Genomic DNA, 114288 nt, shown 5'->3' with positions numbered 1-114288 from the left:
CTCAACGTCCAGTTCGGCCTCGACGAGCTCCCGCTGGGAGGCCACCGAGGTGTACTCGCCGGCCGCCATCGAGAAGGCGCCCGCGGCGAGTCCGGCGAGCCCCGTGATGACGATGGCCTGCTGGGACACTGCGCCGCCGGCGACACCGGTCATCAGGGCGAGGTTGGAGACCAGTCCGTCCATCGCACCGAAGACCGCGGGACGCAGCCAGCCGCCGTTGACATCACGGTGGGTGTGGTTGTCGCGGTGCGCCACGTGGAGCGTCGCCTCGGTTTCGATGATGGACACAGTTCTCCTCTTCTCCGGCAGCGGGCCCGGTGGCCCCGCTCCCCCCTCAACACCCTCGAAAATACGCACTATGTAAGGGGCTCGCCAGCAAGGCAGGCCGTACTTACCTGTAGTCAGGCGGGTGACAGACGCGTTTCTCAGACTCGTCGCGCGTCGCATGTGGCACAGATGCAGGAACAGGCTCGGTGCGCGCGAAAGGGGCCCGCCCCATGGAGTTGATTGCATGCAATCCCGCTGATCCCGCCGCCCGCGCCGCCACCGCCCCTGTTACAGCCGCCCCTGTTACGGCCGCCGCCGTACTCCGAGACCGGGCCAGTGGCGCACTGCTCGGCCTCGCGGTGGGCGATGCGCTCGGCGCTCCCGCCGAGAACATGCGGCCGTCCGAGATCCGCCGCCGGTGGGGCCGTATCGAAGGCTTCGTGAGCGAGGACCCGGCGGGTACGGACGACACGGAGTACGCGATCTTCTCCGGCCTGCTACTGGCCCGGCACGGCTCGGCGCTGACCGTCGCGCATGCCGAGAAGGCGTGGCACCACTGGATCGCGGATCTGGACGAAGGCCCGTTCCGCGGGGCGGGGTTCAGCGAACGCGGCACCCTGGAGAACCTGCGGCGCGGGCTCACCGCCCCGATCTCGGCCCAGCACCGGCACGCGTGGAGCGACGGGCTGGCGATGCGCGCGGCGCCGTTCGGCGTCTTCGCGGCGGGCCACCCGGCGGAGGCGGCGCGGCTGGTCGCGATCGACGGCACCGTCAGCCACGACGGCGAGGGCATCTACGGCGGCCAGGCGGTCGCGGCGGGCGTCGCCGCGGCGATGGCGGGCGAGGGCCCGGCCGGGGTGATCGGAGCGGCGCTCTCGGTGGTCCCGATGGACTCCTGGACGGCCCGCTCCCTGCGCCGCGCGGTGGTCGCGGCCCAGCGCACCCACGCTCACACCCTGGCAATGGAACGGGCGGTCCGCTCGGCGGTGGTGATCGGCGGCTACCCGTGGACGGACCTGGCCCCGGAGGCGGTGGGCCTGGCGTTCGGCGCGTTCGCGGCGGCCCGCGGAGACTTCCGTACGTCCGTCCTCACCGCGGTCAACATGGGCCGCGACGCGGACACCACGGCGGCGGTCGCGGGCGCGCTGGCCGGGGCGATGTCCGGGGCCACGGCGATCCCCCCGGAATGGTCCTCGGCCATCGGCCCGGTCCGCGGCAGCTGCCTCCCGTCGATGACCGGCTACCACGTCCTGGACATCGCGGAACTGCTCACCCCGGACGACGACCCACAAGCGGCGTCATGACGTGCGAGCCGCGGTGGCGCGAGGACGCGGGACCCGCCGAGCCTGCCCCGGCAGGCCCGCCGCCGGGCGTCTCCCAGGGGCCCTGGGGCCTGCCCGCGGGCTCCGGCCGCACACCGGCCCGTCCCATCGAAGGGCTGCTCCTCGGGCTCGCCGCGGGGGACGCCGCCGGGTGGCCGTCCGCGCGGCATCGGGCCGCGCGGATGCCCGAGTGGACCCGGCGGCTCACCCGTGAGCTCGACGACTTCGCCGAGCAGAACGCGACCACCACGCTCCCCGTCCCCATCGCCCTCAACCAGTCCCCCGAACCCCTCCGCCTCGGCCCCTCCGACGACGCCGAGTGGGCCGCCTTCGCCGCCGAGACCGTGCTCACCGCCGCCGGTGATCTCTTCGCCGGGCTCGCGCCCGGACGCCGGATGCGCGCCGCCGTCGATCTCGCCTGGAACTCCCTCGCCAGCGAGGTCGCCGCGGCCGCCGACCGCGCTCCCGAGGTCGAGTCCGCCGTACTCCCCCTCCGCGCCCGGATCTCCGTACGCGCCGGGCTCGGCAATCTCGCCACCGGCCTCCGCCCGCCCGCCACCGGCCACGACAACCCGCACTTCTTCGACGACGCCGCCTGCGTACGCGCCGCCGTCCTCGCCGTCGTCCACCCCGGCGATCCGGCCGCCGCCGCCGCGCTCGCCGAGTTCGACGCGCGATACAGCCAGGACGGCGACGGGGTGCACGGCGCCCGCGCCATGGCCGCCGCCGTGGCCGCGGCGCTCGGCGGCGCGCCCGTCGACGACGCCGTCGACGCCGCCCTCGCCGAACTCCCCGACGCCACCGAAATCGGCCGCAACGCCCGGCACGCCGTCAAGCTCGCCCGCGACGCCCACGGCGCCTTCGAACTCGTACCGCTCCTCGAGCACCAGATCGTCGACCACGTCTACAGCTACGGCATCGCCGCCGCCGAGACCGTCCCCCTCGCCCTCGCCCTCGCCACCGCCGCCCGCGGCCGGGTCGCCGAAGCCGTGCCCGCGGCCGCCTGTCTGTCCCGCGTCGCCGACTCCGCGCCCGCCCTCGCCGGCGCCCTGACCGGCGCGCTCGGCGGGGGCGATGCCGTGCCCGCCACCTGGCGCGACGCCTGCCGCACCCTGGCGGGCTGCGCGCTCCCCCGGCTCGCCGGCACGGATCTCGTCGAACTCGCCGGGCTGCTCGCACACACGGAACTGACCGCCCCGGGTGGACAATTCCGGCATGACGACGACACTCGCGACGCTCACACTCGATGACCGGATCAGCGGCAGCCTGATCGGTGCGGCGGTCGGTGACGCGCTCGGCGGCCCGGTCGAGGGCTACACCCCGGAGCAGATCGTGGAGCGGCACGGCGGCCGCGTCCACGGCATCGTCGGCCCGTGGCACGGCGACGAATGGCGCACCGCCCGCCCCATCGCGCCGTACCACAAGGGCGACGGACACGTCACCGACGACACCCTCATGACGCACGCGCTGATCCGCGTGTACACCACCGTCCGCGACCACCTCGACGCCTACGCCGTCGCCGACCATCTGGTCCCCGACCTGATCTCGACCCCCCGCTGGATTCCGGAGCTCGAGGCGGAGGCGCTCCCCGTGCAGCGCGTCTTCCTCGCCGAGAAGTGGATGGTGGCCCGCCTCCACTACGGGCACAACGACCCCCGCGAGGCGGGCGTCGGCAACATCGTCAACTGCGGCGCGGCGATGTACATGGCCCCGGTGGGCCTGGTCAACGCGGCGCATCCGGCGGCCGCCTACGCCGAGGCCATCGACATCGCGGGCGCGCACCAGTCCTCGTACGGGCGTGAGGCGGCGGGCGTCTTCGCGGCGGCGGTCGCCGCGGCGTGCCTGCCCGGCGCCACTCCCACAACGGTCGTGGACGCGGCACTCTCGCTGGCCAAGGACGGCACGGGCTCGGCGATCGAGGCGGTGGCCGAAGTCGCCCCGCACCACACGGACTTCGAGTCGGCACTCGCCCCGCTCCGAGCGGCCGTCGCCCCCTTCGACACAGTCGGCCCGGACTACCGTGCCCCGTCGCTGGCCGCCCGCCGGCCTTCCCGGCTGCACGCCATCGAGGAACTCCCGATCGCCCTGGGCATGCTTCTGGTGGGCGGCGGCGACTACCGCCGTACGGTCCTCGGAGCCGTCAACTACGGCCGCGACTGCGACTCGATCGCCACGATGGCAGGGGCGATCGCGGGCGCGCTCCACGGCGAGTCCGCGGTGCCGAGCGACTGGGCGAAGACAGTCGCCGAGGCCAGCCGCCTCGACCTGCACGCCCCGGCGGCGGCGCTGACCGCGGTCACCCGCGAGATCTTCGCCCGCGACACGACCCGCCGCCGCACCCACGAATCGGCGTTCGCCCATCTGACGGATCCGCGATGACCGGCCTCCGCCTCACCTGGGTCCAGCCGGAGGACCTGGTGCGCCACGAGCTGCGCCAGGCGGACGAGGACGGCCGCGACGCGACGGAGATCCGCACCCGCTGGGCACGCGCGGGCGGCCCCGAGTCCCCGCCGCGGGGCGGAGCGTCTCCGGCACCCGCGCCACCGGAGCTGAGGGCCCTGGCCTACGAGCTCCTGGACGAACTGGCCCTGCTGCCGTCCCCGTTGACGGAGCAGGAGCCGACGCCGCTCGCATTGATCAAGGCCGCCTGCCCGGCCTGGCCCACACGCGAAGCGCCGAGGAGCCGGGGGGCCGGAGGCTTGCCCCCCGGCTCGGGATGGGGGTACTCCCCCCGGCTGCGCCGGGGGCACCCCCACCCAGGCGAAGCTCTGGGGGAGGGCGGGCCAGGGGAGAGACACCCCCGCCCCAACTCCCTGCACGCCTCCTGGCTCGGCCGCGCCATCGGCTGTCTCCTCGGCAAGCCGGTCGAAAAGCTCCCCCTCCACGCCATCCGCAGCATCGCCCGCGCCACGGGCAACTGGCCCCTCCACACCTGGTTCACCGCCAAAGGCCTCCCTCCGGAGCTCGCCGCCGCACACCCCTGGAATCGCCGGTCCGCCGACACCTCACTCGCCGAGAACATCGACGGGATGCCCGAGGACGACGACCTCAATTACCCCCTCCTCAACCTGCTGCTCCTCCAGCGCCACGGGAAGGCGTTCACCACCGCCCAGCTCGCCCAGCTCTGGCTCGACGAGCTCCCGGCAGGCCGTACCTTCACCGCCGAGCGCGTCGCCTACCGCAATCTCCTCTCCGGCGTCGAACCCCCGCTCACCGCCGGCCACCGCAACCCTTTCCGGGAGTGGATCGGCGCAGCCATCCGCGCCGATGTGCACGGCTGGACGCACCCCGGCGACCCCGCGGCCGCCGCCGCGCAGGCCCATCGCGACGCGTCGCTCACCCACACCGCGAACGGCGTCTACGGCGCGATGTTCATCGCGGCCACCATCGCCACCGCGGCCGGAGGCCGGAGCGACGTCCACCAGTGTCTGCGGACCGGCCTCACCGTCGTCCCCCCGCGCTCCCGGCTCGCCAATGCCATCCGCCTCGGCATCGCCACCGCCCGCGCGGAACCCGACTTCGACACCGTCGTGGACGGGCTCCACACCGCCCTCGGCCACCACCACTGGGTCCACGTCATCCCCAACGCCGCCCTCCTCGCCGCCGCACTCACCCACGCCGACGGCGATTTCACCGGCTCCATCTGCCGTGCCGTCTCCGGGGGCTGGGACACCGACTCCAACGGCGCGACCGCCGGCTCCGTCGCGGGCCTGCTCGCCGGCCACCCCGCCGCGATCCCCGACCGCTGGACCACCCCCCTCAAGAACCGTCTCGCCACCTCTGTCGCCGGCTTCGACGGCATCGGCTTCGACACCCTCGCCCACCTCACACACCAGGAGGCACTCCGACCATGACCGGCATCGCGGTGCTCGGCAGCACCAACATGGACCTCGTCGCGTACGTCTCGCACGCGCCGAAACGCGGAGAGACCGTCACCGGAAGGGAGTTCCTCACGATCCCCGGCGGCAAGGGCGCCAACCAGGCCGTCGCCGCCGCCCGCGCCGGCGGCGACGTCGCCATGATCGGCGCGGTCGGCTCGGACGACTTCGGCGCACGGCTACGGCACACGCTCGAATCGTCCGGCGTCGACACCGACCTTCTGCGCACCGCGGAAGGCCCCTCCGGCACCGCGCACATCGTCGTCGACGACGAAGGCGGCAACTCGATCGTCGTGATCCCCGGCGCGAACGGCACCGTCACCGCCCTCGCCCCCGGCGACGAGGCTCTCATCGCCTCCTCCGTCGCGCTGCTCCTGCAGCTCGAACTCCCCCTGAGCGCCGTGCTGGACGGCGCCGAAGCCGCGCGCCGGAACGGTGTACGGACCGTCCTCACCCCCGCCCCCGCGCAGCCACTTCCTCCTGAACTCCTCGCCGTCACCGACCTGTTGGTGCCCAATGAGCACGAGGCGGCCACCCTCGCCGGCGTCGCCGACCCGCACCTGGCCGCCGAGGCGCTGCTGCGCCAGGTGCCCGAGGTCGTGATCACGCTCGGCTCGGCGGGCAGTCTGTACGCGGCCCGGGGCGCGGCTCCCGTCACCGTGCCCGCGCCGCGCGTACGGGCCGTCGACACGACCGGCGCCGGCGACACCTTCGTCGGCGCCCTCGCCGTCGCGCTCGTCGAGGGCAGGCCCGTACAACAGGCCCTGACCTGGGCCTCGGCCGCCGCCGCCCTGTGCGTCCAGCGCCCCGGCGCCTCCACCTCCATGCCGTACCGCTCAGAGATCGACGACGCCTCATGACCCACACTCCCCCGTCGGCCGCTCCCCTCACCGGCCTGCGCGTCCTCGACCTGGCCACTCTCTTCGCGGGCCCGCTCGCCGCCACCATGCTCGGCGACTTCGGCGCGGAGGTCATCAAGGTCGAGCACCCCACCCGGCCCGATCCCTCCCGGGGCCACGGCCCCGACAAGGACGGCGTCGGCCTGTGGTGGAAGCTGCTCGGCCGCAACAAGCGCACGGTCACCCTCGATCTGTCCACCCCCGGCGGCCGCGAGACCCTCCTTCGTCTCGCGAAGACCGCCGACGTGATCATCGAGAACTTCCGCCCCGGCACCCTGGAGAAGTGGCAGCTCGGCTGGGAGGAGCTGAGCACAGCCAACCCCCGCCTCGTGCTGACACGCGTCACCGGCTTCGGACAGTTCGGTCCGTACTCCCATCGCCCCGGCTTCGGCACCCTCGCCGAGGCGATGAGCGGCTTCGCCTCCATCACCGGCGAGCCCGAAGGTCCGCCCACCCTCCCTCCGTTCGGCCTCGCCGACTCGATCGCGGCGCTCGCCACCGCGTACGCCGTCATGACCGCGCTCACCGCCCGCACCGCCACCGACCGCGGCCAGGTCGTCGACATGGCGATCATCGAGCCGATCCTGACCGTGCTCGGCCCGCAGCCCCTCTGGTACGACCAGACCGGGTACGTACAGAAACGGACCGGCAACCGCTCCTGCAACAACGCCCCGCGCAACACCTACCGCACGGCCGACGGCTCCTGGCTGGCCGTCTCCACCTCTGCCCAGTCCATCGCCGAACGCGTCATGCATCTGGTCGGCCGCCCCGACCTGATCGACGAGCCGTGGTTCAGCACCGGCAGCGGCCGTGCCGAGCACGCCGACGTGCTCGACGAGGCGGTCGGCGGCTGGATCGCCTGCCGCACTCGCGCCGAAGCCATGGCCGCCTTCGAGAAGGCCGAAGCGGCGATCGCACCGATTTATGACGTCCGTGACGTCATGGAAGACCCCCAATACCAAGCACTGGACACCATCACCGAGGTCACCGACCCAGAACTCGGCACCCTCCGGATGCAGAACGTCCTCTTCCGGCTCTCCGAGACCCCAGGCGCCATCCGCTGGGCGGGCCGCCCGCACGGCGCCGACACGGACGAGGTCCTCAGCGAACTCGGCCTGTCCCGGGCCGAAATCACCGCTCTGCGCACCCAGGGCGCCCTATGACCACACCCCTCACCTGGCTGTACGCCCCCGGAGACCGGCCCGAGGTCGTGCACAAGGCCCTCGCCTCCAACGCCGACGTCGTGATCGTCGACCTGGAGGACGCCGTGTCCCCCGACCGCAAGAAATACGCGCTGGCCGCCACAGCCGAACTTCTCGCTTCCCCCCAGACGCTTCCGGTGCATGTCCGCATCAACACCCCCCATGACATCGAAGCCCTGACCACACTCCCCGGCCTCTGTGCTCTGCGTATCCCCAAGGTCGCATACGCCACTGACATCCGACGGATCGCGGCCCGTGCCCCCGGCGTCCCCCTCTATGCGCTCCTCGAATCGGCTCTCGCCATCGAGCACGCGTACTCCATCGCCACCGCACACCCCGCCGTCCACGGCATCGCCATCGGCGAGGCAGACCTCCGCGCCGACCTCGGCATACGGGACGGCACCGGCCTCGACTGGCCGCGTACCCGCATCGTGGTCGCCGCCCGCGCGGCAGGTCTGGCGCCACCGGTCCAGTCCGTCTTCCCCGACATCCGCGACCTGGACGCCCTCTACGCCTCCTGCACCCACGGCCGCGCCCTCGGCTTCCTGGGCCGGGCGGCCATCCACCCCCGCCAGCTCCCGGTCATCGAGCGGGCGTTCCGTCCCACGCCCGAGGAGATCGAGGCGGCGGAGGAGGTCGTCAAGGCGGCGGCCACGGACGAGGGTGCGCTGGCCCTGCCGGACGGCCGCTTCGTGGACGCCGCGATTGTGGCCGCGGCGCAGCGGACCCTCGCCCTCGCGCGACGCGAGGGCGGATAGCAGCGGAGGAACGGAGGGGCAGAGGAGCAGACGGGGAACGCACGAGGCCGCCGGGACCCTCTCGGTCCCGGCGGCCTCGTCACGTAAGTCGCGCAAGTCGCGCAAGCGCCCGCGGTCAGCCCCTCTTGGCCGACTCCGCGTCCGCGTCTGCGCCCGCGTCCTCCGCGGCAGCCTCGTCCCCGTCCGCCGGGTCCTCAGCCGGGCCGCCCGCAGCGTCGTCCGCCTCCGGCTTCGCAGCCGTCGCCTTCGCCGACTTGTCGGGCCTCTCCGGCTCGACGATCTCCTCGCGCCCGGGCCGCACCCGCGCCGAGATCACCATGTACGTCACCGCGAGCACGAAGACGACGATCGAGGTCCACACATTGAGGCGCAGCCCCAGCACGTGGTGCGCCTCGTCGACCCGCATGTACTCGATCCAGCCCCGGCCGACGCAGTACGAGGCGACGTAGAGCGCGAACGCCCGGCCGTGTCCCAGCTTGAAGCGCCGGTCGGCCCAGATGACCAGCAGCGCGACGCCGATGCACCACAGGGACTCGTACAGGAACGTCGGGTGGTAGAGGCCCGCCTCGCGGTTCGTACCCTCGGTGATCTTGAGGGCCCACGGCAGATCCGTCGGCTTGCCGTACAGCTCCTGGTTGAACCAGTTGCCCCAGCGGCCGATCGCCTGCGCTATGGCAATGGCGGGCGCGAGGGCGTCCGCCCAGGCCGGCAGCGGGATCCCGCGGCGGCGGCAGCCGATCCAGGCGCCGACCGCGCCCAGCGCGATCGCGCCCCAGATGCCGAGGCCGCCCTCCCAGATCTTGAAGGCGTCGACCCAGTTCTCACCCTCGCTGAAGTACAGCTGGTAGTCGGTGATCACGTGGTACAGCCGGCCGCCGACGAGACCGAAGGGCACCGCCCAGACGGCGATGTCGGCCACGGTGCCGGCCTTGCCGCCGCGAGCGATCCAGCGCTTGTTGCCGTACCAGACGGCCGCGAAAACACCGATGATGATGCAGAAGGCATAGCCGCGCAGCGGGAGCGGTCCGAGGTGGATCACTCCGGTCGACGGGCTGGGAATGTAGGCAATATCCATGGCAGGACCGACGCTACCCTGCCGGGCAGGACGCACGGCAACCCACCCGGCAACTTCTGGATAACGAGCCGCGCCCCGGACGTACGCCGGATGTACGTGGATGTACGCCGATGTACGCCAGGAGGCTGCCCGGAAGCCGTCAGGAGGAGGCCGGGGCGCCCGGACTCGGCGTGGAGCGCTTGGTGCCCGGCTTCTTGCCCTTGTTCGCCTCTTCGACCCACTTCTTGAAGTTGGCGACGGAGATCTGCTCGGACCCCTTCTGCGGGAAGACGGACTCCCCGTTGAGCAGCACGGTTGGGGTACCGCGGAAGCCGCCGTTCTTGAAGGCGGTATTCGACTTGGCCACCCAGCTGCTGTGCTTGCCCTCCTCCACACAGCTGCGGAATTCGGGCGTGTCCAGGCCTTCGACCTTGCCCGCGAGCTCGATCAGCCTGCTGTTCTGGGCGAAGGCGTCGTCCGTCTCCGGCGGCTGGTTCTGGTACAGCACGTCGTGGTACGGGGCGAATTTCCCCACGTCCTGCGCACACGCCGCGGCGTTCGCCGCGTACAACGAGCCGCTGCCGCCCATGTTCCCGTCGATGATGGTGGCGAGGTGGTACTCGATCTTGAGCTTGCCCGCCCGCTCCAGCTCATGGATGGTGTCCCGGAGAGCGTTCTCGAAAGCGGCGCAGGCCGGGCAGCGGAAGTCCTCCCACACCGTGAGCGTGGACGGGGCGTCGCTCGCGCCCACCGGGATCGCGAGCTGGTCCTTGCCCTGCACGCCCGCGGGCGCGAGGAGCGGACCGGCGTCCGAGCCGCTGTCCTCCTTCTTCCCGGCGTTCGCGGCGATCACGCCGACGACGGCGGCGAGGCCGAGGACGCCGACCACCGCGGCGGAGACGATCAGCAGCCGCCGTCGTTTCTCGCGGGCCTTCTCCGACTCACGTTCCTGTTGGAGCCGCTCGCGTGCGGTCCGCTTCCGTTCCTGGTTCTTCTCGCTCACATCCGGCAAACGAACCGGGGAGGCATGTGCATGCCTCCCCGGTCCGAGATCCACCCTTATGAGCTACGCGTCCCGGCGCACGCCTTCGGCGAGCTGGGCCGCCAGTTCCCGCACCGCTGCCAGGCCCGCGGCCTGGTCCGGTGCGTCGAGGAGCCGCTTCACGAACGCGGACCCGACGATCACGCCGTCCGCGAAGGAGGCGACCTCGGCGGCCTGCTCGGGGTTGGAGACGCCGAGGCCCACGCAGACCGGCAGCTCGGTGGTGGCGCGGGTGCGCCGCACCAGGTCCTGGGCCTGCGCGCCCACCGACTCACGGGTGCCGGTCACGCCCATCAGCGAAGCCGCGTACACAAAGCCGGAACCGGACGCCGTGATCTTCGCCAGCCGGGCGTCCTTACTGCTCGGCGCGACGACGAAGACCGTGGCGAGGCCGTGCTTCTCTGCGTGCTCGCGCCACACGCCGGCCTCCTCGACCGGCAGGTCGGGCAGGATGCAGCCGGCGCCGCCCGCGTCGGCGAGCTCGGCGGTGAAGCGCTCGATGCCGTAGCGGTCGATGGGATTCCAGTACGTCATCACGAGGACCGGCTTGCCGGTGGCCTCGTGCGCCTCGCGCACCGTACGCATCACGTCGGCGATCTTGACGCCGCCGCGCAGGGCGATGTCGTCGGCGGTCTGGATGACAGGGCCGTCGAGGACGGGGTCGCTGTGCGGCAGCCCGACCTCGACCACGTCAGCGCCGCCGTCCAGGGCTGCCTTGACCGCCTCGATACCGCCGTCGACGGTCGGGAAGCCGGCCGGGAGGTACGCGATGAGCGCGGCCCGGTTCTCGTTCCTGGCCTGCGCCAGGGTGCCGCTCAACAGCTGGATGTTGCCGCTCACTTCGCGTCCCTCCTGATCTCGGCGTAGCCGTTCTCCGCGGAGGCGTCGGCGGCGACCCTCGCGTCCCCCTCGCTGTCGTACAGCCCGAAGTAACGGGCGGCGGTGTCCATGTCCTTGTCGCCGCGGCCGGACAGATTGACGACGATCAGCCCGTCCTTGCCCAGTTCCCGGCCGACTTCCAGCGCACCGGCCAGCGCGTGCGCGGACTCGATCGCCGGGATGATGCCCTCGGTACGGGACAGCAGCAGCAGCGACTGCATGGCCTCGTCGTCGGTCACCGCGCGGTACTCGGCCCGGCCGGTGTCCTTGAGGTACGAGTGTTCGGGGCCGATGCCGGGGTAGTCGAGTCCGGCGGAGATCGAGTACGGCTCGGTGATCTGGCCTTCCTCGTCCTGCAGGACGTACGAGCGCGAACCATGCAGGATGCCGGGCTCGCCCGCGGTCAGGGTGGCCGCGTGCTCGCCGGACTCGATGCCGTGGCCCGCGGGCTCGCAGCCGATGAGCCGTACGGACGCGTCCGGGATGAAGGCGTGGAACAGCCCGATCGCGTTGGACCCTCCGCCGACGCAGGCGACGGCGGCGTCGGGCAGCTGGCCGGCCCGCTCCAGGATCTGGCGTCGGGCCTCGACGCCGATGACGCGGTGGAAGTCGCGGACCATCGCGGGGAAGGGGTGCGGTCCGGCGACCGTGCCGAAGAGATAGTGCGTACGGTCCACGTTGGCGACCCAGTCGCGGAACGCCTCGTTGATGGCGTCCTTCAGGGTCCGGCTGCCGGAGGCCACCGGGATGACCTCGGCGCCGAGCATCCGCATCCGCGCCACGTTCAGGGCCTGGCGCTGGGTGTCGATCTCGCCCATGTAGATGGTGCACTCGAGGCCGAAGAGCGCGCAGGCGGTCGCGGTCGCGACGCCGTGCTGGCCGGCGCCGGTCTCGGCGATGACCCGGGTCTTGCCCATGCGCTTGGTGAGCAGCGCCTGGCCCAGCACGTTGTTGATCTTGTGCGAGCCGGTGTGGTTGAGGTCCTCCCGCTTCAGGAAGACCCGCGCCCCGCCGGCGTGCTCGGCGAACCGGGGCACCTCGGTGAGGGCGCTGGGGCGGCCGGTGTAGTTGACCATCAGGTCATTGAGCTCGGCGGCGAAGGCGGGGTCGGCCTTGGCCTTGTCGTACTCGATGGCAACCTCGTCGACCGCGGCGACGAGCGCCTCGGGGATGAACTTGCCGCCGAATGCGCCGAAGTAGCCCTCGGCGCTGGGGACTTGACCCTCCGGGTCCGGGATGAAGAAGTCGCTCGACATGCGACATGCTCCTTGTCGGGGCGGTTGCCCCAGAAGTCTGGTGTGCAAGGGACACGGTTTGCGCGTGCGCGGCTGCCCGGCGGGGCGTTGTCCCCACCCCGCCCGTTCCCGTAACCGGGGCTCCGCTCCGGACCCCGCGCCTCAATCGCCGACGAGGCTTGAGGTTCCGCCCGTCCGGCGGAAACTCAAGACCGTGGGGGTCCCCCCGGACGAAGTCTGGGGGAGATTGAGGACACTCCCCCTACGCCCGGAGGGCGTGGGGGGACCCCCAGAAGGGCGTACCGGGGTCTGGGGCGGAGCCCCAGTTCGGGAAGGGGCGGGGTGGGGAAAGCACCCGCCCGGGACCGCCTAGTGGCAGTCGCACGCGCGGACCGCGCGCCATCGCATGCCGTTGACCTGGCCCGGCTCGGAGCCGATGACATACCGCACCCGGCGGCCGTGTACCCGGCGGGCCGGGGCCCGGCAGCCGCGGGGCTTGCAGCCTCGGGCCAGCCGCGCGTACGGGTCACGCGCGGCGGCGAGCGCCGCGCCGCGGGGAGCCGTGACCGTCCTGCACACGTCGCCCGCCGCCGGACGCGACGGCGTCCGGTACTGCGGGGCCACAAGGCCGACGGCGGTCATGGGGAAGGTCAGCTCCGCCCGTGACGCAGGGCCGGGTGCGCGCCCGCGGCGACCAGGTCGGCGACTGCCGACTTCGGGTCGCGGCCGGTGACCAGGGACTCGCCGACCAGCACCGCGTCGGCGCCAGCGTTCGCGTAGGCGATCAGGTCGTGCGGACCGCGCACACCGGATTCGGCGATCTTGACGATGTGCGCCGGAATCTCGGGGGCGACCCGCTCGAACGTCGATCGGTCGACCTGCAGCGTCTTCAGATCGCGGGCGTTGACGCCGATGATCTTCGCTCCGGCCTCCACCGCGCGCTCGACCTCGTCCTCGTCGTGCACCTCGACCAGCGGGGTGAGCCCGATCGACTCGGCGCGCTCGATCAGCGAGACCAGGGCCTCCTGCTCCAGCGCTCCGACGATCAGCAGGACGAGGTCGGCGCCGTACGCCCTGGCCTCCCACAGCTGGTACGCGGTGACGATGAAGTCCTTGCGCAGCACCGGGATGTCCACCCTGGCGCGGACGGCTTCGAGGTCGGCGAGCGAGCCGCCGAAGCGGCGCTGCTCGGTCAGTACGGAGATGACGGCCGCGCCGCCCGCCTCGTAATCGGCGGCGAGCCCGGCCGGGTCGGCGATCGCGGCCAGCGCGCCCTTCGACGGGCTGGAGCGCTTGACCTCACAGATCACATGGACGCCCTCGCCACGCAGCGCGGCGATGCCGTCCTTGGCCGCAGGAGCGTTGGCGGCGCGCTCCTTCAGCTCGTCGAGGCTCACACGCGCCTGCCGCTCTGCGAGGTCGGCGCGCACGCCTTCAATGATCTCGTCGAGCACACTCACGCGAGCGGCCCCCTTCCGGGACGGTTCAGATGGATCAGGATCAGCCATGTCGATGGTATCCGCAGGAGGGCCCGGGCCTCGCATCCGGTTGACGCCCGTCCCACTACCTGGGACTTTGCGGGTCCGGGTCACCCCCCGGACCCCGCACAGTCACGGCGCGAGCGCCGAGCCGAACGGCAGGTTGCGGATCACGCTGAATACCAGCAGAACACCACCGAGCGACCACCACCACGCCGGCGCGACCGCGATCCGCAGGGGCACGCCCCGTACGGCGTGAATCAGCCACACCACCCACACTACGGCGAAGATTCCGTAGCCCGCGACGGCCAGGGCATTGGCCCCGAGCGCGGTGGTCAGATCGCCGTGGATGAAGGCGTGGGCACTGCGCAGCCCGCCACAGCCCGGGCAGAAGATCCCGGTGAAGCGGAGCAGCGGGCAGACCGGGTAGTGGCCCGGTTCGTTGGGATCGACCGTGCCGACGTACGCGAAAGCCGCGGCGACCCCTGCGAGGGTGGCCAGGGGAGTCGCCAGTCGCCGTGCGAGCGGGGCAGGGCCGGGCTCACGGGCGGGTGCGGCGGAGGAAGGCATGGCGTCCACCCCGTGATTGTCGCCGTTGCTACGCAAAGGCGCATACGGAAAAAGGCATACGGAGAGGCGCAGCCCGGCAACGCTGGGCTGCGCCTCGCAGCGTGGATCCGTACGGCAGCGTCAGGAGGACGCCTGCGCCGTGGCGGGCTGCGCCGTGGCGACCTGCGTCTGGCCCGCCTGCGACCTCGCCCGCACGTGGGCCTCCGACTCCTTCGGCATACCGAGCCCGGCGGCCTTCATGGCCAGGCCGACGACGCCACCGAGGATGATCACGGCCACTCCGGCCCAGAAGCCGAGCGGATTGGCCGCCACCATGAAGACGCCTGCGACACAGAAGCCGATGAAGGCGATGGTGACACCGGTCCAGGCGGCCGGGGTGTGTCCGTGGCTGCTGCCCGCCATGAGTTTGCTCCTCGTTACTGATGCTCTGGGGTGACCTGTTGCGCTGTGGTGAGCCGGACGCTCACCTCATATTGTCCCGTACGCCGTGGCATGCGATGACGTGGGGTGTCTCACGCTTCCCGCGTCGGGTCCTCGCCGCGGTCCAGGGCCTTCCACAGATCCTCGGGCCGGTCCGGGTCCACGACCGGGGCCTTGCGCGGCCGGGGGGTGCCGTCGCGCTCGTACCGGCCTGACATCGTGGGCCACTGCTTGCCGTACCGCAGCGCGAGCAGGCCCGCGAGCAGGATCAGCAGGCTGCCGGCCACGGTCACGTAGGGCCAGGCGGTGTGGGTGAGCGCCTCGACCGTGGCGGCCGCGTCGCCGGTGGTCTTCGCCGCCCTCTCGTCGAGGGCCGCGCTGTCGGAGGCCCCGAGGAAGGCGGCGAGCGCCGCGCCGGCCCCGCTCAGCGCGAGCAGTGCGGAGACGAGCAGCCGGCCCGCGCTGCGGACCGCGAAGACGGCGACGAGGGCGGCCAGGCCGACGATGGCGAGCGCCGTGGGGACACCGGTGACATCGCTGCCTTGGGCGTCGAGCGGCAGCGTGCCGCCGCCGACGGCCGCCCTGCCCTCGGCCCAGACCTGGCCGGCGGCGAGCAGTACGACGGTCGCGCCGACGGCGCCGAGGAACAGGGCCGCGGCAAGACTGCGGCGGCTGCCGGTGGCGGATGCCGATCCGGCGCGGGGCTGGGGTACGGGTACAGCGCTCACATACCCCACTATCCCTTACCGCCCAGTCAGCTGTTGAGGCGGTTCGCGGTGTGCACGGCGCGGAGCACCGCGGCCGCCTTGTTGCGGCACTCGGTGTCCTCGGCGACCGGGTCCGAGTCGGCCACGACCCCCGCTCCGGCCTGCACGAACGCCGTGCCGCCGCGCAGCAGCGCGGTGCGGATGGCGATCGCGGTGTCGGAGTCACCGGCGAAGTCGAGATAGCCGACGCAGCCGCCGTACAGTCCGCGCCGCGAGGGCTCCAGCTCGTCGATGATCTGCATCGCGCGCGGCTTGGGGGCGCCGGAGAGGGTGCCGGCGGGGAAGCAGGCGGTCAGCACGTCGAAGGCGGTACGGCCCTCGGCGACCTGGCCGGTCACCGTCGAGACGATGTGCATGACGTGGGAGTACCGCTCGATCGACATGAAGTCGACGACCTCGACGCTGCCGGGCTCGCAGACCCGGCCCAGGTCGTTGCGGCCGAGGTCGACCAGCATCAGGTGCTCGGCGCGCTCCTTGGGGTCGGCCATCAGCTCGTCGGCGAGCGCCTGGTCCTCCTGCGGGGTCGCTCCGCGCGGCCGGGTCCCGGCGATGGGGTGGACCATGGCGTGCCCGTCCTCGACCTTGACGAGCGCCTCGGGGCTGGAGCCGACGACATCGAAGCCGTCGAAGCGGAAGAGGTACATGTACGGGCTGGGGTTGGTGGCCCGCAGCACGCGGTAGACGTCCAACGCGCTTGCCGTACAAGGGGTTTCGAACCGCTGGGAGGGCACGACCTGAAAGGCCTCGCCGGCCCGGATGCGCTCCTTGATGTCCTCGACGGCGTCCTGATAGTCCTCGCCGCCCCACAACGCGGAGAACTCCGGCAGCTCGGAGGGCGGCAGCACGGCGGGCGCGGAGGCCAGCGGCCGTGTGAGGTCGGCCTCCATGGCGTCCAGGCGCGCGACGGCGTCGGCGTAGGCCTCGTCGACGCCGGTGTCGAGGTCGTTGTGGTTGATCGCGTTGGCGATCAGCAGGACGGTGCCGTCCCAGTGGTCGAGCACGGCGAGGTCGGAGGTGAGCAGCATGGTCAGCTCGGGGAGCTTCAGGTCGTCGCGCTCGCCGGGGCCGATCTTCTCCAGCCTGCGGACGATGTCGTACCCGAGATAGCCGACCATGCCGCCGGTGAAGGGCGGCATTCCGGAAGCGAGGTCGCGCGGAGTGTGCAGCGCCTCGACGGTGGCGCGCAGGGCCTGCAGGGGGTCGCCGTGGACCGGGATGCCGACCGGCGGGGTGCCGAGCCAGTGCACGTGGCCGTCACGTTCAGTGAGGGTCGCGTCGGAGCGTACGCCGATGAAGGAGTACCGGGACCAGGAGCGGCCGTTCTCGGCGGACTCCAGGAGGAAGGTGCCTTCGCGCTCGCCGGCGAGCTTGCGGTAGAGCCCGACCGGGGTGTCGCCGTCGGCGAGGAGCTTACGGCTGACGGGGATGACACGGCGGTCGGCGGCGAGCTTGCGGAAGGTGTCGAGATCCATGGCGCCCGACCCTACTGGTCCAGCGGGAGCACGTCGGCGTCGAAGCAGGTGCGGGCCCCGGTGTGGCAGGCGGCTCCGACCTGGTCGACCTTGACGAGGACCGCGTCGGCGTCGCAGTCCAGCGCGACGGACTTGACGTACTGGACGTGGCCGGATGTGTCGCCCTTGACCCAGTACTCCTGGCGGCTGCGGGACCAGTAGGTGCAGCGGCCGGTGGTCAGGGTGCGGTGCAGGGCCTCGTCGTCCATCCACCCGAGCATCAGCACCTCACCGGTGTCGTACTGCTGGGCGATGGCCGGAACCAGGCCGTCGGCGCTGCGCCTGAGGCGGGCGGCGACGGCGGGATCGAGGGAGCTGGCGGGGACACTGCTGGTCATATGGCCATTGTGCCGTGCCCGGCGGGGGTGGCGGGCGGTGCGTCCACTGGGCGGACCCGGTGCGGCCGCCGTAGGCTGGCGGACATGTCGACCCATGCCAAGCGTGAACGACTTCTGCTCGCCGATCTGTTGGAGACGGCGGGCCCCGAGGCTCCGACCCTGTGCGAAGGCTGGAAGACCCGCGATCTGGCCGCCCATGTGGTGGTGCGGGAGCGGCGGATGGACGCGGCGGGCGGGATCCTGATCGGCGCGCTCAAGGACCGGCTGGAACGGGTCCAGGCGGAGTTCGCATCGAAGCCGTACGAGGAGCTGATCCAGCTGATCCGTACGGGACCGCCGCGGATGTCTCCGTACGGGATCAAGCAGCTCGACGAGGCGGCCAACACCGTCGAGTTCTATGTGCACACCGAGGATGTGCGGCGGGCCCAGCCGGACTGGACGCCGCGCGATCTGGACCGGGTTTTCGAGAACGCCCTGTGGTCGCGCCTCGAGAAGGCGGCCAGGCTGCTGGGCCGCAAGGCGCCGGTCGGGCTCGTGCTGCGGCGTACGGACGGGCAGACGGCGGTCGCCCACCGCGGCACCCCCGTGGTGACGGTGACCGGGGAGCCGGGTGAGCTGACGATGTTCGCCTTCGGACGGCAGGACGTGGCGCGGGTGGAGCTGGAGGGCGACAAGGACGCGATCGCGCGGCTGCACGAGGCCGAGGCGTTCGGGATGTAGGTCACCCGGTCACCCGTACGGCCGACGGCAGCGGTGCCGCGCCGGAGCCGGTGGACCCCGCCAGGTCCTCGTTGCCGGCGTCAGGTCCTCGTTGCCAGTCAGGTCCTCGATGTCAGCGGACGGGGTGCCCCGCCTCCCGCAGGGCGTCCTTGACCTGGGAGATACGCAGGTCGCCGAAGTGGAACACGGAGGCCGCCAGCACCGCGTCCGCGCCCGCCGCGACGGCCGGGGGGAAGTCCGCCGACTTGCCCGCGCCGCCGCTCGCGATGACCGGGACGGACACGTGCTTACGGACCGCCGCGATCATCTCGAGGTCGTAGCCGTCCTTCGTGCCGTCGGCGTCCATCGAGTTGAGCAGGATCTCGCCCGCGCCCAACTCGGCGGCCCGGTGCGCCCATTCGACGGCGTCGAGGCCGGTGCCCTTGCGGCCGCCGTGCGTGGTGACCTCGAAGGAGCCATCGGCAGTACGCCGCGCGTCGACCGACAGCACCAGTACCTGGCGGCCGAAGCGTTCCGCGATCTCGCGGATCAGTTCGGGGCGGGCGATCGCGGCGGTGTTCACGCCCACCTTGTCCGCGCCGGCGCGCAGCAGCTTGTCCACGTCGTCGGCGCTGCGCACACCGCCGCCCACGGTCAGCGGGATGAAGACCTGCTCGGCGGTGCGGCGCACCACGTCGTACGTCGTCTCACGGTTGCCGGACGAGGCCGTGATGTCGAGGAAGGTCAGCTCGTCGGCGCCCTCGGCGTCGTACAGCTTGGCCATCTCGACGGGGTCGCCCGCGTCGCGCAGATTCTGGAAGTTGACTCCCTTGACGACCCGGCCGTTGTCCACGTCCAGGCAAGGGATGACTCGGACCGCGAGGGTCATTCGGCACCTCCTCGGTAGGCCTCGACCTCTACCTCGACGACCAGGCTCGGGTCGACGAAGCCGGAGACGATGAGCATCGACGCGGCCGGACGGACCTCGCCGAACAGTTCCTTGTGGGCGCGGCCGACCTCGTCCACGTCCCGGGCGTGCGTGATGTACATCCGCGTACGCACCACGTCTTCCCGGCCGAGGCCGAGCTCCTTCAGCGCGTCGAGGGCGACACCGAAAGCGGTCATCGCCTGCTCGTACGGACCGCCCGCGGCGATCTGGCCGCCCACGACCGAGGTGCAGCCGGAGACCAGGACCAGGCCGTTCGGCAGCTGGACGGCGCGGGAGTAGCCGAAGGCCTCCTCCCACGGCCCGTCCGAGCCGATTCGCCGTACGGAATCAGAGCCTGAATCGGTCATGCCGACACCGCCGCGAGTGCCTCTTCGAGGGTGAACGCCTTCGCGTACAGCGCCTTGCCGACGATCGCGCCCTCGACGCCCTCGGGCACCAGCGAGGCGATCGCGCGCAGATCGTCGAGCGAGGAGACGCCACCGGAGGCGACGACCGGCTTGTCGGTGGCCGCGCAGACGTTCTTCAGCAGCTCCAGGTTGGGGCCCTGGAGGGTGCCGTCCTTGGCGATGTCGGTGACGACATAGCGGGCGCAGCCCTCGGAGTCGAGCCGGGCGAGCGTCTCGTAGAGGTCGCCGCCGTCGCGGGTCCAGCCGCGGCCGCGCAGCGTCGTGCCACGTACGTCCAGGCCGACCGCGATCTTGTCGCCGTGCTCGGCGATGACCTTGGCGACCCACTCGGGGGTCTCCAGCGCGGCCGTCCCCAGGTTGACCCGGGTGCAGCCGGTGGCCAGCGCGGCCGCGAGCGAGGCGTCGTCGCGGATACCGCCGGAGAGCTCGACCTTGATGTCCATCGCGTCGGCGACCTCGGCGATCAGCGCCCGGTTGTCGCCGGTGCCGAAGGCCGCGTCCAGGTCGACCAGGTGCAGCCACTCGGCGCCCGCGCGCTGCCAGGTCAGGGCGGCCTCCAGCGGAGAGCCGTACGACGTCTCCGTACCGGACTCACCGTGCACAAGGCGGACGGCCTGGCCGTCGCGGACGTCGACGGCGGGGAGGAGTTCAAGCTTCGGCATTACAGCGTCTCAATCCAGTTGGTCAGCAGCTGGGCGCCGGCGTCGCCGGACTTCTCGGGGTGGAACTGGGTCGCCCACAGCGCGCCGTTCTCGACGGCTGCGACAAAGCGCTCGCCGTGCGTGGCCCAGGTGACCTGGGGCGCGCGGATGGCGGGGTTGGTGACTTCCAGGCTCCACTCGTGCACGGCGTAGGAGTGCACGAAGTAGAACCGGGCATCGGCGTCGACTCCGGCGAAGAGCTTGCTGTCGGCCGGCGCTTCGACGGTGTTCCAGCCCATGTGGGGAACGATCGGGGCCTTCAGCGGGCCGACCGTGCCGGGCCATTCGTCGAGGCCCTCGCTCTCCACGCCGTGCTCGATGCCGCGCGCGAAGAGGATCTGCATGCCGACGCAGATGCCCATGACCGGGCGGCCGCCGGAGAGCCGACGGCCGACGATCCACTCGCCGCGGGCCTTCTTGAGGCCTTCCATGCAGGCGGAGAAGGCGCCGACGCCGGGGACGAGGAGCCCGTCGGCGTTCATGGCCGTGTCGAAGTCACGGGTGATCTCGACGTCCGCGCCGACGCGGGCCAGCGCCCGCTCGGCGGAGCGGACATTGCCGAATCCGTAGTCGAAGACGACGACTTTCTTCGGAGTGCTCATTCCCAGACCCCCTGAATCCGCAGGACGCCGGCGACCAGGCACATCACGGAAGCGACGGTGAGAAGCACGATCAGGCCCTTGGGCATCTTCTGCTTGGAGAAGGAGTACACACCGCCGGCGAGGAAGAGCCCGACGACGATGAGAACGGTGGAGAGGCCGGTCATGGAGTTGCTGCGCCCTTCTGGTTCTCCCCCAGAGCCTTCGGCCTGGGGGTGCCCCCATCTCCGCCCGCGCGGCGCAGAGGTGCCACTATCGCTGTCGCCTGCGACCCGGCGGCCGCGCGTGCGTCGCTCACCGCGCCCTTCTCGTTCGCTTCTCCGCCCGCGCGGCGCAGAGGTGCCACTATCGCTGTCGCCTGCGACCCGGCGGCCGCGCGTGCGTCGCTCACAGTGCGCCCTTCGTGGAGGGGAGGATGCCCACCGCGCGCGGGTCGCGCTCGGATGCGTACCGCAGAGCGCGGGCCAGCGCCTTGAACTGGCACTCCACGATGTGGTGCGCGTTTCGCCCGTACGGGACGTTGATGTGCAGCGCGATCTGGGCCTGGGCGACGAAGGACTCGAAGATGTGCCGGGTCATGGTCGTGTCGTACGAGCCGATCATGGGCGCCATGTTCTCGGGCTCGGTGTGCACGAGGTACGGGCGGCCCGAGAGGTCCACGGTGACCTGGGCGAGGGACTCGTCCAGGGGCACGGTGCAGTTGCCGAATCGATAGATCCCCACCTTGTCGCCCAGCGCCTGCTTGAAGGCGGCGCCGAGCGCGAGGGCGGTGTCCTCGATGGTGTGGTGCGAGTCGATGTGCAGATCGCCCTCGGTCTTCACGGTGAGGTCGAACAGGCCGTGGCGGCCGAGCTGGTCGAGCATGTGGTCGTAGAAGCCGACCCCGGTCGACACGTCGACCTTTCCGTGGCCGTCGAGGTCGATCTCGACGACGACTGACGTCTCCTTGGTGGTGCGTTCGACACGGCCAACGCGGCTCATGCGTCGTACTCCTTCTTCAGTTCACGAACCGCGTCGAGAAACGCGTCGTTCTCTTCTGGGGTGCCGGCGGTGACCCGCAGCCACCCGGGCACTCCGTTGTCACGGACCAGGACGCCCCGGTCGAGGATCTTCCGCCAGGCCTCATGGCTGTCGGGGAAGCGGCCGAACTGGACGAAGTTTGCGTCCGATTCGGTGACCTCCCAGCCGATCGCACGCAGCTCGGTGACCAGCCGGTCCCGCTCACGCTTCAGCTGCTCGACATACCCGAGCAGCGTATCGGTGTGCTCCAGCGCGGCCAGCGCGGTGGCCTGGGTGACGGCCGACAGGTGGTACGGCAGGCGCACCAGCTGGACGGCGTCGACCACGGCGGGGTGCGCGGCCAGATAGCCCAGGCGCAGTCCGGCCGCGCCGAAGGCCTTGGACATGGTGCGCGAGACCACGAGGTTCGGCCGGCCCTCGATCAGCGGCAGCAGCGAGGGGCGGTGGCTGAATTCGACGTACGCCTCGTCGACCACGACCAGCGAGGGCTTGGCAGCCTGGGCCGCCTCGTACAGCGCGAGGACGGTTTCGGCCTGGACCGCGGTGCCCGTCGGGTTGTTGGGCGAGGTGATGAAGACGACGTCCGGCCGGTGCTCGGCGATGGCCTCGCCTGCCGCGTCGAGGTCGATCGTGAAGTCGTCGCGGCGCGGTCCCGAGATCCAGTGGGTGCCGGTGCCGCGCGAGATGAGTCCGTGCATCGAGTACGAGGGCTCGAAGCCGATGGCGCTGCGGCCGGGGCCGCCGAAGGTCTGGAGCAGCTGCTGGATGACCTCGTTGGAGCCGTTGGCGGCCCAGACGTTGGCGAGGGTCACCTCGTGCCCGGCCGTACGGGTGAGGTAGCGGGCGAGCTCGGTGCGCAGTTCGACGGCGTCCCGGTCGGGGTAGCGGTTGAGGCCGCGCGCGGCCTCCGCGACCCGCTCGGCGATCCGCTCGACCAGCGGCTCGGGCAGCGGGTACGGGTTCTCGTTGGTGTTCAGCTGTACGGGTACGTCGAGCTGGGGCGCCCCGTACGGGGACTTGCCGCGAAGCTCGTCGCGGATGGGCAGATCGTCGATTCCGGTCACTGCTGAGGCACCTTCCATCCGAAGCGTGCCTTGAGGGCGGCACCGTGCGCGGGCAGGTCCTCGGCCTCGGCGAGCGTGACGACATGGTGCGTCACCTCGGCGAGCGCGTCGCGCGTGTAGTCGACGATGTGGATGCCGCGCAGGAAGGACTGGACGGACAGGCCCGAGGAGTGGCAGGCGCAGCCACCGGTCGGCAGGACGTGGTTGGAGCCCGCGCAGTAGTCACCGAGCGAGACGGGCGCCCACGGGCCGACGAAGATCGCGCCGGCGTTGCGGACCCGGGCGGCGACCGCGGCGGCGTCGGCGGTCTGGATCTCCAGGTGCTCGGCGCCGTACGCGTTGACGACCCGCAGGCCTTCTTCGACGCCGTCGACCAGGACGATCGCGGACTGCTTGCCGCTCAGCGCCGGGACGATCCGGTCCTCGATGTGCTTGGTGGCCGCGACCTGCGGCTCGAGCTCCTTCTCGACCGCGTCCGCCAGCTCCACGGAGTCGGTGACCAGCACGGCGGCGGCCATCGGGTCGTGCTCGGCCTGGCTGATCAGGTCGGCGGCGACGTGCACCGGGTCGGCGGCCGAGTCGGCGAGGATCGCGATCTCGGTCGGGCCAGCCTCGGTGTCGATGCCGATGCGGCCGGTGAAGTACCGCTTGGCGGCGGCGACCCAGATATTGCCGGGGCCCGTCACCATGTTCGCGGGAGCGCATCCGTCAGGTCCCTCGGTGCCGTACGCGAACATCGCGACGGCCTGGGCGCCGCCCGCGGCGTACACCTCGTCGACGCCGAGCAGCGCGCAGGCGGCCAGGATCGTCGGGTGCGGCAGCCCGTCGAACTCTTTCTGCGGCGGGGACGCGAGCGCGACGGATTCGACGCCCGCCTCCTGCGCCGGCACCACGTTCATGATCACGGAGGAGGGGTAGACGGAGCGGCCGCCCGGTGCGTACAGACCGACGCGCTCGACCGGCACCCACTTCTCGGTGACGGTGCCGCCGGGGACGACCTGGGTGGTGTGCTCGTCTCTGCGCTGCGCGCGGTGCACGATCCTGGCGCGCCGGATCGACTCCTCCAGAGCGGCCCTGACCTGGGGGTCGAGCTGCTCCAGGGCGTCGGCGAGTGCCGCTGCGGGCACTCGCACCCGGTCCAGCTTCACACCGTCGAATTTCTCCGCGTAGTCGATCAGCGCCGCCGTGCCGCGATGATGCACGTCCTCGCAGATGGGCCGCACCTTCTCCAGGGCGGCTTCCACGTCGAACTCGGCACGGGGCAGCAGGTCGCGCAGAGCGGCACCCTCGGGGAGAGCGTCGCCACGCAGATCGATTCGAGAGATCACAGAGCAATTCTCTCAGACCGGATTCCGCTGCTGGTCGTCCGTATCACTGGCTGATACCGGCCCCAGAAGTTGTTCATGACCACTAGCGTTCAGTCCGTCACTCAGCGGGAAGAACAGCTGTACGAACCAATGAAGCGGAGGAGCGGCATTGACCGAGCCGCTGGACGACGGGCCTCCGAATGGACTGAGCCCGACCGAGCTCCACATGTGGAACGCATTCCGGAACGGAAGTACGTACGACCTGAGCGACCCGAATCCCCTGCTGAACGATCCCTTCTCCCCACGCCCCTGGGGCCCCGAGCGCAGCGTCCGCGCGTCCATCGTCGCCCGGCTGCTGCTCAGCGGTCCCACCGCACAGCCCGGCCGGGTCGCCGCGCTGAAGCTCCGCGGGGTCCAGATCACCGGCACCCTCAAACTCGCGGGTGGCAGCATCGCCCCGTACGTCGAGCTGAACGGCTGCCGCTTCGAGAGCGAAGTGCTGATGCCCGAGGCGCACTTCACCACCGTGCGCATGGTCGGCTGTGCGATCCCTCGGATCGAGGCGGCCCGGCTGCGTACCGAGGGCGATCTGCATCTGCCGCGCTGCCGCATCGAGCACGGCATCCGGCTCACCGACGCGCAGATAGGCACCGATCTGCTGATCAACCAGATCCATGTCCGGCCGGACCGCCGGGGCCGGGCGATCACCGCCGACGGGATGTCGGTCGCCCAGGACTTACAGGCCGAACTGATCGAGACCTACGGCGAGTTCAGTCTGCGCGGCGCGAAGGTGGGGGTCTCTCTGAGCCTGCGCGGCAGTCGGCTGCGCGCGGCCGGGGAGCGGCGCGCGCTGAACGCACCGCAGCTGAGCGTGGAGCGGACGCTCTATATGACGGGCGCGTGGGTGAGCGAGTCCACGGGCAACCAGGGCTCCACGCCCCCGTTCGGCACCGGCGGTTCCGCGACCCCGGCGCGCGGCACCCGGCTGCAGCCCTTCCAGTGTCACGGCGGGGTGCGGCTGGACGACGGCCGGTTCGGCGACGCGGTCGATCTGCACCATGCGCGGTTCGTGCTGAGCCCGCGCGAGGAGCTGTCGCTGCGCCGGATCGCCACTCCGGAGCTGCGCTTCAACGCGCAGCGCCCGGAGGAGGGCCGCGTCGTGCTGAACGGCGCGAAGATCGTGACGCTGATCGATCTGGCGGCGAGCTGGCCGGGGCCCGGCGGCCTCGCGATGGGCGGCTTCGTCTACGAGAATCTCGTTCCGTACGAGGAGTTCCCGCTCAGCCGCCGCCTGGAGTGGGTGGCCTCGGCGACTCCGGAGTACTCCCCGGAGCCGTACGAACGACTGGCGACCGTCCTGCGCAACAGCGGTGAGGACGCGGACGCCCGCGAGGTGCTGCTCGCCAAGCAGCGCCGCCGCCGGGAGACTCTGCCGCTGGCCGCGAAGCTGTGGGGCTATCTGCAGGACTGGACGGTGGCGTACGGCTACCGGCCGGGCCGGGCGGCCCTGTGGATGGCGGTTTTGTGGGCGGCGGGCGCGGTGGCCTTCTCCCAGATCCATCCGGCGCCGATCAAGCCCGATGAGCATCCGCGGTGGAACGCCGCGCTCTACGCCCTGGATCTGCTGCTGCCGGTGATCAATCTCGGCCAGGACGGCTACTGGCAGCTGGACGGCCGCTGGCAGTGGGCGTCGGCCGCGCTGATCCTGCTCGGCTGGATCCTCGCGACGACGGTCGCGGCGGGCGCGTCCCGCCTTCTCCGGCGCGGCTGAGTCACTTTCTTTACGCTCTCTTGGCTTTCGCCAGGACAACCATTCCGCCGCTACGAAGTCTTCACAGCTGCCCTCTGGCGCGCCTCCTACCTGCAGTTTTCAATGGTCCGCACCATGTCATTGCTCCGCGCCCTGATCCGCACCGCGCGCATGATCCGTCATACGCCGCAGCTCGCCGACGGCCTGTCGCCCGACGAGGCGGTACTGCTCGACGCCCCCGACGAGCGGCTGAGCCCGGCGCTGGTCGCGGCTGCCCTCGGGGATTACGAGCCGGCCGCCAAGCTGCTGGCGACCACGCGTGAATCTGCCGAGTGGGAGAACCGCGACCGGTACGTGATGCGGCTCGCCACGTTCGCGTACAGCCGCGACGAGTGGCTCACGTCCTGGCTCGCCGCCGCGCCGCGCGACCCCGACGCACTGGTCGTCAAGGCCGAGCTCGCGGTCCGCAGGGCCTGGGAGTCGCCGGCCAGGGCCGAGCGGCTGCGCGAGATCGGTCCGCTGATCGACGCGGCGGCGGAGGGCGATCGTCACGATCCGGTGCCGTGGCGGATCTCGCTCGACCACGCGCGCGGCACGCATGCCACGCACACGGCGTTCGAGTCGCTGTGGGAGCAGGCCGTACGCCGCTCCCCGCACCACTACGGCTGTCATGTCGCGGCCCTGCAGTACCTGTCCGCGCAGTGGTACGGCTCACACCGCGAGTGCTTCGACTTCGCCGAGCAGGCGGCGGCGGACGCGCTGCCGGGCTCACTGGTGCAGGCGCTGCCGGTGCGGGCGGCGTTCGCGCAGCTGCTGAGCGGGGACACCACCTCCGTACAGGACGACCGGATCGACGCTGCGGCGGATCTCGCAATCACGCTCTCAGCGGATTATCAGGCCGGGGATCCATGGCCCGCGGAGGTGCGCAATCTGCTGGCGTACGTGCTTGTAGGGCGGGGTCGGTGGACCGAGGCGCTGGAGCAGTTCCGGCTGATCGGCCCGTACGCGACGTCATTTCCGTGGAGTTATGCCTCCGACGATCCACTGGGTCAGTTCCTCGAGGCGAGGGACGGTGTACGGATCGAGATCGCCTCGGCGATGCCAGTGCGTGGACGGGGCGGACGAAGCAGGTCGTTCGGCCATTAGGCTTGACCGTTGTGACCGCACGCCTCCCCCTCTTCCCGCTGAACTCGGTGCTGTTCCCGGGCCTCGTCCTGCCCTTGAACGTGTTCGAGGAGCGTTATCGCGCCATGATGCGCGAGCTGCTGAAGACGGACGAGTCCGAGCCGCGCCGCTTCGCGGTGGTCGCCATCCGCGACGGCCGCGAGGTGGCGCCGACCGCGCCCGGCATGCCGGACCCGACCGCGCTGCCCGAGCGCGGCCCGGCGGCGGGCTTCGGCGACGACCCGATCCAGGCCTTCCACCGGGTGGGCTGCATCGCGGACGCGGCGACGATCCGCGAGCGCGACGACGGCAGCTTCGAGGTGCTGGCGACGGGCACGACCCGGGTCAAGCTCCTCTCGGTCGACGCGAGTGGCCCGTATCTGACTGCCGAACTGGAGGAGATCCCGGAGGAGTCGGGGGACGGCGCGGGGACCCTCGCCGAGGGCGTGCTCCGTGCCTTCCGCAGCTACCAGAAGCGGCTGGCGGGCGCGCGGGAGCGGTCACTGTCCACGGGGGCGGATCTGCCGGACGAGCCGTCGGTGGTCTCGTACCTGGTCGCCGCGGCGGCGGTGCTGGACACCCCTGCGAAGCAGCGGCTGTTGCAGGCTCCGGACACGGCGACCCGGCTGCGTGAGGAACTCACCCTGCTGCGCTCGGAGACCGCGGTGATCCGCCACCTGCCTTCGCTGCCCGCGGTCGATCTGACCCGGGCGCCGACGAGCCCCAACTGACAGGAGTTTCCTGCGGTGCCGAAGAAGCCCAAGAAGCCCGGCGGCACGCCCGCGACGGTCGCCCTGACCGCGGCGGGCACGGCCTTCACGGTCCACGCGTACGACCACGACCCCGCGTCGCCCTCGTACGGCGAGGAGGCGGCACAGGCACTCGGGGTCTGCCCCGACCGGGTCTTCAAGACCCTCGTCGCGGACGTCGACGGTGAACTGACGGTGGCGATCGTCCCGGTGGCGGGCCAGCTGGACCTCAAGGCGCTGGCCGCGGCGGTCGGCGCCAAACGCGCGACGATGGCCGACCCGGCGGCGGCGGAACGCACGACGGGCTACGTCCGCGGCGGCATCTCCCCGCTGGGCCAGCGCAAACCCCTCCGCACGGTCCTGGACGCGTCCGCGTCCGTGCACCCCACGATCTGCGTCTCGGCGGGCCGCCGCGGCCTGGAGGTCGAACTGGCCCCCGCGGACCTGGCGGCGCTGACGTCGGCGGTGCTGGCGCCGATCGGGCGCGCGTAGGGGGTCGACGGCGGGGCCGTCCTCGGCTACGACCGTAGGAACGCTCTGTCGGGGAGCGCGTACGCGGAGAGGACCCGCCATGTCCAAACGCACCCGCAAGCGTAAGTGGCGCATCCGGAAGCACAGGGCCAACCACGGCCGCCGCCCGGCCTGATCCCGGGGCCCCGCCCCGGCCCCCGCGCCTCAAACTCCCCCAGACTTCGTCCGGGGGGACCCCCACGGGGCTGGATTTCGCGTCCGGGACCGCGCCTCAAGCTCCCCCGGACTTCGTCCCGGGGGGACCCCACAAGGCTCGCTTTCGGGGCTCCGCCCCGGGCCCCGCGCCTCAAACTCCCCCGGACTTCGTCCGGGAGGCCCCCCACGAGGCTTGAATTTCCCGGTCGGCCTGAATCTTCAGGCCGACCGGCGGAAATCAAGCCCGTCCGGCGATTGAGGACAACGCCCGAAGGGCTTACGGGGTCTGGGGCGGAGCCCCAGTTCGGGAAGTGGGGGTCCCCCCACGCCCGCCAGGGCGTAGGGGGAGGGTAGGGGAACGCCCGCCGCAGGCGTCAGGCCGCGTCAGGGCCGCCCGGGTCCGGGCCGTACCCCGGTGCCGGCCACTCCGGCTCCGGATCCCGCGGGCCGAACAGCGCCGTCAGCGCCAGGTGAACCACCATCGCCGCCACCGGCCACGCCAGCACCGCCCCCTTCGCCCTCAGCTCCAGGTACGCGTCGAAGGTCACCCCCTCGCCGACCTCCCTCGCATGCGCGACCACATCATGCGTCGGGCCGAACCACACCCCGATCCCCCACGCCAGCAGCGACCCCAGCAGGCCGCCCAGCGCCAGCGCCACCACCAGCGCGATCCCCCCGCGCCTGCGGATCCAGAAGACCGCCGCCGCGCTCACCGCGCCGAAGGCGAGTGCCAGCAGCACGAACGTTCCGTCCGCGCCCACCGCTTCCTCTCCCTCCGTGTCCTTGAGGAAGACCGCCTTGTCGTTCGAGATCAGCGGCACCCGCGGCGCCAGCCACAGCCACAGGAGCCCCAGCGCCACGCCCAGAATCGTCACAGCAACCAGCACCACGGCCGCGTCCCGCAGGTCCGTCGTCAGGTCCGGGTCATCCTCCGCCCCCTTGGCGTACAAGGGTCCCGGCCCGGTCGGCGGCGACTGCCACGGGTCATTGTTCGGCGAAGGCTGGTGAGGCGGAGTCAGAGGTGCGGTCACCCCGCCATCGTGCCAGGCGTGTCGGGACGGTGCCTCACCGGACTGCCGCCCGCCGGTACGCCCACGTCGCGACCGTCAGCGAGACGACACCCACCAAGGCGCAGACCGCGAGGTCCAGCCCGACGACCGCCCAGTCCGGACGCGCGTCGAAGGTCCGCGCGAGGGCCTCGACGCCGTAGGTGGAAGGCAGCAGATCGCGGGCGTACGAGACCGGCCCGGGCAGCCTGTCGGCCGGCAGCACCCCGAGCAGCAGCGCCGCGGACATACCCAACTGCCCGAGCAGCGTGGCCAGTTCCTGGCGCGGCGCGAGCAGACCGAGTGCCGCGCCAAGACCGGCGAGGGCGGCGCCGGACAGCGGGATGACCGCGGCGAGCACCCATAGATGTGTCAGCGGCAGCTGGAAAAGGACGCTGCCGACGACGGCGGTGACGACCGTGCCGGGCACGGTGAAGGAGGCGTACGCACCGGCCGCACCGAGCACCACCGCTGCCGGCGGCACCGGCAGCGTGGCGTAGTGGTCGAGGCCGCCGCTGGCCCGCAGCTGCCCGAAGTACTGGGCGAGGAGATTGAGCGCGACGAAGGCGACGACGAGAACGCTGGACCCGGCGACGACGGCCCGCGCCTCCGCACCCCCGTCGACGACCCCGCGCATCAGGACCATGATCCCGATCGACTGGAAGGTCGCGACGAAGAGCAGCGGGATCCGGGCGACCCGCGCCCGCGACAGCTGCGCGCGGTACACGGCGGCGAGCGAGGGCAGCAGCCGCGCGCGCGGCGCGAGCGGCGCGGCATCCACCACCGCTGCCCTGCCGGCCACCCTGATCTGTTCGGCCACCGCCTCCGCGGGCACGATGCTCACGCCTTGACCAGCCCCTTCGTCGCGTTCCCGCCGAGCGCCAAGTACACGTCCTCCAGGCTCGGCGTGGCCACGGTGAAGTCGTCGAGCGCCGCGAATGCCGCGCCACCCGTCACCGCCGCGACCGCCGCCCGCGCCTCGTCGGGCGCGAGCCTGAGCACCCAACGGCGCCCTTGCTCCTGCGCGGACCCGCGCAGCGCGGTGACCTCGGGCACGTCCAGCGGCGCCCGCTCGCGCCACACCAGCTCGACCCGCACCTCGCCGGCGACCCGTTCCTTGAGCCCGGCCGGGGTGTCGCAGGCGATGACGCGGCCCCGTTCCAGCACGGCAACCCGGTCGAGTACGGTCTCGGCCTCGATGACGTTGTGGGTGACGAGCAGGACGGTCGCGCCGTTCTCCGCCCGCCGCCGGTCGACCGCGGCCCAGACCGCGCGCCGCGCGACGGGGTCCATGCCGGTGGTCGGCTCGTCCAGCACCAGCACCGGGCGCTCGCCCACGAGCGTTGCCGCGAAGCAGGCCAGCCGCCGCTGTCCGCCGGAGAGTTTCTTCAGGGTGCGCGCGGCGAGCCCGGTCAGCCCGAGCTCCTCCAGTACGTCGTCCCGCTCGGCCCGCGCGTCCCGCAGGGAAAGCCCGCGCAGTCGCCCGGTCGTCTCGGCGGCGAGCGCGACGGTCAGCTCGTCGAGCGCGGTGGACTCCTGCCCGAGGTAGCCGATGAGCCGGGAGGCCCGCTCCGGGTGGCGTACAAGATCGTGGCCCAGCACCTCGACGCTGCCGGCGTCCGGGCGCATCAGCCCGGTGAGCTGCCGTACGAGGGTGGACTTGCCGGCGCCGTTGGGCCCGAGCAGACCGAAGATCTCGCCGCGCCGCACCACCAGCGAAATCCCGTCAGTGGCACGCACCTCGGGCGTCCCGGGGGTGCCTCGGCGACCGCGCGCGGCGGGGTACGTCTTGACCAGCTCCCGCGCCACGCACACCGTACTCACAAGGGACGAGCCTAAGGGGTCGGCCGGACTACTCCCCCGCGGGGGCGTGTTCCGCGGCGGCCCGTACGTCGATCTCACGCCAGAATCCGGCCCGGATCGCATAGCGGTCGTGCTCGTCGATCTGGTCGTCCTTGTGCGCCAGGAGCCCGAAGCGCGCGGCGTACCGCAGCAGTTCGCCGTCGATGCGGTGCGGGATCCGCGGGTACATGGTGGACAGCTTCTGCACATGGCCCGCCTCCGGCAGCCGTTCCATCCAGCGCCGGGCGAAGACCTGGCCGACCTCGAAGGGGTCGCCGCCGACCGTGGTGATGTCCTCCTCGCGGTCGGCCCAGCGCTGCTCGGCGCTGGTGAGTTGGGCGAGCGTCGGCAGGGACGCGGTCTCCGGCGGCTCGCCGAGCGCCCCGCCGCCGGCCCGCTCGACCCAGCCCTTGTCGGAGGACCAGCGCAGGGTGGCGCTCGCCGGATGCGGCGCGGGGTGCTGGCCGGGGGCGCGCAGACCCGCCAGGTCCTTGGGGGTGGGTACGCCCTTGGACGCGGCAGGGGCGGGGAGCGGCTCGGCGCCGTTCTCGGTGGGGGCCGGCTGCGAGCCGTTCCGTACGGCGTCGGCGGCGCGCTCCTGCGAGGCGGCGAGCGCAGACTCGGGCAGCGGCGCGGAGAGGATCGCGGCGATCTCGGGGCCGGGTGCGGGCTGCGGGGCGCAGATGCCGGTGAGTTCCTTGGCCCGTACGGCCCGGGTGATCCAGGCCCGGTCGAGCACCCGTCGCTCGTCCGCCTCGGCGACCAGGTCCTCGGACTGGTTGTAGTCACCGTCGGCGGCCTGCACGGCCCAGAGGTGGACGGCGACGCCGTGCTCCTTGGCGGACATCAGACCGGGCAGCAGATCTCCGTCGCCGGTCACCAGCACGACGTCGGAGCAAGCGCGGTTTCTGGCCAGCTCGGTGAGCTCGGCGTGCATGGCCGCATCCACGCCCTTCTGTGCCCAGCGGCCGTCGCTGCGGGTCAGTGCGCCCAGCCGGACCGTCACCCGCGGCATGACGCGCAGCCGCCGGTGTTCGGGCTGCGGTACGCGGTCGGGGGCGCCGTCGAACCAGTAGATGCGCAGCAGCGGGCGCTCGGTATCGGCCTCGGCGAGTTCGCGCAGGCCCTGGATGAGGGCGGCGTGGTCGACGGTGATGCGGGAACGCGCCGGTTCCCCGGCGAGAAGACTCGCGGCGGCGCCCAGCAGATATCCGGCGTCCACCAGGACAACGCAGCGGTCCACGCGTTCCACCCTCTTTCGGGAACTTGGGGATCGGGGAAGGGTCCGGATCGGGGATTGTTCCGGGTTTCCTTCGAGTCTGCCCGACCACGGGAGGGTTAACGGCCGGAACTCGATCATCGGCGTGGCGGAACCCTGGTCCAGGCGCGACAAGCGCCCTTTACGCACCGCAATGATCCAAAATGCGGCGCTTCATCGCATATGTGAGTCTGACAGCGGCCCTGGCCCCGAGAATCCCCACAGGAGGCATCACCATGGCCAAGAACAAGAATCGCAAGCAGGGTGGTCAACAGGACCGTACGCCGCCCGCGGAGCGCGGCGCCGAGCAGGCCAAGTCGACCGCATACGAGTCCCATGCGCAGCCCCAGTCCCAGGCCCAGGGCAGCCCCGCGGACGTTGCCCGTAAGCACCAGCGGCGCTTCGGCCACAACTGATCGCGCCGTAAAAAGACGAGCCGTAAAAGACGAGCGGCAAAAGACGCCAGGGGCGCGCCCGTGACGACGGGCGCGCCCCTTGCGGCGTATGTGCGTATCGGCGCTAGCCGGCCAGGCAGGACGGGCCGAGCAGCACCTTCAGATCGCCGAAGAGCGCCGGGTCCGGCTGCACGCGGTGCCGGTCGAGCCGGAGCACCGTGGTCTTGCGGGGGCCCTGGAGCTTGATCCGTACCTCGGTGTTGCCCTTGTGGTGGCTGAGGATCTCACCGAGCCTGCTGATCATCGGCGGCGTCACCTTCACCGTCGGGATGGTGACGACCACCGGCGCGTTCGTGCCGGCCGACGAGAGGTCCGGGACCATCAGTTCCATGGCGACCAGCCGCGGGATGTCCTCGCGCTTGTCGAGACGTCCCTTGACGAAGACCACGGTGTCCTCGACGAGCTGCGTCGACACCAGCTGATAGGTCGCCGGGAAGAACATGCACTCGATGGAGCCCGCCAGGTCCTCGACCGTCGCGATCGCCCAGGCGTTGCCCTGCTTGGTCATCTTGCGCTGCAGGCCGGAAATGATTCCGCCGATGGTGACGACCGCGCCGTCGGCGTGCTCACCTCCGGTGAGCTGGGAGATCGCGGCGTCCGTCTTGTCGCTCAGGACATGCTCGATGCCGAAGAGCGGGTGGTCGGAGACATAGAGGCCGAGCATCTCGCGTTCCTGCGCGAGCAGATACGACTTGTCCCACTCGACGTCGGAGAACTCGACGTCGAGCCCGAAGCCCGGCTCGTCACTCTCCTCGTCGCCCATCCCGCCGAACAGGTCGAACTGCCCCTCGGCCTCCTTGCGCTTGACCGCCACCACGTTGTCGATCATCGGCTCATGGTGGGCGACCAGGCCCTTGCGGGTGTGGCCCATCTCGTCGAAGGCGCCGGCCTTGATGAGTGATTCGACGGTCCGCTTGTTGCAGACCACGGCCTCGACCTTGTCGAGGAAGTCGGGGAAGGAGGTGTACTTCCCCTTGGACTTGCGGCTGCGGATGATCGAGTCCACGACGTTCGTGCCGACGTTCCGCACGGCGGAGAGGCCGAAGAGGATCACCTCGTCGCCCTGCGCGGCGAAGTTCGACTGCGACTCGTTCACATTGGGCGGCAGCACCTTGATGCCCATGCGGCGGCACTCGTTCAGATAGACCGCGGACTTGTCCTTGTCGTCCTTCACGGAGGTGAGCAGCGCGGCCATGTACTCGGCGGGGTAGTTCGCCTTGAGATATGCGGTCCAGTAGGTGACCAGGCCGTACGCCGAGGAGTGCGCCTTGTTGAACGCGTATCCGGCGAACGGGACCAGCACGTCCCACAGCGCCTGGATCGCCTCGTCCGAGTACTTGTTCTTGCGGGCGCCTTCCTGGAACAGAACGAAGTTCTTCGCCAGCTCCTCGGGCTTCTTCTTGCCCATCACGCGGCGGAGGATGTCGGCCTCGCCGAGCGAGTACCCCGCGATGATCTGGGCGGCCTTCTGCACCTGCTCCTGGTAGACGATCAGGCCGTGGGTGACACCGAGGACCTCCTTGAGAGGCTCCTCGAGCTCCGGGTGGATCGGCGTGATCTCCTGCTGGCCGTTCTTGCGGAGCGCGTAGTTCGTGTGCGAGTTCATGCCCATCGGGCCCGGCCGGTACAGGGCCGAGACGGCGGAAATGTCCTCGAAGTTGTCGGGCTTCATCAGCCGCAGCAGCGAACGCATCGGGCCGCCGTCGAACTGGAAGACGCCGAGTGTGTCACCGCGGCAGAGCAGTTCGTATGTCTTGGGGTCGTCGAGCGGGACGGAGAGCAGCTCCAGGTCGACGCCCTTGTTGGACTTCACCATCTTGACGGCGTCGTCCATGATCGTGAGGTTGCGCAGGCCGAGGAAGTCCATCTTCAGCAGGCCCAGCGACTCGCACTGCGGGTAGTCCCACTGCGTGATGGTGACGCCGTCGGTGTGCCTGACCCACACGGGCACATGGTCGGTGATGGTCTCGCTGGACATGATCACGCCGGCTGCGTGCACACCCATCTGCCGGACCAGTCCCTCGACGCCCTTGGCGGTGTCGATGACCTTCTTCACGTCCGGCTCGTTCTCGTACATCCCCCGGATCTCGCCCGCCTCGCTGTAGCGGGGGTGCTTCGGATCGGTGATGCCGTTGAGGTCGATGCCTTTGCCGAGGACGTCGGCGGGCATCGCCTTGGTGAGCCGGTCGCCCATCGCGTACGGGTAGCCGAGCACCCGCGCGGAGTCCTTGATGGCGTTCTTCGCCTTGATCTTGCCGTACGTGCCGATCATGGCGACCTTGTCGGCGCCGTACTTCTCGGTGACGTACCTGATCACCTCACCGCGCCGGCGCTCGTCGAAGTCGATGTCGACATCGGGCATGGAAATGCGCTCGGGGTTGAGGAAGCGCTCGAAGATCAGTCCGTGCTCGATCGGGTCGAGGTCGGTGATGCCCATGGCGTACGCGACGATCGAGCCGGCCGCGGAACCTCGGCCGGGGCCCACCGCGATTCCGTTGTTCTTGGCCCACATGATGAAGTCGGCCACCACGAGGAAGTACCCCGGGAAGCCCATGTCGATGATGATGCCCATCTCGTACTCGACCTGCTTGAGCCGGTCGTCCGGGATGCCGCCCGGGTAGCGCCGGGCCATGCCGCGCATGGTCTCCTCGCGGAACCAGGTCACCTCGGTGAAGCCCTCGGGCACCTCGAACTTCGGCATCAGGTTCCGCTCCTGGAACCAGCCCTCGGTGTCGATCTGCTGCGCGACCAGGAGGGTGTTGGCGCAGCCCTCCTGCCAGGCGTCCGAGGAGTCCACGGCGTACATCTCGTCCGTGGACTTCAGGTAGTAGCCGGTGCCGTCGAAGCGGAAGCGGTCGGGGTCCGAGAGGTTCTTGCCGGTCTGGATGCACAGCAGCGCGTCATGCGCGCCGGCCTCGTCGGCGTAGGTGTAGTGCGAGTCGTTGGTGACGATCGGCGGAATGCCGAGCTTCTTGCCGATCTCCAGCAGGCCGTCGCGGACGCGGCGCTCGATCTCGATGCCGTGGTCCATCAGTTCCAGGAAATACTTGTCCTTGCCGAAGATGTCCTGGTACTCGGAGGCGGCCTTGAGGGCCTCGTCGAACTGGCCGAGGCGCAGCCGGGTCTGGAGTTCGCCCGAGGGGCAGCCGGTGGAGGCGATGAGCCCCTCCGACCACTGGGCGATGGTCTCCTTGTCCATACGCGGCCACTTCTGCAGCCAGCCCTCTGCGTACGCGTCGGAGGAGAGCCGGAAGAGGTTGTGCAGACCGGTCTTGTTGGCCGCCCAGATCGTCTTGTGGGTGTAACCACCCGAACCGGAGACGTCGTCACGCTTCTGGTGCGGCTGGCCCCACTGGATCTTCCGCTTGTTCCGCCGGGACTCGGGGGCGACGTACGCCTCGATGCCGATGATGGGCGTGACGTCCGCCTTCTTCGCCGAGTGGAAGAAGTCGTACGCCCCGTGGAGGTTGCCATGGTCCGTCATGGCGATGTGGGTCATGCCCATCTCATTGCAGGCATTGAACATGTCCTTGAGCCGCGCGGCACCGTCCAGCAGGGAGTACTGGGTGTGGACGTGAAGGTGCGTGAAAGGCGGCTTGGTCACGGCGGAATGCCTCCGGAGAACGGGGGGTGACAGGCTGCGGACAGTCTGGGTGGACAGCCTGGAAGTCTACGTCTTGGCACTGACAGTCGCCGGGCACTCCCGAGTACGGTCGTGCGTTGCACCCTTGGATTGCGCTCTCGCTTCGCTCGATCGGCGAGACGGAATCCCCCGTCCCGTTTGTCATGCACCAGGAGGCACCCAGCGATGTCGGTACCGCGATCCGCCGAGGCAGCAACTGAAGAGCGCGGCGAGGAGATTCTCGCCGTCTTCGACACCGCCTTCGGCCAGCTGCTGGCCGCCGACCCCGCCGCCTTCCGGGTCAAGTTCCGGAAAATGGCCGCCTCGGCGTTCGCGTTCTACCGGGGCACCGCCTGCCTGTTCTACAACGACCTGGGGCGCGAGCGGCACGGCGGCCCGTTCCTCGACGAGCGCACCGGTCGGGTGTGGATCCACGGCGATCTGCACGCCGAGAACTTCGGCACGTACATGGACGCCAACGGCCGCCTGATCTTCAACGTCAACGACTTCGACGAGGCGTACGTCGGCCCCTTCACCTGGGACCTCAAGCGGCTGGCCGCATCGCTGGCGCTCGTCGGCTACACCAAGGCGCTCAGCGACGAGCAGATCACCGAGCTGGTGCGGATCTACGCCGCCGCCTACCGCGAGCGCATCCACGCCCTGGCCGCCGGCGCGAAGAACGACGAGGTGCCGCCCTTCACGCTGGACACCGCCGACGGCCCGCTGCTGGACGTGCTGCGCGACGCCCGCTCGCTGACCCGGTTCTCGCTGCTCGACTCGATGACCGAGATCCGCGACTTCGAGCGCCGGTTCGCACCCGGCGGCGGCTCGATCGAGCTGGACGCGGCCACCCGCTACAAGGTGCTCGCGGCCTTCGACGGCTATCTGGAGACGCTGCCCGAGTCCAGCTTGACCCGGCCCGACTCGTACCGCGTCAAGGACGTCGTGGGCCGCCGCGGCATCGGCATCGGCTCCGCCGGCCTGCCCTCGTACAACATCCTGCTCGAAGGCAACAGCGACGCCCTCGAGAACGACGTCGTGATCTATATGAAGCAGGCGCAGACCCCCGCGGTCTCCCGGCACATCGACGACGCCACCGTGCGGGAGTACTTCCAGCACGAGGGCCATCGCACGGTGATCTCGCAGCGCGCCCTCCAGGACCACGCCGACCCGTGGCTGGGCTGGACCGAGCTGGACGGCTCAGGTCAGCTGGTCGCCGAGGTGTCGCCGTACGCGGTGGATCTGGACTGGGGCGACATCGACGAGCCGGAGGAGATCGCGGCGGTCGTCGCCGACCTGGGCAGGGCGACGGCCACGATGCACAGCGCGGCGGACGAGGAGAGCGGCCACTCGCTGGTGCCGTTCTCGACGGAGCGGGCCATCGACGCGGCGATCGCGGCCGACGAGGAGGGGTTCGGCGAGCTGCTGGTGGAGTTCGCGCACAGCTACGGCGCGCGGGCGCGGGCGGACCACCAGATCTTCGTCGACCTGTTCCGTAACGGCCGGATCCCGGGTCTCTGAGTATCGAGCATGCGGCTGAGCCGCGTGGGGCCGGATCCTTAGGGGACGCTTACCCGGCCCCATGGGAGACTCCCGGGTGATGGACATATCAGGAATGCAGCTCAGGGGGCTGCGGGCAGCGATTTTCACGGCACTGGTCGTGACCCTGTCCGCCGCCTCCCATGTGCTGCTCTCCCAGGTCCCGCTGCCGCTGACCACCGTCGCGGGTGTTTCGGCGGGCGTCTTCGCCGTCGCGTACGCCCTGTCGGGCCGCGAGCGCGGCTACTGGCGGATCGCGAGTCTGCTCGTCCCGCTGGAACTGGCCGCGGACACCGTCTTCACCACCGGCCAGGACGTCTGTTACGGCCCCGGCGGCGGCCCGGTCGCCGGTTCGCTGCGCGCGGTCGGCTTCGATGTGCTGTGCGGCGGCAACGTCGGCACCCAGCTGCCCGGCGTGGCGGTCACCGACCGTGGCGCGGCCACCCTGCTGCACTCCACCGACCCAGCCCTGCCGTGGCTGCTGCTCGCCGCCCATGTGTCGGTCGGACTGCTGGCCGCGGCCTGGCTGCGGCGCGGCGAGTCCGCGCTGTCCGGACTTGTGCGTGCGGTGGGCGCCTTCGCGTTCCGGCCGCTGCTGATGGCGGTCGGCGCGGCGGGGACGGCACACAGGGCCGTACGGCGCGCGGCGCGTCCCGCGCCGCGCCGCCCCGGCATCTCCCGCACCCGTCTGCTGGTGCACTCCGTCGGACGGCGGGGACCGCCGCGCTCGGCCGCAGTCTTCGCCTGAGCCCGCAGCCCTCTTTTCGGCAATCCCTCGATCTTTTCCGTATCTCTGGATACGACATCACACGGAGTGAATCAGCATGAGTGCACGCAACAGCCAGGCCAGCAAGGCGGCGGCCCGCGAGCGGCTGCGCCAGGAGCGTGAGCGCCAGGCCAAGAAGGACAAGACCCGCCGTCAGCTCATCGTCATAGGCTCGACGGTCGTGGTGCTCGCGATAGCGGGCGGCATCGGGTACGCCGTGATGCAGGCCAACAAGCCGGGCCACTGGGAGTCGGTGAAGGACGAGAAGAACGTCGCCGCGCCGAAGAACACCGAGGGCGAGAACGGCACGACCGTCGTCATAGGCAAACCGGCCGCGAAGAAGACGCTGGAGCTGTACGAGGACTCGCGCTGCCCGGTCTGCGCGTCCTTCGAGCAGTCGGTCGGCGCGACGGTGAAGAAGGACCTCGACGCCGGCAAGTACAAGATCAAGTACATCGGCGCGACCTTCATCGACAACGCCACCCAGGGCGAGGGCTCGAAGAACGCTCTGTCCGCGCTGGGGGCGGCCCTCGATGTCAGTCCCGAGGCCTTCATGGAGTACAAGGCCGCCCTCTACTCGGCGAAGTACCACCCCGAGGAGAACGACGACAAGTTCGCCAAGGACTCGTACCTGCTGGAGGTCGCCGACTCGGTGACCACGCTCAGGAACAACGCCGAGTTCAAGAAGAACGTCGAGGACGGCACATTCGACGCCTGGGCCATGAAGATGTCCGCGGCCTTCGACGACAGCGGGGTCACCGGCACACCGACGCTCAAGATGGACGGCAAGAAGGTCACCGCGGACGGCACCGAGAACCCGCCCATGACGGTGGAGCAGTTCAACGCCGCGGTCGACAAGGCCATCAAGGGCTGAGGCCATGAAGACTTGAGACCATCAAAGACTGGGGTCATCAAAGGCTGGGGTCATTAAGGGCTGGGGTCATTAAGGGCTGAGGTCATAAAAGGCTGATTCCACCTGATTACGGCTGGTTCAGCCCGAGTTCCCGACCGACCGGGAGGGAACGCGCTGGTTGACCGTTTCCGATGGGCGGGCGAACTTTCCCTGTTCGCCCGCCCATTCGGCTTACCGGTCAGTAGTCTGATCGGCCGTGACCAGTCGACTCTCCTCAACTCCCAGCCGCCGCACGGTCGTCAAGGCCGCTGCCGCCACCGCTGTCGTCGCCGCGCCCGCCATCGCGGTCGCCACCTCCGCCACCGCGGCCTCCGCCCAGGAGGCCCCGGCCTTCCTCCACGGAATCGCCTCCGGCGACCCGCTGCCCGACGGCGTACTGCTGTGGACGCGTATCACCCCCACCCCTGATGCCGTGCCGGGCTCGGGCAAGGGCCCCGACACCGCGGTGAGTTGGGAGGTCGCCGAGGACAAGGGCTTCACCCGGGTCGTCGCCCGCGGCACCACGACGTCGAAGGCCGCGTCCGATCACACCGTCAAGGTGGACGTAAGGGGCCTGCGCCAGGCGACCGCCTATTACTTCCGGTTCACCGTCGGCGCCGGCGTCTCGCCCGTCGGCCACACCCGCACCACCCCGGCCCCCGATGCCGCAACGCCCGGTGTCCGCTTCGGTGTGGTCTCCTGCGCCAACTGGGAGGCGGGCTACTTCTCCGCGTACCGGCATCTGGCCGCCCGCGCCGACCTGGACGCGATCCTCCATCTCGGCGACTACATCTACGAGTACGCGACCGGCGACTTCCCGGCCGAGCAGTACGTCGTACGCCAGCACTCGCCGAAGCACGAGATAACCACGCTCGCGGACTACCGCACCCGCCACGCCACGTACAAGACGGACGCCGATCTGCAGGCGCTGCACGCCGCGCACCCGGTAATCGCGATCTGGGACGACCACGAGATCGCGAACGACAGCTGGTCGGGCGGCGCGGAGAACCACACGCCGGGCGCCGAGGGCGAGTGGGCCGCGCGTGCCGCCGCCGCGCGCCAGGCCTACTTCGAGTGGATGCCCGTACGCGCGTCGACCGAGGGCACCGTCTACCGTCGGCTGCGCTTCGGCAAGCTCGCCGATCTGCACCTGCTGGACCTGCGGTCCTTCCGCTCGCAGCAGTCGACCGTCGGCAACGGCGACGTGGACGACCCGGAGCGTACGATCACCGGCCGCGCGCAGCTGGACTGGCTGAAGGCCGGGCTTGCCGGTTCGGACGCCGCGTGGAAGCTGGTCGGCACCTCGGTGATGATCTCGCCGGTCGCGTTCGGGTCCGTACCGGCCCATCTGCTGGAGCCGATCGCGGAGTTGCTGGGGCTGCCCAAGGAGGGCCTCGCGGTCAATGTCGACCAGTGGGACGGCTACACGGACGACCGCAAGGAGCTGCTGAAGCACCTGACGGACCGCGGGATCAAGAACACCGTCTTCCTCACCGGCGACATCCACACGGCCTGGGCGAGCGACGTGCCTCTCAAGGCGGCGACGTATCCGCTGTCGCAGTCCGCCGCGACCGAGTTCGTGGTGACGTCGGTGACCTCCGACAACCTGGACGACATCCTCCATGTCGCGCCGGGCACGGTCTCGCTGGTCGCCTCCACGGCCGTCAAGGCGGCCAACCGCCATGTGAAGTGGCTGGACATGGACAATCACGGCTACGGCGTCCTCGACGTCACCGCCGAGCGCTCGCAGATGGACTACTACGTCCTTTCCGACAGGACGAAGCCCGACGCCACCACGAAGTGGGCCCGCTCCTACCGGACCCTGTCCGGTACACAGCGCGTCGAGCGGGTCAGCCAGCCGGTGCGCTGACGCCGGGCCGGAGTATCCGTAAGGCCTGTGGGCCTCGCGCGGACGGACGCGAAAACGCGTGCCGCGCGAGGCCTGTTGGTCTCTTCGGCCTGGCTACAGCGTTTCGAGGAAGCCCAGCGCGATCCGCCAGGTCTGCTCGGCCGCGGCCTCGTCGTAGTCGGGCAGACCGGGGTCGGTGTACAGATGCCCGGCGCCCGGGTAGCGGTAGATCTCCACATCCGCGCCGGCCCGCTGCATCTGCAGATACCAGGCGTTCAGCCAGTCGTGCGGCTCGAAGGGGTCCGGGTCCGCGACATGCAGTTGTACGGGCAGGTCGTCCGCGCTCGCACCCTCCGCGATGTCGGACGTACCGTGCAGGAGCAGCAGACCGCGCGCCTTCTCGTCGCCCAGCGCGAGGTTCTGCGCGATCGAGCCGCCGAGCGAGAAGCCCGCGTACACCAGACCCTGCTCGGAGTACGGCGCGGCGGCGAGGATCGCCCGGCGCAGCAGCTCCTCCTTGCCGATCTTTTCCTTGAGATCCATGCCTTCCTCTACGGTCTCGGCGGTTTGCCCCTCGAAGAGGTCGGGCACGCGAACCTGGTGCCCGGCGGCGCGCAGCCGATCGGCTGCCGCGCGCACTGCCGGGCGCAGACCGTAGACCGAATGGAAAAGCATGATGTTCATTCGGCCATCCTGCCAGTTCCCGTTAGCGTCGGAGTTTATGGACAACGTACTGCGCCCGTTGACCGTAGTCGGTGGCTCTCTCGTGCTCACGCTGCTGCTCGGCTGGGCCCTGGACCTGCTGTTGCGCCGGGTGGACGGCCGTCACCCCGAGACCCCGCTGTGGGGGCTGCTGCGGCGCTGCCGGCTGCCGTTCCAGGTCGTCCTGCTCACCGCGCTGCTGAGAGGGACCTACCGCGAGACGCAGTGGCAGCCGCTCAAGGACCACGAGGCGGCCATCGGCCAGGTGCTGTCGCTGGTGCTGATCAGCGCGGGTGCCTGGCTGGTCGTGCGGATCGTCTCGGCCGCTGTGGAGTCGTCGTACGCCCGTTACGCGTCCTCGACCCGCGATCCGGCCCGGGTACGCCGGGTGCGCACGCAGGTCACGCTGATCATGCGGATCGTCACGGCGGTGGTCGTGGTGGTGGCGGTGGCCGCGATGCTGCTGACCTTCCCGGGCATGGAGAAGGTCGGCGCGTCGATGCTGGCCTCCGCGGGCATCATCGGCATCGTCGCGGGTGTCGCGGCGCAGTCCACGCTCGGGAATCTCTTCGCGGGCTTCCAGATCGCGTTCGGCGACATGGTGCGGATCGGCGACACGGTGGTGGTGGACGGGGAGTGGGGCACGGTCGAGGAGGTCACGCTGACGTTCCTCGCGGTGCGGACGTGGGACGAGCGGCGCATCACCATGCCGGTGTCGTACTTCACCAGCAAGCCGTTCGAGAACTGGTCGCGCGGCGGAGCGCAGATGACCGGGACGGTCTTCTTCCATCTGGACCACTCGGCGCCGGTGGGCCTGATGCGCGAGAAGCTCCAGGACATCCTGCGGGAGTGCGCGGCGTGGGACGGCCGCGACTGGAGTCTGGCGGTCACGGACACCACGCCGAACACGATGCAGGTGCGGGCGGTGGTGACGGCGAAGGACGCGGACGACATCTGGACGGCGCGGTGCGCGGTACGGGAGCAGATGATCGCCTGGCTGCACGAGAAGCACCCGTACGCGCTGCCACGCGTGGCGACTTCGCCGGCCGCGCTGCCCCCGAACGGCGCATGGCCAAGGGCCATTGGGCCGACTCCGGACGGGCACCTGCCGTCCCCGGACGGGGAGGACCACGATGGGGGCGCCCAACCCCGCACAGGCAGGGGCTGACAGCCGGCCACGACGACCGACTGCCCACGCTCCCGGCGGACGCCCGCCAGGCCGCCCGCCGGGAGCCACGCCGCCCAACACCCCCTCACCGCAGGCTGCGTACGTCCAAGTGCCTCAGCACCCTGTCCACCACCTCCGGGTCGGCGCCCGGCTCGTTACGGGCCGACAGGACCTCGTGGCGGGCCGCCGACAGCATCTCCCGCTGGATTCGCTGCATCGTCCTGAGCCGGTCCACCCGCTTCGCGAACCACTCCCGCCGCTCGTCGTCGACGATGTCCGGGCTGATCCTCGCCCCCATGTCGTACGCCGCGCGCAGCAGCCGCTCGCTGATGTCCTCCGGCAGATCCTCCACCGCCTCGATCTCCCTGAGCCGGCGTTTCGCCGCCTTCGACGCGCGGATCGCGAGGCTCCGTTCCAACTCGCCTTCCGCGTCCGTGTCCGCCCGCACGCCGAGTCGCCGCACCAGCCACGGCAGGGTCAGGCCCTGGAGCACAAGCGTCGCCAGGATGACCGCGAACGCGATGAAGATGATCTCGTCGAGGTCTTCCGGTTCCGCTGGGGCACGGGCACCATGCGGGGCATCGTGATCCAACTCCCGTGCCACGCGACGGCGTTGATAACGACGAAGGGCACCGAGCCGGACCCACCGCTGGACGTCCCGGCGACGGGCGAGTGGACGAGGTGGGGCCTGCCGTCCTGAGGGGGCGGGCCGTGCAGGGGAAAACCCCGTCCCCCGCTAGAGCGCCCGCCGCATCGCCCGGTGCCCGATCCCCGCGTCCAGGAACTCCGCCCCGTACGCCACGTACCCCAGCCGCTCGTAGAACCCCAGCGCATGCGTCTGCGCATGCAGGTCCACCGCGGCCAGCCCCCGCTCCCGCGCCGCCTCCTCGATCGCCCGGACCAGCGCCACGCCCACGCCGAGCCCCCGCGCCGCCTTGCTCACCGCGAGGCGACCCAGGGAGCCCACCGACGGGTCGCCGCCTGTCTTGTCCGCCGCGGCCTCGCCGTGCAGCAGCCGTCCCGTGCCCAGCGGCTGCCCGTCAGCGTCGACCGCCAGCACATGCACCGTGTCCGCGTTCTCCGCGTCGAACGTGTCGTACTCGATCTCCGCCGACACCCGCTGCTCGACGACGAAGACTTCCTTCCGGACCGCGAAGCAGGCTTCCCGGTCGGCCGGGCCGACGGCGGCCCTTACGACGAAGGAACTCACGCGCTCTCCGCGGCGATCGTGTCCAGCGCCGACCTCAGGTCCTCCGGGTACGCGCTCTCGAACTCCACCCACTGCCCGTCCGACGGGTGCTCGAAGCCCAGCCGCACCGCGTGCAGCCACTGCCTGGTCAGCCCCAGCCGCTTCGCCATCGTCGGGTCCGCGCCGTACGTCAGATCGCCCACGCACGGGTGCCGGTGGGCAGCCATGTGTACGCGGATCTGGTGCGTACGCCCCGTCTCCAGCTTGATGTCCAGCAGCGACGCCGCGCGGTACGCCTCAATCAGGTCGTAGTGCGTGACCGACGGCTTGCCGTCCGCCGTGACCGCCCACTTGTAGTCGTGGTTCGGGTGCCGCCCGATCGGCGCGTCAATCGTCCCGCTCAGCGGATCCGGGTGCCCCTGGACCAGTGCGTGATACCGCTTGTCCACGATCCGGTCACGAAACTGCGCCTTCAGCAGGGTGTAGGCCCGCTCCGACTTGGCGACGACCATCAGCCCGGACGTGCCGACGTCCAGCCGGTGCACGATCCCCTGCCGCTCCGACGCGCCGGACGTCGAGATCCGGTACCCCGCGGCCGCGAGACCGCCGATCACGGTCGTGCCGCTCCAGCCGGGGCTCGGGTGCGCGGCCACGCCGACCGGCTTGGCGATCACGACGATGTCGTCGTCGTCGTGCACGATCTCCATGCCCTCGACCGGCTCGGCCACGATCTGCACCGGGGTGGGTGCCTGCGGCATCTCGACCTCGAGCCAGGCACCGCCGTGCACACGCTCGGACTTTCCGACGACCGAGCCGTCGACCTGCACCTTCCCGGCGGCTGCCAGCTCGGCCGCTTTCGTACGGGAAAACCCGAACATCCGGGAGATGGCGGCGTCTACGCGCTCGCCCTCAAGGCCATCCGGTACGGGCAGGGTGCGGATCTCGGGAACTGTACTCACCCGTCGAGTATGCCTTGTCAGTCCTTGTGGACAGTCCCGTCGGGGTCCAGCCCCTTGAACGACAGGATCACAATCAGGATCCCGCCGCAGACGATCGCGGAGTCGGCGAGGTTGAAGACCGCGAAGTGCGCGGGCGCGATGAAGTCGACGACCGCGCCCTCGAAGACCCCCGGTGCCCGGAAGATCCGGTCGGTGAGGTTGCCGAGCGCACCGCCGAGCAGCAGACCGAGGGCGATCGCCCACGGCAGGCTGTAGAGCTTGCGCGCGAGACGGGCGATGACGACGATCACCGCCGCCGCGATGCAGGTGAAGATCACGGTGAAGGCCTCGCCGATACCGAACGCGGCACCCGCGTTCCGTACCGCCTCGAACTTCAGCAGATCACCGATGATCTCGATCGGCTCGTGGTGCTCCAGCTTGGCCACCACGAGCATCTTGCTGCCGAGGTCGACCAGGTAGGCGACGAGCGCGACAGCGAACAGCACGGCGATCCGCCGCTTGCCCTTGGGCTGCTCGGCGGGCGCCGCAGCCTCGTCGGCGCCCACTGAATCCGACGTACCGATGATGCGCTCCGCCTCTGCCACGTGAGTCCCTCAACCTAGGTGCCTGACTGAGCACGAGGGTACGGCACACACGTACTGACTCAGCCTCGGCGTTCTTGCTTCTGCTTGTCCTCCACGCACAGTGTGGCTCGCGGGAAAGCCTGCATACGGGCCTTCCCGATCGGCTTGCCGCAGATCTCGCAGAGCCCGTACGTCCCGGCGTCGAGCCGCACCAGCGCGCGCTCGCTCTGCTCCAGCATCTCGCGCGCATTGGCGGCGAGCGCCATCTCGTGCTCGCGCGTGATGTTCTTGGTCCCGGTATCGGCGTCGTCGTCACCCGCGCCGTCCCCGGAGTCGCGCATCAGACCGACCAGCGACTCTTCCGAGGAGCTGATCTCGTTCGTCAGTCGGACCACCTCGCTCTCCAGCCCGGCACGCGCCTCGGCGACCTCCTCCGCCGTCCATGGGTCCTCGCCGGGTCGTACGGCGAGCTCCCCCGGCGGCGTCGCGGCCACTGTAGGGATCGTGGGCACCGCCACCGCGCTGTCGCCGGCTGCCGATGCCCCACCCGCGGTCTTCTTCGCTCCCACCGTCCTGGCTCCCGTCTGCTTCGCGGCCTCGGCCGCCCCCTTGGCCGCGGTTGCGGCCTTGTTCGCGGCCTTCTTGGCCACGGCCTTCCTCGCAGATGCCTTCTTCACCGGCGGCGCCTTGGCCGCCGGCGCGGCAGTCCCCGCCACGACAGCGGCGTTCTTGGCGGTCGCATCCTTGGCGGTCGCCTTTTTCGCGGTCGCGTCCTTGGCGGTCGCCTTTTTCGCGGTCGCGTCCTTGGCGGTCGCCTTTTTCGCGGTCGTTTGCGTGGGGGTCGCCTTCTTGGTGGTCGTGGCCTTCGGGGTTGTCTTCTTCGCCGGCGCCTTCTTCGCGGCTTTCTTGGCCGTGGCCTTGGTGGCCACGGCCTTCCTCGCGGTCGTCTGCACGGTCGTCGTCTTGGTCGCGGTCGTGTTCGTGGGGGTCGCCTTCTTCGTCGCCGTGGCCTTCTTGGGGGTGGCCTTCTTGGGGGTGGGCTTCTTGGGGGTGGGCTTCTTGGGGGTGGGCTTCTTCGCAGCTGCTTTCTTGGGCGGTGCCTTCTTGGGCGGTGCCTTGGGCGGTGCCTTCTTGGCGGGAGCCTTGTCGGCGGGGGCCTTCCTTGCAGCTGGCTTCCGGGGCGGTGCCTTGTCGCCCCCTGCCGTCTTGGCGGGAGCCTCGTCCGCGGGGGCCTTCCCCGCCGTTGCCTTCCGGGGCGGGGCCCTCCTGGACCCTGCCGTCTTGGCGGGAGCCTCGTCCGCGGGGGCCTTCCCCGCCGACACCCTCTTCACCGTCGCCGTCGCCGCCGATGGCTTCTTCCCGGTCCTCTTTGCCGCGGCCCTCTTCGCGACGGTGCCCTTCTTGCCGCTCGCACCCTTGGCCGCCGCGTCTGCGGCGGTGGATCTTGCGGACGCCGTCTTCTCGGCGATCTTCTTCGCCACCATGGCCGCGGCCCCTTCACATATTGTGATCTTGCTCGCGAGTCGGTGCTGGGACGATAAATCGACACCAGCCCCGCGGCAAACGGGGCACGCCGCCGCTTGGGCCCGCCCCGGCCTGCGACAAGGCGAACCTGCATCCGTTGTGCCCAGCTCCCCGCCCGGTAATCCGCCACTGGGGCGGAGCCGGACTCCGCCGGGGGCCGCATGGCCATTCGGGTCAACCGAGCACCCCGCGGGCGGGCCCGTGCCCGGTCCGGTGAAAACCGGTCGGCCGCCCTCCGTACGGGCCCGTACACTGGGCGAAGCGAAAGGCGTGGATGGGGACGAGTAGCTTCGTACGCAGCCATGAGCGACCCGGGGACGGTGAGAGCCCGGGGGCGAGCGCGAGGTGAAGCATCACCCCTGAGCCGCCGGAAGAAAGCCCACGGGACGACCGCGGGCGAGTAGACCCGGCATCGCGACCCCAATGAGGGGGCTCACCGGTCACGGCCGGCGGGCCAAGGAGGGTGGTACCGCGGGAGCACACGCTCTCGTCCCTCCGACGGAAGAGACATTGTCCGTTGGAGGAGCTCGCCGATGACGCCACCCCAGTACAACCAGGTGCCCGCCCAGGTCGACCTGCCCGCGCTCGAGCACGCCGTGCTCGACTTCTGGCGCGAAAGCAAGGTTTTCGCCAAGAGCCTCGAGCAGTCCGAGGGCCGCCCCGAGTGGGTGTTCTACGAGGGCCCGCCGACCGCAAACGGCATGCCAGGAGCGCACCACATCGAGGCCCGCGTCTTCAAGGACGTCTTTCCTCGCTTCCGCACGATGCGCGGCTATCACGTCGCCCGCAAGGCCGGCTGGGACTGCCACGGCCTGCCGGTCGAGCTCGCCGTCGAGAAGGAGCTCGGCTTTTCCGGCAAGAAGGACATCGAGGCGTACGGCATCGCGGAGTTCAACGCCAAGTGCCGTGAGTCGGTGACCCGTCACACGGACGCGTTCGCCGAGCTGACGACCCGCATGGGGTACTGGACCGACCTCGACGACGCGTACCGCACCATGGACCCGTCCTACATCGAGTCGGTCTGGTGGTCGCTGAAGGAGATCTTCAACAAGGGCCTGCTGGTCCAGGACCACCGTGTCGCCCCCTGGTGCCCGCGCTGCGGCACCGGCCTCTCGGACCACGAGCTGGCGCAGGGGTACGAGACGGTCGTGGACCCGTCCGTCTTCGTCCGCTTCCCGCTGACGAGCGGCCCGCTGGCCGGCGAAGCTGCTCTCCTGGTGTGGACCACGACCCCCTGGACCCTGGTGTCCAACACGGCGGTCGCCGCGCACCCCGACGTCACGTACGTCGTCGCGACGAACGGCGAGGAGAAGCTCGTCGTCGCGCAGCCGCTCCTTGAGAAGGCCCTCGGCGAGGGCTGGGAGGCCACCGGCCAGTCCTTCACGGGCGCCGAGATGGAGCGCTGGAAGTACGACCGTCCCTTCGCCCTTGTCGAGTTCCCTTCCGAAGCCCACTACGTCGTCAACGCCGACTACGTCACCACCGAGGACGGCACCGGTCTGGTCCACCAGTCCCCCGCCTTCGGTGAGGACGACCTCAGGGTCTGCCGTGCGTACGGCCTGCCCGTGGTCAACCCGGTCCGCCCGGACGGCACCTTCGAGGAGGACGTGCCGCTGATCGGCGGAGTCTTCTTCAAGAAGGCCGACGAGGCGCTCACCAAGGACCTCGCCGACCGCGGCCTGCTCTTCCGGCACGTCCCGTACGAGCACAGCTACCCGCACTGCTGGCGCTGCCACACCGCGCTGCTCTACTACGCGCAGCCGTCCTGGTACATCCGCACCACCGCCATCAAGGACCGGCTGCTCGAGGAGAACGAAAAGACCAACTGGATCCCGGACTCGGTCAAGCAGGGCCGCTACGGCGACTGGCTGAACAACAACATCGACTGGGCGCTCTCCCGTAACCGCTACTGGGGCACGCCGCTGCCGATCTGGCGCTGCGAGGAGAACCACCTCACCGGCGTCGGCTCGCGCGCCGAGCTGACCGAGCTGACCGGCACCGACCAGTCGGCGCTGGATCCGCACCGTCCGTACATCGACGATGTGACATTCCCCTGCCCGACCTGCCAGGAGACGGCGACGCGAGTCCCGGAGGTCATCGACGCCTGGTACGACTCGGGTTCGATGCCGTTCGCGCAGTGGGGCTATCCGTACAAGAACAAGGAGCTCTTCGAGAAGCGCTACCCGGCGCAGTTCATCTCGGAGGCCATCGACCAGACGCGCGGCTGGTTCTACACGCTGATGGCCGTCGGCACGCTCGTCTTCGACAAGTCCAGTTACGAGAACGTCGTCTGCCTGGGCCACATCCTCGCCGAGGACGGCCGCAAGATGTCCAAGCACCTGGGGAACATCCTGCAGCCGATCCCGCTGATGGATCAGCACGGCGCCGACGCGGTCCGCTGGTTCATGGCGGCGGGCGGCTCCCCGTGGGCCGCACGCAGGGTGGGCCACGGCACGATCCAGGAGGTCGTGCGCAAGACCCTCCTCACGTACTGGAACACGGTGGCCTTCCAGGCCCTGTACGCGCGCACGTCCAACTGGGCGCCGTCCGCGGCGGATCCGGCCCCGGCGGAGCGCACGGTCCTGGACCGCTGGCTGCTGAGCGAGCTGGGCGCGCTGGTGGACCAGACGACCCAGGCGCTGGAGGCGTACGACACCCAGCGTGCCGGAAAGCTCCTGTCGGCCTTCGTCGACGACCTGTCCAACTGGTACGTACGCCGCTCGCGCCGCCGCTTCTGGCAGGGCGACGCCGCCGCGCTGCGGACGCTGCACGACGTCGTCGAGACTGTGACCCGTCTCATGGCCCCGCTCACACCCTTCATCACGGAGCGGGTCTGGCAGGACATGATCGTCCCGGTGACGCCGGACGCCCCGGAGTCGGTCCATCTCTCGACCTGGCCGGCGGCCGACCTGGACGCCATCGACCCCACCCTCTCCTCCCAGATGGCGCTGGTCCGCCGGCTGGTGGAGCTGGGCCGCGCCACCCGCGCGGAGTCCGGGGTCAAGACGCGTCAGCCGCTGTCCCGGGCGCTGGTCGCGGCGGCGGGCTTCGAGTCCCTCTCCCCCGAGCTGCACGCGCAGATCACGGAGGAGCTGAACGTCTCGTCCCTCGCCTCACTCTCCGAGGTCGGCGGCTCGCTGGTCGACACCACGGCCAAGGCGAACTTCCGCGCGCTGGGCAAGCGCTTCGGCAAGGGCGTCCAGGCGGTCGCGAAGGCGGTCGCAGAGGCCGACGCCGCGGCGCTCTCGCTGGCCCTGCGCGAGGGCAGCGCGACCGTCTCCGTGGACGGCGAGACGGTCACCCTCTCCCCGGAGGAGGTCATCATCACGGAGACCCCGCGCGAGGGGTGGTCGGTGGCCTCCGACTCGGGTGCGACGGTCGCCCTCGACCTGGAGATCACCCCGGAGCTGCGGCTAGCGGGCCTGGCGCGTGACGCGATCCGCCTGATCCAGGACGCGCGCAAGAACAGCGGCCTGGACGTCGCGGACCGCATCGCGGTGAGCTGGTCCTCCACGGACCCGTCCACCGTCGAGGCGCTCACGGAACACGCCGGGTTGATCGCCGACGAGGTGCTGGCCACGACGTTCACCGCGGACGCGGCGGACGACAGCTTCGGCGCGCCGTTCACGGACGAGGGCCTGTCGCTGACGTTCCGCCTGCGCAAGCAGTAACGGAACAGTAACGAACGGGGGCCCGGGCAACAGCCCGGGCCCTTTATTTTCCCCCACCCCGCCCCTTCCGGTAACCGGGGCTCCGCCCCGGACCCCGCGCCTCAATCGCCGGCGAGGCTTGATTTCCGCCGGAGGCGCCCCGTACCCAACAAAAGGGCCGGGCCCGGGACATCAGTCCCGGGCCCGGCCCTTCAGCCTGCCGACGGCTACGCGCGATACGCGCGACCCGCCGTCAGTTGTCGTCCTCGTCGATCAGAAACCCACGCATCGGCGACGGAGCCTGCTGCATCGGCTGCGGAGCCTGCGGCCGCACCGGTGCCATCGGCTGGGTCATCGCCGGGGACATCTGCTGCTGACCGCCGTACGACGGGGCACCGCCCATGGACGGGTTGCCGCCCATCGGCTGTCCCATCGACTGGTTGCCGCCCATGGTGTGACCCATCGCACCCGCACCGGCCGGAGCCATCGACGGGGCCGACGGCAGCGAAGGAGCGGACGGGCTGCGCGGCGGGGCCAGCGAGTCGTCCGCCTGGGTCTCCAGCTGACGCAGCTGGCTCTCCAGGTACGACTTCAGCCGGGTGCGGTACTCGCGCTCGAAGCCTCTCAGGTCCTCGACCTTGCGCTCCAGCGTGGCACGCGCGGACTCCAAGGAGCCCATCGCGACGCGGTGCTTCTCCTGGGCGTCCCGCTCAAGAGCGTCCGCCTTGGCGCGGGCGTCGCGCTCGAGGCCCTCGGCGCGGCTGCGGGCCTCGCCGACGATCTTGTTGGCCTCGGAACGGGCCTCGGCGATCGCCTGGTCGGCGGTCTGCTGCGCCAGCGAGAGCACACGCGCGGCACTGTCGCCGCCGGGGCCCTGCTGCGGCATCTGCGGACCGTGACCGCCCATGGGGCCGCCCATCGGGCCACCCATGGGACCGCCCTGCATCGGGCCGGGGCCGTGCGGGCCGCCGTGGCTGGGACCGGCGGGCAGCTGCGGAGCACCACCGGGCAGCTGGGGCGGACCCATCTGCGGGGGCTGCTGCTGGACCGGCGGTCCGGATATGGCGGCGGGCACCGGTGCCCCCGGACCACGGCCGTCCTGCTGCTCCGGCGGCTTGCGCATGCCCTGCTGCTGCTGGTTCTGCGCGGCCGCACGGGTCGCCGCGGCCAACTTGGCGCGCAGGTCCTCGTTCTCGCGGAGCAGGCGGGTCAGTTCGGACTCGACCTCATCGAGGAAGGCATCGACCTCGTCCTCGTCATAGCCTTCTCGGAGGCGGACGGTCGTGAACTGCTTGTTCCGCACGTCCTCGGGGGTCAGCGGCATCTCTTCTTCACCTCTACGTAGTCGTCGGCAGTCGGCAAGACCGTATCGCTCACATCAGTTCCCCACGCTGTTCACGACAGAGATCAGAATGTAAACAATGATCATCAGAACGAAGAAGGACAGGTCGAGTGCCACGCCCCCGAGACGCAGCGGCGGAATGAACCGCCGCAGAAGCTTGAGCGGTGGATCGGTGACAGTGTAGGTGGCCTCCAGAACGACCACCATCGCCTTGCCGGGTTGCCATGAGCGGGCGAACTGGAAGACGTAGTCCATGACCAGCCGGAAGATCAACACGACCAGGAAGCACATCAGCGCGATGTAGACCACATCCAAAGCGACGCCCATCCCGCGCTTCCCTCTCCCCTGGCTCTCGTGTTCACCGGCCTCTCGGCCGGGTCGTTCCGGTCTCGTATTTCTCAGCTCTGGTTGAAGAACCCGCCCTCTGCGATGCGGGCCTTGTCCTCCGCCGTGACATCGACGTTAGCAGGCGACAACAGGAACACCTTCTGCGTCACCCGCTCAATGCTGCCATGCAAACCGAATACCAGGCCCGCGGCAAAGTCGACAAGTCGCTTCGCATCGGTGTCATCCATCTCCGTGAGGTTCATGATCACCGGGGTGCCCTCGCGGAAGTGTTCCCCGATGGTACGGGCCTCGTTGTAGGTCCGCGGGTGCAGTGTGGTGATGCGGTAAGGCTCCCGCTCGGACACGACCTTGGGCATGATCACCGGTGCGTTCTTCTCCAGGCTCGGACGTTCAGGTGTGATGGATGCCACGGGGGCGATTCGTGCCGGACGCCCACTTTCAGCGGGAAGCGGAAGCGGCTCGCGCTGCGCGGGCGGCTGCACCACCCGCATCGGTTCTTCCCGCTCCACCTGGTGGGGGGGCTGGTGCCGTCGGTGATCCCGCTCCGGCTCCGGCTCGGGTTCGAAATCGTCATCGGGATCGAAACCCCGGCCGTCATATCCATCGTCCTCCACGAGGCCGAGGTAGACCGCCATCTTGCGCATCGCGCCGGCCATTCTCTGAGTCCTCCGCTCTGTGGTGGATCGGCATTCGTCACCAAGTGCCCGCGATCCACTCGGTCTGCCCGCATTGTGACGGGAATGACCATATTTTCTGCTGTGGTCCGACTTGCTTCGCGACGTTACCCGAGCCGGGGTCGGACTCCGAGTACCGCAGTGCCGACGCGCACATGTGTCGCTCCGGCCGCCACTGCTTGTTCGAGGTCCGCACTCATCCCTGCTGACACCATGTTCGCAGCCGGATGCCCGGCGCGCAGGCTGGATGACAATTCCATCAGCCGCTCGAACGCCGCCTGTTGCCGTCCCGCATACGGACCGGCGAGCGGCGCGACAGTCATCAGACCGTCCAGCCGCAGTCCCGGTGCGCCGTCGATCGCGGCGGCCAACTCATCGATTCCGTCCGGCGCGACGCCGCCGCGCTCCCCCCGCTCGCCCGACTCCGCGTCCAGCGCCACCTGGATCAGGCAGCCCAGCTCGCGCTCCGCGCGAACCGCGGCGGCGGACAGAGAGTTGACGAGCTTGAGCCGGTCGACAGATTGCACGATGTCGGCATAACTCGCCACGGAACGGACCTTGTTGGTCTGCAACTGTCCGACGAAGTGCCAGCGGAGGTCCAGATCAGAGCAGGCTGCGGCCTTCGGCGCAGCGTCCTGATCACGGTTCTCGGCCACATGACGCACACCGATTTCATGGAGCAGCCGCACATCGCTCGCCGGATAGGTCTTGGTGACCACGATGAGGGTCACCTCTTCCCGCTTGCGACCGGCGGCCGCGCAGGCGGAGGCGATACGTTCCTCCACTGCCGTCAGACTGTCGGCGAGTTCGGTTCTGCGGTCCGTCATGCTCGGGTCTCTCCTGCGGGGGGTCCGGTGGCCGCCCCCGGGGAAGGCGCAGCCAGCCAGACATATCCGGCGAGCCGCCCGGTGGTGCGGTCGCGGCGGTACGAGTAGTGGTCCCGCGATTCCAGTGTGCACACGGGCGAGCGCTGCCGGTCCCGTACCCCGAGCGCTTCGAGCTGGGCGTGGACCGCGGCGGTGACGTCCACGGCCGGAGTGCCCCAGCTGGTCTCGGACCAGGCCGCCGGTTCGGCCGCGGCCACTTCTGACCGCATCTGCTCGGGGACTTCGTAGCAGCGTCCGCAGACGGCGGGTCCGGTACGGGCGATGATCCGGTCCGGTTCCGCGCCGAGCGACTTCATCGCCTCGACGGTCACCGGCACGATCCCCGCGACCATTCCGGGACGGCCCGCGTGCGCGGCGGCCACCACGCCCGCGACCGGATCGGCCAGCAGTACGGGAGTGCAGTCCGCGGTCAGTACGGCGAGGGCGAGCCCCCGCCGCGCGGTGACCACACCGTCCACCGCCGGTACCGGCCCGTCGCCCCAAGGCCCGTCGACCTCGGCGACATCCTTGCCGTGGACCTGGTTCATCCAGACGACCTCGTCCGGGTCGAGCCCAAGTTCCTTTGCGGCGATCGCGCGGTTGGTCAGTACGTCCGCGGGGTCGTCGCCGACCGCTCCGCCGAGGTTGAGCTCCTCGTACGGAACGGCGCTCACCCCGCCCCACCGGTCGGTGAAGGCGAAGTGCGCGCCGCTCTCGTGTATCGCGTCGTGCTGCACTGTCACTTCAAGAAGTCCGGGACATCCAGCTCTTCTGCCTGGCTGTCCTGATACGGACGGGCCGGCGGCACCGCGTGTCCGGACGCCGGGGAGTTCAGGTCGTTCGCGACCGGAACGGGCTCGGCCGGGCCCGAGGGCTCATCGCGGGTCGGCACCGTGCCGAGGCCGGACGAACGCGAGGTCTCCGTGGAGCGGGACGCGGTGGCCGGCGTCTCCTCGCGCTTGCTCGCGCTGGAGCCGAGGACCGTCTCCCGGCGGGTCGGCGGCTGTCCGCCGTCGAAGCCGGCCGCGATGACCGTGACCCGTACCTCGTCGCCCAGGGCGTCGTCGATGACCGCGCCGAAGATGATGTTGGCCTCGGGGTGGGCGGCCTCGCTCACCAGCTGGGCCGCCTCGTTGATCTCGAAGAGACCGAGGTCCGAGCCGCCGGAGATGGAGAGCAGCACCCCACGGGCGCCGTCGATGGAGGCCTCCAGCAGCGGCGAGGAGATCGCCATCTCGGCGGCGGCCACCGCGCGGTCGTCGCCGCGGGCCGAGCCGATGCCCATGAGCGCCGATCCCGCCTCGGACATCACGGACTTGACGTCGGCGAAGTCGAGGTTGATCAGGCCGGGGGTGGTGATCAGGTCGGTGATGCCCTGGACACCCGACAGCAGCACCTGGTCCGCGGACTTGAAGGCGTCCAGCACGCTCACCTGGCGGTCCGAGATGGACAGCAGGCGGTCGTTCGGGATCACGATGAGGGTGTCGACCTCTTCACGGAGCTCAGCGATGCCGTCCTCCGCCTGGTTGGCGCGGCGGCGGCCCTCGAAGGTGAACGGGCGGGTGACCACGCCGATCGTGAGGGCGCCCAGCGTGCGCGCGATGTTGGCGACGACGGGTGCGCCGCCGGTTCCGGTGCCGCCGCCTTCGCCGGCGGTGACGAAGACCATGTCGGCCCCCTTGAGGACCTCCTCGATCTCCTCACGGTGGTCCTCTGCCGCCTTGCGACCGACTGCGGGGTTGGCTCCGGCCCCCAGGCCGCGGGTGAGTTCACGACCGACGTCGAGCTTGACGTCGGCGTCGCTCATCAACAGGGCTTGCGCATCAGTGTTGATCGCGATGAACTCGACGCCCTTGAGACCGACCTCGATCATTCGGTTGATGGCATTGACACCACCGCCGCCGACACCGATGACCTTGATGACTGCGAGGTAGTTCTGCGGTGCTGCCACGTCGAAGGCCTCTCGCCTCGAGTTACGTGTCGTCGCTTCGCGTTGGTTGCCGCGTTGCGACGACGGATGCCGATGGGACGGTCCGAAACGCCGACCCAAACCCTAACGTTGAAGTTTAGGGTTACCAGTGTGTCTGTTCGCTGGACTCTTCCGAACAGGACACTAAGTCGACAAGTGGCGCACGTTCAACGAACACGCCGAACCTCCCGTTTTTCTTTTCACCCTATGTGATCAGCCGTTGCGCTGACCAACCAGGGTGCTGGCCAGCACATTTGGTCGTCAACTCCTTGACGAGGCAGGGGCGGTGGGCGCACTCACATCGAAGTACCCGGCCTTCGGCGCGGCTTTCATCAGTGCGATGAGAGCGCGCGCCTTCGCCTCGCCGTCCTCCGAGCTGCCCCAGACAACCGTACGGTCCCGGCTCAACTCCACGGTGATGTAGTCGTATGAGTGGACCGTGAGGGCTCTTGTGTCCGCGACGACTTCTCCGGGGAGGTCGCCCCGGACGAGTACCGCCTCTGCAAGGAGTCGGTCCGCGCCGAAACGGCGCAGACTCGGGGACTGACCCACTGTCAATTCGAGCAGCGGAACAGCCTTGGGAGCCTCGTCCACCGTGGCGAACCGGACGCCCTTCGCGTCCACTTCGATGAACTTTGCGCCCTTTTCGATAAGCAGCACGGGCTTTCGCTCGGTCACTTTGAGATCGATCCCGTGCGGCCATGACCGAACGACATCCACCGAGTCGATACGGGGCAGCTTATGCCTGAGACGGGCCTCAATGGCGTCCGTATCGACGGAAATCAGCGGCGCACCGATCGGGACAGCGGCCGCCGACATCACTTCGTCCGATGTCAGAACCTCGGCGCCCGATGCCGTGACGCGCTCCGCACGCAGCCACGGGGAACCGTAAAGCACCCAGATTCCGCCCGCGATGAGCAGGATCGCGGCGCCTGCGATCAGCAGCGCGCGGCGGCCGGGGAGGCGCAGCCGACGGGCCGGGGAGCCCTGGCGGGGCGGGCGGGCCGACCCCGCGCTCCCGCCGTGGGACTTGCCTGCCCCGCGTTCGGCGGTGGTCGGTCCGGCCACGCTCCCCTGCCCTTCTTACGCCTGGCGGCGTGCAGCGATCGCCTCATACACCATGCCGACGAGCAGGTCGTCGGCGTCCCTGCGGCCGAACTCGGCGGCGGCACGGGACATCTCGTACAGCCGGTGCGGATCGGCGAGCACCGGAAGGACATTGCCCTGGACCCACTCGGGGGTCAGTTCGGCGTCGTCGACCAGCAGTCCGCCGCCGGCCTTCACCACCGGCTGGGCGTTCAGCCGCTGTTCGCCGTTGCCGATCGGCAGGGGTACGTAGGCGGCGGGTAGCCCGACGGCGGAGAGTTCGGCGACGGTCATCGCGCCCGCGCGGCAGAGCATCATGTCGGCCGCTGCGTACGCGAGGTCCATCCGGTCCACGTACGGTACCGGGATGTAGGGCGGCATACCGGGCATGTTGTCCACGCGCGGCAGTTCGTTCTTCGGGCCGACCGCGTGCAGGATCTGGATGCCGGAGCGCTGAAGTACCGGCGCGATCTGCTGGATCACCTCGTTGAGGCGGCGGGCGCCCTGCGAGCCGCCGGAGACCAGCAGCGTCGGCAGATGGGGGTCCAGGCCGAAGGCGGCACGGGCCTCGGGGCGCACCCGTGCGCGGTCGAGGGTGGCGATGGTGTGGCGCAGCGGGATGCCGATGTAGCGGGAGTTGCGCAGCTTGCTGTCCGGCGTGGCGACGGCCACGCCCGCGGCGTACCGCGAGCCGATCTTGTTGGCCAGGCCGGGGCGCGCGTTGGCCTCGTGGACCACGATGGGCACCCCGAGCCGCTTGGCGGCCAGATAGCCGGGCAGCGCGACATAGCCGCCGAAACCGACGACGCAATCCGCCTTCGTACGCTCCAGGATCTGCTCGGCGGCCTTGATGGTGCCGCGCAGCCGCCCGGGGACGGTGATCAGCTCAGGGGTGGGCCTGCGCGGCAGCGGTACGGCGGGGATGAGCGCCAGATCGTAGCCGCGCTCGGGCACGAGCCTGGTCTCGAGTCCCTTCTCCGTGCCCAGGGCCGTGATTCCCACGGCCGGGTCCTGCCTGCGCAGGGCGTCCGCGAGGGCGAGCGCGGGCTCGATGTGGCCGGCGGTCCCCCCACCGGCGAGTACGACATGCACCGAAATTCACCGCTCTCCGGACGGACGCTTCTTGACGCGCCGCCTCATCGTCTTCCATCTCACCCCGGGCCTCCGCATGGCCAGGGCCGCCTTCGCGGCGGGATCCTCTCGCGCGAAGGCGATCAGCAGCCCGACCGCGAACATGGTCGGCAGCAGGGCCGAACCTCCGTAGGAGAACAGCGGGAGCGGGACACCGGCGATCGGCAGCAGACCGAGCACCGCACCAATGTTGACCACGGCCTGGGCCGTGATCCAGGTGGTCACGCCTCCCGCGGCATACCTCACGAAGGGGTCCTCCGTGCGTCCGGCCACGCGGATACCCGCATAGCCTAGAGCCGCGAAGAGAGCGAGCACCGACAGCGTCCCCGCCAGCCCCAGTTCCTCCCCCGCGATGGCGAAGATGAAATCGGTGTGGGGTTCTGGGAGTTGCCCCCATTTTTCCACACTTGCACCGAGACCGGAACCGAACCATCCGCCGGAGGCAAGAGCATAGATGCCATGGACAGCCTGCCAGCACTCGCCCTGGGGGCCGAGGTCGATCGCGCCGACGCAGAAGAGCCGGGACATCCGGTTCTCGTTTGTCTTGATGAGCATGATCCCGACGAGAGCGGCGACGGCCAGCACCCCCGCGAACAGCCGGGTGGGGGCTCCGGCCAGCCACAACAGTCCGAAGAGGATCGCGGTGAGGATGATCGCCGTACCCATGTCGCCGCCGAGCATGATCAGGCCGAGCAGCAGAAAGGCGACCGGGACCAGCGGCACCAGTATGTGCTTCCACTGGGTCAGCAGCCGCTTGTCCTGTTTACGGGCGAGCAGATCGGCGCCCCACAGGATCAGCGCAAGCTTGCCGAACTCACTGGGCTGGAGCTGGAACGGGCCGCCGAGGTAAATCCAGTTCTGGTTGCCGTTGACCGCATGCCCTATCCCGGGGATCTGGACGAGCACCATCAGAAAGACGGTGCCCATCAGGAGCGGGTAGGCCAGCGCCCGGTGGAGCTTGACAGGCATCCGGGACGCGAGCAGCAGCAGTCCGGTGCCGAGGACGGCCGCGAGGAACTGCTTGCGGAAGAAGTACGAGGCCGGGAGGGACAGCTCTAGCGCCTTGATCATCGAGGCGGAGTAGACCATCACCAGACCGAGCGCGGTGATCAGCAGGCTGCTGCCGAGGATCAGGTAGTAGCCGGTCAGTGGGCGGTCCCAGGCCCGGCGCGCCTGCTCGTACAGCCGTCGTACGCCCCTTCCCCGGGGCGGCCGGGGATCGCTGGGCCCACGGGCGCCACGGGCTGCGGGCGGGCGTCGCACGGCTCCCCCGGCCCGGCTGCGCAGCGCGAGCCCGGCGTGGGCCGGCACCGGGCCGGCGAGTGCGGGCCCCAGCCCGACCGGGGCTCCTCCCCCTGCGCCCTGGGGGCGTAGGGGGAGTACCGCGGCGCCGAGGATCGGGCGGGCCGCGCTCCGGGCGGCGGCGGTGTCGTCGGCCGGCATGGTCGCTGTCCCCTCCAGTCGTGCCTGGTGCGGCCGCCGGAATCCCGGGCGGCCCCGGGAGGCTCGGCACGGCACGGGGGCCGGGCCGGTCAGGCGGGCTCGGCGGCGAGTGCGCGGACCGCGTCCGCGAACGCCTCGCCTCGCTTGTTGTAGTTGGCGAACATGTCCATCGAGGCGCAGGCCGGGGCCAGCAGAACCGTGTCCCCCGGCCGGGCGAGCCGCGCTGCTTCCAGAACCGCCGCCGACATCGCCCCAGTGTCTGTCCGGTCGAGGTCGACCACCGGGACCTCGGGGGCGTGTCGCACCAGGGCTTCACGGATCAGCGCACGGTCCGCGCCGATCAGTACGACACCGCGCAGGCGCTTTGCCGACTTCTCGACAACTTCGTCGAAGGTCGCGCCCTTGGCCAGGCCGCCGGCGATCCACACGATCGGATCGTAGGCCGCCAGGGACGCCTCCGCGGCATGGGTGTTGGTGGCCTTGGAGTCGTCGATGTACGCGACACCGGCGATGTCGGCAACCTTCTCGATGCGGTGCGGGTCGGGGCGGAAGGCGCGCAGTCCGTCGCGTACGGCGGCGGGCGCGACGCCGTACGCACGGGCCAGTGCCGCGGCCGCCAGCGCGTTGGCGATGTTGTGCGGAGCCGGCGGGCTGACGTCCGCGACCTCGGCGAGCTCCTGGGCCTGCTTCTGCCGGTTGTCCACAAAGGCGCGGTCGACCAGGATCCCCTCGACGACTCCCACCTGGGAGGGCCCCGGCGCGGCGAGGGTGAAGCCGATCGCCCGGCAGCCCTCCTCGACGTCCGCGTCGCGCACCAGGTCCTCGGTCGTCTTGTCGGCGGCGTTGTAGACGCAGGCGACGGTGTTGCCCTCGTAGATCCGGCCCTTGTCGGCGGCGTACGCCTCCATGGAGCCGTGCCAGTCGAGGTGGTCCGGCGCGATGTTGAGCACGGCGGCGGAGTGGGCGCGCAGCGACGGCGCCCAGTGCAGCTGGTAGCTGGAGAGCTCGACGGCGAGTACGTCGTACGTCTCGTCGCCGAGGACCGCGTCGAGCAGCGAGACGCCGATGTTGCCGACGGCCGCCGTGCGCAGGCCCGCGGCCTCGAGGATCGAGGCGAGCATCCGTACGGTCGTGGTCTTGCCGTTGGTGCCGGTGACCGCGAGCCACGGCGCTGCTTTTCTGCCGTCCCGCCCCCGCAGGCGCCACGCCAGTTCGACGTCGCCCCATACCGGGACACCCGCCTCTGCGGCAGCCGCGAAGAGCGGTTTGTCCGGCTTCCAGCCGGGCGTGGTGACGATGAGCTCGGTCCCGGCGGGCAAGGTCGCACCGTCGCCGAGGCGGACGGTGATTCCCTCCGCCTCCAGTTCGGCCGCCTGCGCACGGGAGCGCTCGTCGGCCCCGTCGTTGACGACCGTGACGACGGCGCCGAGGCCGTGCAGTACCCGGGCGGCGGGGATGCCGCTCACGCCCAGACCCGCGACGGTGACCTTCTTGCCCTGCCAGGTGCTCACTTGTCGGCTGCCCATCCCGCGTAGAAGAGGCCCAGACCCACGATGACGCACATGCCCTGAATGATCCAGAAGCGGACCACCACAAGGACTTCGGACCACCCCTTGAGTTCGAAGTGATGCTGGAGCGGCGCCATCCGGAAGACCCGCTTACCGGTCATCTTGAAGGAGCCGACCTGGATGACCACGGACATGGTGATCAGGACGAAGAGTCCGCCGAGAAGGGCCAGCAGGAGCTCCGTACGGGAGCAGATGGCCAGACCCGCGAGCGCGCCACCGAGGGCGAGCGAACCGGTGTCGCCCATGAAGATCTTGGCGGGTGAGGTGTTCCACCACAGGAAGCCGAAGCAGGAGCCCATCAGGGCCGAGGCGACGACAGCCAGATCGAGCGGATCTCGTACTTCGAAGCAGGCGTTGGGGTTGGTCAGCGTCACCGCGTTGGCGCAGGACTCCTGGAACTGCCAGAGCCCGATGAAGGTGTACGCACCGAAGACCATCACCGAAGCGCCGGTGGCCAGGCCGTCCAGACCGTCCGTCAGATTCACGCCGTTGGACATCGCCAGAATCATGAACAGCGCCCAGACGACGAAGATCACCGGGCCGATCGACCAGCCGAAGTCCGTGATGAACGACAGCTTGGTGGAGGCGGGGGTCTGGTGGCGGCTGTCGGCGAACTGCAGTGACAGCACGGCGAAGGCAATGCCGACGATCAGCTGTCCGGCCATCTTGGCCTTGGCCCGCAGACCGAGCGAGCGCTGCTTGACGATCTTGATGTAGTCGTCCAGGAAGCCGACCAGGCCCATGCCCGCCATCAGGAAGAGCACCAGCACACCCGAGAATGTCGGGTCCTCGCCGGTGATCACCTTGGCGAGGGCGTATGCGATGAGCGTGGCCAGGATGAAGGAGATACCGCCCATGGTGGGCGTGCCCTTCTTGCTGCCGTGGCTGCGCGGGCCGTCGTCCCGGATGAACTGCCCGTATCCCTTGCGGGCCAGGAGTTTGATCAGCAGCGGGGTACCGACCAGGGTCAGAAAGAGCCCGATGGCTCCCGCGAAGAGGATCTGCCTCATCGGCCGGCGACCTCGCCCTCGGTGGTGTTCTCGAGCAGTGCCTGGGCGACCCGCTCGAGCCCGACCGACCTGGAAGCCTTCACCAGCACGACGTCTCCCGGACGCAGTTCACTGCGCAACAGGTCGACCGCCGCCTGCGCGTCGGACACGTGCACCGACTCCTCACCCCACGAACCCTCGTTATATGCGCCCAGTTGCAACCAGGACGCTTCCCTGCCCCCGACTGCGACGAGCTTGCTGACGTTGAGCCGGACGGCGAGCCGCCCGACCGCGTCGTGCTCGGCGAGCGCTTCGTCGCCGAGCTCGGCCATCTGGCCGAGCACCGCCCACGTACGGCGCCCTTTGCCCATGGCCGCGAGCGCACGAAGGGCGGCTCGCATGGACTCGGGGTTCGCGTTGTAGGCGTCATTGACGATCGTCACGCCGTCCGGACGCTCGGTGACCTCCATGCGCCAGCGGGAGAGGGTGCCCGCCTCGGAGAGCGCGAGGGCGATCTCGTCGACGGACATGCCCAGCTCATGGGCGACGGCGGCCGCGGCGAGCGCGTTCGACACGTGGTGCTCACCGTACAGCCGCATGGTCACGTCACTGCACCCGGTGGGGGTTTGGAGCGTGAAGGAGGGCTGTCCTAGTTGGGTGAGCCGGACATTCTCGGCGCGTACGTCGGCGTCCGCGGCCTCTCCGAAGAGGACGACCCGGGCCTTGGTGCGGGTCGCCATGGCGCGTACGAGAGGGTCGTCGGCGTTGAGGACGGCCACGCCGTCCTTCGGCAGACACTCCACGATCTCGCCCTTGGCCTCGGCGATCTGCTCGCGGCCGCCGAACTCGCCGATGTGGGCGGTGCCGACGTTCAGTACAAGGCCGACCTTCGGCGGGACGAGGCCGGTGAGGTAGCGGATGTCGCCGATGTAGCGGGCGCCCATCTCGAGAACGAGGTGTTCGGTGTCCTCGGTGGCCCGCAGCGCGGTCAGCGGCAGACCGATCTCGTTGTTCAGATTGCCCGCCGGGTAGACCGTGGGGCCCTTGCGCTCCAGGACCTGGGCGATGAGGTCCTTGGTGCTGGTCTTGCCGGACGAGCCGGTGAGCGCGACGGCAGTGGTGCCGAGGCGTTCGACGACGAAGCCTGCGAGGGCGCCGAGCGCGGCGGTGACGTCGGGCACGACGATCGCGGGGACGCCGACGGGGCGGGTGGCCAGCACAGCTGCCGCACCCGCCGCGACAGCGCGCTCGGCGTAGTCGTGGCCGTCGACGTGCTCACCGGCGAAGGCGGCGAAGAGACTGCCGGGCCGCACCGCGCGGGAGTCGATGACGACGGGGCCGGTGACCCGCACGGCCGGATCCGGTATGTCGTACGACTGCCCGCCGACGATTTCGGCGATCTCGGCGAGGGAGAGGGCGATCACTACTTCATCCCACTGTCTTTATGGATTGCAGCGTTCTCGATGGCGTCGCGCAGGACCTGGCGGTCGTCGAAGGGGCGGACCACGCCGGCGATGTCCTGGCCCTGCTCATGGCCCTTGCCGGCGATCAGCACGGTGTCGCCCGGCTGCGCGCGGGCGACGGCCGCCGCGATGGCCGCGGCCCGGTCGGCTTCGACCAGGACGTCGCCGCGCTCGTGGATCGGCACCTCCGCGGCCCCGGCGAGCATCGCGGCGAGGATCGCGAGCGGGTCCTCGGAACGGGGGTTGTCGGAGGTCAGTACGGCGGTGTCGGCGAGACGGGCGGCGGCGGCGCCCATCGGGCCGCGCTTGGTCACATCCCGGTCGCCGCCGCAGCCGAGGACGATGTGCACCTTGCCCTCGGTGACCTTGCGCAGGGAACGCAGCACCGACTCGACGGCGTCCGTCTTGTGCGCGTAGTCGACGACGGCGAGATACGGCTGGCCCGCCTCCACGCGCTCCAGGCGGCCCGGTACGCCGGGGACGGCGGCAATGCCGTCGGCGGCGGTCTGCGGGTCGATCCCGGCAACAGCGAGGGTGACGATGGCGGCCAGGGTGTTGGCTACGTTGAACGGGCCGGGCAGCGGGGCCTCGGCGCGGATCCGCTCGCCGCCCGGGCCGACCGCGGTGAAAATCGAGCCGACTGCGCTGATTTCGACGTTCTCGGCCCGCCAGTCGGCATCCGGGTGGCCCTCGGCGGAGAAGCTGGTGATCGGGACGGACGCCTCCTTGAGGAGCCTGCGGCCGTACTCGTCGTCGAAGTTGACGACCCCGAGCCTGCTGCGCTTCGGCGTGAACAGCTGCGCCTTCGCCAGGAAGTAGTCCTCCATGCCGGAGTGGAATTCCATGTGCTCAGGGCTGAGGTTGTTGAAGACGGCGACGTCGAAGACGCAACCGTCGACCCGGCCCAGCACGAGGGCGTGGCTGGAGACCTCCATGGCGACCGCCTCGACGCCGCGCTCGCGCATGACGGCGAACAGGGCCTGGAGGTCGGTGGCTTCGGGGGTGGTGCGCTCGGACTTGATGCGCTCGTCGCCGATCCGCATCTCGACCGTGCCGATCAGACCGGTGCTGCGGCCCGCCGCCTTCAGCCCGCCTTCGACGAGGTACGCCGACGTGGTCTTGCCGGAGGTGCCGGTGATGCCGATCTGGAGCAGGGCCTCGCCGGGCTGTCCGTAGATCTCGGCGGCGAGCTCGCCCATGCGGCCGCGTGGGTTCTCGGTCACCAGGACCGGCAGGCCGGTCGCCGCGGCGCGCTCGGCGCCCGTCGGGTCGGTGAGGATCGCGGCCGCGCCGAGGTCCGCGGCCTGCGCGACGAAGTCGGCGCCGTGGAGGCGGGCGCCGGGCAGGGCGGCGTACACGTCACCGGGGCGTACCGCCCGCGAGTCGTGGGTGATGCCGGTGACCTCACCAGTGACCATGTCGGGACTGGGAGCCTTCGCACCCAGCCGGGCGGCCAGCTCCCCGAGTGATGCCGGGCGGGGCCGGTCCGGACGGGGCGCTCCCGGCTGTTTCGCGGGGGCGTCCTGCTGGGCGGTTCGGTACTGATCAGCATGTGACACGGCGGTGAGCGTACCGGGCGCACCCGGCCCGGGGCGAAGTGAGGGGCTCCGGGCACTGCCGTGGACCGGCCGGTTCCCGGAATCGGAGGTGATCGTTGTCACTGGTGGTTCCTCCGGGTCACTGGCCGGGTTTGAAGGTGACGGGCAGCCGGGCGGGGTCGGCGCCGGTCGGGGCGGCCTGGAGGGTCTTCAGGGCGAACTCCATGACCTTCTGGTAGATCGGGCCGCAGATCTGGCCGCCGAAGTAGCTGCCCTTGGTGGGGTTCTGGATGGCGCAGTAGACGGTGATCTGTGGCTTGTCCGCGGGCGCGAAGCCTGCGAAGGAGGCGGTGTAGCCCTTGTAGCGGCCCAGTTCCGGGTCGACGCGGTTGGCCGTGCCGGTCTTGCCCGCGACGCGGTAGCCGGGGATACGGGCCTTGGCGCCGGTGCCCTCCTCGTCGTCGACGACCGACTCCAGCATGGTGGCCAGCGTCGTGGCGGTCTGCTTGCTGACAACGCGCGTCTTCTCGGGGGCGGGCGCGGGTGTGAAGCGGCCGTCGGGACCCTTGGTGCCGCGGATCAGGGTGGGCTCGATGCGTACGCCGTCGTTGGCGATCGTCGAGTACACCGAGGCCGCCTGCATGGCGCTGAGGGAGAGGCCCTGGCCGAAGGGGATCGTGTACTGCTGCGAGGTGGACCAGTCCTGCGGATTGGCGAGGATGCCGGGCGTCTCGCCCGGATAGCCGATACCGCTCGGGCTGCCGATGCCGAACTTGCGCAGATAGGAGTGGAGCACCGCGTTGGCCTCGCGCTGCGTCTTGCCCAGCTGGCCGGTCGCCAGGATGGTGCCGATGTTGCTGGACTTGGCCAGTACGCCGTTGAGCGTGAGGTACCAGGTGGGGTGGTCGATGTCGTCCTTGAAGAGCCGGTCGCCGCGGTGCAGCCGGTTGGGGACGACGACGTGCGTGCCGGGGGTGGCGGCCTTCTCCTCCAGCACGGCGGCGATGGACATCACCTTGGCGGTGGAGCCCGGCTCGTACGCGTCCTGGAGTGCGGCGTTGCCCATGGCGGCCGAGTTGGCCTGGGTGAGGTCATTGGGGTCGAAGCCCGGCGCGTTGGCCATGGCGAGGACCTCGCCGGTCTGGGTGTTCTGCACTATCACGTAGCCGCGGTCGGCCTTGGACTTCCTCACCTGGTCGCTGATGGCCTCCTGGGCCGCCCACTGGATGTCCCGGTCGATGGTCAGCTCGATGTCGGAGCCGGGGACGGCGGGAACCTCGCGGGAGCCCGCGGTGGGGACGCGGCGGCCGCCGGACTGGGCATAGGTGATCTGCCCGTCCTGGCCGGCGAGCGCCTTGTCGAGCATGGACTCCACACCGCCGCCTCCGCGGCCGTCGGCGTTGACGAAGCCCAGTATCCCGGCGGCGAGATCGCCGTTGGGGTAGACGCGTTTACTGCTCGGCTCCTGGAAGACGCCGAGCAGCACATTGGCGCCGGGGCCGCCCTTGCGCTTGTCGGCCGCGGCCTTGGCGGCGAAGACTCCCTTGAGGTCCTTGATCTGGTTCCAGACCTGCGGGGTCTGGCGGCGGGCCAGCACGGTGTAGCGGGACTTGGGCGTCTTGAGCTTCTTGGCGAGTTCGGCGGCGTCCTTGCCGAGGATCGGGGCGAGCAGCGCGGCCGCCTGTTCCGGCGCGTCGGGGGCCTTGCTCTCCTTCGGCGTGAACAGCGCCGGGTCGGCGGTGATGTCGTGCGCGTCGACGCTGGTGGCCAGGGCGATGCCGGCCCGGTCGGTGATCTCGCCGCGCTCAGCGGTGAGCTTGTGGCTGAGGTAGCGGTTCTTCTCCGCCTTGGCGGCGTACGCGCTCGCGTCGACGGCCTGCACCTGAAGGAGGCGTACGACGAAGGCCAGCATCACCAGGGTCAGGCCGAGGCTGACCAGGCGCAGCCGGGGGCGGGGGCTGCCGAGCCTGAAGGCGCGCGGGCCGGGGCGCGGGCGGCGGGGCGCGGGTCGGGCGGGCGGCCGCCGGGCAGGTGCTGGCACCCGGCGGCGCGGGGGTTGCTTGTGGGGCACTGCGTCACCTGCCGGGGGTCGTCGGGGTCGGCTTCGCGGGCGGGCTCGACGGCTCGGCCGCCCCTGTGGGCGCGGACGGCGTGGGCTTGCGGGCGGGCGCGGACTGCTGTGACTGCGGCGCGGCAGGGGGTGAGGCGGCAGGAGGTGAGGGGGTTGCGGCGAGGGACGGCGACGGCGAAGGAGCCGAGGTGACCGGGTCCTGGACCTTCAGGGGTGACGGGACCGGGACCGGCCGCCCGGTGGCCCGGCGGGGCACGCCGCGGACCGTGCCGTCCGGGTCGAGGAAGGCAGGGCTGCCGCCGGGCACCATGCCGAGCTCGCGGGCCCGCCGCTCCAGTGCGTCGGGGGCGGAGTAGCTGTCCACGTCCCGTTGCAGCGCCTGCTGCTCGTCGGTGAGTTCGGTGGTCTTCCGCTTGAGCTCACTCAGCTTGAACGAGCCTTGGTTGAGTGAGGAGTTCAGCAGCAGGAGCGTGATCAGCCCGCCGCCGAGGAGCACCACGACCAGCAGGACGAAGGGGGTGCGGGCCGCTGTGCTCGGCCTCGAGGGCATCAGCCCGGCGAGCCGCGCGGCCCGCCCCTTCAGCTGCTTGGCCGCTGCGCTCACACGTCCTCCCGGATGCGCTGCGCTCCCCTGAGCCGCGCGGGTGCCGCGCGGCGGTTCTGGGCGACCTCTTCGTCGGTCGGCAGTTCGGCGCCGCGGGTCAGCAGTTTGAGCCGCGGCTGGTACTCCTCGGGGACGACCGGCAGGCCGGGCGGGGCCGTGTTGGCCGCGCCGGCCGCGAAGACCTGCTTGACCAGCCGGTCCTCGAGGGAGTGGTACGACAGGACGGCGATGCGGCCGCCGACGGCGAGCGTCCCGACCGCGGCCGGGATGGCGTGCTCCAGGACGGTCAGCTCACCGTTGACCTCGATGCGCAGTGCCTGGAAGGTGCGCTTGGCGGGGTTGCCGCCGGTGCGCTTGGCGGCCTGCGGCAGGGCGTCGCGGATCAGCTCGACGAGCCGGGCGCTGTTGCTGAAGGGTTCCTTTTCCCGTTCCCGTACGACTGCGGAGACGATCCGCTTGGCCTGCTTCTCCTCGCCGTACATGCGCAGGATCCGGACCAGCTCGCCGGGCGGGTAGGTGTTGAGGACCTCGGCCGCGCTGACGCCGGTCGTCTGGTCCATGCGCATGTCGAGCGGGGCGTCCTGGGCGTACGCGAATCCGCGGTCCGCCTCGTCGAGCTGCATGGAGGAGACGCCGAGGTCGAACAGGATGCCCTGGACGCGGGGGATCTTCAGGCGCTCGAGGACCTGGGGGAGCTCGTCGTAGACGGCGTGCACCAGGGTGGCCCGGTCGCCGAAGGGGGCGAGCCGTTCGCCGGACAGCCGCAGCGCTTCCTTGTCCCGGTCGAGTGCGACCAGGCGTACCTCGGGGAACTGCGTGAGCAGGGCCTCGCTGTGTCCGCCGAGGCCCAGGGTGCAGTCGACGACCACCGCCCCCGGCTGGTCCAGCGCCGGGGCCAACAGGTCCAGGCACCGCTGGAGCATCACCGGGACGTGTCGGGTCTGACTCATGCGCCCTCTCAGGTCCGGCGCGGGGGTACGTACTGCCGGGTCCCCGCCCGCAGGTACGCCGCCACACGCGGGGAAACATCGAAAATTACAAGATGTGCAGGAAGTGTCCGTGAACTGCGCGTCACTTTAGTCCACGCGTCCTGGCGGTCAATCAACCGGCTGTCGCGTGGCGCGGGGCGTGCAGGGACGGGCCGCGGGAGCGGGCACTTCACTCGTACGGACGCGACCGCGTCACGCCTGTGGGTTAGGTCACAACAAGGCTCATTGACGTTCTTTGTCCCCCCTCACAGCGGGCCTCGCCTGGCTGTGCCCATTACCGTCATCCTCATGTCGACTTCCGCGCACCACCCTGCCGACGCAGTGCGATCCCGCGGGACGGTCACCGATCGTCTCGTCGAGGCGAACCTGCGCTATGCCGCCGGCTTCCAGGATCCGGGGATGGACGCACGCCCCGTGCTGCAGGTGGCCGTGGTCGCCTGCATGGACGCCCGGCTGGACCTGCACGACGCGCTCGGGCTGGAGCTGGGCGACTGTCACACGATCCGGAACGCGGGCGGTGTGGTCACGGACGATGTGATCCGCTCGCTGACCATCAGCCAGCGAGCGCTGGGCACCCGCAGCGTCATACTCATCCACCACACCAACTGTGGTCTGGAGAGTCTGACGGAGGACTTCCGGCACGAGCTGGAGGACGAGGTGGGGCAGCGGCCGTCGTGGGCGGTGGAGGCGTTCCGGGATGTCGATCAGGACGTACGGCAGTCCATGCAGCGGGTGCGCACCTCACCGTTCCTGCCGCACACCGACGACGTCCGGGGCTTTGTGTTCGATGTGACGGCGGGGCTGCTGCGGGAGATCGACCCCGCCGCGTGACCGCTCGTACACCGGATAAAGCAGGGCGACACCGACAAATCCCATCCACTTATCCACAGGCGAGTGACACGACCCGGTAACGGCAACAAGAATGCGTGTGTGACACCCTTCCGGAAGCTTCCGGAGACGGTGTCCGTGTTTCGGGGTGGGCCGGGCCGTCTGAAGAGCATCGGCCCGTGGAACGGGCCGAGGAGGGCCGGGTGACGACCTATGACGATCGAGCGAGCCTCACAGATCTGACCACCACAGCGGAGCGTGTCCGCAGGTCGGTGGAGGGTGTGATCGAGGGCAAGCCTGAGGTCGTACGGCTTTCGCTGACAGTGCTGCTCGCCGAGGGGCATCTGCTGATCGAAGATGTGCCCGGCGTGGGCAAGACAATGCTGGCCAAGGCGCTGGCTCGGTCCATCGACTGTTCGGTGCGGCGCATCCAGTTCACGCCGGATCTGCTGCCGTCCGACATCACCGGTGTGTCGATCTTCGACCAGCAGCGGCGCGACTTCGAGTTCAAACCAGGTGCGATCTTCGCCCAGATCGTGATCGGCGACGAGATCAACCGCGCGTCGCCCAAGACGCAGTCGGCGCTGCTCGAGTCGATGGAGGAGCGCCAGGTCACCATCGACGGGAACACGTACGAACTGCCGAGCCCCTTCATGGTGGTGGCCACCCAGAACCCGGTGGAGATGGAGGGCACCTATCCGCTGCCGGAGGCGCAGCGGGACCGCTTCATGGCGCGGGTTTCGATCGGCTACCCCAGCGCGGACGCCGAGCTGCAGATGCTCGATGTGCACGGCGGGGTCTCGCCGCTCGACGATCTGCAGCCGGTGGCCCACGCCCACGACATCGTGAAGCTGATCGACGCTGTGCGTACGGTCCATGTCGCCGATTCCGTCCGGCGGTACGCCGTGGAGCTGGTGGCGGCAACCCGCAGCCACGCGGACCTGAGACTGGGCGCATCGCCGCGCGCCACGCTGCATCTGCTGCGTGCCGCGAAGGCCTCGGCGGCGCTCAGCGGCCGTGACTACGCCCTGCCGGACGATGTCCAGGCACTGGCCGTGCAGGTGCTCGCGCACCGGCTGCTGCCCACCGCGCAGGCCCAGTTGAACCGGCGTACGGCGGAGCAGGTCGTGCTGGAGATCATGCAGCGCACCCCGGTGCCCACGGCCGGCGGCTCCGACAGCGTCTATGTCCCGGGCCGGCCGGCCCAGGCGCCGCTCTACGGCCAGCAGCCCGGCGCCCGGCGGCTGTGATGTCGTCGGCCGGGGGCCCCGCCGGCGCGGAAGGCAAGGACACGAGCGGCCTGCGGGCGGCCCTGGGCGGGCTCACCACACGCGGGCGTTCCTTCTTCGCGGCCGGGGTGGCGGCGGCGTTGTGCGCGTATGTCCTCGGGCAGGGCGACCTGCTTCGCGTCGGTCTGCTGCTGGCCGTGCTGCCGCTGGTCTGTGTGGCCGTGCTGTACCGCACCCGCTACCAGGTCGCCGGCAGCCGGCGGCTCTCGCCCTTGCGGGTGCCGGCGGGCTCCGAGGCGCGGGTCCACCTGCGCATGGACAACGTCTCGCGGCTGCCCACCGGGCTGCTGATGCTCCAGGACCATGTGCCGTACGTGCTGGGGCCGCGGCCCCGGTTCGTGCTGGACAGGGTGGAGGCGGGCGGCCGGCGCGAGGTGTCGTACCGGGTCCGTTCGGATCTGCGCGGGCGCTATCCGCTCGGGCCGCTGCAGCTGCGGCTGAGCGACCCGTTCGGGATGTGCGAACTGACCCGCTCCTTCAGCGCGTACGACACCCTCACCGTCATTCCGCGAACCGAGGCACTGCCTGCGGTGAGGCTGGCGGGCGAGGCCTCGGGGTACGGCGACGGGCGGCAGCGCTCGCTGGCGCTGGCGGGCGACGACGACATAATCCCGCGCAACTACCGCTACGGCGACGATCTGCGCCGGGTGCACTGGCGCTCCACAGCGCGCTACGGCGAGCTGATGGTGCGCCGCGAGGAGCAGCCGCAGCGGGCCAGATGCACGGTGCTGCTCGACACCCGGCGGATCGCCTATCAGGGTGCGGGTCCCGACTCGGCCTTCGAGTGGGCGGTGTCGGGCGCGGCCTCGGCCCTGGTGCACATGCTGGAACGGGGCTTCGCGGTCCGGCTGCTGACGGACACCGGAAGCTCGGTGCCCAGTGAGGGCGCCGACGGCTTCGCCGGGTCCACCCAGGAGTCCGCGGGTCTGATGATGGACACGCTCGCGGTCGTCGACCACTCCGACGGGGCCGGGCTCTCGCGCTCGTACGACGTGCTGCGCGGCGGGAACGAAGGACTGCTGGTCGCCTTCTTCGGCGATCTGGACGAGGAGCAGGCGGCCCTGGCGGCCCGTATGCGGCAGCGCAGCGGCGCGGCAGTCGCCTTCGTCCTGGACAGCGGTACCTGGGTGACGAGCGGCGCGGTGGCCGGGGCGGTCGACGACCGGCTGAGGCTGCTGCGCGAGGCGGGATGGACGGCCCTGTCCGTGTCGCCCGGGACGCCGCTCTCCGACCTGTGGCAGCAGGCGGGCCGACAGCGCAGCGAGTCGTCCGGCAGCGGTACGAACGGTTTCTCCGGAGGTTGGTCATGAGCGGTCGCGGACGGCTGGCTCTCTGCGCCTTCGCCGCCACCCTGATGGCGGCGGGCGCGATGCTGCCGCTGGTCGCTCCGGCGAGCTGGATGCTGCAGGCGGCGTTCCTGCTGGCGATCCAGAGCGGGGTGGGGGCGCTTGCCCGGCGGGTGCCGCTGGCCAGGCCGCTGACGGTGACGGTGCAGGCGCTCGTCACGCTGCTGCTGCTCACCGTGGTCTTCGCCCGCAGCCAGGCGATTCTCGGCGTGCTGCCGGGTCCCGAGGCGTTCCAGCAGTTCGGGACGTTGCTGAACGCCGGTGGCGAGGACGTCGGGCGGTACGCGATCCCGGCGCCGGCGACCGACGGCATCAGGCTCATGGTGATCGGCGGGGTGCTGCTGATCGGCCTGGCGGTGGACGCGCTCGCGGTGACCTTCCGAAGTGCCGCCCCGGCCGGACTGCCGCTGCTGGCGCTGTACTCGGTGGCCGCGGGCCTGTCCGGCGGGGCGAGCTGGATGTGGTTCCTGCTCGCGGCCTCCGGATATCTGCTGCTCCTGCTGGCCGAGGGCCGGGACCGGCTCTCCCAGTGGGGCCGCGTCTTCGGCGGTGCCGCGCCAGGGCAGGGACGCACCCCCGCCGGGCTCGAATCGGCGGGCGGCAATGCCCTGGCACCGGTCCGTACGGGCCGCCGGATCGGCGCGCTCGCGCTGGGCGTCGCGCTTGTGGTCCCGGCGGCCCTGCCCGCACTGGACGGCGGTCTGCTGGACAGCACGGGCAGCGGTGACGGCCCGGGCTCCGGCGGCGGCACCATCTCCGCGGTGAACCCGCTGGTCTCGCTGCAGGACAGCCTCAACCAGCCGGAGGACCGCGAGGTCATCCGGTATCGCACCAACGCGACGGAGACCAAGGACCTCTATCTGCGGATCGTCGCGCTGGACCAGTTCGACGGGACTGCGTGGAAGTCCTCGGAGCGCAAGGTCAAGGACGTGCCGGACCGGCTTCCGCAGCCGGACGGCCTGAGCACGTCCGTAGGCGTCACCGAGATCAAGACGAACATCTCGGCCGCGGGCTCGTACAAGCAGAGCTGGTTGCCGCTCCCCTACCCGGCGACACAGGTAAAGATCGACGGACGCTGGCGCTACGAGCCCGCCGGCCGGACCCTGGTGGGTGACCGTGGTCAGGACACCCGTGGCGCGCAGTACACCGTCACCAGCCTGCTGGTGAAGCCGACGCCGGATCAGCTGGCAAGCGCGCCCACCCCGCCCCCCGAGCTGCTGCGCGAGTACACCCGGGTTCCCGATGCGCTACCCGACGTGGTCAGAAACACCGCGAAGGCGGTGACCAGGGACGCGACGAACGACTACGAGCGGGCGGTCAAGCTCCAGGACTGGTTCGCCATCGAGGGGGGCTTCCGCTACGACACCCAGGTGCAGTCGGGCACGGGCGTCAACGCGATCTCCCGCTTCCTGAGGGAGAAAGAAGGCTTCTGCGTCCACTTCTCGTTCTCGATGGCCGCGATGGCCAGGACGCTGGGCATACCGGCGCGGGTCGCGGTGGGCTTCACCCCGGGCTCCCCGCGGGCGGACGGCACCGTGTCGGTCGGACTGCGCGAGGCGCACGCCTGGCCGGAGTTGTACTTCGAGGGCGTGGGGTGGACGCGGTTCGAGCCGACCCCGAGCCGGGGCTCCGCGCCCGACTACACGCGCCCGGAGTCACCGTCCGGCGGGGCGACCAACCCGCCCCAGCCCGAGACCAGCGCTTCGGCAACACCGTCGGTCGCGCCTTCGGTGTCGGACACCTGCCCGGCGCAGGCGAAGCAGCTCGGCGAGTGCGGCGCGGCCGCTCCGCAGGAGATCCTGCCGCCGACCGACCCCGGGATCCCGCTGGGGACCGTGCTGGGTGTGAGCCTGGCCGTGGTGGCGGTGGTGCTGGTGCCACTGTTGCCGATGCTGTGGCGGATCAGGGTGCGCGCGCGACGCCTCGGCTCCAGCGGGCGCACGTCCGAGGACGCAGCGGCCCGGACGCTGGCGGCGTGGCAGGAGATCTCCGATACGGCGTGGGACCACGGCATCCTGCCCGACGAATCGCAGACGCCGCGCAAGGCCGCTGCCCGCATCGTCCGGCTGGGACAGCTGGAGGGCGAGGCGGCCGACGCAGTGCACCGGGTGGCCAGTGCGGTGGAGCAGGTGCTGTACGCGCCGGTGCCCCGGCCGGGCACAGGGCTGGCGGATGACGCCGAGGAAATCCGGGCCGGACTCGGGGCCGCGGTGAGCCGCGGTACGCGGCTGTGGGCACTGCTCGCGCCCCGCTCCACCGTCCGAGTGGTGTGGGCCCTGTCGGCCCGCTGGGCGTCCGTCACGGACCGGTGGGGCGTGCGCCGCTGGCGTCTTGACCGGTGGTCCGCAAGCCAGTGGCCGGCCGGCCGGTGGTCGGGAATCCTGCGCCGCGCATCCCGGCAGCGGGGCTGACACGGGGCTGACGGCAGCGAGCCGGGCGCGAGCCCGGCCCGACTCCCGGCTCGAGTTGCCGTACGAGAACGCACGTGCTGTACGAGAACTCGAGATGCTGTACGAGAAACGGTGAGGGGCGACGCTCTTGAGCGTCGCCCCTCACCGTTTCAGCACGTTTTGAAAATGCGGTTCAGTGGCCCTGTTCATCGCGGCGGCGCTGCCACCGCTGCTCGATCCGGGCCATCATCGACCTGCGCCGACGGGGATGGCGGCCGGCGGGAGCTGCCGTGTCCCCCAGGGTCTGCTGCTCACCCGGTTTGGGCGCCTTGCGCCATCCGGTGACCGCGAGCACCGCACAGCCCAGCATGACGAGGAATCCCACCACGCTGATCCAGATCTGCTGCGCGACCATTCCAGCCATGAGGAGCGCGATACCCACCAGGAAGCCGACGACTGCCTGGTAGACCCGTCGCCGGGTGTATGTACGCAGCCCGCTTCCCTCAAGCGCTGTCGCGAACTTGGGATCTTCGGCGTACAGCGCTCGCTCCATTTGCTCGAGCATTCGCTGCTCGTGCTCCGAGAGCGGCACGGAGTCCTCCTAGTCGTCGGCCGCGGGGGGCGACCGGTAAGCGGCCCTTTCAGGATAGGCAGGGAATCGCCCCCGTGAAACCCGCCCTCTACGCCAATTCGCCAGTCCGGGCCGCCATGGCGGCTTAGGTGCTGAGGCGTAGATTCCCCAACCTCCGATCCGTCATGCCGGATGGTGTCCTCCGATCATACGGGGCTCAGCCCACGATCGGGGGGTCTGTGGCGTACTCCATGTGCGGCTGCGCCGCTGATCAGCCCCGCTTCTCGCCCAGAACGTGCAGCTGGGTCGCGACGGAGTGGAAGGCGGGCAGCTCGGCCGCCGCCGCCTCCAGCTTGAGCAGCGCGTCGAGGGCGCCGGGCTCGGTGTCCACCAGGACGCCCGGGACCAGGTCGGCGAAGACCCTTACGCCGTGCACGGCACCCACCTCGACACCGGCCTCGGCGACGAGCTCGGTGAGCTGCTCGGCGGTGAAGCGGCGCGGCACCGGGTCGCCTTCGCCCCAGCGGCCCGCGGGGTCGGTGAGCGCCTGGCGGGCCTCGGCGAAGTGCCCGGCCAGCGCCCTGGCCAGGACTGCCCCGCCGAGCCCGGCGGCGAGCAGGCTGATGGCACCGGCCGGCCGGAGCGCGTCCACCGCGTTGCGTACGCCCTCGGCGGGGTCGTCCACGTACTCCAGGACGCCGTGGCACAACACCACGTCGTACCCGTCGCGCTCGACGACGTCGAACAGGCCGTGGATGTCGCCCTGGACCCCGTGGACCCGGTCGGCCACACCGGCCTCGGCGGCCCGGCGCTCCAGCGCGAAGAGTGCGTTCGGGCTGGGGTCGACCACGGTGACGCGGTGCCCGAGCTGGGCGACGGGCACCGCGAAGTAGCCGCTGCCGCCGCCGGTGTCGAGGACGTCCAGGGTGTCCGTCCCGGTTGCCTTGACCCGGCGGTCGAGGGCGTCCTTGAGGACGTCCCAGACCACGGCGGTACGGAGGGAGGCGCGGGGGCGCATCAGGTCCGACACGGCAGTTGACTCCTCGGACGGTGCGAATACGTTGAATACCTTGAAGACGCAGTCCACCCTATTGCCTCCGCCGGGCGCCCCAGCCCTCCGTCTCACTGCCGGCGGCTGCCCTGCGCCTCACCCCGCGGTGTCCCCCGTCTCCGGTTGCTCGGTCCTCGGCTGCGGCAGCACCGGCTGGAGCACCAGCAGCCGCTCGACCATGCGCAGGAACATCGCCGCGTCGCGCAGCAGATCGTCGGCGTCGCGGCGGCTCGCCGCGCCCTGTATGCCCGCCTCCGCGCGCGCCCTGCGCCGGGCGCCCGATGCGAACAGGGCGCTCCATTCGGTGAGTTCGGGCGCGATCTCCGGCAGGACTTCCCAGGCGCTTCGGATCCGCTGCCTGCGGCGTGCGCTGATCTCCGGTCGGCCGCGGGCGGCCAGCACCGCGGCCGCTGTGCGCAGGGCGGCCAGATGGGCGGTGGCGTACTGCTCGTTCGGCGTTTCGAGAGTGGCGGCCTCGTCCAGTCCCGTACGGGCCTGGGCGAGCAGGTCGAGGGCGGCGGGCGGTGCCGAGGCCCGCCGCAGGACGGGGTGCATGTCGTTCGCCGGTCCGGTCAGTGAGGGGGCAGGGCCGGTGGCGCGGCGCCGGTGTGCGGCTGCTGCGTAGGAGCTGGCCATGACGAACCTCCTGTCGTCGTGTGACGGCACTGTGGCCGTATGTGTCCATCGTGGAGGGCACCACTGACAATCGGCTCTGACCTGCGCCTTTGCTTCGATCACAGGTTCGGAGGTACTTTTGCACTGACTGGTCAGTACAAAAATGGGGGAGGGTGCGTGGACAGCCCGCACGGGGCGGATGTAACCGCCGAGAACTTGGGGCTCAAGGGCCCCCGCGGCTGGGCGTTCCGCTCGGTGAGCATCAAGGCGGAGCCCGGCTCACTCATCGCGATCGAGGGCCCGTCCGGTTCCGGCCGCACCTGCCTGCTGCTCGCGCTCACCGGCCGGATGCGCCCCACCGAGGGCAGTGCCGAGGTCGGCGGTCTGCCGCTACCGCGCAAGATGGCGGCCGTACGCAGGATCAGCGCGCTCGGACCGGTACCTGGGGTCAGCGAGCTCGACCCCGCGCTGACCGTGGCCGAGCATCTGCGCGAACGGGCCCTGCTGCAGCGCCGTTTCGACGGCTCGCTGCGTGCCCTGCTGCGCCCGCGCGCCGAGAGGATCGCCGCGGCCCGGAGCCGTATCGACACGGCACTCGAGGCGGCCGGACTCGACGTGGCCGCACTCCCCAAGCAGGAACGCACCTCTGTGCGCGATCTGGAGCGGCTGGAGGCGATGCGCCTGTACGTCGCCCTCGCGCTGATCGGCCGCCCCGGCCTGCTCGCAGTCGACGACACCGACCTCAAGCTCTCCGACGTGGACCGGGCCGAGGCCTGGCAGCTGCTGCGCTCCGTCGCCGAGGCCGGCACGACGGTGCTCGCCGTGTGCAGCCAGGCGCCCGAGGGCACGACCGCCATCCGCACGACCGCGGTCGAAAGCACCAGCACAGCCGAAGAGACCGGCACAGCCGAAAGCACCGAGACGACCGGGAACACCGGCACGGCCGAGAACACCGAGACGGCCGAAGACACCACCGAAGACGCCACAGAAAGCACCACAGAAGACGAGGAGGGGACGGCCGATGCGATCGCCGAAACTCGCCGCGCTTGAGCTGAAGCGGTTCGGCAGGGGGAAGCTGCCGCGCGCCGCACTCGTCGCGGTCCTGCTGCTGCCGCTGCTCTACGGCGCGCTGTACCTGTGGTCCTTCTGGGACCCGTACGGACAGCTCAACAAGATCCCCGTCGCCCTCGTCAACGACGACAGGGGAGCCACCGCCGCCGGCAAGAAGATCGCCGCCGGCGACGAGATCACCAAGGGCCTGCGCGAGAGCAAGGTCTTCGAATGGCACGAGGTGAGCGCCGCCGATGCCCGCAAGGGCGTCGAGGACGGCGCGTACTACCTCTCGCTGACCATGCCGAAGGACTTCAGCGAGCGCATCGCGTCCAGCTCGGGCAACTCCCCCGAGACCGGCGCCCTCCAGGTCCGTACGAACGACGCCAACAACTACATCGTCGGTCAGATCTCGCGGACGGTCTTCTCGGAGGTGCGCACGGCCGCATCGACCAACACCTCCCGCACGTTCCTGGACCGGATCTTCATCTCCTTCTCCGACATCCATGACGCGACCGAGAAGGCGGCGAAGGGCGCCGACAAGCTCAAGGACGGGGTCGGCAAGGCGAAGCAGGGCTCCAAGGACCTCGCGGACGGCCTGAAGGACGCCAAGGACGGCAGCGGAAGGCTGGCCGGCGGCCTGACCAAGCTGAACAAGGGTGCGGGCGAGCTCGAGACCGGCTCGCAGAAAGTCGCCGACGGCACCCAGGCGCTCGCCGACAAGGTCAACAAGATCGCCGCCGACGTCCGTCCGTACCTCAAGGACAACGGCACGACGATCGGTGACACGGCCCGCTTGGTCGCCGATTCGTCCCAGGCGGTACGCCGCAACCTCGGCATCCTCGTGAAGACGGCGCCCGGCCGCGCGGCCCTCGCCCACAAGTCGGCCGACAAGCTGAGCAGCATCTACAAGGCGCGCTGCGAGGACGCCGTGCTGCCCGACCCGGCCCTCTGCTCCGACCTCAAGACCGCCAAGGACACGGCGGCCGATGTCGCCAAGGTCGCCGACGACGTCAATGCCCTGATCAAGGACAACAACGGCAATCTGAAGACGCTGGACGGCCATCTCGCCACGCTGCAGCGGCAGGCGACGGACCTCGCCAAGCGGTCACCGCGCCTGGACGAGGACCTGGAGTACGCCGTCGCAAAGATCAACGAGCTCAACTCGGGTGCCAAGAAGGTCGCTCAGGGCGCGGACAAACTGCACACCGGCCTGGGCGGCGCCAAGACCGGCTCGACCGATCTCGACAGCGGCGTCGGCAAGCTCAAGAAGGGCGCCAACAGCCTGGACGGCGGCCTCTTCAAACTCGCCGACGGTTCGACCGAGCTGGCCGGCGGACTCAACGACGGCGTGGACAAGATCCCCGACTACGACAAGAAGGACCGCGACCGCCGCACCGAGGTGATGGCCGACCCCGTCAAGCTGGCCAGCCAGTCGCTGCACAAGGCGCCCAACTACGGCACCGGTTTCGCCCCGTACTTCATCCCGCTCTCCCTCTGGGTGGGCGCGATGGTCGCGTACATGATCATCCAGCCACTGAACCGGCGGGCCCTCGCCGCCGGCGCCTCCGCCTGGCGGATCGCCGTGGCCGGCTGGCTGCCCGTCGCCGCGATCGGCCTGGCCCAGGTCGCCGCGCTGATGTCCGTACTGCACTGGGGCCTCGGCATGAAGATGGCGTACGCGGCCGGGACGGTGGCCTTCCTCGCCCTCGTCACCTGCTGCTTCGCCGCGATCATCCAGTGGCTGAACGCACGCTTCGGGGCCGCGGGCCGGATCCTCGTGCTCGCCCTCCTGATGCTTCAGCTGACCTCGGCCGGCGGAACCTACCCCGTCCAGACCAGCCCAGGGTTCTTCAACGCCATCCACCCCTTCCTCCCGATGAGTTACGTCGTCGAGGCGCTGCGCAGGCTCATCACGGGCGGCGGACTCGGCCCGGTCTGGCAGGCGTGCGCGGTGCTGATCGCCTTCACCGCGGGCGCGATCGCGCTCACCGCCGTGTCCGCGCGGCGCAAGCAGGTGTGGACGCTCGACCGTCTGCACCCCGAGCTGAGTCTGTGAGGCGGGCCGACCTGTGAGAATCGACACCATGGACGCCATGGACAGCACCAGCACCAGACGCCGGGCGACCCGGGCAAGGCTCTACGAGGCCGCGGTCACGCTCATAGCCGAGCAGGGCTTCTCCGCCACCACGGTGGACGAGATCGCCGAACGCGCCGGGGTCGCCAAGGGCACGGTCTACTACAACTTCAAGAGCAAGACCGAGCTCTTCGAGGAGCTGCTGCGGTACGGCGTCGGCCTGCTCACCGCCTCGCTGCAGTCCGCCGCCGACGAGGCTGCGGAGCACGGCCGCACCAAGGTCGAGGCGCTGGACGCGATGATCAAGGCCGGTCTGGGCTTCATAGACCGCTATCCGGCCTTCACCCAGCTGTACGTCGCCGAACTGTGGCGCACCAACAGGGCCTGGCAGTCGACGCTTCTCGTCGTACGGCAGCAGGCGGTCGCCGTCGTCGAGACGGTGCTGCGGGAGGCCGTCGAGAACGGCGAGCTGAGCGAGGAGATCGACATTCCGCTGACGGCGGCGGCGCTGGTCGGGATGGTGCTGGTGGCGGCGCTGGACTGGCAGGCCTTCCAGCCGGAGCGGTCGCTCGACGATGTGCACGCGGCCCTGTCGCGGCTGCTGCACGGCCGCGTCAGCGGCCGCTGAAGGGGCGGTACGAGCAGGCCCGCGCCTGCGGCCACGTGAGGGGCCGTACGACACAGAAGTGCCGGTCCGGCGAGGCTCGATCCCCCCGAGCCCCGCCGGACCGGCGTGTTACCCCCGTGTCCCCCCGTTCCCCCGTGTCCCCCGTCTCCCCCGTTCCCCCGTGGTGCCGGAGGACCCTGGTCATCGGGCCCTCCGTCGTGCGCCCCCGTTCCGTCGGGGGTGCCGCGCCGTTCCGCCGCCCCGTGCCGGCGGTACCGGCGCCGCGCCCCTTCCGTGGTCTCCACTCTTCCTTCTACGCAGGTGAGACCCCATCCGCGCGCGTACTCATCTCACCCACTAGGTACGGATACTCAGCCGTCCGTATTCACCCCCACCCGCCCGGCAGGCCGACTGGTCACGATCGCGTCCGCGTCCGTACTCCCTCTCGGACCGATGCGCTGGTCGTCGCCGGGGCAGCGCCGCGAGGCGGCCGGGGATCCGAGGGTCCGAGGTGTGCCGATAAAGTCGCGGACATGGCACGGATTGCGGTGATCGGCGCCGGGATGGGCGCCATGGCGGCTGCCGCCCGGCTGGCCGTGGCAGGCCACCGGGTGACGGTGTACGAGCGCTCGGCGAGCTACGGCGGCGCGGTGGGCCGGTTCGAGCGCGACGGCTTCGTCTTCGACACCGGCCCCGGTCTGCTGCATCTGCCCGCCGTCTGGCGGGACTTGTTCGTCAAGACCGGCAAGGAGCCGCTGGAGCAGTGCGTCGGGCTGGTCCAGGTGGACCCGTCAAGCCGTCATGTGTTCGCCGACGGCACCGAGGTGTCCCTGCCGAACGCCTCGCGGGCCGGCATCGTCACCGCGCTCGAAGCCGCGCTGGGCGCGGGAGCGGGCGAGCGGTGGGGCGCGTTCCTCGGGCGGGCCAGGGACGCCTGGGACCGTTCCCGGCGACCACTGCTCGAAGAGCCGCTGTGGACGGACTGGCAGGTGCTGAAGCGCGATCCGTATCCAGCTCCGCGCCAGCGCAGGCTGCTGCGCGCCCGGCAGGCCTCCACGGTCTCCGAGGTCGCCGCGTGGGAGCTTGCGGAACCGCGGCTTGCGGCGCTGTTCGAGGGGTACGCCCTGGCGTACGGCCTGGATCCCCGGTACGCCCCGGCGAGCGCCGCCCTGCTGCCGTACATGGAGCAGACCTTCGGCAGTTGGTACGTCGAGGGCGGGATGCGCGAGCTGGCAAGCGCGGTCTACGAGCGATGTCTGGCCCGCAGGGTGGAGTTCGTCTTCGGGTCCGAGGTGACCCGGATCGTCGAGAAGGACGGGCGGGCGGCGGGGGTCGAGCTCGCCGGGGGCACCGTCGCCGAGGCCGACCATGTGGTGGCGGGCGCCGAGGCTCCGGATCTCGTCGGACACGAGCTGTGGCGGGACGGCGACGTACGGCCTCAACAGGGCGCCGATGGCGGGCAGTTGCCCGGCGGGTTCACCGTGCTGCTCGCCCTGCGCGGGGCGCGGCCCGCATCGGCCGTCCACCGGAGCGTGCTGCACTCTCCCGACGCCGGGGCGGAGGCGGCCGCGGTCTTCGGCGGGCAGACGGCCGAGCGGCCCACCGTCACCGTGCTGCGGCCCGACGACCCCCGCACCCGCCCCGACGACGAGCACGAGGCGGTCACCCTCTCCGCGACGGTCATGGGGCACGGCAGCCCGGTCGACTGGACCCATGCGTCGCTGCGCGAGAGGTACGCCGAGGTGCTGATCGACGCCGCGTCCGCGGCCGTACCGGAGATACGCGAGCGCCTGCTGTGGCACGAGACCCTGACGCCCGCCGAGACGGGACCGCTGCCCGCGCCCGCGCTCGCCGGGGAGGGCGGCCGCTATCTGCATCCCGCGAACAGCACACGGCTGCCCGGCCTGTATCTGGTGGGCGGCCGCGCGCACCCGGGCGGCGGTCTTGCGCACGCGGGAATGTCGGGGGCGCTGGTGGCCGGGCTGATCGTGGAGGGCGCGGACTTCCGCGGCTCCCAGTAACCCGCTCCCGGTAACCGGCTGTCAGTGACCAGCCGCCGGTATCCGGCTGTCAGTAGCGGTACTGCTGCTCGTTGTACCCGGTGTCGTAGCCGTAGGGGGAGGGCTGCTCCTGCGGCATCGGCGGCACCTCCTGCTCGCCGTCGCGCTGCTGCGGCACCCACACCCCGCCGGGCGGCGTCTCGTTGTACTGGTTCTGGGCGTACGGGTCGGCGTACTGCTGCTGGCCGCCGTAACTGTCGTACGTCTCGTACGTGTTGTACTGCTGGCCGCCCACATACGGGTCGGAGTACGCGGCGTACTGCTGCTGCTGCCCTGTGCCGTAGTCGTACTGCCCGGCGTAGCTGTCCTGGCCCGCCGGCTGCTGCTGCCCGTAGCCGGAGTAGCTGTCGTACGCGCCGCCGTACCGGGCGTAGTTCTGACTCTGGTCCTGCTGCTGGGCCGCGTAGGCGGCTTCGCTGTACACGCCGTACTGCCCGGTGTCGTCCGGGAGCGGCTGCGGCTCGTAGACCGCTTCCGGCTGCGGCGCCGACGCGGCGGGCTGGTACGGACCGGGCTCGTACGGACCGGACTCGTACGGGTCGGGCTCGTACGGCGCGGCAGGCTCGTAGGAGAGGTCGGTGACCTCCAGCGAGGGCTCGTGCGAAGCCGCCCCCGACTTGGCACCCGACTTGCGGCGGGGGCTCACGCCCGGGCTTCCGCCGAGCGCCCAGCCCGTGGAGAAGCCGCGGCGGAAGGAGAGCGTGACATACGTCTGGCCGACGGCGAAGGCGATCGCGCCGACCGCGATCACCACGACGGAGGGCAGCAGGACGCCGAAGACCACGCCGAGGAATCCGACGAAGGCGAGAAGTCTCCAGCGCAGCCGCGCCTTGTACTGCAGCAGCACCTCACCGAGCAGCCACAGCGCGACGACACCGAACGCGATATAGAGGACCGTCCAGCCCATGCCCGCCCCTCTCCTACGGCCGTCGCCCCGGGTCGGGGCCGGTACGACCGATCACGACTGCTCGTGCAGTCCGAGATTCTCGTAGATTTCAAGCGTCGCCGTGGAGTTGTTGAGCGTAATGAAGTGCAGTCCGGGGACTCCCTCGGAGAGCAGTCCTGCGCAGAACTCCGTCGCGAACTCGATGCCAATGGAGCGTACAGCGGCCGGATCGTCCTTGGCGGTGAGGATCCTCTCTTTCAGATCCGGCGGGAACGCGGCATTGCTGAGCTGCGCAAACCGCTCAAGCTGCTTGACGCTGGTGACCGGCATGATCTCGGGGATGATCGGGGTCTCGCAGCCCGTGGCCGCGACCCGGTCGCGCAGCCGCAGATAGTCCTCGGGCCTGAAGAACATCTGCGTGATCGCGTAGTCGGCGCCGGCCCGGCACTTGTCGACGAAGTGCCGGATGTCGGTGTCCCAGTCCTCCGAGCGCGGATGCATCTCGGGGAAGGCCGCTACGCCGACGCAGAAGTCACCGGACTCCTTGATCAGCCGGACCAGCTCGGCGGCGTACCGCACGCCCTCGGGGTGCTTGACCCACTCTCCCATCGGGTCGCCGGGCGGGTCGCCCCGGACGGCGAGGATATTGCGGATCCCGGCGTCGGCGTACTGGCCGATCATGTTGCGCAGTTCGGCGATGGAGTGGTCCACCGCGGTGAGGTGCGCGACAGGCGTCAAAGTGGTGTCGGCGGCGATCTGCTGGGTGGCCTTGACCGTGCCGGCGCGCGTCGAGCCGCCGGCTCCATAGGTCACGGAGACGAAGTTGGGGGCGACCGCCTCGACCCTGCGGAGCGCATTCCAGAGATTCCGCTCGCCCTTCTCGGTCTTGGGCGCCCAGAACTCGAAGGAGTAGGAAGTTTTGCCGGTTGCAAGAAGCTCGCGCACGGTCCGTGCGCGATCCGTCCTGGTCGAAGCTGTACCGAGGGCCATACCCGCAGGTTATCCAGGGCGCGCCGGTCACCCAACCGAACAGAGGAAATATGTCCGAATTTGCCGGGTTACTGTCCACCCTTCGGACAGTTATCCAATACGCTCCCGCACCCGCTTGGCGAGGGAGGCCGTCGCCGCTGCCGGGTCGTCGGCCTCGGTGATCGCCCGCACGACGACGATCCTGCGCGCGCCCGCGTCCAGCACCTCGTCGAGGTTGCCCGCGTCGATCCCGCCGATCGCGAACCACGGCCGGCCGGTCTCAAGCCCCGCGGCATACCGCACGAGGCCGAGTCCGGGGGCGTACCGCCCGGGCTTGGTCGGGGTGGGCCAGCAGGGGCCGGTGCAGAAGTAGTCCACGCCCTCCTCGGCGACGGCCGCGTCGACCTCGGACTCGGCGTGCGTGGAGCGGCCTATCAGCACCTCGTCTCCGAGGATCGCGCGCGCGGCCGGGACCGGCAGATCGCCCTGCCCCAGGTGCAGCACGTCGGAGCCGATGGCATGGCCCACATCCGCGCGGTCGTTCACGGCGAGCAGCTTGCCGTGCCTGCGGCAGGCGTCGGCGAAGACCTGAAGGTGCTCCAGCTCCTCGGCGGCCTCCATGCCCTTGTCGCGCAGCTGCACGATGTCGATCCCCGAGGAGAGCACGGCGTCGAGGAACCCGGCGAGGTCGCCCTGCTGCTTGCGGGCGTCCGTGCACAGATAGAGCCGGGCGTCGGACAGCAGCGCACGAGCCGTGGACATGGGTGTTCCCCCCGGGTGGGTCGGCGGTGTGCGGGCAGGAGCCACTGGCCCCCCTGCCCGCACACCGCGTGGTGTTGTCTTCAGGACATCAGACGGCGAGCGCCTGGGCCCGGCGCTTCACCTCCGTGCCGCGATTCTCGCTGAGCGCCTGCGCGGGCGTGCCCGGCAGGGTCGGGTCGGGGGTGAAGAGCCACTCAAGCATCTCTTCGTCGGTGAAGCCGTCGTCCTTCAGGAGCGTCAGGGTCCCGGCGAGACCCTTGACCACCTTGTTGCCGTCGATGAAGGCGGCAGGCACCTGAAGCGCGCGGTTCTCACCACGGCGCACGGCGATCAGCTGGCCCTCCTTGACCAGCTGCCGTACGCGTGTCACCTCGACATCGAGCATTTCCGCGATGTCGGGAAGGTGGAGCCAGGCGGGGACGAGAGCATCGATCTTTGCGTCAATCTCGGTCACAGGACAAGCGTGCCATCCCAGACTGACAGTCGGTAGCCGGACCCCGGACAGCAGCCCGCATTCAGCCCTGGACAGCCGCCGCCTTCAGAGGGACGGAGGGGTCGGCGGCGAGATCCGGATCCAGCCGCGCGCCGGCCAGGATGAGCTTGCGCCCCTGCGCCAGATCGCGGGCCCTGCCGACGGCGAGGAGCGCGACCAGCGCGCCCTCACGCAGCCACAGCACCGACCACGTGGCGTCCGCCGGATTGCCCCGCCACACCCTCGTGTCGGCGGCCGGGTGATGGCCCGCGTACTGCACAAAGCGCCCGAACTGCTCGGACCAGAAGTACGGCACCGGGTCGTAGACCTCCAGCGGCTGCCCCAGTGCGCCCGCGACGACATTGGCGGCGACCGTGCGCGGCCCGTGCAGGGCGTTGTCCCAGTGGTGCACGAGCAGCCGCTCGCCGTAGCGGCCGGACGGGAAGGAGGCGCAGTCCCCGACGGCGTACACATCGGGCAGCGAGGTGCGCAGATGCTCGTCGGCGGTGATTGCTCCGTCCGGGCCCAGCGCGATGCCCGAGTCGGCGAGCCAGCCGGTGGCGGGGCGTGCGCCGATGCCGACGACCACCGCCCCGGCCGGGAGCTGCCGGCCGTCCGCGAGGATCACCGTGCCGGGCTCGACGTCGGCCACGCGCGCGTGGGTGAGAAGTTCGACGCCGTACTCCGCGTACCAGTCGGCCATCGGGGCGGCGACCTCGGCGGGCAGGGCGTACGCGAGGGGGCGGTCGGCGGCCTCGACGACGGTGACCGAGCAGCCCGTCTCGCGGGCGGCTGTCGCGAACTCCGCGCCGATCCAGCCCGCGCCGACGACCACGATGTCGTGCTGCCGCACGAGGACGGGGCGCAGCCGGGCGGCGTCGTCGAGGGTGCGCAGCAGATGGACGCCCGGGACGCCTTCGGCGCCGGGCAGCGTGATCGGCTCCGCGCCGCTGGCGATGACGAGGACGTCGTACGGGACGGGCCCTGCCTCGGTGTCCAGCTCGTGCGCCTGCGGGCGTACGCCGGTCACCTCGCAGCCCAGCCGCAGTCCGATGTCCAGCGCCTCGAAGTCGAGCTCGAAGGCCGACCCCTCCGCCTTGCCGAGCAGGATCGCCTTGGAGAGCGGGGGCCTGTCGTACGGCTGGTGGGGCTCGGCGCCGATCACTGTGACCGGGCCCGGGAACCCCTGTTCGCGCAGGGCCACGGCGGTCTGCACGCCGGCCATCCCCGCGCCGACGACGACCACGCGCCGCACGCCCTGTGCTGTCTGCTGCTCGCTCACCCGACAACCTTACGCATCTGACAGCCCGTCAGGTAACCGGCTGCTCGACAACGCTCGTCCCGCTGCCCTCCTGAGACTCCCACTCCCACGTCTCCTCCAGGCGCACTCGCCCGTCCTCGAGCTCGACCACCGTCGAGACGCAGTGCCCGGAGGCCGTCCGGCCGTCCGTCTTCAGCTGGACGTACCGGAAGTCCAGCCGGTCGCCCTCCCGCGTCCCCACGAGGTGGCCGCGGACCACGTCGCCGCCCTCGTACTCGGCCCAGATCCGGCCGTCCCGCTCGTGGTACGTGAACCGGGTGCGGGTCCCCACCTGGCCCGGAGCCTGGTCGGCGACCGGCGAGAGTACGAGTCCGTCGAGCGACCGTGCCACAGCTGCTGCTCCCTTACTGCGAGTTGAGGGCTGGGGTTAGGGTGGCCACCGTAAGGCACTCGCGGGAGCCCGGCGCACCGGGCTGAGAGGGAGGCTGGACGGCCTCCGACCGTACGAACCTGATCCGGGTCATGCCGGCGAAGGGAGGGGCTGGACGCCCATGTCTCGTACATCAGATGTCCTCGTCGTCGGGGGCGGAATCATCGGCCTGGTCACGGCCTGGCGTGCGGCGCAGCGCGGACTGCGCGTCGCCGTCGTCGATCCGGAGCCGGGCGGCGGGGCGGCACAGGTCGCGGCGGGCATGCTCGCCGCCGTCACCGAGCTGCACTACGGCGAGCAGACGCTGCTCGGCCTCAACGTGGAGTCCGCCCGGCGCTATCCGGCGTTCGTCGCCGAGCTCGAGGAGGCGAGCGGGCAGCATGTCGGCTACCGCGCATGCGGCACGCTGGCCGTCGCGCTCGACGCCGACGACCGCGCGCACCTGCGTGAACTGCACGCCCTGCAGCGCCGGTCCGGCCTGGAGTCGGAGTGGCTGGCCGGGCGTGAATGCCGCCGTCTGGAGCCGATGCTCGCGCCGGGCGTACGCGGGGGCCTGCGAGTCGACGGCGATCACCAGGTCGATCCGCGGCGGCTGGCCGCGGCGCTGGTGACGGCCTGCGAGCGGGCAGGGGTGGTCTTCCACCGCGGCTGGGCGGAGCGTCTTTCGGTGGTTCGAGACCGGGCGGCCGGAGCAGTGCTGAGGGACGCCGGCGAGCTCACCGCGGACCAGGTCGTCCTCGCGGGCGGCTCACTGAGCGGCAGTCTCGACGGTGTGCCGGCGGATGTGCTGCCTCCGGTACGGCCGGTGAAGGGCCAGGTTCTGCGGCTCACCGTGCCGCCTGCGTACGCACCCTTCCTCTCCCGGACCGTACGGGCCGTGGTACGCGGCAGCCACGTCTATCTGGTGCCGCGCGCGAACGGCGAGCTGGTCGTCGGCGCGACCAGCGAGGAACTGGGCTGGGACACCACGGTCACCGCCGGCGGGGTGTACGAGCTGCTGCGCGACGCGCACGAGCTGGTGCCCGGCATCACGGAGCTGCCGCTCACCGAGACCCGCGCGGGTCTGCGCCCCGGCTCCCCGGACAACGCCCCGCTGCTGGGCCCGACCGCCCTGCCCGGCCTGCACGTGGCCACCGGCCATCACCGCAACGGCGTGCTCCTCACGCCCGTGACCGGCGATGTGATGGCCGCCGTGCTGGTCACCGGCGAGCTGCCGGACGAGGCCCTCCCCTTCACTCCTCGCCGCTTCTCCCCCGTGCCCCAGGAGCAGCCCGCATGAATGTCCTGAACGTCTCCGTCAACGGCGAGTCCCGTGAGCTCGCCACCGGCACCACCCTGGACACCCTGGTGGCGGCCCTCACCGCCGCCCCTTCCGGGGTCGCGGCCGCGGTCAACGAAGCGGTCGTCCCACGCAGCCAGTGGTCCGGCACCCTCCTCGACGACGGCGACCGCGTCGAAGTCCTCACCGCAGTACAGGGAGGCTGACCGGCATGGCCGACGACCGTCTCACCATCGGCGGCACCACGTTCAACTCCCGCCTGATCATGGGTACGGGCGGGTCACCCAGCCTCGACGTACTCGAACGCTCCCTCGTCGCGAGCGGCACCGAACTCACCACCGTCGCGATGCGCCGCCTCGACCCGACCGTCCAGGGCTCCGTGCTGTCCGTCCTGGAGAAGCTGAACATCCGCGTCCTGCCCAATACGGCGGGCTGCTTCACGGCGGGCGAAGCCGTGCTGACCGCCCGGCTCGCACGCGAGGCCCTCGGCACCGACTGGATCAAGCTCGAGGTCGTCGCGGACGAGCGCACCCTGCTGCCCGATCCGATCGAGCTGCTGGATGCGGCCGAGACGCTGGTCGACGACGGCTTCACGGTCCTGCCGTACACCAATGACGACCCGGTGGTCGCCCGGAGGCTGGAGGACGCGGGCTGCGCGGCGATCATGCCGCTGGGTTCGCCGATCGGCTCCGGTCTCGGCATCCGTAATCCGCACAACTTCCAGCTGATCGTCGAGCACGCGCGCGTGCCGGTCGTGCTGGACGCGGGCGCGGGCACGGCCTCCGACGCGGCCCTGGCGATGGAGCTGGGCTGCGCGGCGGTGATGCTGGCGTCGGCGGTCACTCGCGCGCAGGAGCCGGTGCTGATGGCGGAGGCGATGCGGCATGCGGTGGAGGCGGGGCGGCTGGCGCGTCGGGCGGGGCGCATTCCGCGTCGGCACTTCGCCGAGGCGTCGTCCCCTCACGAGGGCCGCGCGGTCCTCGACCCGGAGCGGCCCGCGTTCTGACCGGAGCGCGGAGCCAGTCCCCTACCCGCTGCATCGATTTACGGCTCCGCCGCCTGGGGGCTCCGCCCCAGACCCCGGACGCCCTTCGGGCGCTGTCCTCAATCGCCGGACGGGCTTGATTTCCGCCGGTCGACCCGAGGATTCAGGCCGACCAGCAGAAAATTCAAGCCCCGTGGGAGTCCCCCCGGACGAAGTCTGGGGGAGATTGAGGCGCGGGGGTCCCGGGGGCGGAGCCCCCGGCGTAGGCCCGCGCAGCGTTACAGCTCGGCTCCAGTCCCGCCCCGAGTCGTCAGCCGTGTCACCGGTGGCTCGTAGAATCACCAGCGTGGATACGACCCTCAAGGACCCCCTCGTCGGGCAGGTGCTCGACGGCCGCTACCGCGTCGACGCGCGCATCGCCGTCGGCGGTATGGCCACGGTCTACCGGGCCGTCGACACCCGACTCGACCGGGTGCTCGCGCTCAAGGTGATGCACCCGGCCCTCGCCACCGACGCCTCCTTCGTGGAGCGCTTCATCCGCGAGGCCAAATCCGTGGCGCGTCTCGCCCACCCCAATGTGGTGGCGGTCTTCGACCAGGGCGCCGAGGGCGCGTACGTCTATCTGGCCATGGAGTACGTCGCGGGCTGCACCCTGCGCGACGTGCTGCGCGAGCGCGGGGCGCTCCAGCCGCGGGCCGCGCTCGACATTCTGGAGCCCGTGCTGGCGGCGCTCGGCGCGGCGCACCGGGCCGGGTTCGTCCACCGGGACATGAAGCCGGAGAACGTGCTGATAGGGGACGACGGCCGGGTCAAGGTCGCCGACTTCGGTCTCGTACGAGCCGTGGGCTCGGTCACCAACACCACCGGCACGGTGCTGGGCACGGTCTCCTACCTCGCCCCCGAGCAGATCGAGTACGGCACGGCCGACACCCGCGCCGATGTGTACGCCTGCGGGGTCGTCCTCTACGAGATGCTGACCGGCGGCAAGCCGCACGCCGGAGACACCCCCGCCCAGGTGCTCTTCCAGCATCTGAACGAGGACATTCCGGCGCCGTCCGCGCTGGTCCCCGGGCTCGCCGTCGAGCTCGACGAGCTGGTCGCGAGCGCCACCGCCCGCAATCCCGAGGTCCGTCCGTACGACGCGGTGGCGCTGCTGGCGCAGGTCCGCGAGGCCCGTGCTCCGCTCGGCGACGAGCAGCTGGACCTGGTGCCGCCGCAGGCGCACACCCAGGACACGGCGGAGGGCGGGAGCGAGCGGGCGCACGAGGAGGACGCCACGGACGTGATCCCGCGGGTGCTCGCCCGCGAGGAGCCGGTGGTCAACCACACCACCCGGCTTGCGATGCCGCCTTCCGAGCCGCCGCACCAGCCCCAGCAGTCCCGGCGCCGGTCCGTGCCAAGGCGCGGCGTCGTCGCGACGCTGGTCGCGGTGTTCCTGGTGCTCGGCGTGGGTGCGGGCGTCTGGTACATCAACTCCGGGCAGTTCACCCGCGTCCCGGCCCTCATCGGCAAGACCGAGAAGGATGCCAGGCAGCAGCTGAAGAGCGCCGGGCTCGATGTGAAGAAGGTCCGGTACGACTTCAGCGAGACGGTCAAACGCGGCACGGTCATCAACAGCGACCCCGCGACGAATGAGCGCATCCGCGGCAACGGCTCGGTGATCATCGTCATCTCGCGCGGCCCGGAGATCGTCCGGGTCCCGGACGTCAAGGGCCAGCCGCTCACCAAGGCGGAACGCGAGCTGAAGAAGCTCGGTCTGGCGCCGGGAGTGGTCACCAAGGCGTTCAGCGACGAGATCGACCAGGGCTCGGTGATCAGCACGGATCCGGAGGCCGGGACCGGACGCAGCCCCGATTCCGCGGTCGCCCTCGTCGTCAGCAAGGGCTCCCCGATCGACGTACCGGGCGTGACCGGCGAGACCCTGGCGGACGCCACCAGCGCGCTCAAGGACGCCGGGTTCAAGGTCAAGGTCGCCCCCGAGCGGATCAACTCCCCCGAGGAAGCGGGCTCCGTCGCCAAGCAGTCCGCGGCCGAGGGCGCCAAGCTGGCCCGCGGCGACACGATCACGCTGACGGTCTCCAAGGGACCGCGGATGATCGAGGTCCCCGATGTCGTCGGGGACAAGGTCGACGACGCCACCAGCGAGTTGGAGTCCGCGGGCTTCGAGGTCAAGGTCGAGAAGAACTTCCCCTTCCTCGGCGACACCGTCGAGAGCCAGTCCGTCGCGGGCGGCGGTCAAGCCCCCGAGGGCAGCACGATCACGATCAAGACCAAGGGGCTGTAGTTCAGATGCGCAACCCCGTCGGCGGCCATGTCCCCGTGGCCGGCGGCCTCGCCAGGACCGGTCTCGCCTACGCCCGTGAGCTGGAGGCGGAGACCGTCCAGGTCTTCGTGGCCAATCCGCGTGGCTGGGCGACGCCTGCCGGGAGCCCGGTGCAGGACGAGCAGTTCCGCGCCGAGTGCGCGGCCGACGGGATATCGGCGTACGTCCACGCCCCGTATCTGATCAACTTCGGCTCGCACACCGAGGCCACCGCCGAGAAGTCCGTGGAGTCCCTGCGGCACTCACTGCGCCGCGGCCGGGAGATCGGCGCGCTGGGCGTGGTCGTGCACACCGGCTCGGCGACCGGCGGCCGGACCCGCGAGGTGGCGCTGGCGCAGGTGCGGGAGCGGATGCTGCCGCTGCTGGACGAGCTGACGCACGACGACGACCCGTTCCTGCTGCTGGAGTCGACGGCGGGCCAGGGCTTCTCGCTCTGCTCACGGACCTGGGACTTCGGTCCGTACTTCGAGGCGCTCGACGCCCACCCCAAGCTGGGCGTCTGCCTGGACACCTGCCACGTCTTCGCGGCGGGACACGATCTGACCGGGCCGCACGGGATGGCGCAGACTCTGGATCTGCTGGTGGAGACGGTCGGTGAAGGGCGGCTGAAGCTGATCCACGCCAACGACTCCAAAGATGTGGCCGGCGCTCACAAGGACCGACACGCGAACATTGGCGCGGGCCATATCGGCGAGGAGCCGTTCCGGACGCTGATGCAGCATCCGGCGACCGAGGGCGTACCGCTGATCATCGAGACGCCCGGCGGCAAGGAAGGGCACGCAGCGGATGTGGCGCGGCTGAAGAAGCTCCGCTGAACAACCCGGGAATACCCCTAGGGGGTATACGGTTTCTTGCTGTCGACAGGAACCGCTGCCTGGTTTTTTTGGGGGGTCTCACATGCGGCACGACACTCACGCCCAGCACGCACACCATGAGCACCACACACAGCACCGATCCGTCAGCTGGTCCATGGCCGCCCAGGCCACGCTGCACTGCCTCACCGGCTGCGCCATCGGCGAAGTACTCGGCATGGTCATCGGCACCGCGCTGGGCTGGGGAAACATCCCGACGATGATCCTCGCGATCGTCCTGGCCTTCTTCTTCGGCTACTCGCTCACCCTGCGAGGAGTCCTCAAGGCCGGCGTCGACTTCAGGACCGCCTTCCGGGTCGCCCTCGCCGCCGACACCCTCTCCATCGCCGTCATGGAGCTGATGGACAACGGTGTGATCGCCGTGTGGCCCGGCGCGATGGACGCCCACCTCGGTGACGCGATGTTCTGGTGGGTGCTCGCGATCGCCCTAGTCGCCGCCTTCCTGATCACCACACCCGTCAACAAGTGGATGATCGGCCGCGGCAAGGGCCATGCGGTGGTCCACCAGTACCACCACTGAACCCCCGGGGGTCAGAGCTCCGGGCCGTCCCCCGGCTCCTCCTGATAGGAGTAGCGCTGCTCACGCCAGGGGTCGCCGAGATTGTGATAGCCACGCTCCTCCCAGAAGCCGCGGCGGTCGGTGGTCATGTACTCCACGCCACGGACCCACTTGGGCCCCTTCCAGGCGTACAGATGCGGGACGACAAGACGCAGCGGAAAGCCGTGCTCGGCGGTGAGCAGTTCACCGTCCTTGTGGGTCGCGAAGATCGTGCGGTCCGAGACGAAGTCGGAGAGCCGCAGGTTGGCGCTGAATCCGTACTCGGCCCAGACCATGACGTGGGTGACGTTCGGCGCGGGCGGCGCGAGCTCCACGACCGTACGGGCGGGCACACCGCCCCATTCGGCCCCCAGCATGCTGAACTTCGTCACGCAGTGCAGATCGGCGACGACCGTCGAGAAGGGCAGCGCCGAGAACTCTTCGTGGTTCCAGCAGCGCTTGTCGCCGTCCGCCGTGGCGCCGAAAACCCTGAACTCCCAGCGGTCCGGCCTGAACTTGGGTACGGGCCCGTAGTGAGTGACCGGCCAGCCACGCTGGAGTCGCTGCCCCGGCGGAAGCTCGGACTCCTCTGATGCGCGGTATTCCCGGCTCTCCGGCTGACCCATGCCTTCAATGGTGACAGACCGGGAGGGGTGGTCATGACCAGGTCTGGCCCGATTCGGGCAACTCCTACTAAGCATGCACTTACTGGACGCTCCCCTGCCGCGGTGCGAGGATTCGCGCACCTGCCCAAGTCACACGCGCGGAAGGAGCCTCTGCGATGCAGGGCGACCCCGAGGTCATCGAGTTTCTCAATGAGCAGCTGACCGCCGAATTGACCGCGATCAATCAGTACTTCCTGCACGCGAAGATGCAGGAGAACTTCGGCTGGACGAAGCTCGCCAAGTACACCCGGTCCGAGTCGTTCGACGAGATGAAGCACGCAGAGGTGCTGACCGACCGCATCCTCTTCCTCGATGGCTTGCCGAACTACCAGCGCCTGTTCCATGTGCGCATCGGCCAGACGGTCACCGAGATGTTCCAGGCCGACCGGCAGGTCGAGGTGGAGGCGATCGACCGCCTCCGGCGCGGAATCGAAGTGATGCGCGGCAAGGGCGACATCACGTCCGCGAACATCTTCGAGTCGATCCTGGCGGACGAGGAGCACCACATCGACTATCTCGACACCCAGCTGGAGCTTGTGGAGAAGCTCGGTGAGGCGCTGTACATCGCGCAGTTGATCGAGCAACCCGACAGCTAGGCCGCAGCTCGAGGGCCAGGTCACCGCCGGAGGGGCAGCTCGAGGGCCAGGTCACCGCCGGAGGGCTAGACCACGGCCCGAGGGCTAGGCCGCTTCGCCGAGCCCGGTCCCGGGGGCGGAGCCGGGGTCCGTCGCCAGCACGGCGGCGCTGTTGCCCTGCTCGAGCAGCTCCCGGCGGGGACAGACGTCACGACCGAGGATCCCCTGGATACGGCGTACACACGATCCGCAGTCGGTTCCGGCTTTGGAGACCGACGCTATCTGGCGGGGAGTGCAGGCGCCTGCATCCGCGTGTTCCTTCACTTGCTTCTCGGTGATGCCGAAGCAGGAGCAGACGTACACGCGGTTCACCTCCCGGACGGGATCGATAGGCGGCGCCTTCCCGATGATCGGTGAGGCTAACCTAACCTTACCCGGCGGACCCGGTGCGCAAAAGCCCCGGAATTGACGGTGGGGCGCGGATCACATCGATCCGCGCCCCACCGTCGTTGATCCGTCACTACTGGTCGCGGTACATCTCGGCGACCAGGAAGGCCAGGTCCAGCGACTGGCTGCGGTTCAGGCGCGGGTCGCAGGCCGTCTCGTAGCGCTGGTGCAGATCGTCGACGAAGATCTCGTCGCCGCCGCCCACGCACTCGGTGACATCGTCACCGGTGAGCTCGACATGGATGCCGCCCGGGTGCGTACCGAGCGCCTTGTGGACCTCGAAGAAGCCCTTGACCTCGTCGAGCACGTCGTCGAAGCGGCGAGTCTTGTGGCCGGAGGCGGCCTCGAAGGTGTTGCCGTGCATCGGGTCGGTCACCCAGGCCACCGTGGCGCCGGAGGCGGTGACCTTCTCGACCAGCTCGGGGAGCTTGTCGCGGACCTTGTCGGCGCCCATACGGACGACGAAGGTCAGCCGGCCCGGCTCGCGCTCGGGGTCGAGCTTCTCGATGTACTGCAGCGCCTCGTCGACCGTGGTCGTCGGGCCGAGCTTCACACCGATCGGGTTGCGGATCTGCGAGGCGAACTCGATGTGCGCCCCGTCCAGCTGACGGGTGCGCTCGCCGATCCAGACCATGTGGCCGGAGGTGTTGTACAGCCGGCCGGTGCGTGAGTCGGTGCGGGTCAGCGCACCCTCGTAGTCCAGCAGCAGCGCCTCGTGCGAGGAGTAGAACTCGACCGTGCGGAACTCCGCCGGGTCGGTGCCCGCGGCCTTCATGAAGTTCAGCGCGTTGTCGATCTCGCGGGCGAGCTGCTCGTAGCGCTGGCCGGACGGGGACGACTTCACGAAGTCCTGGTTCCAGGCGTGCACCTGGCGCAGGTCGGCGTAGCCGCCGGTGGTGAAGGCACGCACCAGGTTGAGCGTCGCGGCGGAGGCGTTGTACATCCGCTTGAGGCGCTCGGGGTCCGGGATGCGGGCCGCCTCTGTGAAGTCGAAGCCGTTGACGGAGTCGCCCCGGTAGGTCGGCAGCGTCACACCGTCGCGGGTCTCGGTCGGCTTGGAGCGCGGCTTGGAGTACTGGCCGGCGATACGGCCGACCTTCACCACGGGCACGGACGCGGCATAGGTGAGCACCGCGCCCATCTGGAGCAGGGTCTTGAGCTTGTTGCGGATGTGGTCGGCGGACACGGCGTCGAAGGCCTCGGCGCAGTCGCCGCCCTGCAGCAGGAACGCCTCGCCCTTGGCGACGGCTCCCATCCGGGCGCGCAGCTGGTCGCACTCGCCCGCGAAGACGAGCGGCGGATACGACTCGAGGTCCGCGATCACATCGCGCAGAGCCTCGGCATCGGGGTACTCGGGCTGCTGCGCCGCGGGCAGGTCTCGCCAGGTGTTGCCACCGGCAGCGGTGGTCTTAGCGTTCACGGTCACCCTGTCAACATTACGGGGTCCGCGCGGGCGCTCCTTCGACCGCCCAGTAAATGAGACGCGTGGTCCAGCGTTCCGACATCGGCTGTTCAGCCGCCGGGCCTTATATCTCTGCGCGGCCGGGCTCCCAGAGCTGCTAGCCTCTCGCCGGTTTCCAATCAGTTCAGTGTGAAACAAGTGACACAGGGGTGGGGCTTTGAACCGCGGACACCGCAGGGACCGCAAGAGACGGCTGCTCATTTACGGCATCGCCACAGCCGTGGTCGCCACCGCCACGATCGGCACCATCGCCGTGGCCTCGCCCGGCTTCCTGGACTCTTCGACAGACGGCAAGCCAGGGCCCCCGAGCGCGGTGCTGCAGTCCCAGTTCGAGGACGCGGCTCGGGAGTTCGACGTTCCGCAGAGCGTGCTGATGGCGGTCTCGTACCGGCAGACCCGCTGGGAGGCCCACGACGGACTGCCGAGCACGACCGGCGCGTACAACGTCATGGGGCTGACCCAGGTCGACCCGGAGGACGTGGAGCAGCCGGACGGCAAGGAGCGCCTCGCGCATCTCAACGCGAGCGGCAACCCGGCGATCGAGAAGACCTTCGACGCCGCGAAGATGCTGCGCAGCCTGCCGGAGGAGACCGTCGACACCGACGACCCGCGGCTGCACACGCTGGACAAGGCCGCCGAGCTGATCGACGGTTCGACAGACTCCGTGAAGAACCGCACGGCCGAGAGCATCCGCGCCGGTGCGGCGCTGCTCGCGGAGTACCAGCGCCAGGCGACCGGCGAGCTGCCGGACGAGCCGGGGCAGTGGTACCCGGCCGTCGCCCGTTTCAGTGAGTCGCCGGACAAGAAGGGCGCCGATCTCTTCGCGAAGCGCGTCTTCGAGTCGATCAAGACCGGTGAGCGGGAGCTCACCACGGATGGCCAGCTCGTCACGCTGCCGGCCGATCCCTCGGTGGAGCCGGTCAAGCCGTCGAACGTCCCGCTCGCCGCGACCTTCGCGAGCACGACGGCGGTTCCGACGCCCGAGTGCCCGTCGGGCCTGAACTGCAACTACATCCCGGCCGAGGTCCCAAGCACCGGCCAGCGCAACTACACGCTCGCGGACCGTCCCGCCAGCGGGTTCGGCATCCGCCAGATCGTCATCCACGACACCGAGGGCAGCTACGACGGCACCATCGCCACCTTCCAGAGCTCCGCGGCCAGGGGAAGCGCGCACTACCTGATCCGCGCCTCGGACGGTCTGGTCACCCAGATGGTCGAGAACAAGAACCTGGCATGGCATGCGGGCAACTGGACCGTCAACATGCATGCCATCGGCCTGGAGCACGAGGGCTACGCCATCAAGGCGGGCAGCTGGTACACCGAGCCGCAGTACGAGTCCTCCGCGGCCCTGGTGAAGTTCCTGGCGGCCAAGTACGGCATTCCGCTGGACCGTGAGCACATCATCGGCCACGACGAGGTGCCGGGTCAGCTGGACGCCAAGGTGGCCGGCATGCACTGGGACGCGGGCCCGTTCTGGGACTGGAACCACTACATGTCGCTGCTGGGCGCGCCGACGGGCGCCGGTGGCGCCGGCGGCCTGCTCAAGGCCGGTCAACTGGTCCGTGTCGTGCCGCCGTTCACCACGGCGAACCAGCCCACGATCACGTACAACGGCAGCACCGTCGCCAAGCAGCCGGCGAACTTCGGGTACCTGTACACGACGGCGTCGACGGCCACGCCGATCAAGGACCCGTACATCCCCAACGTGCTGTGGAGCGACGGCCCGAACTGGGGCAACAAGGTCCTCGCGGGAGGTACCTACGTCGTCGCCGAGGCGCAGTACAACTGGACGGCCATCTGGTACGGCGGGCAGAAGGCCTGGTTCTACAACCCCGGCGGTCAGTACACCGCGCCCGTCACCGGTGGGACCGTGGTGAAGCTCAAGGCCGGCGCGACGGCCCGAGTCTACGGACGTTCCTTCCCCGAGGCCTCGGCCTACGAGGGGACCGGCGAGACCGCGCCGACGGACAACCCCGACTACCTGTCGAAGTACACCTTCCCCTCCGGCCAGGCCTATGTGAAGGCAGGCGAGGCGGTCCTCGGTGACGACTACTTCGGCTCCACGCAGCTCCGGGTCGAGGGCAAGACCGACCTCTACGTCCCGATCCGCTACAACCACCGCATGGCGTGGGTGAAGGCGAGCGACGTCCAGCAGAGCAACAGCACCGTCCCGGACGCGGGCACCAGCCGGTACAACACGCTCGCCCGCGACTCCTCGGGCGTGCTGTGGCAGTACCAGGGCACCGGCAGCGCGACCGCGCCGTACCTCACCCGCTACCGCGTCGGCAGCGGCTGGCAGGGCTACAACGCGGTGACCTCGATGACGGCTCTGCGCGCCGACGCCGTCGGCGACATGGTGGCCCGCGACACCTCGGGCGTGCTCTGGTACTACCGAGGCAGCGGTAATCCGTCGGCGCCCTTCCTGAAGCGCACCGAGGTGGGCAAGGGCTGGGGGATCTACAACCAGCTGACCGGCGCCCGGGACATCACCGCGGACGGCATCGCCGATCTGATCGCGCGCGACTCGTCCGGCGTGCTCTGGCTCTACAAGGGCACGGGCAGTGCGACCGCACCCTTCGCAGCCAGGGTCAAGGTCGGCCCCGGCTGGCAGATCTACAACGCGCTGACCGACACCGGAGACATCACCGCGGACGGCAAGGCGGACCTGATCGCCAGGGACACCTCCGGCGTGCTGTGGCTCTACAAGGGCACGGGCAATGCCGCCGCGCCGTTCGCCGCCAGGGTCAAGGTCGGTTCCGGCTGGGGGATCTACAACGTCCTCAACGGACCGAGCGACCTTTCCGGTGACGGCAGGCCGGACCTGATCGCCCGGGACTCCTCGGGCGTGCTGTGGCTGTACAAGGGCACGGGCAGCGCCACCGCCCCGTTCGCCGCCAGGGCACAGATCGCCACCGGCTGGCAGATCTACAACCTGCTGGTCTGAGACCTGCTGGTGTGACGCACAAGGTGTGATCCGCCCGCGGCACCGCGGCCGTCCGCTCCCCGGACGCGCTGCGGCGCCGCGGGCGGATGCGTTATGGTCGGCGTCATGTTCGCGCACTCGACTCAGACCTGGTGGTGGACCGCTCATCCGGCGGCCCACTGACTGCGCGTACACACAGCTCGCGAAGGCCGCCCCGAGGGGCGGCCTTTCCCGTTTCCACGGGCCGTTCCTCCCACTCGGACCACTCGGACCACTCGGAAGGAACACCGGATGCCCATCAGCAGACTGCTCGACGAAGACTGCCCGCCCTTCGCCCTGCTGCGCAGACGCACCCCCGGCCACGATCACGACACCGTCGAGGTCCTGATCGGCGCCGTGCACGAGGCGGAGTCGCTCGCCGACATCCCGGTCGCGGACCGTCCCTCACTGGCCCTGGTCCCGTTCCGCCAGATCAGGGAGCGCGGCTTCGACGTACGCGACGACGGCACTCCGCTGTCCGTGCTCGTCGCCGACGAGACGTACGAAGTGCCGCTCGCCGAGGCCCTGGAGGCGCTTCCGGCGCACGATGTCCGGGTCGAGGGCGGGGCCTTCGACGTCGACGACGAGGAGTACGCGGGGATCGTCCGGCGCGTCATCGAGGACGAGATCGGCCGGGGCGAGGGCGCGAACTTCGTTGTCCGCCGCACGTACACCGGCCGCATCCCCGGCTTCGGCCGGGCCGACGCCCTGGCCCTGTTCCGGCGGCTGCTGGCCAGCGAGCGCGGCGCGTACTGGACCTTCGTCGTGCACACCGGCGAGCGCACCCTCGTCGGTGCCAGCCCCGAGGTCCATGTCCGGATGAGCGGCGGCACCGTCGTGATGAACCCGATCAGCGGCACCTTCCGCTATCCGCCCCAGGGCCCGACCCCCGAAGCGCTGCTCGGCTTCCTCGGCGACCGCAAGGAACGCGAGGAGCTCTCCATGGTCGTCGACGAGGAGCTGAAGATGATGTGCACCGTCGGCGACATGGGCGGCGTCGTCATCGGGCCCCGGCTCAAGGAAATGGCTCATCTCGCCCACACCGAGTACGAGTTGCGCGGCCGCTCGTCGCTCGATGTGCGTGAGGTGCTGAAGGAGACGATGTTCGCGGCTACGGTCACCGGCTCGCCGGTGCAGAACGCCTGCCGGGTCATCGAGCGCCACGAGGTGGGCGGCCGCGGCTATTACGCGGGCGCGCTCGCGCTGATCGGCAAGAACGCGGGTGGCGGGCGGGAAGGGCAGGTCGGCGCGCAGACCCTGGACTCCCCCATCCTCATCCGTACCGCCGACATCGACGCCGATGGTTCCCTGCGTGTGCCGGTCGGGGCGACCCTGGTCCGGCACTCCGACCCGGCGGGCGAGGTGGCCGAGACGCACGCCAAGGCGGCGGGCGTACTGGCCGCGCTGGGCGTACGCCCCGGGCGGCCGCAGGAGCACGCCGAGCGCCCGAATCTCGCCGACGACCCGCGGGTGCGGGCCGCCCTCGACGCCCGCCGCGCCGACCTCGCGCCGTTCTGGCTGCGGATGCAGGAGCGCAGCGCCCGGCTGACCGGGCACGCGCTGGTGGTCGACGGCGAGGACACCTTCACCGCGATGCTGGCGCATCTGCTGCGCTCCACCGGCCTGGAGGTGACGGTGCGGCGGTACGACGAGCCGGGCCTGCGCGAGACGGTCCTCGCGCACACCGGGCCGGTGGTCCTCGGCCCGGGTCCTGGCGATCCGGCCGACGCGACCGACCCGAAGATGCGCTTTCTGCGCGCGCTCGCCGCCGATCTGCTGCGCGATCACCGCCACGGCCTGCTCGGCGTCTGCCTCGGCCATGAGCTGATGGCAGCCGAGCTGGGCCTGGAGATCGTACGGAAGGACGCTCCGCACCAGGGGGCGCAGGAGCGGATCGACTTCTTCGGGCGTAACGAGACCGTGGGTTTCTACAACAGCTTCACGGCGCGCTGCGACGACGCTGCGGCGGCGGAGCTTGAGGCGCACGGGGTCGAGGTCGCCCGCGATCCCCTCTCGGCGGAGGTGCACGCCCTGCGGGGCACAGGCTTCGCGGGTATCCAGTTCCATCCGGAGTCGGTACTGACGATGCGGGGACCGGAGGTGATCCACGGCCTCCTCGCCTCAACGACGCGGGTGGGCCGGGGTTGAATTTCCCCCACCCCGCCCCATCGCCGTAACCGGGGCTCCGCCCCGGACCCGCCCCCTACGCCCTGCGGGCGTGGGGGAGGGACCCTCACAGTACGGCTTCGCGCGTGTCCTCAATCTCCCCCAGACTTCGTCCGGGGGGACCCCCACGGGGCTTGAACTCCCGCCGGTCGGCCTGAACTTTCAGGCCGACCGGCGGGATACTCAGCCTCGCCGGCATTTGAGGCGCGGGGGTCCGGGGGCAGCGCCCCCGGGAACAGCAACCGTCAGCCGAAGAAGACCCCGACCTCCTCGTACAGCTTCGGGTCCACCGTCTTCAGCTTCGCCGTCGCCTCGGCAATCGGAACGCGCACGATGTCCGTCCCCTGCAACGCGACCATCTTGCCGAAGTCCCCGTCCCGCACCGCGTCGATCGCGTGCAGCCCGAAGCGGGTGGCCAGCCAGCGGTCGAAGGCGCTCGGAGTGCCGCCGCGCTGGACATGGCCGAGGACGGTGGTGCGGGCCTCCTTGCCGGTACGCCGCTCGACCTCCTTGGCCAGCCACTCACCGACGCCGGAGAGCCGGACATGACCGAAGGAGTCGAGCGAGCCGTCCTTGAGAACCGCCTCGCCGTCCTTGGGCATTGCGCCCTCGGCGACCACCACGATCGGGGCGTAGCTGGCCTTGAAACGCGACGTCACCCAGGCGCACACCTGGTCGACGTCGAAGCGCTGCTCGGGGATGAGAATGACATTGGCGCCGCCGGCCAGACCGGAGTGCAGGGCGATCCAGCCCGCGTGCCGCCCCATCACCTCCACGACCAGGACGCGCATATGCGATTCGGCGGTGGTGTGCAGCCGGTCGATGGCCTCGGTCGCGATGCCGACCGCCGTGTCGAAGCCGAAGGTGTAGTCGGTGGCGGACAGGTCGTTGTCGATGGTCTTGGGCACGCCGACGCAGTTGATGCCGTACTCGTCGTGAAGCCGCGTCGCGACGCCGAGCGTGTCCTCGCCGCCGATCACGATCAGCGCGTCCACCTCGTGTTTGGCGAGGTTCTCCTTGATGCGGCGGATGCCGCTCTCTTCCTTGAGGGGGTTGGTGCGCGAAGAGCCGAGGATGGTGCCGCCGCGGGGCAGAATGCCGCGGACGGCCGGGATGCCGAGCGGAACCGTGTCGCCTTCGAGGGGTCCGCGCCAGCCGTCGCGATAGCCGACGAATTCGTACGCGTACTCCTGCACGCCCTTGCGGACGACACCACGGATGACAGCGTTGAGGCCGGGGCAGTCGCCGCCCCCGGTCAGTACTCCGACGCGCATGAAAACTTCCCTTCGCCTGGTGAGCCTTATGACCGCCACGCTAATGGTGATCCAGGTCACTGCGGGATGGGGCGAAAGGTCAATTCCTGTGCGTCATGCGGAGGTTGACGTCCGGCTTTCACTCGTACGGGGAGGGGACGGGGGTTACGCGTCGTCCAGGCCCCGCTCGATCGCGTACCGCACGAGCTCGACGCGGTTGTGCAGTTGGAGCTTGCCGAGGGTGTTCTGCACGTGGTTCTGGACGGTGCGGTGCGAGATGACGAGGCGCTCGGCGATCTGCTTGTACGAGAGCCCCTTGGCCACCAGTCGCAGCACCTCGGTCTCCCGGTCGGTCAGCTGCGGGGCCTTCGGCTCGTCCGCACCCGCCGCGGGGACGGGCTCGGAGGCCAGGCGGCGGTACTCACCGAGCACCAGGCCGGCGAGGCCCGGCGTGAAGACCGGATCGCCGACGGCGGTGCGCCGCACGGCGTCGCTCAGCTCTTCCGTACTGGCCGACTTGAGCAGATAGCCGGTCGCACCGGACTTCACCGCTTCCAGTACGTCCGCGTGCTCACCGCTGGCGGACAGCACCAGGACCCGCAGGCCGGGGTAGGAGCCGACGAGTTCCTTGCACACCTGAACGCCCGGCATCCCGGGCAGATTGAGGTCGAGGACGAGGACGTCGGGCGCGACGGCCTTGGCCCGGCGCACGGCCTGTGGACCGTCACCGGCCGTCGCCACCACCTCGAATCCGGCCGCGGCCAGATCGCGGGCGACCGCGTCCCGCCACATCGGGTGGTCGTCGACGACCATCACCTTGATCGTCTGCTGGTCCGTCATGTGACTGCCTTCCCCCGTGGGACCTTCAATTCGACTTCTGTGCCCTGGCCCGGAACCGAGATCAGCTCGGCCGAGCCGCCCAGATCCCGCAGCCGCCCGCGGATCGAGAGGGCGACTCCGAGCCGGCCCTCGCCCTCAGCCTGGGCGAGCCTGCCCTCCGGGATACCCGGGCCGTCGTCCCGTACCGTCACGATCACCTCGTCCGGCCAGTCCTCGACCAGGATCCAGGCGTGGGCGTCCTCGCCGGCATGTCTGCGGACATTGTCCAGGGCGGCACTGACAGCGGCGGCGAGTTCCGCCGCCGCGGCGGCGGGGAGCAGCACCGGGGCGCCCGGTTCCGAGAGGGTCACCTTCGACCCGGCGTGCCGGGCCAGCAGCGAGCGCAGGTCGTGCAGTTCGGGCCCTTGGGGCGGATCGTCGTCGTCGACAGTGCGGACCACGGCACCGAGTGAGACGTCCTCGGAGGCACGCGTGGTGGGTACCAGACCGCTGGAGACCAGGGTGCGCAGGGCGACCTCCTGCTCCCCCGCCATCCTGCCGAGCTCCTCGGCCTCGCCGCCCAGCGCCGTACCGCGCCGCTGCACCATCGCGAGCACCTGGAGCACGCTGTCGTGAATGTCGCGGGCCAGCCGCTCCCGCTCGCGGGTCGCCGCCTCGATCTCCAGGGCGCGGGCGAGGGTGCGCTCGGAGGCGCGGGCGACCTCGACGACGTAACCGATGGCTATGGAGGCGACCCAGACCAGCAGGACGTTGTGGAAGGTGTCCCGGCTGGGCTGGCCGCGCTCGATGATGTTGGCGACGGCGACGAGTGAGGACGCGAAGCCCGCCCAGCGCCAGCCGCCCTTGATGGCGAACGCGAGGACGGATCCGGCGGTCCATATCGTCGGCAGGGTCGGGCCGTCCTGCGTCTGGGCCTGGGCGTCGGCTAGGGGCGTGAGCATGATCCCGGTCAGCGCGACGGTGAGATCGGCGACCAGGAAGCGTTTGGTACAGCGAGCAGCGTTGGCCACCTTGGGGAGCGTGACCAGCGTCCATACGGACATCACCGCGAGGAAGCCGGCCGCGACCCAGGGGCGCTCGAACTTGCTGGGGTTGACGACGAAGAGAAGCACCGCGTAGACCATGGTCAGTACGCGGTAGGCGGCCAGCGCACGCCACAGCGGCAGCTCGACCGACATCCGCACGACACGCTCGCGCTTGGCCATATCCCCCACCCCAGGACGGACGGCGCGGCTAGGCTGCCGGCCGGTCCGTCTTCCCCGCCTTGTCCGTGTTCTCCGGCTTCTCGGGCTTGTTCGCCTTCGCGGCCTTTTCGGCCGCCGCCCTCTCGGCCCTCTCCGCCTTTTCCGCATCCGCGATCTGGCGCTTGGCGGCCGTCGCGTAGATGTCGACGTACTCCTGGCCGGACAGCTTCATGATCTCGTACATGACCTCGTCGGTCACCGAGCGCAGGATGAAGCGGTCGCCCTCCATACCGTGGTAACGGCTGAAGTCGAGCGGCTTGCCGATCCGGATCCCCGGGCGCATCAGCTTGGGGACCACCTTGCCGGGCGGCTGGATCTTCTCGGTGTCGATCATCGCGACCGGGATGACCGGAGCGCCGGTGGCGAGCGCCACGCGCGCGAGGCCGCCCGGCTTGCCGCGGTAGAGGCGGCCGTCCGGGGAGCGGGTGCCCTCCGGGTAGATGCCGAACAGGCCACCACCCGCGATGACATCCATCCCGGCCTTGACCGCCGCCTCACCCGCACCGCGCGCGCCCGAGCGGTCCACCGGGAGCTGCCCGACGCCCTTGAAGAAGGCGGCGGTCAGCTTGCCCTTGACCCCGGGCGATGTGAAGTACTCCGCCTTGGCGATGAAGGTGACCTTGCGGTCGAGGACCGCCGGCAGGAAGAACGAGTCCGAGAAGGACAGGTGGTTGCTCGCGAGGATCGCCGGCCCCTCGGCGGGAATGTTCTCGAGGCCCTCCACCCAAGGCCTGAAGGCAAGCTTCAGTGAGCCCCCGATGGAGAACTTCATTGCGCCGTAGATCAACTCGAGTGCCTCCTGTGTGCTGTCGAACAGACCTTATCCCGAGGTGGGTCAGTCATCCCTGTGCCGGGGGGCTTACGGACCTGGTCGGTGTCAGTCCGGTCGCGTACGGTGAAGTACACCCTTCAGACACTCACGAACAGGAGACCCAGGTGCCGGTCCTTCCTGGAGCCGAGCCGTACCGCCACGAAGGCGGCGAGGTCGGCGTCCTCCTCTGTCACGGATTCACCGGTTCCCCGCAGTCGCTGCGCCCCTGGGCCGAGTATCTGGCGGAGCGCGGACTGACCGTGTCCCTGCCGCTGCTTCCCGGACACGGCACGCGCTGGGAGGACATGCAGGTCACCGGCTGGCAGGACTGGTACGCAGAGGTGGACCGCGAGCTGCGGGTGCTGGTCGAGCGGTGCAGCCAGGTCTTCGTCTTCGGGCTCTCGATGGGCGGGGCGCTGACGCTGCGGCTCGCCGCGAAGCACGGGGACGCGGTCAGCGGCATCGTCGTGGTGAACCCGGCGAACAAGGTCCACGGCCTGTCGGCGTACGCCCTGCCGGTCGCGCGCCACCTGGTGCGTACGACAAAGGGGCTGACGAGCGACATCGCCAAGGAGGGCTCGGAGGAGGTCGGGTACGACCGGGTGCCGCTGCACGCCGCGCACTCGTTGCGTAACTTCTTCCGGCTGGTCGACGGCGAGCTGCCGCAGGTCACTCAGCCGATGGTGCTGCTGCACAGCCCGCAGGACCATGTGGTGCCGCCTGCCGACTCGGCGCGGATCCTGAGCCGGGTCTCGTCCACGGACGTCTCGGAGATCCTGTTGGAACAGAGCTACCACGTGGCGACGTTGGACCACGATGCGGAGCGGATTTTCGACGAGAGTTATGCGTTCATCGGTCGGCTCGCTCCGAGTATCGGGAAGAAGGAGAGCACCACCGGTGGCTGAGCAGCACGATGCGGACCGCGAGCCGCAGCCGATCGACGAGGAGGCCGCCTGGGCCGCCATCGTCGAGGGGTACGGCGAGGAACCGGCCGACCCGCCGGGCGCCAAGCCGTTCAAGTCGGTGGAGGACCTCGCCCTGCTCGAGGGTGATCTGAACAAGACGCCGAAGGACGACAGGGCGGCGGAGGCCGAGCCCGATCCGGAGGATCCGGACGCGGGTGCTGACGCGGGGCCCGCTGCGGGGCCTGATGCGGTGCCTGATGCGGACAAGCCCGCGCTGGGCAGCTCGATCACGTTCGCGCCGGGGATCGGTGGCCCGCGCGACTACCAGGTGGCCGACGCGAAGGACGACGACCTCGACGAGAGCGACGAGGGCCACTTCGTACCGCCGGAGCCGCCGCCGCTGCCGGAGTCCGATGTCACGGCCAAGTTCGCCTGGCTGGCGGTGGTCGGCGGGCCGGTACTGATGCTGGTGGCGGTGCTGCTCCAGTGGAACATGACGTGGTGGCTGACGACGCTCTGCGTCGGCGGCTTCCTGGGCGGCTTCGGCACGCTGGTGGCCCGGATGTCGCACGGCGACGACGAGGACGACGACGATCCGGGCCGCGGCGCGGTGGTCTGACTCTCGACGCGGCTTCTCGACGCGGCGTCGGCCTCCGGCCGTCGGACGCGGCTCAGCGGGCGCTCGGTCCGTCGGACGACACCGCGGGAACACGTAGGGCCGCCAGCACGGGCAGGTGGTCCGTCGCCGCGCGAAGGTCGGCCTGGGTGATGCCCGGCAGGGTCAACGGCACTCCGCAGCCCAGCACTTCGACTCCCGGGGTGGCGAAGATCGCGTCGATCCGCTGGTGTGGGTCGTTCGGTGTCGAGGTGTGCTCGCCGCCCCAGGGCGCGACCGCCCAGCAGTCCTGCAGCTCCCCCGCGAGCCTGCGGAAGCTCCGGCCGCTGGGCCGGTCGTTCAGGTCGCCCGCCGCGATCGCGTACGGCACGTCCATCGCCTTCAGCCGGTCCAGCAGCATCCCGGCCTGCGCGTAGCGCTCGTCGCCCTGGAGACTCAGATGACAGCTGAGCAGCCCGATCCGGGCGCTCCCGATCCGTACGACCGCCGTGGCGAAGCCGCGCCGGTGCAGGCGGGGGGTGAGCGGCAGCAGCACATCCTCCGTACGCTCCACGGTCGCCCGCAGCGAACAGAGCAGCAGCGGGCCGGCGGCGGTGGCCCCGCCGGTCAGCACCACCAGCTCGCTCTTGGCGGCCAGCCGCGCCGCGTGCTTGCGCCAGCGGAAGAAGCGCGGGGCCTCCTGGATGAACACCAGGTCGGGCGCGCAGGCGCGGATCACCCGGGCCAGCGAGTCCTCGTCGTCGCGCAGGGAGCGGATGTTGTAACTGAGCACGCGGATCACGGCCGAACCGTCCGGTTCGGTGCGGGAGTTTGGCAGTGCGGTGATCGCCATGCGCAGCAAGATACGCGGGTGCGGGTCCTTTCTGGGGCTCCGCCCCAGACCCGCCCCCTACGCCCTGGCGGGCGTGGGGGGGGACCCGTGGTCCTCAATCTCCCCCAGACTTCGTCCGGGGGAGATTGACGACGGACCCCCAGCCCGCCCGCGCAGCCGAAATCAAGCCCGTCCGGCGCTCAAGAATCAAGCCCGTTGGGGTCCCCCCGGGACGAAGTCTGGGGTGAGGACAGAGAACCTAGCCCTGGCGGGCCAGGTCCGCCGCGCCCACCAGGCCCGCCCTGCCGCCCAGTTGTGCCGCGACCACCTGCGCGTGTGGACGCCACCTGCCGCCGATCAGCCAGCGGCGGAAGGACTTGCGGATCGGGTCGAGGACCAGCTCCCCCTCGTCGGAGAGGCCGCCGCCGACGATGAAGGCGGACGGGTCGAAGAGCGAGGCCAGGTCGGCCAGGCCCGCGCCCACCCAGCGGGCCAGTTCGCGGTACGAGTCGACGGCGACCGGGTCGCCCTGCCGCGCGGCCTCGCTGATGTGCTTGCCCTCGATGCCGTCGACCGTCCCGTCGCCGAGGCTGAGCAGGATCTCGGCGCTCTCCGGGGTGGCGTTGGCGCGCTGCTTGCCGTAGCGGACGAGAGCGCGCCCGGAGGCGTACTGCTCCCAGCAGCCCTGGCTGCCGCAACCGCACAGCAGACCGTCCGGGACGACCCGGATGTGGCCGAACTCCGCGGCCACCCCGAAGCGGCCGCGGCGCAGCTTGTTGCCGATGATGATGCCGCCACCGAGCCCGGTGCCGAGGGTGATGCAGATGACGTCTTCGTGGCCCTGGCCGGCACCGAAGCGGTACTCGCCCCAGGCCGCCGCGTTCGCGTCGTTCTCGACGACCACCGGGAGGCCGACGCGCTGCTCGACCTTGTCCTTGAGCGGCTCGTGGCGCCAGTCGATGTTGGGCGCGAACAGGACGGTGGCACGCTTGTCGTCGACGTATCCGGCGGCGCCGATGCCGACCGCCTCGATCTCGTGCCCCTCGCCGGCCCCGGCGACGGCCGAGCAGATCGCCTCGATGATGCCCTGCGGCGTCGACGGGGTGGGCACGTTGTGCGTCTCGAGGATGGTGCCCTCTTCGTCGACCACGCCCGCTGCGATCTTCGTGCCGCCGATGTCGACGCCGATGGTGAGTCCCATGTGTCCCTCAGTTTTCGGTCGAGCCCCGCTATGGCCAACCGTACCCGAGGGCGGGGCACGGCCTGCTCAGTCCAGGTCGATGTGCTCGCTCGCGCCGGGTCCGTCGTCACGCGGGTCCTGGTCGTCCTTGGAGGCGGTGGGCCGCTGGGTCCAGCGTCGCTCATGGCCCTCGACCGCGGATCGATACGCGGCGAGCAGCTCGCCGCCCGCCGCCGTGAGGTGGTCGAAGACCTCAGGGTTGCGCTCTATGACCGGCTCTACGGCGGCCTTCGCCTGGTTGACCAGCTGCTGCACGGTGTTCTGCGCGGCCATGCCGGGCAGCGACGTCTGGAACGAGGAGACCTTGTCGGCGACCGCGTCGAGGAGCTTGCGCAGCTCCTCACCGGCCGAGCCGGGCGGCGGCCCGTACTGGGCGCGGCGGCGGGCCTTCTCCGCCTCCAGGTCCTCGGCGCACGCCTTGGCCCAGGCGTCGTCGTCGACGGCGGGACGCTCGGTGGCATCGCTCATGGCGTACTCCTGCGGAAGAACTGGCGGAAGAACTGAGGGTTTGTACGCTCGACGGTACCCGAATGGAGGCAGCGCGTTCAGCGTGCCCGCGGCCACAGTTCGGGGTCGGGCTGGAAGCGGACCCGCAGCACGCCCTCCGTGAGACCCGCGCCCGCCACGGTGCAGCGGCGCAGCGCGGAGGGCAGCGGCACGATCCTGCGGAACGGTCCGACGGTGATCAGGAGTTCATCCCCTCGGCGGACGAGTGCGAGCTCCTCCTTGACGGCGCCGGGCAGCGGGAGCTCCCAGACGAAGACACTGTCGGTGCCGTGCCCCTCCGCGACCCGCCATGGGTCCTCGCGACGCTCGCCGCGGTGCCGGTGCGGTGCGAGGGCTCCGATGGCTTCGAGGGCACCGACGGCTTCGACGGCGAGCCCTTCTCCGGTGTCGAGGAGGGCAAGGTCCTCGAGGCCGCGCGGGTCCCGGCCGAGGTGGGGCGCCTCGCGGATCGAGCCTTGGGGCGCCCAGTCCTCGTACCACTCGCTCAGGCACTTCTCCTGCTGTGCGGAGAGGGTCGCGAGCCAGCTGTCGGCCGAGCCCCGCGGCAGGATCCGGTTCGGTACGAGGGTGTCGACCGGCAGTCCGTACAGCGCAAGCCCGGCGCGGGCGGTGCGCAGGGCGTCGGCGGCCGCGGGTCCGGGCTCGGCGACCACCCGCAGCGTCGTGCCGACGGATTCGATCATCGCTTGGACGGCGGCCAGTTCGCTGTCCCAGCGGGCCGCGGTCTCGTACAGCCACTGCGCGGGCATCGGCACACCGGCGAGCTGGGCGAGCATCGGGCGCAGGGCCCGTGCGGCCTGCCGTTCCGGCGGCAGCAGGCGGCGCAGATAGCGGCGCAGTTGTTCGGGCAGGGCGAGCAGCGCGATGGTCTCGCGCAGCGGCGGCAGGTCGAGGACGACCACGTCCCAGTCGCCGGCGGCGGCGGTCCTCAGCGCCCGCAGCAGGGCGAACTGCTCGCTGCCGGGGAGCCCGGTCAGCTCCTCGTCCTCGAGTCGCGCCGCGCCCAGCAGATCGAGCCCGGCGCCGGCGCGCTCCTGGAGCGAGAGGAACTCGGCGCGGAAGTCGGCACCGGAGTCGATGCGGGCGGCCCACAGGCCGTCCGTGATCCCGTCCGGTGCGTCGGGGCGGCCGGTGACAGGCGCGCCGAAGACGTCGCCGGACTCGGCGGAGAGGAACAGGGCGCGTTGGCCGCGCCGGGCCGCGGCGAGCGCGGTGGCAGCGGCGACGGTGGTTCGGCCCGCGCCGCCGAACCCGGTGACGAGGACCGTGCGCATCAGGCGGCGGGCCCGCTCTCGACGCGCTTCTTCAGACCGGCCAGTGCGCGGTCGATGATGACCTTCTCGGCCTTGCGCTTGATCATGCCGAGCATGGGGATCTTGACGTCGACGGTGAGCTGGTAGGTGACCTCGGTGCGGTCACCGCCGCCGACCGCGGCGAGGGTGTACGAACCGTCGATGGCGCGCAGCATCTGGGACTTCACCAGAGTCCAGCTGACCTGGTTTTCACCGTTCCAGGTGTAGGCGAGGGTGTGGTCGTCCTTGATCGCGCCGGCGTCGAGCACCAGCCGGACCTGCTCGGCGCGGCCCTTGGCGTCGGTGGCGAGCACCTCGGCCTCCTTCACCTCGCCGGTCCACTCGGGGTAACGGGCGAAGTCGGAGATCACGCCCATCACGTCGGCCGGCGCCGCCTCGATCGTGATGCTCGAGCTGGTGTGTTCCGCCATCGCTGCGGCTCCTCACAGTGCGGTACGGACCGGGGGTGGTGTGGGGTGCAGGCTATCGCGACCCGACTGGTCACCACTCCAGGGCCCGGCCAGTCACCGCTCCCAGGCCCAGCGGTTCACAACTCCAAGGTCCAGGGGCGACCGGTCGAGGCGAAATGCCCGACGTTCACGCACTCCGTCGAGCCGATGCGCATCCGGCGGGCGAGCGGCTGGTGGACATGGCCGAAGAGGGCGTACTGGGGCCGGGTGCGGCGGATCGCCTCCAGAAGGGCTCGGCTGCCACGCTCGAAGCGACGCGGGACGGTGTCGTACGTCAGCTCGGGAACGTCCGGGGGAATGTGCGAGCAGAGCACATCGACCTCCCCGAGCGCTTCGACCTTGGCGGCGAACTCCTCGTCGGAGATCTCGTACGGAGTGCGCATCGGGGTGCGCAACCCGCCGCCGACGAAGCCGAAGACGCGGCCGCCGATCTCGATGCGCTCGCCGTCGAGGACGGTGGTGCCCGGCCGTGCGTACTCCGGCCAGAGGGTCGGCATATCGACATTGCCGTATGTGGCGTACGTCGGGGTGGGGAAGGCCGCGAACAGCTCGGCGTACTGGCGGCGCACGGCGGATTCGATGGCGGTCTCCCGGTCCGTCTCCAGCTCGGCCCAGAGTCTGCGCCCGAGCTCGCGGGCCGCGTCGTAGCGGCGGGCGGTGCGCAGTTCCACGATCAGATCGGCGTTCTCGACGCCGAAGAGGTCGGGGAAGATGCCGCGCGAGTGGTCGGCGTAGTCGAGGAAGAGCACGAGGTCACCGAGGCAGATGAGCGCGTCCGCGCCGTCTCCCGCCATAGCGAGATCCTTGGCATTGCCGTGTACGTCACTGACCACGTTGACTCGAATGCCTCGCATGGTGATCACCCTAGGACGCCGGTTCACGGCTCGGTAGAGCGGGGCGGACCAGCCGTTCTTCCGAGTCGTCATGAGTGTGGACTACTCTGCGCGAAGCACCGCCATCACGTGTGACGCAGGGAACATCTGGCCGGAACCCCCTATCCGGAACCGAGTACTGATGGGTAACGTCCGGGCAGTCCAGTCGTGCTCACCCCACTGAGCACCTGCCCGATCTTGGACCGCAACCGGTGCATCACACAGAGCCGTGGCGCCGGCGCCCGATGAGGAGCAGCAGTCTTGCGCGAGTTCAGCCTTCCGGCCCTGTACGAGGTCCCCGCGGACGGCAACCTGACGGATCTCATCCGCCGCAATGCCGCTCAGCATCCCGATGTCGCGGTGATGGGCAGAAAGGTGGCGGGCGTCTGGACGGACGTCACCGCCACCCAGTTCCTCGCCGAGGTGCGGGCCGCCGCCAAGGGCCTGATCGCCTCCGGTGTGCAGCCCGGTGACCGGGTCGCCCTGATGTCCCGTACCCGCTACGAATGGGTGCAGCTGGACTTCGCGATCTGGAGCACCGGCGCGGTGACCGTGCCGGTGTACGAAACCAGCTCGCCCGAGCAGGTCCAGTGGATCCTCGGCGACTCGGGCGCGGTCGCGGTGATCGTCGAGGGCGAGGCGCACGCCGCCGCCGTCGAGTCGGTACGGGACCGGCTGCCCAGCCTGCG

The 114288-nt window shown here is 70.4% G+C and carries 108 protein-coding genes, 1 pseudogene and 1 riboswitch (1 of these 110 cut by a window edge); of the genes and pseudogenes, 40 read left to right on the top strand and 69 right to left on the bottom strand.

Annotated elements, in window-relative coordinates; all coding sequences use genetic code 11:
• Positions 1 to 288, bottom strand: the 5' end (the start) of a protein-coding gene (locus ACH492_RS18885) for a VIT1/CCC1 transporter family protein (RefSeq protein WP_398987916.1). Its footprint begins 441 nt before the window's first position; the window shows 288 of its 729 coding nt (coding positions 1–288); the start codon lies at positions 286 to 288; its stop codon lies beyond the left edge, outside the window.
• A 209-nt stretch (positions 289 to 497) separates the two neighbouring features.
• Between ACH492_RS18885 and ACH492_RS18880 the strand changes: the two genes are divergently transcribed.
• The 7 genes from ACH492_RS18880 to ACH492_RS18850 are packed head-to-tail and all read left to right on the top strand — an operon-like array spanning position 498 to position 8326.
• Positions 498 to 1571 (top strand): ADP-ribosylglycohydrolase family protein, encoded by a 1074-nt coding sequence (locus ACH492_RS18880; protein ID WP_398987915.1) that lies wholly within the window; start codon positions 498 to 500, stop codon positions 1569 to 1571.
• Positions 1568 to 2839 (top strand): ADP-ribosylglycohydrolase family protein, encoded by a 1272-nt coding sequence (locus ACH492_RS18875; protein WP_398987913.1) that lies wholly within the window; start codon positions 1568 to 1570, stop codon positions 2837 to 2839. Before ACH492_RS18880 ends, ACH492_RS18875 begins: the two co-directional genes overlap by 4 nt.
• Positions 2805 to 3968, top strand: a complete 1164-nt coding sequence (locus ACH492_RS18870) for an ADP-ribosylglycohydrolase family protein (protein ID WP_398987911.1) — start codon at positions 2805 to 2807, stop codon at positions 3966 to 3968. Before ACH492_RS18875 ends, ACH492_RS18870 begins: the two co-directional genes overlap by 35 nt.
• Entirely contained in the window at positions 3965 to 5443 is a 1479-nt protein-coding gene (locus ACH492_RS18865; protein ID WP_398987909.1) for an ADP-ribosylglycohydrolase family protein, read from the top strand. Before ACH492_RS18870 ends, ACH492_RS18865 begins: the two co-directional genes overlap by 4 nt.
• Positions 5440 to 6327 carry a ribokinase gene (rbsK, locus tag ACH492_RS18860; protein WP_398987907.1) on the top strand — a complete coding sequence of 296 codons (888 nt, stop codon included), beginning with the start codon at positions 5440 to 5442 and terminating at the stop codon, positions 6325 to 6327. The genes ACH492_RS18865 and rbsK overlap by 4 nt, the downstream gene beginning before the upstream one ends.
• Positions 6324 to 7529: a CaiB/BaiF CoA transferase family protein gene (locus ACH492_RS18855; RefSeq protein WP_398987905.1), complete on the top strand. Its 1206-nt coding sequence runs from the start codon at positions 6324 to 6326 to the stop codon at positions 7527 to 7529. Before rbsK ends, ACH492_RS18855 begins: the two co-directional genes overlap by 4 nt.
• Positions 7526 to 8326: an HpcH/HpaI aldolase/citrate lyase family protein gene (locus tag ACH492_RS18850; RefSeq protein WP_398987903.1), complete on the top strand. Its 801-nt coding sequence runs from the start codon at positions 7526 to 7528 to the stop codon at positions 8324 to 8326. Before ACH492_RS18855 ends, ACH492_RS18850 begins: the two co-directional genes overlap by 4 nt.
• Before the next feature lie 115 nt (positions 8327 to 8441).
• Here ACH492_RS18850 and lgt read toward each other — a convergent pair whose 3' ends face one another.
• The 11 genes from lgt to hisI all read right to left on the bottom strand — a co-directional run bounded on the left by lgt (position 8442) and on the right by hisI (position 17620).
• Positions 8442 to 9401 (bottom strand): prolipoprotein diacylglyceryl transferase, encoded by a 960-nt coding sequence (lgt, locus tag ACH492_RS18845; RefSeq protein ID WP_398987901.1) that lies wholly within the window; start codon positions 9399 to 9401, stop codon positions 8442 to 8444.
• A gap of 139 nt (positions 9402 to 9540) precedes the next feature.
• Positions 9541 to 10383: a DsbA family protein gene (locus ACH492_RS18840; RefSeq protein ID WP_398987899.1), complete on the bottom strand. Its 843-nt coding sequence runs from the start codon at positions 10381 to 10383 to the stop codon at positions 9541 to 9543.
• 63 nt (positions 10384 to 10446) lie between these two features.
• A complete protein-coding gene (trpA, locus tag ACH492_RS18835) occupies positions 10447 to 11262 on the bottom strand; it encodes a tryptophan synthase subunit alpha (RefSeq protein WP_398987897.1) in 816 nt (271 codons plus the stop codon).
• Positions 11259 to 12557, bottom strand: a complete 1299-nt coding sequence (gene trpB, locus ACH492_RS18830; RefSeq protein ID WP_398987895.1) for a tryptophan synthase subunit beta — start codon at positions 12555 to 12557, stop codon at positions 11259 to 11261. The genes trpA and trpB overlap by 4 nt, the downstream gene beginning before the upstream one ends.
• 348 nt (positions 12558 to 12905) lie before the next feature.
• Positions 12906 to 13178, bottom strand: a complete 273-nt coding sequence (gene trpM / locus ACH492_RS18825; RefSeq protein WP_398987893.1) for a tryptophan biosynthesis modulator TrpM — start codon at positions 13176 to 13178, stop codon at positions 12906 to 12908.
• 8 nt (positions 13179 to 13186) lie between these two features.
• Positions 13187 to 13996 carry an indole-3-glycerol phosphate synthase TrpC gene (trpC, locus tag ACH492_RS18820; protein ID WP_398987892.1) on the bottom strand — a complete coding sequence of 270 codons (810 nt, stop codon included), beginning with the start codon at positions 13994 to 13996 and terminating at the stop codon, positions 13187 to 13189.
• Between the two features lie 150 nt (positions 13997 to 14146).
• On the bottom strand, positions 14147 to 14584 hold the full coding sequence (locus ACH492_RS18815) for a DUF2752 domain-containing protein (protein WP_398988372.1): 438 nt from the start codon (positions 14582 to 14584) through the stop codon (positions 14147 to 14149).
• A 120-nt stretch (positions 14585 to 14704) separates the two neighbouring features.
• Positions 14705 to 14986, bottom strand: coding sequence for an HGxxPAAW family protein (locus ACH492_RS18810; protein ID WP_398987890.1), 282 nt, complete (start codon positions 14984 to 14986; stop codon positions 14705 to 14707).
• 110 nt (positions 14987 to 15096) lie between these two features.
• Positions 15097 to 15741: a TIGR02234 family membrane protein gene (locus ACH492_RS18805; protein ID WP_398987888.1), complete on the bottom strand. Its 645-nt coding sequence runs from the start codon at positions 15739 to 15741 to the stop codon at positions 15097 to 15099.
• Positions 15742 to 15758: 17 nt separating this feature from the next.
• Positions 15759 to 17243, bottom strand: coding sequence for an anthranilate synthase component I (locus ACH492_RS18800; protein ID WP_398987886.1), 1485 nt, complete (start codon positions 17241 to 17243; stop codon positions 15759 to 15761).
• Between the two features lie 11 nt (positions 17244 to 17254).
• Entirely contained in the window at positions 17255 to 17620 is a 366-nt protein-coding gene (gene hisI / locus ACH492_RS18795; RefSeq protein ID WP_398987884.1) for a phosphoribosyl-AMP cyclohydrolase, read from the bottom strand.
• 84 nt (positions 17621 to 17704) lie between these two features.
• Here hisI and ACH492_RS18790 point away from each other — a divergent pair, with 84 nt between their 5' ends.
• A complete protein-coding gene (locus ACH492_RS18790) occupies positions 17705 to 18340 on the top strand; it encodes a TIGR03085 family metal-binding protein (RefSeq protein ID WP_398987882.1) in 636 nt (211 codons plus the stop codon).
• A 112-nt stretch (positions 18341 to 18452) separates the two neighbouring features.
• On the opposite strand, the gene hisF is transcribed toward ACH492_RS18790, so the two are convergent.
• From hisF to hisD, 8 genes are all read right to left on the bottom strand, one after another.
• The gene (gene hisF, locus ACH492_RS18785; RefSeq protein WP_398987880.1) at positions 18453 to 19208 is read right to left on the bottom strand and encodes an imidazole glycerol phosphate synthase subunit HisF; all 756 of its coding nucleotides are present in this window, start codon (positions 19206 to 19208) and stop codon (positions 18453 to 18455) included.
• Positions 19205 to 19615 (bottom strand): RidA family protein, encoded by a 411-nt coding sequence (locus tag ACH492_RS18780; RefSeq protein ID WP_398987878.1) that lies wholly within the window; start codon positions 19613 to 19615, stop codon positions 19205 to 19207. Before ACH492_RS18780 ends, hisF begins: the two co-directional genes overlap by 4 nt.
• On the bottom strand, positions 19612 to 20337 hold the full coding sequence (priA, locus tag ACH492_RS18775; protein WP_398987876.1) for a bifunctional 1-(5-phosphoribosyl)-5-((5-phosphoribosylamino)methylideneamino)imidazole-4-carboxamide isomerase/phosphoribosylanthranilate isomerase PriA: 726 nt from the start codon (positions 20335 to 20337) through the stop codon (positions 19612 to 19614). Before priA ends, ACH492_RS18780 begins: the two co-directional genes overlap by 4 nt.
• Complete coding sequence (gene hisH, locus ACH492_RS18770; protein WP_398987874.1) at positions 20337 to 20978, bottom strand: imidazole glycerol phosphate synthase subunit HisH; 642 nt, start codon at positions 20976 to 20978, stop codon at positions 20337 to 20339. Before hisH ends, priA begins: the two co-directional genes overlap by 1 nt.
• On the bottom strand, positions 20975 to 21142 hold the full coding sequence (locus ACH492_RS18765) for a hypothetical protein (RefSeq protein WP_398987873.1): 168 nt from the start codon (positions 21140 to 21142) through the stop codon (positions 20975 to 20977). Before ACH492_RS18765 ends, hisH begins: the two co-directional genes overlap by 4 nt.
• 220 nt (positions 21143 to 21362) lie before the next feature.
• A complete protein-coding gene (gene hisB, locus ACH492_RS18760) occupies positions 21363 to 21956 on the bottom strand; it encodes an imidazoleglycerol-phosphate dehydratase HisB (protein ID WP_307664069.1) in 594 nt (197 codons plus the stop codon).
• Positions 21953 to 23077, bottom strand: a complete 1125-nt coding sequence (locus ACH492_RS18755) for a histidinol-phosphate transaminase (RefSeq protein ID WP_398987870.1) — start codon at positions 23075 to 23077, stop codon at positions 21953 to 21955. The genes hisB and ACH492_RS18755 overlap by 4 nt, the downstream gene beginning before the upstream one ends.
• Positions 23056 to 24387: a histidinol dehydrogenase gene (gene hisD / locus ACH492_RS18750; protein ID WP_398987869.1), complete on the bottom strand. Its 1332-nt coding sequence runs from the start codon at positions 24385 to 24387 to the stop codon at positions 23056 to 23058. The genes ACH492_RS18755 and hisD overlap by 22 nt, the downstream gene beginning before the upstream one ends.
• Before the next feature lie 148 nt (positions 24388 to 24535).
• Between hisD and ACH492_RS18745 the strand changes: the two genes are divergently transcribed.
• From ACH492_RS18745 to ybaK, 4 genes are all read left to right on the top strand, one after another.
• Complete coding sequence (locus ACH492_RS18745; protein WP_398987867.1) at positions 24536 to 26137, top strand: oxidoreductase; 1602 nt, start codon at positions 24536 to 24538, stop codon at positions 26135 to 26137.
• Positions 26138 to 26239: 102 nt separating this feature from the next.
• A complete protein-coding gene (locus tag ACH492_RS18740) occupies positions 26240 to 27262 on the top strand; it encodes a hypothetical protein (protein WP_398987865.1) in 1023 nt (340 codons plus the stop codon).
• A gap of 2 nt (positions 27263 to 27264) precedes the next feature.
• Positions 27265 to 28011, top strand: coding sequence for an LON peptidase substrate-binding domain-containing protein (locus tag ACH492_RS18735; protein ID WP_398987863.1), 747 nt, complete (start codon positions 27265 to 27267; stop codon positions 28009 to 28011).
• 15 nt (positions 28012 to 28026) lie between these two features.
• Positions 28027 to 28521 carry a Cys-tRNA(Pro) deacylase gene (gene ybaK, locus ACH492_RS18730; RefSeq protein ID WP_398987861.1) on the top strand — a complete coding sequence of 165 codons (495 nt, stop codon included), beginning with the start codon at positions 28027 to 28029 and terminating at the stop codon, positions 28519 to 28521.
• 548 nt (positions 28522 to 29069) lie between these two features.
• Here ybaK and ACH492_RS18725 read toward each other — a convergent pair.
• Genes ACH492_RS18725 through ACH492_RS18710 form a run of 4 tightly spaced genes read right to left on the bottom strand, consistent with a single transcriptional unit; the run spans position 29070 to position 32835 of the window.
• Positions 29070 to 29726 (bottom strand): ABC transporter permease, encoded by a 657-nt coding sequence (locus ACH492_RS18725; protein ID WP_398987859.1) that lies wholly within the window; start codon positions 29724 to 29726, stop codon positions 29070 to 29072.
• Between the two features lie 34 nt (positions 29727 to 29760).
• A complete protein-coding gene (locus tag ACH492_RS18720; RefSeq protein WP_398987857.1) occupies positions 29761 to 30585 on the bottom strand; it encodes an ABC transporter permease in 825 nt (274 codons plus the stop codon).
• Complete coding sequence (locus ACH492_RS18715) at positions 30582 to 31556, bottom strand: ABC transporter ATP-binding protein (protein ID WP_398988370.1); 975 nt, start codon at positions 31554 to 31556, stop codon at positions 30582 to 30584. The genes ACH492_RS18720 and ACH492_RS18715 overlap by 4 nt, the downstream gene beginning before the upstream one ends.
• A gap of 37 nt (positions 31557 to 31593) precedes the next feature.
• Positions 31594 to 32835: an NYN domain-containing protein gene (locus ACH492_RS18710; protein WP_398987855.1), complete on the bottom strand. Its 1242-nt coding sequence runs from the start codon at positions 32833 to 32835 to the stop codon at positions 31594 to 31596.
• A gap of 242 nt (positions 32836 to 33077) precedes the next feature.
• Between ACH492_RS18710 and ACH492_RS18705 the strand changes: the two genes are divergently transcribed.
• Positions 33078 to 33257, top strand: a complete 180-nt coding sequence (locus ACH492_RS18705) for a hypothetical protein (protein ID WP_398987853.1) — start codon at positions 33078 to 33080, stop codon at positions 33255 to 33257.
• A gap of 103 nt (positions 33258 to 33360) precedes the next feature.
• Here ACH492_RS18705 and dnaE read toward each other — a convergent pair whose 3' ends face one another.
• Complete coding sequence (gene dnaE / locus ACH492_RS18700) at positions 33361 to 36900, bottom strand: DNA polymerase III subunit alpha (protein ID WP_398987851.1); 3540 nt, start codon at positions 36898 to 36900, stop codon at positions 33361 to 33363.
• 204 nt (positions 36901 to 37104) lie between these two features.
• Here dnaE and ACH492_RS18695 point away from each other — a divergent pair, with 204 nt between their 5' ends.
• The 4 genes from ACH492_RS18695 to ACH492_RS18680 all read left to right on the top strand — a co-directional run bounded on the left by ACH492_RS18695 (position 37105) and on the right by ACH492_RS18680 (position 41985).
• Entirely contained in the window at positions 37105 to 38439 is a 1335-nt protein-coding gene (locus ACH492_RS18695) for a DUF2252 domain-containing protein (RefSeq protein ID WP_398987849.1), read from the top strand.
• Positions 38440 to 38518: 79 nt separating this feature from the next.
• Positions 38519 to 39205 (top strand): hypothetical protein, encoded by a 687-nt coding sequence (locus ACH492_RS18690; RefSeq protein WP_398987847.1) that lies wholly within the window; start codon positions 38519 to 38521, stop codon positions 39203 to 39205.
• A 76-nt stretch (positions 39206 to 39281) separates the two neighbouring features.
• Entirely contained in the window at positions 39282 to 40097 is an 816-nt protein-coding gene (locus tag ACH492_RS18685) for a DsbA family protein (protein ID WP_398987845.1), read from the top strand.
• Between the two features lie 235 nt (positions 40098 to 40332).
• Positions 40333 to 41985, top strand: a complete 1653-nt coding sequence (locus ACH492_RS18680; RefSeq protein ID WP_398987843.1) for an alkaline phosphatase D family protein — start codon at positions 40333 to 40335, stop codon at positions 41983 to 41985.
• Positions 41986 to 42078: 93 nt separating this feature from the next.
• Here the strand turns inward: ACH492_RS18680 and ACH492_RS18675 are convergent, their stop codons facing one another.
• Positions 42079 to 42648, bottom strand: a complete 570-nt coding sequence (locus ACH492_RS18675) for a dienelactone hydrolase family protein (protein ID WP_398987841.1) — start codon at positions 42646 to 42648, stop codon at positions 42079 to 42081.
• Between the two features lie 37 nt (positions 42649 to 42685).
• Between ACH492_RS18675 and ACH492_RS18670 the strand changes: the two genes are divergently transcribed.
• Entirely contained in the window at positions 42686 to 43834 is a 1149-nt protein-coding gene (locus ACH492_RS18670; protein ID WP_398987839.1) for a mechanosensitive ion channel family protein, read from the top strand.
• A gap of 85 nt (positions 43835 to 43919) precedes the next feature.
• Here the strand turns inward: ACH492_RS18670 and ACH492_RS18665 are convergent.
• The 5 genes and pseudogenes from ACH492_RS18665 to ACH492_RS18645 form a co-directional block, all read right to left on the bottom strand.
• Positions 43920 to 44372 (bottom strand): annotated as a pseudogene (locus tag ACH492_RS18665) (Na+/H+ antiporter); the annotation flags it as partial.
• A 198-nt stretch (positions 44373 to 44570) separates the two neighbouring features.
• Entirely contained in the window at positions 44571 to 45044 is a 474-nt protein-coding gene (locus ACH492_RS18660) for a GNAT family N-acetyltransferase (RefSeq protein WP_398987837.1), read from the bottom strand.
• A complete protein-coding gene (locus ACH492_RS18655; protein WP_398987835.1) occupies positions 45041 to 45982 on the bottom strand; it encodes an RluA family pseudouridine synthase in 942 nt (313 codons plus the stop codon). The genes ACH492_RS18660 and ACH492_RS18655 overlap by 4 nt, the downstream gene beginning before the upstream one ends.
• A gap of 17 nt (positions 45983 to 45999) precedes the next feature.
• Positions 46000 to 46566, bottom strand: coding sequence for a signal peptidase II (gene lspA / locus ACH492_RS18650; RefSeq protein ID WP_307664048.1), 567 nt, complete (start codon positions 46564 to 46566; stop codon positions 46000 to 46002).
• Positions 46567 to 46625: 59 nt separating this feature from the next.
• On the bottom strand, positions 46626 to 48029 hold the full coding sequence (locus ACH492_RS18645) for a TraR/DksA C4-type zinc finger protein (RefSeq protein ID WP_398987833.1): 1404 nt from the start codon (positions 48027 to 48029) through the stop codon (positions 46626 to 46628).
• Positions 48030 to 48602: 573 nt separating this feature from the next.
• Here ACH492_RS18645 and ileS point away from each other — a divergent pair.
• On the top strand, positions 48603 to 51740 hold the full coding sequence (gene ileS / locus ACH492_RS18640) for an isoleucine--tRNA ligase (protein WP_398987831.1): 3138 nt from the start codon (positions 48603 to 48605) through the stop codon (positions 51738 to 51740).
• Between the two features lie 232 nt (positions 51741 to 51972).
• Here ileS and ACH492_RS18635 read toward each other — a convergent pair whose 3' ends face one another.
• The 16 genes from ACH492_RS18635 to rsmH all read right to left on the bottom strand — a co-directional run bounded on the left by ACH492_RS18635 (position 51973) and on the right by rsmH (position 69761).
• The gene (locus ACH492_RS18635; RefSeq protein ID WP_398987828.1) at positions 51973 to 53043 is read right to left on the bottom strand and encodes a DivIVA domain-containing protein; all 1071 of its coding nucleotides are present in this window, start codon (positions 53041 to 53043) and stop codon (positions 51973 to 51975) included.
• Positions 53044 to 53097: 54 nt separating this feature from the next.
• Positions 53098 to 53388: a YggT family protein gene (locus ACH492_RS18630; protein ID WP_356228355.1), complete on the bottom strand. Its 291-nt coding sequence runs from the start codon at positions 53386 to 53388 to the stop codon at positions 53098 to 53100.
• Between the two features lie 71 nt (positions 53389 to 53459).
• Complete coding sequence (sepF, locus tag ACH492_RS18625; protein ID WP_389178359.1) at positions 53460 to 54065, bottom strand: cell division protein SepF; 606 nt, start codon at positions 54063 to 54065, stop codon at positions 53460 to 53462.
• 125 nt (positions 54066 to 54190) lie between these two features.
• Entirely contained in the window at positions 54191 to 54910 is a 720-nt protein-coding gene (locus ACH492_RS18620; protein ID WP_356228353.1) for a YggS family pyridoxal phosphate-dependent enzyme, read from the bottom strand.
• Positions 54907 to 55692, bottom strand: a complete 786-nt coding sequence (gene pgeF / locus ACH492_RS18615) for a peptidoglycan editing factor PgeF (protein ID WP_398987824.1) — start codon at positions 55690 to 55692, stop codon at positions 54907 to 54909. Before pgeF ends, ACH492_RS18620 begins: the two co-directional genes overlap by 4 nt.
• Complete coding sequence (ftsZ, locus tag ACH492_RS18610) at positions 55689 to 56900, bottom strand: cell division protein FtsZ (protein ID WP_398987822.1); 1212 nt, start codon at positions 56898 to 56900, stop codon at positions 55689 to 55691. The genes pgeF and ftsZ overlap by 4 nt, the downstream gene beginning before the upstream one ends.
• A 279-nt stretch (positions 56901 to 57179) precedes the next feature.
• Entirely contained in the window at positions 57180 to 57986 is an 807-nt protein-coding gene (locus tag ACH492_RS18605; protein ID WP_398987820.1) for a cell division protein FtsQ/DivIB, read from the bottom strand.
• A gap of 15 nt (positions 57987 to 58001) precedes the next feature.
• Complete coding sequence (gene murG, locus ACH492_RS18600) at positions 58002 to 59096, bottom strand: undecaprenyldiphospho-muramoylpentapeptide beta-N-acetylglucosaminyltransferase (RefSeq protein WP_398987818.1); 1095 nt, start codon at positions 59094 to 59096, stop codon at positions 58002 to 58004.
• Between the two features lie 6 nt (positions 59097 to 59102).
• Positions 59103 to 60578, bottom strand: a complete 1476-nt coding sequence (gene ftsW / locus ACH492_RS18595) for a putative lipid II flippase FtsW (protein ID WP_398987816.1) — start codon at positions 60576 to 60578, stop codon at positions 59103 to 59105.
• A gap of 89 nt (positions 60579 to 60667) precedes the next feature.
• Complete coding sequence (gene murD / locus ACH492_RS18590) at positions 60668 to 62104, bottom strand: UDP-N-acetylmuramoyl-L-alanine--D-glutamate ligase (protein WP_398987814.1); 1437 nt, start codon at positions 62102 to 62104, stop codon at positions 60668 to 60670.
• Positions 62086 to 63156 (bottom strand): phospho-N-acetylmuramoyl-pentapeptide-transferase, encoded by a 1071-nt coding sequence (gene mraY, locus ACH492_RS18585; protein WP_307664036.1) that lies wholly within the window; start codon positions 63154 to 63156, stop codon positions 62086 to 62088. The genes murD and mraY overlap by 19 nt, the downstream gene beginning before the upstream one ends.
• On the bottom strand, positions 63153 to 64559 hold the full coding sequence (gene murF, locus ACH492_RS18580) for a UDP-N-acetylmuramoyl-tripeptide--D-alanyl-D-alanine ligase (protein WP_398987811.1): 1407 nt from the start codon (positions 64557 to 64559) through the stop codon (positions 63153 to 63155). The genes mraY and murF overlap by 4 nt, the downstream gene beginning before the upstream one ends.
• Positions 64559 to 66259, bottom strand: coding sequence for a UDP-N-acetylmuramoyl-L-alanyl-D-glutamate--2,6-diaminopimelate ligase (locus ACH492_RS18575; RefSeq protein WP_398987809.1), 1701 nt, complete (start codon positions 66257 to 66259; stop codon positions 64559 to 64561). The genes murF and ACH492_RS18575 overlap by 1 nt, the downstream gene beginning before the upstream one ends.
• A 16-nt stretch (positions 66260 to 66275) precedes the next feature.
• Positions 66276 to 68207 (bottom strand): peptidoglycan D,D-transpeptidase FtsI family protein, encoded by a 1932-nt coding sequence (locus ACH492_RS18570; RefSeq protein WP_398987807.1) that lies wholly within the window; start codon positions 68205 to 68207, stop codon positions 66276 to 66278.
• Positions 68208 to 68211: 4 nt separating this feature from the next.
• Complete coding sequence (locus ACH492_RS18565) at positions 68212 to 68811, bottom strand: septum formation initiator family protein (protein WP_398987805.1); 600 nt, start codon at positions 68809 to 68811, stop codon at positions 68212 to 68214.
• Complete coding sequence (rsmH, locus tag ACH492_RS18560) at positions 68808 to 69761, bottom strand: 16S rRNA (cytosine(1402)-N(4))-methyltransferase RsmH (protein ID WP_398987803.1); 954 nt, start codon at positions 69759 to 69761, stop codon at positions 68808 to 68810. Before rsmH ends, ACH492_RS18565 begins: the two co-directional genes overlap by 4 nt.
• A gap of 327 nt (positions 69762 to 70088) precedes the next feature.
• On the opposite strand from rsmH, the gene ACH492_RS18555 reads away from it, so the two are divergent.
• The 4 genes from ACH492_RS18555 to ACH492_RS18540 all read left to right on the top strand — a co-directional run bounded on the left by ACH492_RS18555 (position 70089) and on the right by ACH492_RS18540 (position 75674).
• Complete coding sequence (locus tag ACH492_RS18555; RefSeq protein WP_398987801.1) at positions 70089 to 70631, top strand: beta-class carbonic anhydrase; 543 nt, start codon at positions 70089 to 70091, stop codon at positions 70629 to 70631.
• 200 nt (positions 70632 to 70831) lie between these two features.
• Positions 70832 to 71878 carry a MoxR family ATPase gene (locus tag ACH492_RS18550; protein WP_307664030.1) on the top strand — a complete coding sequence of 349 codons (1047 nt, stop codon included), beginning with the start codon at positions 70832 to 70834 and terminating at the stop codon, positions 71876 to 71878.
• Positions 71878 to 73227: a DUF58 domain-containing protein gene (locus ACH492_RS18545; protein WP_398987799.1), complete on the top strand. Its 1350-nt coding sequence runs from the start codon at positions 71878 to 71880 to the stop codon at positions 73225 to 73227. Before ACH492_RS18550 ends, ACH492_RS18545 begins: the two co-directional genes overlap by 1 nt.
• The gene (locus tag ACH492_RS18540; RefSeq protein ID WP_398987797.1) at positions 73224 to 75674 is read left to right on the top strand and encodes a DUF3488 and DUF4129 domain-containing transglutaminase family protein; all 2451 of its coding nucleotides are present in this window, start codon (positions 73224 to 73226) and stop codon (positions 75672 to 75674) included. The genes ACH492_RS18545 and ACH492_RS18540 overlap by 4 nt, the downstream gene beginning before the upstream one ends.
• A gap of 172 nt (positions 75675 to 75846) precedes the next feature.
• On the opposite strand, the gene ACH492_RS18535 is transcribed toward ACH492_RS18540, so the two are convergent.
• The 3 genes from ACH492_RS18535 to ACH492_RS18525 form a co-directional block, all read right to left on the bottom strand.
• Positions 75847 to 76245 (bottom strand): DUF3040 domain-containing protein, encoded by a 399-nt coding sequence (locus tag ACH492_RS18535; RefSeq protein ID WP_398987795.1) that lies wholly within the window; start codon positions 76243 to 76245, stop codon positions 75847 to 75849.
• Between the two features lie 250 nt (positions 76246 to 76495).
• Positions 76496 to 77254, bottom strand: coding sequence for a methyltransferase (locus tag ACH492_RS18530; RefSeq protein WP_398987793.1), 759 nt, complete (start codon positions 77252 to 77254; stop codon positions 76496 to 76498).
• Positions 77255 to 77371: 117 nt separating this feature from the next.
• Positions 77372 to 77911: an SAV_6107 family HEPN domain-containing protein gene (locus ACH492_RS18525; protein ID WP_398987791.1), complete on the bottom strand. Its 540-nt coding sequence runs from the start codon at positions 77909 to 77911 to the stop codon at positions 77372 to 77374.
• A 156-nt stretch (positions 77912 to 78067) separates the two neighbouring features.
• Here ACH492_RS18525 and ACH492_RS18520 point away from each other — a divergent pair, with 156 nt between their 5' ends.
• The 4 genes from ACH492_RS18520 to ACH492_RS18505 all read left to right on the top strand — a co-directional run bounded on the left by ACH492_RS18520 (position 78068) and on the right by ACH492_RS18505 (position 83645).
• Positions 78068 to 78940, top strand: coding sequence for an ATP-binding cassette domain-containing protein (locus ACH492_RS18520; protein WP_398987789.1), 873 nt, complete (start codon positions 78068 to 78070; stop codon positions 78938 to 78940).
• Positions 78912 to 80999, top strand: coding sequence for a YhgE/Pip family protein (locus ACH492_RS18515; RefSeq protein ID WP_398987787.1), 2088 nt, complete (start codon positions 78912 to 78914; stop codon positions 80997 to 80999). The genes ACH492_RS18520 and ACH492_RS18515 overlap by 29 nt, the downstream gene beginning before the upstream one ends.
• Positions 81000 to 81036: 37 nt before the next feature.
• A complete protein-coding gene (locus tag ACH492_RS18510) occupies positions 81037 to 81645 on the top strand; it encodes a TetR/AcrR family transcriptional regulator (protein WP_398987785.1) in 609 nt (202 codons plus the stop codon).
• Between the two features lie 512 nt (positions 81646 to 82157).
• Positions 82158 to 83645, top strand: a complete 1488-nt coding sequence (locus ACH492_RS18505) for a phytoene desaturase family protein (protein ID WP_398987783.1) — start codon at positions 82158 to 82160, stop codon at positions 83643 to 83645.
• A 49-nt stretch (positions 83646 to 83694) separates the two neighbouring features.
• Here ACH492_RS18505 and ACH492_RS18500 read toward each other — a convergent pair whose 3' ends face one another.
• From ACH492_RS18500 to ACH492_RS18475, 6 genes are all read right to left on the bottom strand, one after another.
• Positions 83695 to 84591 (bottom strand): hypothetical protein, encoded by an 897-nt coding sequence (locus ACH492_RS18500; RefSeq protein ID WP_398987781.1) that lies wholly within the window; start codon positions 84589 to 84591, stop codon positions 83695 to 83697.
• Positions 84592 to 84642: 51 nt separating this feature from the next.
• Positions 84643 to 85560 carry a methylenetetrahydrofolate reductase [NAD(P)H] gene (gene metF / locus ACH492_RS18495; RefSeq protein WP_307664018.1) on the bottom strand — a complete coding sequence of 306 codons (918 nt, stop codon included), beginning with the start codon at positions 85558 to 85560 and terminating at the stop codon, positions 84643 to 84645.
• A gap of 90 nt (positions 85561 to 85650) precedes the next feature.
• The gene (gene thiE / locus ACH492_RS18490; protein WP_398987779.1) at positions 85651 to 86301 is read right to left on the bottom strand and encodes a thiamine phosphate synthase; all 651 of its coding nucleotides are present in this window, start codon (positions 86299 to 86301) and stop codon (positions 85651 to 85653) included.
• 88 nt (positions 86302 to 86389) lie between these two features.
• The gene (locus ACH492_RS18485) at positions 86390 to 86755 is read right to left on the bottom strand and encodes an Rv2175c family DNA-binding protein (RefSeq protein ID WP_307664016.1); all 366 of its coding nucleotides are present in this window, start codon (positions 86753 to 86755) and stop codon (positions 86390 to 86392) included.
• Between the two features lie 61 nt (positions 86756 to 86816).
• Positions 86817 to 87998, bottom strand: coding sequence for an NAD(P)/FAD-dependent oxidoreductase (locus tag ACH492_RS18480; protein ID WP_398988368.1), 1182 nt, complete (start codon positions 87996 to 87998; stop codon positions 86817 to 86819).
• A gap of 85 nt (positions 87999 to 88083) precedes the next feature.
• A complete protein-coding gene (locus ACH492_RS18475) occupies positions 88084 to 88425 on the bottom strand; it encodes a hypothetical protein (RefSeq protein ID WP_307664015.1) in 342 nt (113 codons plus the stop codon).
• Between the two features lie 51 nt (positions 88426 to 88476).
• A riboswitch (TPP riboswitch) is annotated at positions 88477 to 88588 on the top strand.
• Here ACH492_RS18475 and thiO point away from each other — a divergent pair.
• The 6 genes from thiO (at position 88586) to ACH492_RS18445 (ending at position 94443) form a co-directional block, all read left to right on the top strand.
• On the top strand, positions 88586 to 89743 hold the full coding sequence (gene thiO, locus ACH492_RS18470) for a glycine oxidase ThiO (RefSeq protein WP_398987776.1): 1158 nt from the start codon (positions 88586 to 88588) through the stop codon (positions 89741 to 89743). It overlaps the preceding riboswitch by 3 nt.
• Positions 89740 to 89949 carry a sulfur carrier protein ThiS gene (gene thiS, locus ACH492_RS18465; RefSeq protein WP_398987775.1) on the top strand — a complete coding sequence of 70 codons (210 nt, stop codon included), beginning with the start codon at positions 89740 to 89742 and terminating at the stop codon, positions 89947 to 89949. Before thiO ends, thiS begins: the two co-directional genes overlap by 4 nt.
• Before the next feature lie 5 nt (positions 89950 to 89954).
• Positions 89955 to 90749 carry a thiazole synthase gene (locus ACH492_RS18460; RefSeq protein ID WP_398987772.1) on the top strand — a complete coding sequence of 265 codons (795 nt, stop codon included), beginning with the start codon at positions 89955 to 89957 and terminating at the stop codon, positions 90747 to 90749.
• A gap of 325 nt (positions 90750 to 91074) precedes the next feature.
• Positions 91075 to 93012, top strand: a complete 1938-nt coding sequence (gene pknB, locus ACH492_RS18455) for a Stk1 family PASTA domain-containing Ser/Thr kinase (protein WP_398987770.1) — start codon at positions 91075 to 91077, stop codon at positions 93010 to 93012.
• A gap of 5 nt (positions 93013 to 93017) precedes the next feature.
• Positions 93018 to 93866 carry a deoxyribonuclease IV gene (locus ACH492_RS18450; protein ID WP_398987769.1) on the top strand — a complete coding sequence of 283 codons (849 nt, stop codon included), beginning with the start codon at positions 93018 to 93020 and terminating at the stop codon, positions 93864 to 93866.
• A gap of 82 nt (positions 93867 to 93948) precedes the next feature.
• Positions 93949 to 94443: a DUF4396 domain-containing protein gene (locus ACH492_RS18445; protein ID WP_398987767.1), complete on the top strand. Its 495-nt coding sequence runs from the start codon at positions 93949 to 93951 to the stop codon at positions 94441 to 94443.
• A gap of 11 nt (positions 94444 to 94454) precedes the next feature.
• Here the strand turns inward: ACH492_RS18445 and ACH492_RS18440 are convergent, their stop codons facing one another.
• Entirely contained in the window at positions 94455 to 95087 is a 633-nt protein-coding gene (locus ACH492_RS18440) for a sulfite oxidase-like oxidoreductase (protein ID WP_398987765.1), read from the bottom strand.
• Between the two features lie 155 nt (positions 95088 to 95242).
• Between ACH492_RS18440 and bfr the strand changes: the two genes are divergently transcribed.
• Complete coding sequence (bfr, locus tag ACH492_RS18435; protein WP_307664008.1) at positions 95243 to 95722, top strand: bacterioferritin; 480 nt, start codon at positions 95243 to 95245, stop codon at positions 95720 to 95722.
• A gap of 84 nt (positions 95723 to 95806) precedes the next feature.
• Here the strand turns inward: bfr and ACH492_RS18430 are convergent, their stop codons facing one another.
• Both ACH492_RS18430 and ACH492_RS18425 read right to left on the bottom strand, forming a co-directional pair.
• Positions 95807 to 96073, bottom strand: coding sequence for a bacterioferritin-associated ferredoxin (locus ACH492_RS18430; protein WP_398987763.1), 267 nt, complete (start codon positions 96071 to 96073; stop codon positions 95807 to 95809).
• A 148-nt stretch (positions 96074 to 96221) separates the two neighbouring features.
• Positions 96222 to 97574, bottom strand: coding sequence for a class II 3-deoxy-7-phosphoheptulonate synthase (locus ACH492_RS18425; protein ID WP_398987761.1), 1353 nt, complete (start codon positions 97572 to 97574; stop codon positions 96222 to 96224).
• Positions 97575 to 97767: 193 nt separating this feature from the next.
• On the opposite strand from ACH492_RS18425, the gene ACH492_RS18420 reads away from it, so the two are divergent.
• From ACH492_RS18420 to ACH492_RS18410, 3 genes are all read left to right on the top strand, one after another.
• Positions 97768 to 100554, top strand: coding sequence for an N-acetylmuramoyl-L-alanine amidase (locus ACH492_RS18420; protein WP_398987759.1), 2787 nt, complete (start codon positions 97768 to 97770; stop codon positions 100552 to 100554).
• Between the two features lie 93 nt (positions 100555 to 100647).
• Entirely contained in the window at positions 100648 to 100716 is a 69-nt protein-coding gene (locus ACH492_RS18415) for a trp operon leader peptide (protein WP_356228357.1), read from the top strand.
• A 108-nt stretch (positions 100717 to 100824) separates the two neighbouring features.
• Positions 100825 to 102720, top strand: coding sequence for an anthranilate synthase family protein (locus ACH492_RS18410; RefSeq protein ID WP_398987757.1), 1896 nt, complete (start codon positions 100825 to 100827; stop codon positions 102718 to 102720).
• Between the two features lie 263 nt (positions 102721 to 102983).
• Here ACH492_RS18410 and ACH492_RS18405 read toward each other — a convergent pair whose 3' ends face one another.
• The 4 genes from ACH492_RS18405 to ACH492_RS18390 form a co-directional block, all read right to left on the bottom strand.
• Positions 102984 to 104012 carry a 6-phosphofructokinase gene (locus ACH492_RS18405; RefSeq protein WP_398987755.1) on the bottom strand — a complete coding sequence of 343 codons (1029 nt, stop codon included), beginning with the start codon at positions 104010 to 104012 and terminating at the stop codon, positions 102984 to 102986.
• A 144-nt stretch (positions 104013 to 104156) separates the two neighbouring features.
• The gene (locus ACH492_RS18400; RefSeq protein WP_398987753.1) at positions 104157 to 104831 is read right to left on the bottom strand and encodes a response regulator; all 675 of its coding nucleotides are present in this window, start codon (positions 104829 to 104831) and stop codon (positions 104157 to 104159) included.
• Entirely contained in the window at positions 104828 to 106036 is a 1209-nt protein-coding gene (macS, locus tag ACH492_RS18395) for a MacS family sensor histidine kinase (protein WP_398987749.1), read from the bottom strand. The genes ACH492_RS18400 and macS overlap by 4 nt, the downstream gene beginning before the upstream one ends.
• A gap of 28 nt (positions 106037 to 106064) precedes the next feature.
• On the bottom strand, positions 106065 to 106847 hold the full coding sequence (locus ACH492_RS18390) for a lysophospholipid acyltransferase family protein (RefSeq protein ID WP_398988366.1): 783 nt from the start codon (positions 106845 to 106847) through the stop codon (positions 106065 to 106067).
• A 164-nt stretch (positions 106848 to 107011) separates the two neighbouring features.
• Here ACH492_RS18390 and ACH492_RS18385 point away from each other — a divergent pair, with 164 nt between their 5' ends.
• On the top strand, positions 107012 to 107791 hold the full coding sequence (locus tag ACH492_RS18385; RefSeq protein ID WP_398987747.1) for an alpha/beta hydrolase: 780 nt from the start codon (positions 107012 to 107014) through the stop codon (positions 107789 to 107791).
• Entirely contained in the window at positions 107784 to 108410 is a 627-nt protein-coding gene (locus tag ACH492_RS18380) for a hypothetical protein (protein ID WP_398987745.1), read from the top strand. Before ACH492_RS18385 ends, ACH492_RS18380 begins: the two co-directional genes overlap by 8 nt.
• A gap of 52 nt (positions 108411 to 108462) precedes the next feature.
• Here ACH492_RS18380 and ACH492_RS18375 read toward each other — a convergent pair whose 3' ends face one another.
• The 6 genes from ACH492_RS18375 to ACH492_RS18350 form a co-directional block, all read right to left on the bottom strand.
• Positions 108463 to 109239: an endonuclease/exonuclease/phosphatase family protein gene (locus ACH492_RS18375; RefSeq protein WP_398987743.1), complete on the bottom strand. Its 777-nt coding sequence runs from the start codon at positions 109237 to 109239 to the stop codon at positions 108463 to 108465.
• A 238-nt stretch (positions 109240 to 109477) separates the two neighbouring features.
• Positions 109478 to 110419, bottom strand: coding sequence for an ROK family glucokinase (locus ACH492_RS18370; protein ID WP_398987741.1), 942 nt, complete (start codon positions 110417 to 110419; stop codon positions 109478 to 109480).
• 66 nt (positions 110420 to 110485) lie between these two features.
• Positions 110486 to 110926, bottom strand: a complete 441-nt coding sequence (locus ACH492_RS18365; protein ID WP_398987739.1) for a DUF5304 domain-containing protein — start codon at positions 110924 to 110926, stop codon at positions 110486 to 110488.
• 77 nt (positions 110927 to 111003) lie between these two features.
• Positions 111004 to 112239, bottom strand: a complete 1236-nt coding sequence (locus tag ACH492_RS18360) for an ArsA family ATPase (protein WP_398987737.1) — start codon at positions 112237 to 112239, stop codon at positions 111004 to 111006.
• Positions 112239 to 112688 (bottom strand): SRPBCC family protein, encoded by a 450-nt coding sequence (locus ACH492_RS18355; RefSeq protein ID WP_307663994.1) that lies wholly within the window; start codon positions 112686 to 112688, stop codon positions 112239 to 112241. The genes ACH492_RS18360 and ACH492_RS18355 overlap by 1 nt, the downstream gene beginning before the upstream one ends.
• Positions 112689 to 112804: 116 nt before the next feature.
• On the bottom strand, positions 112805 to 113581 hold the full coding sequence (locus ACH492_RS18350; protein WP_398987735.1) for a metallophosphoesterase: 777 nt from the start codon (positions 113579 to 113581) through the stop codon (positions 112805 to 112807).
• Positions 113582 to 113860: 279 nt separating this feature from the next.
• Between ACH492_RS18350 and ACH492_RS18345 the strand changes: the two genes are divergently transcribed.
• The coding region (locus tag ACH492_RS18345; RefSeq protein WP_398987733.1) for an AMP-binding protein at positions 113861 to 114288 on the top strand (428 nt) is incomplete at its 3' end.

It is taken from the genome of Streptomyces sp. NPDC019443, assembly GCF_044389785.1.
Classification (GTDB): domain Bacteria; phylum Actinomycetota; class Actinomycetes; order Streptomycetales; family Streptomycetaceae; genus Streptomyces.
Note: the sequence above shows the minus strand (reverse complement) of the source record. Positions and strands in the feature narration are given on the sequence as shown.

Coding starts and splice junctions, on each gene's coding strand:
- ACH492_RS18705 (WP_398987853.1), top strand. CDS start 33,078: ATGGCCAAGAACAAGAATCGCAAGCAGGGTGGTCAACAGGACCGTACG.
- ACH492_RS18350 (WP_398987735.1), bottom strand. CDS start 113,581: ATGCGAGGCATTCGAGTCAACGTGGTCAGTGACGTACACGGCAATGCC.
- hisF (WP_398987880.1), bottom strand. CDS start 19,208: ATGACCCTCGCGGTCCGAGTCATCCCTTGCCTGGACGTGGACAACGGC.
- ACH492_RS18685 (WP_398987845.1), top strand. CDS start 39,282: ATGAGTGCACGCAACAGCCAGGCCAGCAAGGCGGCGGCCCGCGAGCGG.
- ACH492_RS18505 (WP_398987783.1), top strand. CDS start 82,158: ATGGCACGGATTGCGGTGATCGGCGCCGGGATGGGCGCCATGGCGGCT.
- ACH492_RS18765 (WP_398987873.1), bottom strand. CDS start 21,142: ATGACCGGCCTCTCCACCGTTCTCATCGTCGTCGGGCTCTTCCTCGCC.
- hisB (WP_307664069.1), bottom strand. CDS start 21,956: ATGAGCCGCGTTGGCCGTGTCGAACGCACCACCAAGGAGACGTCAGTC.
- ACH492_RS18740 (WP_398987865.1), top strand. CDS start 26,240: ATGGTCCGCACCATGTCATTGCTCCGCGCCCTGATCCGCACCGCGCGC.
- ACH492_RS18460 (WP_398987772.1), top strand. CDS start 89,955: ATGGCCGACGACCGTCTCACCATCGGCGGCACCACGTTCAACTCCCGC.
- ACH492_RS18635 (WP_398987828.1), bottom strand. CDS start 53,043: ATGCCGCTGACCCCCGAGGACGTGCGGAACAAGCAGTTCACGACCGTC.
- rbsK (WP_398987907.1), top strand. CDS start 5,440: ATGACCGGCATCGCGGTGCTCGGCAGCACCAACATGGACCTCGTCGCG.
- trpB (WP_398987895.1), bottom strand. CDS start 12,557: ATGTCGAGCGACTTCTTCATCCCGGACCCGGAGGGTCAAGTCCCCAGC.
- ACH492_RS18670 (WP_398987839.1), top strand. CDS start 42,686: ATGGACAACGTACTGCGCCCGTTGACCGTAGTCGGTGGCTCTCTCGTG.
- bfr (WP_307664008.1), top strand. CDS start 95,243: ATGCAGGGCGACCCCGAGGTCATCGAGTTTCTCAATGAGCAGCTGACC.
- hisH (WP_398987874.1), bottom strand. CDS start 20,978: ATGAGCACTCCGAAGAAAGTCGTCGTCTTCGACTACGGATTCGGCAAT.
- macS (WP_398987749.1), bottom strand. CDS start 106,036: ATGGCCAAGCGCGAGCGTGTCGTGCGGATGTCGGTCGAGCTGCCGCTG.
- ACH492_RS18500 (WP_398987781.1), bottom strand. CDS start 84,591: ATGGGCTGGACGGTCCTCTATATCGCGTTCGGTGTCGTCGCGCTGTGG.
- ACH492_RS18790 (WP_398987882.1), top strand. CDS start 17,705: ATGTCGACCCATGCCAAGCGTGAACGACTTCTGCTCGCCGATCTGTTG.
- ACH492_RS18480 (WP_398988368.1), bottom strand. CDS start 87,998: ATGGCCGGCGTGCAGACCGCCGTGGCCCTGCGCGAACAGGGGTTCCCG.
- ftsW (WP_398987816.1), bottom strand. CDS start 60,578: ATGCCGGCCGACGACACCGCCGCCGCCCGGAGCGCGGCCCGCCCGATC.
- murD (WP_398987814.1), bottom strand. CDS start 62,104: ATGGGCAGCCGACAAGTGAGCACCTGGCAGGGCAAGAAGGTCACCGTC.
- mraY (WP_307664036.1), bottom strand. CDS start 63,156: ATGAGGCAGATCCTCTTCGCGGGAGCCATCGGGCTCTTTCTGACCCTG.
- ACH492_RS18545 (WP_398987799.1), top strand. CDS start 71,878: ATGTCGTCGGCCGGGGGCCCCGCCGGCGCGGAAGGCAAGGACACGAGC.
- ACH492_RS18690 (WP_398987847.1), top strand. CDS start 38,519: ATGGACATATCAGGAATGCAGCTCAGGGGGCTGCGGGCAGCGATTTTC.
- ACH492_RS18755 (WP_398987870.1), bottom strand. CDS start 23,077: ATGGAAGGTGCCTCAGCAGTGACCGGAATCGACGATCTGCCCATCCGC.
- ACH492_RS18375 (WP_398987743.1), bottom strand. CDS start 109,239: ATGGCGATCACCGCACTGCCAAACTCCCGCACCGAACCGGACGGTTCG.
- ACH492_RS18410 (WP_398987757.1), top strand. CDS start 100,825: ATGCCCATCAGCAGACTGCTCGACGAAGACTGCCCGCCCTTCGCCCTG.
- ACH492_RS18355 (WP_307663994.1), bottom strand. CDS start 112,688: ATGGCGGAACACACCAGCTCGAGCATCACGATCGAGGCGGCGCCGGCC.
- ACH492_RS18360 (WP_398987737.1), bottom strand. CDS start 112,239: ATGCGCACGGTCCTCGTCACCGGGTTCGGCGGCGCGGGCCGAACCACC.
- ACH492_RS18815 (WP_398988372.1), bottom strand. CDS start 14,584: ATGCCTTCCTCCGCCGCACCCGCCCGTGAGCCCGGCCCTGCCCCGCTC.
- ACH492_RS18510 (WP_398987785.1), top strand. CDS start 81,037: ATGGACAGCACCAGCACCAGACGCCGGGCGACCCGGGCAAGGCTCTAC.
- metF (WP_307664018.1), bottom strand. CDS start 85,560: ATGGCCCTCGGTACAGCTTCGACCAGGACGGATCGCGCACGGACCGTG.
- thiO (WP_398987776.1), top strand. CDS start 88,586: ATGTCTCGTACATCAGATGTCCTCGTCGTCGGGGGCGGAATCATCGGC.
- ACH492_RS18780 (WP_398987878.1), bottom strand. CDS start 19,615: ATGACCGATTCAGGCTCTGATTCCGTACGGCGAATCGGCTCGGACGGG.
- ACH492_RS18810 (WP_398987890.1), bottom strand. CDS start 14,986: ATGGCGGGCAGCAGCCACGGACACACCCCGGCCGCCTGGACCGGTGTC.
- ACH492_RS18630 (WP_356228355.1), bottom strand. CDS start 53,388: ATGGGCGTCGCTTTGGATGTGGTCTACATCGCGCTGATGTGCTTCCTG.
- thiS (WP_398987775.1), top strand. CDS start 89,740: ATGAATGTCCTGAACGTCTCCGTCAACGGCGAGTCCCGTGAGCTCGCC.
- ACH492_RS18645 (WP_398987833.1), bottom strand. CDS start 48,029: ATGGTGGCGAAGAAGATCGCCGAGAAGACGGCGTCCGCAAGATCCACC.
- trpM (WP_398987893.1), bottom strand. CDS start 13,178: ATGACCGCCGTCGGCCTTGTGGCCCCGCAGTACCGGACGCCGTCGCGT.
- ACH492_RS18675 (WP_398987841.1), bottom strand. CDS start 42,648: ATGAACATCATGCTTTTCCATTCGGTCTACGGTCTGCGCCCGGCAGTG.
- rsmH (WP_398987803.1), bottom strand. CDS start 69,761: ATGAGTCAGACCCGACACGTCCCGGTGATGCTCCAGCGGTGCCTGGAC.
- sepF (WP_389178359.1), bottom strand. CDS start 54,065: ATGGCCGGCGCGATGCGCAAGATGGCGGTCTACCTCGGCCTCGTGGAG.
- ACH492_RS18390 (WP_398988366.1), bottom strand. CDS start 106,847: ATGAAGTTCTCCATCGGGGGCTCACTGAAGCTTGCCTTCAGGCCTTGG.
- ileS (WP_398987831.1), top strand. CDS start 48,603: ATGACGCCACCCCAGTACAACCAGGTGCCCGCCCAGGTCGACCTGCCC.
- ACH492_RS18400 (WP_398987753.1), bottom strand. CDS start 104,831: ATGACGGACCAGCAGACGATCAAGGTGATGGTCGTCGACGACCACCCG.
- ACH492_RS18405 (WP_398987755.1), bottom strand. CDS start 104,012: ATGCGCGTCGGAGTACTGACCGGGGGCGGCGACTGCCCCGGCCTCAAC.
- thiE (WP_398987779.1), bottom strand. CDS start 86,301: ATGTCCACGGCTCGTGCGCTGCTGTCCGACGCCCGGCTCTATCTGTGC.
- ACH492_RS18865 (WP_398987909.1), top strand. CDS start 3,965: ATGACCGGCCTCCGCCTCACCTGGGTCCAGCCGGAGGACCTGGTGCGC.
- ACH492_RS18855 (WP_398987905.1), top strand. CDS start 6,324: ATGACCCACACTCCCCCGTCGGCCGCTCCCCTCACCGGCCTGCGCGTC.
- ACH492_RS18440 (WP_398987765.1), bottom strand. CDS start 95,087: ATGGGTCAGCCGGAGAGCCGGGAATACCGCGCATCAGAGGAGTCCGAG.
- lgt (WP_398987901.1), bottom strand. CDS start 9,401: ATGGATATTGCCTACATTCCCAGCCCGTCGACCGGAGTGATCCACCTC.
- ACH492_RS18445 (WP_398987767.1), top strand. CDS start 93,949: ATGCGGCACGACACTCACGCCCAGCACGCACACCATGAGCACCACACA.
- ACH492_RS18525 (WP_398987791.1), bottom strand. CDS start 77,911: ATGGCCAGCTCCTACGCAGCAGCCGCACACCGGCGCCGCGCCACCGGC.
- ACH492_RS18365 (WP_398987739.1), bottom strand. CDS start 110,926: ATGAGCGATGCCACCGAGCGTCCCGCCGTCGACGACGACGCCTGGGCC.
- ACH492_RS18850 (WP_398987903.1), top strand. CDS start 7,526: ATGACCACACCCCTCACCTGGCTGTACGCCCCCGGAGACCGGCCCGAG.
- ACH492_RS18875 (WP_398987913.1), top strand. CDS start 1,568: ATGACGTGCGAGCCGCGGTGGCGCGAGGACGCGGGACCCGCCGAGCCT.
- ACH492_RS18370 (WP_398987741.1), bottom strand. CDS start 110,419: ATGGGACTCACCATCGGCGTCGACATCGGCGGCACGAAGATCGCAGCG.
- priA (WP_398987876.1), bottom strand. CDS start 20,337: ATGCCGAAGCTTGAACTCCTCCCCGCCGTCGACGTCCGCGACGGCCAG.
- ACH492_RS18695 (WP_398987849.1), top strand. CDS start 37,105: ATGTCGGTACCGCGATCCGCCGAGGCAGCAACTGAAGAGCGCGGCGAG.
- ACH492_RS18620 (WP_356228353.1), bottom strand. CDS start 54,910: ATGACGGACCGCAGAACCGAACTCGCCGACAGTCTGACGGCAGTGGAG.
- ACH492_RS18540 (WP_398987797.1), top strand. CDS start 73,224: ATGAGCGGTCGCGGACGGCTGGCTCTCTGCGCCTTCGCCGCCACCCTG.
- ACH492_RS18800 (WP_398987886.1), bottom strand. CDS start 17,243: ATGGATCTCGACACCTTCCGCAAGCTCGCCGCCGACCGCCGTGTCATC.
- ACH492_RS18880 (WP_398987915.1), top strand. CDS start 498: ATGGAGTTGATTGCATGCAATCCCGCTGATCCCGCCGCCCGCGCCGCC.
- ACH492_RS18450 (WP_398987769.1), top strand. CDS start 93,018: ATGCGCAACCCCGTCGGCGGCCATGTCCCCGTGGCCGGCGGCCTCGCC.
- ACH492_RS18870 (WP_398987911.1), top strand. CDS start 2,805: ATGACGACGACACTCGCGACGCTCACACTCGATGACCGGATCAGCGGC.
- ACH492_RS18515 (WP_398987787.1), top strand. CDS start 78,912: ATGCGATCGCCGAAACTCGCCGCGCTTGAGCTGAAGCGGTTCGGCAGG.
- hisI (WP_398987884.1), bottom strand. CDS start 17,620: ATGACCAGCAGTGTCCCCGCCAGCTCCCTCGATCCCGCCGTCGCCGCC.
- ACH492_RS18555 (WP_398987801.1), top strand. CDS start 70,089: ATGTCGACTTCCGCGCACCACCCTGCCGACGCAGTGCGATCCCGCGGG.